This window comes from uncultured Porticoccus sp. (assembly GCF_963975625.1).
GTDB lineage: Bacteria > Pseudomonadota > Gammaproteobacteria > Pseudomonadales > Porticoccaceae > Porticoccus.
This window is the reverse complement of sequence record NZ_CAXBHS010000005.1, coordinates 1-115,343: the sequence shown is the minus strand read 5'-3', so window position 1 is coordinate 115,343 and position 115,343 is coordinate 1. Positions and strand designations below refer to the sequence as shown.

Here is a 115,343-nt window from a genome sequence, read left to right as displayed (position 1 = left end):
GCTGAGTTTCTTTCTCACGCACCAGGAGCGGGTCTATTCCCGTGATCAGATTCTGGACCATGTGTGGGGCGGCAACGTTTACATGGATGAGCGAACGGTGGATGTGCATATTCGCCGATTGCGCAAGGCAATTTCCCTTGCTGGGCAGGACCGCTTCATACAGACTGTGCGGGGCGCGGGTTACCGCTTTTCCACCAAGGTTTATGAAGAATAGGATCTGCATTGCACAGAGGGCTTAAGGCAGAAATACGGCGGATCGCCCTGCTCACCCTGTTTCTACTGCTGACAGGTTTTTTATGGGGCCACATTCTGCTCACCCTGCTCTTGGGTGGCGGCCTGTATATGTTGTGGACCTTCGCCCACATCACCCGACTCTACGATTGGCTCGACCAGAGCGCTGAAGGACCACCCCCCGAAGCAAGCGGCGTCTGGGGCGACATGACCGATTTCCTCTACCGGATGCAACAGCGCAACGAACGCGCCAAACAAAGTCGCCGACAACTGGCCGAGCGCGTCAAGGATATTACTTCTGCGCTGGCGGACGGCATTATCATTCTCACCCCCGATCGGGAACTGGAGTGGTGGAATCCGGCGGCTGAAAAACTGCTTGGCCTCGTCAAACAGGATCGCGGCCAATCCATGACCAACCTGGTTCGAGATCCCCGTTTCGTGGTATTTATCCAGAGTGACGCACTGCCCCCGCCACTGGAACTAAATTCGCCGGAAGATCCCACAAGAACCTTGCTGTTTACCGCCGCAACCTTTGGTGAGGGCAATATCATCCTGGTCGTGCAGGACATTACCCGGCTGCGCAATCTGGAACAAATGCGACAGGACTTTGTGGCCAATATCTCCCATGAGCTACGGACACCCTTAACCGTGCTCTCGGGCTATATCGAAACCCTGCAGGACAATGCCGACCAGTTGCCCAAAGGCTGGGCAAAAGCATTGCTGCAGATGGGCCAGCAAACGGAACGCCTCAACGCCCTGGCCAATGATCTGGTGATGCTGTCACAATTGGAATCCAACCGGAAACCCCCTTCGCGGGCACCCATCATGCTGGATCAATTATTGCAGCAGATTGCCGAGGATGCCCGCATGGTGGCTGGTGATAACTACCTCATCGAAACAGACTGCGCCACAGACACCCCTTTCAAAGGGGAATACAAGGAACTTTACAGCGCCTTCTCGAACCTTGTACTCAATGCCATCAAGCACAATCCGTCTGGCGTGCGCGTTCAAATACGCTGCTTTCACACCGCATCAGATATCGTGGTGGAAATCTGCGATAACGGTTCCGGTATTGATCCAAAGCACCTGCCCCGTCTGACCGAACGTTTTTATCGGGTGGACCAGAGCCGCGCCACCAGTACCGGCGGCACAGGACTGGGACTGGCCATTGTTAAACATGTGTTGATGCGTCACGGCGGATCAATGAAAATCGACAGTACACTGGGGAAAGGTAGCTGCTTTCGCTGCCAGCTGCCCCTGCTAACCTGATGATATACCCGGTCAGCTTTTCCAATCCCACAGGACCGATCCCACAGGAAACAGATGCAATATCGAGAATTAGGAAACTCCGGGCTGACTCTCAGCACCATTGGCCTCGGCACCATGACCTGGGGCGAGCAGAATAGTCGGAAAGACGCGTTTCAGCAGCTGGATTGTGCCCTCGACCACGGTATCAACTTTGTGGACACCGCAGAGATGTATCCGGTACCACCAAACGCACAAACCCAGGGCTTGACCGAACAATACCTGGGTGACTGGCTGACCCACTCGGGGCGTCGCCAGGACGTGGTTCTGGCCACCAAAGTGACCGGCGGTGACGGCAACAACAGCGGTTTTGACTATATCAGAGGCGGTCCCCGGCTGAATCGTAAACAGATTTTTCAGGCACTGGACGATTCCCTGCGCAGACTGCAGACCGACTACATTGATTTATACCAGGTGCACTGGCCGGAGCGTCCCGCCAATATTTTTGGCCGCTCCGCTCCGAGTGACTACTCACTGACTGACTACACCCCCATCGATGAAACCTGGCAAGCGTTGAATGACCTGGTTAAGCAGGGCAAGGTACGTCATATCGGTGTCTCCAATGAAACCCCCTGGGGTCTGATGCAATATCAGGCGGCCGCTGACGCCGGCCATGGCGCACCGATTGTCAGTATTCAGAACCCCTACAATCTGTTGAACCGACAGTTCGAGGTATCACTGGCTGAATGGTCAATCAATGAACGGATCGGCCTGCTCGCCTACTCTCCATTGGCTTTCGGTATGCTATCTGGCAAATACCTGCAGGGCCGACGGCCCGCCAATGGTCGGCTGACACTGTTCGAACGGTTCCAGCGCTACAATCACCCCTCGGCCTTTAAAGCGACCGAACGCTATGTGGCATTGGCCAGACAGTATGATATTTCACCGGTACACTTGGCACTGGGCTTCGTTCACCGGCAACCGTTTGTCGCCTCAACCATTATTGGCGCCACTACCCTGTCACAGCTGCAGGAAAACATCGACAGTCTCACCACACCCATGAGCGAAGCACTGCTGGCGGATATTGATCTGATTCATCGGGATATCAGCAATCCCGCCCCCTGAGAGGCAGACATTGGACATACGTGTTCTCGACAGCATTGACCAGTGTGACGCCCGGGACTGGGATACGCTGTTCGACAGTGACTACCCTTTTTTACAGCACCGCTTCCTCTCTCTACTGGAACACTCAGGCAGCGCCTGTACCCAGACGGGCTGGCACCCACAACACCTGTTGCTGAGCCAGGACGGGGTCACCGTTGCCGCGCTTCCGCTTTACCGTAAAACGCACTCGCGGGGTGAATACGTATTCGATTGGGCCTGGGCGGAGGCCTACCACGGGCGCCGCCTCGACTATTACCCGAAGCTGCTCAGCGCGGTGCCATTCACGCCGGCGTGCGGGCCGCGCCTCGGACTGTTGCCCGGTATCAGTCTGAGCGATATCAGCCCAATACTGCTGACGGCGATCCAGCAACTGGCGGGGCAGCAGGGCGCCACCGGCTGGCACTTGCTGTTTCCTCACGCGCCACTGTCGGACGCTCTGCAAACGGCAGGGGGGATGCTGCGCAGCGGCGTGCAATATCTCTGGAACAACCGAGATTATCGTGATTTCACCGATTTTACCGACACGTTCTCCTCAAGAAAGCGCAAGAATATCAACAGGGAACGACACACCCTCAAGCATGCAGGCCTGCTTGTCGAACGACTCACCGGTGCGCAGATCAGTGCTGACTGGTGGGAATTCTTCTTCGTGCTCTATCATCGCACCTACCTCAAGCACAGCGGCAACAGCGGCTATCTGACCCAGGCCTTCTTCCAGCAACTGGGTCAAATCATGCCCGATCAGGTGATGATGGTCGTCGCCATGGAAGGGGACGAAAAAGTCGCCGCCGCCCTGTTCTTCCACGATCACAATAACCTCTATGGTCGTTATTGGGGATGCACTCGCGAGTACGATTTCCTGCATTTTGAACTTTGCTACTATCAGGGTATCGAATTTGCCATTGAACGCGGATTAGGCACGTTCGATGCCGGAGCCCAGGGTGAGCACAAAATCAAACGGGGTTTCGAGCCCACTGAAAACTGTTCTGTCCACTGGATCAGACACCCCGATTTTGCCGCTGCCATCGGTCGCTTCCTGAAGGAGGAGCGTCAATACGTACTCAGCTATATTCAGGAAGCCCGGCGACAGTTACCATACAAAACCGCCGATCAATAAACTCGCACCGTTCCCCTGTGGAGGAATCTATTCGTGAAAACCCCTGTCTGGTTACTGGTCTTCAGCCTGCTGTTACTGCCCGCTGCCAGTCAGGCATCCAGCAAGCTGGAAATCGATCTGTTTGTGCAAGAAACCCTGGCCGATTTTTACAAGCAGTCTTCCGCGGGCCGGGAACTGGCCTCCCGCGCCAAGGGCATGTTAATTTTCCCGAAAATCTACAAGGCCGGTTTCTGGGTCGGCGGGGAATATGGTGAAGGCGCTTTGCGAATTAGCGGCAATACCGTGGGATATTACAACATTGCCTCGGCATCACTGGGGCTGCAACTGGGCGTTCAGAAAAAATCCCAGGTCATCCTTTTCATGACCGATGACGCCTTACAAAAATTTCGCAGCAGTCAGGGCTGGGAAGCCGGTGTTGACGGCAGCGTCGCCATTGCCAACTTCGGTGCCGGGGAAGAAATTGATACCAAAACGTTCCAGCAACCGATTATCGGCTTCGTCTTCTCCAACAAGGGATTGATGTACAACCTGACCATCGAAGGGGCGAAAATAACACCCATTCAGCCCCGTTGATTCGGAATCTTCCGACGCCTACCTCCGCTGCCAGACCAGCAGACGGTTATTTGCCGGCATGGCATGGTCGTCCAGCAATGTCAGCCCGGCCTTGTCGGCCAGACGATTAACCGCTTCGAAATCGCGGATCCCCCGATACGAGGCATTCTGCTTCAGCATCTGATCAAAGCGGGCATTGCTGTCACTGGTAAATTCACCGCCATAGTTAAAGGGCCCGTAAATCACCACATGTGCACCCGGCTGCAGCAGCTTTTCCAGCCCGGCAAACAGGCTGATCACCGATTGCCAGGCCATGATATGGCAGGTGTTGGCGGTAAAAACTGCATCGGCAGAGGTCACCGGCCAGGGCTGCTGATCAACGTCCAACACCAGCGGACGGCGCAGATTCTCGGCGGGATGTTCATCAATCCAGCTGTTGATAGCGTCGTGATTCACCGCCAGGTCGGAGGTTTGCCAGATCAGGTGTGATAATCGGGGGGCAAAGTAGACGGCGTGCTGGCCCGTGCCGCTACCCAGTTCAAGTACGTGGCGGGAAGACGCCAATACCTCGTGTAGCACCTGAAAAATCGGCTGCTGATTATTTTCGCAAGCCTGTGAAAAAGGTTTCTCCGCCATCATGCCACCTGCTCCGCCACGTCCCGAGTGAATACCCATTCCCGAGCTGACGACATGGCGGACTGAAACGCATAGCCACCGAGATCGAACGCCTTGACGCCCTCGGGGTCATCAATACGCTGTTCAATCAGGTAACGGCTCATCAGTCCACGAGCCTTTTTGGCGTAAAAACTGATGATTTTGTATTTGCCGTTTTTCCAGTCCTTGAATACCGGGGTAATGATGTCGGCATTCAGCAAACCCGGCTGCACAGCTCTGAAATACTCGTTGGAGGCCAGATTCAGCAACACTGGTCGCGACATCGCCGCCAGTTCAGCATTCAGGCCATCGGTAATTTTTCTGCCCCAGAACTGATAGAGATCAGCACCGCGCGGATTGGCCAGACGGGTTCCCATTTCCAGTCGGTAGGGTTGCATCAGATCCAGTGGCCGCAACAGACCATAGAGCCCCGACAGAATCCGCAGATGCTGCTGCGCCCACTGCAGGTCGGCCTCCGAAAGACTCTCGGCCGCCAGTCCGGTGTAAACATCCCCCTTAAAGGCCAGCAGCGCCTGTTTTGCATTGCTGGTCGTGAATGTCGGCTGCCAGTTGAGATAGCGGCCAAAGTTCAGATCACCCAGCTTGGCACTGATACCCATCAACTCCGACACCTGTGGTGGTGAAAGCTGCTGCAACTCGTCGATCAGCGCCTTTGAATCCTCCAGATAAGCGGGCATCGTAAAGTCCGCTGTGGTCGATGGCGTTTCATAATCCAGTGTCTTGGCGGGGGAAATAACAGTCAGCATGGTTTATCCAATGTATGAAATCATTACAGGTTACCATGGTCTATTATACTGCGTTGATCGCAATCTGTTCGTCAGGAGAATCCATGCCCCGGGTCGTGCCACTTTTCTTATCCACGCTAATGTTGCTCGTATTCTTGAGTGGTTGTTCGGTGAACCCCGTCACTGGCAAAAGCGAGTTCTCGTTGATGTCGGCGGAGCAGGAAGTGGCAATAGGTGCCAGCAACTATGCCCCCTCCCAACAATCCCAGGGAGGCCGCTATATTATTGACCCCGAAGTGCAGGCCTATGTCAGCGGCGTGGGGAAGAAACTGGCCGCCGTCAGTGATCGTCCCGACCTGCCCTACGAATTTGTGGTACTGAACAACTCGGTGCCCAATGCCTGGGCTTTACCCGGAGGCAAGATCGCCATCAATCGCGGGCTGCTCGTGCAGCTGGAGGATGAATCCCAACTGGCCGCCGTACTGGCCCACGAAATTGTCCACGCCGCTGCCCGGCACAGCGCTGCACAGATGACCCGCGGCACCCTGATGAGCATCGGTGCCGCCGCTGTCGGTGTGGCGGGCTCAAATTATGGTCTCGGCGAAATGGGTTCACAAATGGCACAGATGGGTGCCGCTGCCTGGATGGCCAAGTACGGCCGCAGTGCCGAACTGGAATCCGACGCCTACGGCATGGATTACATGGCCCGCGCCGGATACGACCCCAGTGGGGCAGTTAAGCTGCAGAAGACCTTTGTCAAACTGAGCGAAGGTCGTCAACAGGACTTTCTCAGCGGTTTGTTCGCCAGCCATCCCCCATCACAGGAGCGGGTAGATGCCAACCGCATCAAGGCCGCGACACTCCCCAAAGGCGTCATCAATCGCGAGCTCTACCAACGCAAAATTGCCCAGCTCAAACGCGATGAACCCGCTTACAAGGCCCAGGAAGCGGCGATGAAAGCACTCAGTGCCGATAACCCGAAAGCCGCTCTCAGCGAACTGGACAAAGCCATTGCCATTCAACCCAATGACGGCTATTTCTGGGAATTGCGCGGCCATGCCTGGGCCATGCAGGAAAACATGAGCAATGCCGAACAGGCTTTTACCACTGCCATCGGTAAAAACCCCGACTATTTCAGCCACCATCTGTCTCGGGGCCTGCTGCGTTTTGAGGAGGGCAAAAAAACCGCTGCCCGCAGTGATCTGGAAAAGAGTTATCAACTGCTGCCAACGCCCTATGCCGGATACTATCTGGGTGAAATTGCACTGGAAAACGGCGACCAGAAAAATGCCATTAATTATTTCCAGTCCGCTGCCCAGGGTGCCGGTGAAATGGCCAAAAAAGCCCAGGCGCGGCTGGCAGTACTGGAACTGGCCACCGCTCCCCACAAATACATCCTCAGCCAGTTGTCCCTGACGGACGACGGCTATCTGCGCGTCACCGTTAAAAACAACAGCCCGGTCACCGTCACCAATGTGAAGCTGCAGGTCACCGAGATGGTGAATGCCTATATTGCCGGCGGTAGTTCCACCATGAATGGGCCGCGGCAGTTATCGCCGGGCCAGCAGGTGTCCATGAAAACCAGCATAGGCCCGTTCACGGATGGCAACGACGCCGCCCGCTACCGCATTCAGGTCTCGTCTGTTGAGGTAGCCGAATAAACCGATACTGGCGCGCTAAAACCCCCGGCTCAATGCCTCCACCAGAAATACCAGGGTGGAGGACAGCATCATACGCTTCGGATTGGGGCCGACCCGCACAACCCAGATCACGGCAACAACCGACGCCAGCACAAAAGGGAGGGTTGATGCCAACCCTCTCGACCCCAGCCCAAAGGCCAGCGCCAACAACCCCAGCGTAGTTGCCAACAGCACCGCTGAAACGCGATAGGTAACCACGGCTCCGTGGCGCACCGCAAAGCACTGTTTGCCCGCCTGCCGATCTGTTTCGATCTGCGGCGGCTGGTGGGAAAACAGCAACGCCGTAGCAAAGGCCGCAAACGCGCCCATCCCCAATAGTGAGCTCCAGCCAAACGGCTGTTCTGCGACAAACCACAGGCCACCAAACACGCCGGGGCCATAACAGAGCGCCGTGGCCCACTCCCCGGCGGCAGTGTAGGAAAGTGGACGCTGCCCGGCGTTATACAACACCCCCAACACCGCAAGAGGCAGGGCAAAAACCAGAATCCACAGCTGCTGGACAAACAACAACACCAGCAGCCCAAGGGCACCCCCGACTGTCAGACTGATCAGACCGTGATAAAAGGCGGTGCGGACACTGCCGTCGTGAATACGCACCCAGGAATCGTACTTGAAAGTGTCGGCGCCCAGCTGCCAGTCCTTGGCATCATTGAGCAGGTTGATACCGTGTTGCAGCAGCACCACAGCCAGGGTCGCCAACCCTAGCGCAGTGTGACTGAACGGCTTTTCCGCCAGCAGCCAGACCGCGACGCCGGGCAGTATCGATACCAGATAGACGGCAGGGTTGAGCGCCTGCCACCATCTGACCGATGAGAATTGCTCTACACGCTCAACGTTCAAACAGGCTATTGGGCCACCGCCCCGGCTTGCGGTGAATGGAAATTATCCAGGGCCACCTGAAACCAGTGGGTGTGCTGGCGCTCGGAATCGATCACCTGTTGGTAAACCGCTGCGGTGTCGGTGTCGTTCGCCGCCAGCGCCTGATCGCGGAAACGGGGATAGATATCCTGGTATTCCCGCTCTTCCACCCGAATCGCCACCTGCAATGCTTTTTCCACCACCCCGTCGGGATTCAGGGCAATCAGCTCGTCGCAATTGCTACGAATAGCTTCCAGGGCGTCGATAGCGCGCTGGGTATCTTCACCCCGTTGTGGCACACCGATATCGCTGTACAGCGCCCGCAACCAGACCGCGTGCAGCTTCTCCTCACCGGCTACTTTGCGGAACAGGGTCGCCAGCTCCGGATAACCGGCCTTGCCCGCCCAACGAGCAAACTCCGGGTACATCACCCGGTTTTCGTACTCTTCCACATCCACAAACGATGCCGCCGTCCCGGCCATATCATCAGACTGGCAGGCAGCCGCAAAGCACCCGAAAATCATCTCTTCGCTAATCTCAGCCTTTTCCATTGCTTTTCTCCGTGAAAGTCGTTGGGTTATTAACAGGGTGTAAATGGAACAGCTACATTAACCCGTAACAGGGACTGGCAACACCTTTTGGATCATATTGTGGGTGGATGACCATTGATGACTATTGAGAGTCATCGCAACTAACGCTTCCACATTACAGCGCTACCCAATCGCCGTGTTAACCGACAGCGGTAACACCCTCTATTTGTACAACACTCATGGCTTCCGAACGTTCAATAATTTTAACCATAGCGGATTGAATCGCCTCATCCTCCCGGGCATCGATGACACTGGAAAAACGCTGCTCCTGTATTTCTGCTCCCTCTTCCAGGCAGAACTTCACTGACACCCCATCCGCACAACCAGCAGCCTTGCCAAAATATTCTATGGTAATTTCCGGATAGCCCTGACGGCTCATTTTGACGCGCTTGGCTATACGCTTTTTGGACTTTTCAAGATTCATAATATTGCCCTTTAGTGGAGGGGAGTATAACGCCAGGCATTGAAGCCGATCATGAGGTTTCTAATCTGACTCCAAATCATCTGTATTAATAAGTGATTGCCAATTGCTGCTTTGACTGGTTGACGCGTTAGCGCATCAGTCTTTCCGTCAGAAACTGGCTACAGGCTTTAACCCGGGCATTACTGCGCAAATCTCGATGGGTCAGCAACCAAAGGTCCGAATGAAAATCGCGGTCAAGGGTGCCCAAGGGTGGCAACCCATCGGCGACATCATCAGGCAGTAGTGCAACCCCGAGACCGGCTTTCACCAGGGCCGCCATGCCCATCAACGTATTGGCGCGGGCCACAATGCTGACTGCTGAACAATGCTTCTCCAGCCACTGCATGGGTTTGAGTCGCAATAAAGCTCGCTCCGGGCCAATCACCGGCATGCCACTCAATGTCTTTGCCGTGTAAACCCCGGATTGGCCATGGGCGAATCTTTCCGAACCATATAGCTGCCAGGGCATTGTCATTAATTTTCGACCCACCAGATGCTCCGGAGGGTTATTGGTGGCACGAAGGGCGATATCGGCTTCCATCCGTGAAAGATTGAGATCGTCACTGTCAGCAAGGAGTTCTATCTCAATGCCCGGGTATAGTGCCCGGAACTCCGCAAGCAAGGGCGGCAGCTGGTAATAGGCAAAACCGTCGGGGCAGGTAATACGCACCTTGCCTTCCAGGGTTTGATCACCGCCGAGAATCATTCGATCCACATCGTCAATGGCCTCGGCAACCTGCTCCACTCGCACCATCAACAGCTCACCGGCACCGGTCAACTGATAGCGGGTATCCCATCGCTCGAATAGACGCACGCCGAGTTTTTCTTCCAGCCCCTTGATTCGCCGGAATACCGTGGAGTGATTGACGCCCAGTCGCTTGCGGGCACCCGTAAGACTCCCGGTTTCCGCAACCGCCTGAAAATACCGCAGATCATCCCAACTATCCATAACGATGACTCACCCCGCTCTTTTTGCATTTTTGCAAATATCGTTTGAACATAATGAGAATTATATTTCATATTTGCAACACTCATACTGCACCTGAACCCATTCACTTACAGAGGATCGCAATATGAACAAGTACGCAAACCACGGCACCGCCCTGCTTCGCATCAGCCTTGGCGTTATCTATATCGCCCACAGTCTGTACCTGAAACTGGTGGTATTCACCCTGCCCGGCACAGCCGCCTTCTTTGCAAGCCTCGGCTTGCCCGCTATAGCGGCCTACGCCACGTTTATCGTTGAGGCAATAGGCGGTATTGCATTGCTGCTGGGCTATCAGGCCCGCTGGGCGGCACTGGCATTGATACCCGTCGCACTGGGTGCCACCTGGGCCCACAGTGGTGCGGGCTGGGTATTCAGCAATGCCGGTGGGGGTTGGGAATACCCCTTGTTTCTCGCCATCACCACGGCGGTCATTGCCCTACAGGGCAACGGTAGTCTGGCATTGCAACGCAAACACGCATCAATCCACTAACCGGAACCATGCAGATGTACAAACACATCCGGGCAAACGAGCGGGGCAGCACGCTGCTGCCCTGGCTCCGAAGCTATCACAGTTTTTCATTCAACCAGTATTACGACCCCGCGCGGATGGGCTTTGGCCCCCTGCGGGTAGTTAATCAGGATTGGGTGGCTCCCGGTGGCGGCTTCTCCAGCCATAGTCACCGTGACGCTTTAATCATCAGCCTGGTCACGCAGGGTGAGATGGTTCACCGGGACAACGCCGGTCATGAACGTTTACTTGGCACCGGAGACTATCAGTATATGAGCGCAGGTAGCGGTATCCACCACAGTGAATTCAATGCCAGTGATACCGAGCCAATGGAATTTGTACAGATCTGGGTAACACCCCGCCACAAAAATACAGCACCTGCTTACCAGGTCCGCCATTTTGACGATGCGGCGGCGCTGCAGCCAATCGCCGCCGGAGAGGCGGATGTGGACGTGGATACCAAAGTCTTTCTACTGGATCAGGATATCCGTATCTGGCAACTGCAACTCAACGCCGGAGAACATCTCCAGCAAAACCTGCCCGATCAATGGCAGCGCCGGGTGCAACTTGTCAAAGGTGAAATCACCCTGGAGAACATACTGTTGCAACCCGGCGACGCACTGGAATTTTGCCCAGACTTATACCCGAATCAGGTAACGACCTATCGGGCCAACAGCAACAGTCTGGCGCTGATTTTCGATATTCCCGCACACCACCAACAGAGGACAACCCCATGAGCTCACTTAATCAAGCCGCCCTGCAACAATTGTTTACCCATGCCCACACCCACAGTCACTGGCTGGATCAAGGCATCGCCGCCGATACCCTGCGCCAGCTCTACCAGCTCGCCGCCATGGGGCCCACCAGCATGAACGCCCAACCGGGACGGTTTGTATTCCTCACCACCCCGGCGGCCAAACAACAATTGCTACCGGCACTGGCAGAGGGCAACCGCGATAAAACCCTGGCCGCACCGGTCACCGTTATCGTCGCCCACGACCCAGCCTTCTACCGCCACCTGCCGGAACTGTTCCCACACATGGAAGGCGCGGAACAGATGTATGCCGAGAACGATGAACTGGCCCAAAGCACCGCCTTCCGCAACGGCACCCTGCAGGGAGCATGGCTGATCATGGCCGCCCGCGCACTGGGACTGGACTGTGGCCCCATGTCCGGTTTCGACAACAGCAAAACCGATGAGATTTTCTTTACTGAAAATGGCTGGAAATCCAACTTTCTGGTCAACCTCGGCTACGGCGATTCGCAGAAACTCCACGCCCGAGGCAAGCGGTTGGAGTTTGAAGAGGCCTGCCTGTTGTTGTAGAACAGCCCCTCAAACTTCAGGCAATAAAAAATGCCGCTGTTCTCACGAGCAGCGGCATTCACTTATCTTACGTTCTAACTTTTAGTTTTTACTCTGACTCCAAGTATCCTGTGATGTAAATATTTTGCCTTGGGAATACTCAGTTAGCCAGAAGTGCCCGCTTGAATTATTGGTTCAAAATATCTTCGATCCAATTTAGAAATCTGTCTGCACTTCTGGTTTCGAAGCTGTCCTTATTTGGTACGTAATAGCAAAAGTCTGATTTGACCGGTCGAGTTTCAAATTGTTGTAGAAGGTTAGATTTTACAAGCCTTGTAGTGAGTGTCGTAGAACAGAACACAAGTCCATTTTCTGCCATAGCCTGTTGGATCCCGAAAAGCTCTTGATCAAACTTTTTGAGTTTAATATCAGCTCCTTCCAGGCCATTTGTTTCCAACCAAGCAGCTAGTGGAGGATCCGGTAACGATTTATTTTTCCACTCCGTTGTAAAAAGGGTAATGGGTTCATTTGACCAGGAAGGAGGCGTCATTCCATAGGCACCAAATACATTGAATGATTCATATCTGATGACATCAGAATCCTTGGCGACTGAGACATCACCGAAACGAATTGGAATAATATATGATTGGCTGTCGACCGACTCCCCAGTCGATATTTCCATGGAAATATCGGGGTTGGCTTGTTCAAATTCATGCTGGGCGGGGATCAGCACCATAGCTGCCAATGATGATGTCGTCGTTACCCTGGCCGCAGTGCCAGCCTTCATCACTTCTTCCAAGACACTGTCAATTTTTCGAAATCCCTCCGAGGTGGCTTTAGCTAATCTTTTACCTGTTCCTGTGAGTGATATCCGCCTTCCCTGTCGATGAAACAAATTTACATTTAACCGACTTTCCAGGTTGCTAATGTGGTGTGAAATGGCTGTTGGCGTCAGCGAAAGTTCTTCTGCCGCCAACTTAAAACTTCCCCGACGGGCAGCCGACTCAAAGGCTTTCAGCGCCTGTAACGATACCTGCAAACTCTATCTCCAAATCAATCACTGGTTCATCGATAGTATAGATGATTTAAACTCATCTATACGTGTAATTCTTTCGTTTGTAGCATTCGATACAGACTCACAAAATAGCGCCTGTTCTTAATTAACCAAGGTAATGGACATGAGCACATTATTACACGTCGACTCTAGCGTTAGAGCTGTGAACAACCCGAACCCGGATCACGACTCAATATCGAAAAGTATCGCTCTCCGGTTTGTTGATACATGGCGACAGAATCGTCCTGAAGATGAGTATATCTATCGTGATGTTGGAGTGAATCCGCCTGATTTCATTACCCAGGACTGGATTGGCGCGGTGTTTACCCCTGAGGAAAAAAGAACCCCGGCACAGAAAGAGAGACTGGCACTATCAGATGAACTGATAGCTGAGGTGGCAGCAGCCGATGTGATCCTGATTTCCTCACCAATGTATAACTACGGTATGCCGGCTCAGCTAAAAGCGTGGTTCGATCAAATTGTACGTATCAACAAAACCTTTGATTTCGATCTCAAACGAGGTGACTTCCCGTTACAGCCTCTACTCTCGGGTAAGACATTGATCATAGCGACTTCCAGCGGAGAGTTTGGTTTTCAAAAAGGAGGAATAAGAGAAGATTCTGGTCACCTGGCACCACACCTACGGACACTGAGTAAATATTTGGGGGTGGACACAATCTATGAGATTGCCTCTGAGTACCAGGAATTTGGTGACGACAGACACCGTATGTCAGTCGCCGATGCAAAAGATCGAGCCGAACGTATTGCGTCAGAACTTACTATTTCGAGTCTGGCTCCATCGTCAAAAAATGAGGTCGCCAATGTGTGACCCTATTGATACAGAACTTCTCATAAAGTGTGGAGAAAACGTTATTGATTTGGCTGTTGGCAATGTCAAGGCAGGTGGTTTGCCGTTTGCAGCCATTGTCGTTAATCAGAATGGAGAAATTATAGGCAAAGGGGTCAATCAAGTCGCCAAGCATCTGGATTGTACCGCACACGCTGAAATCCAGGCGATAAGAGAGGCTTCACGGAATGAAAAAACTTTTTCTTTAAAAGGAACGATATTAATTGCTTCAGGAGAGCCTTGCGCTCTCTGTTATATGGCAATCCGTATGGCTGAGATTATGAAAGTTATTATCGTATCGGATAGATATGAGGCGGAAAAACACGGGTTCGATTATCTATGGACTTACAAGTATTTCAACGCCAGCCTCTTCCATGAGCTCGAGGTTGTGACGCTGGATAATGACAGGAAATTGCTCCCATTCCAGTTAGCCCAAATCAATTTGAGTGATTAAGATTAGTAGTTTAAATCTTTCATTAATTTCCAGCTTGGTAAGCGTCATCTTACGATGAGCGCTTTAAAGAGGTTCTCTGCATAACGCCGTGGTAAGGGGCAACCGAAACGCAGTGTAGGTTGTCCCGCGCAGGCCGCGCTTTTTGCGGCCGGAGTGTACTTGACCATCTTGTTAAGCATTTACTCCTCGTAAGCCTGAATATATTCACAGAATTTGTAGCCAAGGGATGACAACCTGAAATAAGGCGTTACTCTTACACCACTTCTGTCTCCATGCAATCTTGGGGTTAATAGTTTCTTATCCATTAACTCCTGCTCATAGATTTCAATTAATTCCTGGTGCTCTAGCCCGGATGCTTCGGTAACTTCTGCAAGCCATTTAGTAGCACCGTAATGTTGATTGGCTTCGAAGGCTCCCTCCTGAACAATCTTCCATACGGTAGAAAGTAGTACAATTTCCCCACCTGAAAGATCTCTCGCAATTTTCATTAATTGCTGTGGAAGGAAGCTACTCCGATCAGATACTTCTTCAGACGCGGCGACTAGAAATATCTTTTGTAATACCTCGAAACGAACCTCATCCGGAGAGTCCTTATCAAGAAACTCAAGTAGCTCTTGTAGGCACACTTGATGTTGCTCAGAAAATTGATAATCATCCTTAACCTTTCCTTTTTCTCTATATCTATTCCACTCCTCCAGAAATGTAGATAGAAACATTCCGCCTCTCATCCTTTGGAATGTATGACTTACAGAAAGGATGAGCTCACTTTTTGAAGAAGTGGCAACGCCAGTCAGCCCTTCCGCCAGATTAGTAAGCGTTTTAACGATGATATTACTTGTATCATCCTGGAAAGGCTCAATATCTTTATTTTCACTCATAACTATCCTAGATGCTTAACGTTTGGGTTACTTGCGGCTACTCAGCGTAGCGAAGTGTTGCGCGATAATGGCGAAGCCAGCGCAACAACTAAGCGAATCAGTAAGCGTCAGGTAGACCCTCTTGTTAGTTGCATACTGGAACATTAGCAATTACATGATTAGAAATGACCGCAACAGATATACCTACTGCTATACCTATCAATATTGCCCAGATACGTTCAGAGCGCTTTTGGGCCAATTCATCAAGTTTAAAATGCCCTTCAGCCGTAATATATAGGATCTCCTTATCAAATCCTGATCCGGATACAAATTGACCTAAATATGGTTTTCCAGGACCCAGCGAAAGCATCATATATAAGAATATTGATAATTGATGTATACCTTGAGATGCGAAAGTCCTGCTACTGTCTTTAGTATCGATATTTACATATCCAGCACAAAATAATATCGCTAATGGGTGGTAGTCTCTGTGATCATTAGACTTTTTCTTAATAAGCTCACTTGCTTGTCCACAAGTAAGTGAGCCCTCGACAGATAAGGCTTTCAGTAATCTAAGTGGTTCGGAAATACTCATAGCAACTAACAGTATGTTAATGATGGCTTTGCCATCATAATAATTATTAGAGTGCATTCCTCATAATTCACAGCAATTAAAATGCACTTTTCTTAACTTATTGGTTATACAGGATTTATTTTTTCTTCCGAAAAAATCTCCTTATTAAAGAGGGCAAGCCCTCTTTAATTTTGCAGCTATTATCGGCGGGACGTACAACAAACTTCATGGATGAGGTTGGCATGGCGAAATCTCCCTTTCTTAAATTCATTGTTTGGTTTATGCAGGTTCGCAATTACAGCAAACGAATCATTGAGGTGTACCTGTGCTGTATCCAATATTTCATAGTGCTTTGTGGAAGGCAACTCTCGGGGACTTGGGTTTTTCTGATATCAAGTGTTAGCTCGTCGTCCTGGCAATGGGAAGGATGTCACACAGGAAGAGGTGAGCAGCCCCCTCAGTCATCTGTAGGAGGCTTGGACAGGAAAGCCGGGAATGGGTTGCTTTAATGAGCGCCACGCTGATGAGCACACCAACCTACTCATCAGCGCGGCATATTAGCTGGCGATGGCTTCCATTTCCTCCTCCGACCTCGCTGCTGCCCGGTGCCGACCGAGGCCATTGAAGATGGCCACAATCGCCGCGCTGATAATATTGCGGTGCACTCCCACGCCGAATATCGCCGGGCCGTCGTCGATCTGCATTTCGATATAGCACACGGCCTCCACTTCTGAACCAGTGCCCAGGGCGTGCTCGTGGTAGTCGATGATGCTGATATTCCCGCCCAGGGCTTTTACCGCCGCGTCGATGGTGCCGTTGCCAATGCCATTGACGGTTCTGGCTTTGCCCTGCTCCATAAACTGGATCTGCACTTCGGTGGCGCCCTTGTCGCCGTGGCTGTGGGTGGTGACATCCGCCTCGGCAAAACTGTAGGCGCCGCTGTCCTGCAAATACGCCTGTTCAAACAGGGCGAAGATATCGGCACTGGTGGCCTCGCGGCCCTCGCGGTCGGTGAAGGCTTTCACCACCCGGCTGAACTCGATCTGCAGGCGGCGCGGCAATTCCAGACCATACTGCTGTTGCAACAGGAAGCTGACGCCTCCCTTGCCGGACTGGCTGTTAACCCGCACTACCGCTTCGTAGCCCCGGTTCAGGTCGGCGGGGTCGATGGGCAAGTAAGGCACCTCCCAGATCTCGCCCTCCATCCGCTGGGCAAAGCCCTTCTTGATGGCGTCCTGGTGGGAGCCGGAAAAGGCGGTGAACACCAGCTCACCCGCGTAGGGATGGCGGGGATGCACCGGCAACTGGTTGCACTCTTCCACGGTGCGGCGAATGGCCTCGATGCGGGAAAAATCCAGACCGGGATGCACGCCCTGGGAATAGAGGTTCAACGCCAGGGTGACAATATCCACATTGCCGGTGCGCTCGCCGTTGCCAAACAGGCAGCCCTCCACCCGGTCGGCGCCAGCCATCAACGCCAGTTCCGCCGCCGCCACGGCGGTGCCCCGGTCGTTGTGGGGGTGGACACTGATAACAATGCTGTCCCGGCGCGCCAGATTACGATCCATCCATTCCACCTGATCGGCATAGACGTTGGGAGTGGACATCTCCACCGTGGCGGGCAGGTTGAAAATCATTCTGTGCTCGGGGGTGGGCTGCCAGATCGCGCTGACCGCGTCGCACACCTCTTTGGCCACCGCCAATTCGGTGCCGGAAAACACCTCCGGCGAATACTGGTATACCCACTCGGTCTCCGGATGCTGGCTGGTGTAGTGCTTGACCCAGCGGGTGCCCTGCTCGGCGATGGCTTTCACCCCGGCCACATCGGTGTTGTAGACGATGCGGCGGAATTGTGGCGCCGTGGGGTTGTACAGATGCACGATGGCGCGTCGGGCACCCACCACGGATGCCACGGTGCGGGCAATCAAATCCTCTCGCGCCTGGGTCAGCACCTCGATGGTGACATCCTCGGGGATACGGTCTTCCTCGATCAGGCGGCGCACGAAATTGAAGTCGGTGTCGGAGGCCGCGGGGAACGCCACTTCGATCTCCTTAAAACCGATCTCCACCAGCATCTCGAAAAAGCGCAGCTTGGTGTCCACCGACATGGGGTCGATCAGGGACTGGTTGCCGTCCCGCAGGTCGGTGCTCATCCAGATAGGCGGTTTTTCGAGGGTGCGACCGGGCCAGCGGCGGTCTTCCAACCGTACGGGTTCAAAGGGGCGGTATTTGCTGGCGGGATTACTGATCATTGCGCTCTCCGAAGGACATATTAAATGGCCCCTGAAAAAAGCCGGCAGTCAGGTTCAAAGGGTGGGGGTTGCACCCTCTGACGGTGCCGGGAGCTTTTGGCCCACTGCTTTTCTCAGGATGGTTGACAGTTTAATGCGTTAACGGCGGCATTTTATTGCTACTTGTATGGCAATTTTTATTATTTCAGCAATAATATGTTTATATAAATATTAATTGAGCAATTATATGAAACTGGACGCCTACGACCGGGCTATTCTCAGAAAGCTGCAACAGGAAGGGCGCATCTCCAACCAGGACCTGGCGGAAAATGTGAACCTCTCACCATCTCCCTGCCTGCGCCGGGTGCGGCGTCTGGAAGAAGAAGGGGTTATCGATGGCTATACCGCCCGACTGAACGCCCGACGGCTGGGATTAAACCTGATGGCCTTTATCCAGATCAGCATGGACAAGCATATCCCCGAGCGCTTCCAAGGGTTCGAATCAGCGGTTGCCAACTTCCCGGAAGTGCTGGAGTGCCACCTGATCACTGGCCAGGCAGCAGATTACCTGCTCAAGGTGGTGGTGGAGGATATGGACGGCTACCAGCAGTTTTTGCTGAATAAAATTACCCGTATCGAGGGAGTATCCGGGGTGCAATCGTCCTTTGTTTTGAAATCGCCGCAGAATACGGCAACGTTGCCGGTATGAGCGTCCAGCACGCGCTGAGATTGCTCCCGCTTATGCTTTATCGATAACCAGGACAGACTACAGCAACGACAGAATAGCCGTGGTAATCACCAGCTTTGCTATTCGAAAATTGCCAGATCAGCGTCCATACTTAACCCAAGCGCCCCTACTCAGCCCAGCGGTTATCGTTCAAGCAGAATAGCCATGACATTGACCGACCTCAGAACCCGGATTCAGCGAACCACCGATGCCGACGAGCACGGTTGTGTCGAGCAATTGCTGGCGGCCTTCCCGCTCAGCGAGACGCAGCAACAACAATCGCTTATTCAGGCCCGCCAATTGGTAGAGAGTTGCCGTAAGGCAACCGAGGGTAAATACCTGCTGGATGCCTTTTTACAGGAATTCGGCCTGTCCAATCGCGAAGGCGTTGCCCTGATGTGTCTGGCGGAGGCACTGCTGCGGGTGCCGGATGAGGCCACCGCCGACAAGTTGATCGCAGAAAAAATCCGCGACGGCAACTGGGCCAATCACCGTGGGCACTCGGACTCCCTGTTCGTCAATGCCTCGGTATGGGGTCTGATGCTGACCGGTGCGATACTGCCCCTAAGTGAAGAGATCACCACAGATACCAGCCGCTGGATGAAACAACTGGTGAGCCGACTGAGCGAACCGGTGGTAAGACGGGCCATGCTGCGGGCGATGCAGATGATGGGCAGCCACTATGTGCTGGGCCAGAGCCTGCCCGAAGCCATCGCCCGAGGCCATCGCCCGAGGCCACGACGAAGCCCTGCCGAATACCCGGTTTTCCTTCGATATGCTGGGTGAAGGTGCCCGCACAGAGGCGGATGCCCGTCGTTATTTCGAGGCCTATGCGTCCGCCATTGAAACCATCGGCAAAGCCAACCCGGGTGATACGCCCCTCAACGCAGACGGCATTTCGGTGAAACTGTCCGCCCTGCACCCTCGCTACCAGTTCAGCCAGCGGGACTTGGTGATGAGCGAGTTGCTGCCGCGCATCCGTGAGCTGGCCATGACTGCCCGACGACATCATATCGGCCTGAGCATTGATGCCGAGGAAGCCGCCAGACTGGATCTGTCCCTTGATATCTTTGAGGCACTGGCGCGGGATCCAGCACTGGCAGACTGGAATGGCCTGGGCTTTGTGCTGCAGGCCTACCAGAAACGTGCCCCATCTGTGGTTCCCTGGTTGATCAAACTGGCGGGAGAAACCCGTCGCCAATTCATGGTCAGGCTGGTGAAAGGCGCCTACTGGGATACAGAGATCAAACTCGCCCAGCAGCAGGGACTGACCGACTACCCGGTGTTTACCCGCAAGGTTCATACGGACCTTTGTTACCTGCACTGCGCACAACAGCTGCTCGCGGCACCGGAAGCGCTCTATCCGCAATTCGCTACCCACAACGCCCAGACTATCACCGCCATTCAGCAGCTGGCTGGCGATGCCCCCTATGAATTCCAGCGGCTTCACGGTATGGGTGAGGTGCTGTATCAGACATGGCAGCAGCAACCACAAACGTCTCCATTGCCTCCGGTAAGGGTTTACGCACCGGTAGGTGAGCACCGCGAACTGCTGCCCTATCTGGTAAGGCGTTTATTGGAAAACGGTGCCAACAGCTCGTTTGTCAATCACCTGCTCAATGACGATATTCCGGTGAATTCACTGGTGCAGCCCCTGCTTCCTCAGGTATTGACAGTCAATCCGCACCGCCACCGATTGATCCCCCTACCCGCCAATATTTACCGCGTCACAGGCGAAGAGCGGCGCAATGCACCGGGCATGGACCTGAATAATCCGCTGGTAACCGGGCCCTTGATAGCGGCACTGAATGAAGTCACCACCCCACTGCACGCAGGCCCCATAGTGGGTGGGGAATTGCAGCAGCGGGATTCGCAGCCGATTATCTCCCCCACCGATGGCACCACCGTAGTGGGCTATTGCACGATGGCCAATGATGACGATGTGGCTAAAGCCCTGCAGCAGGCAGCCGCAGCACAGTGGGAATGGAACCAGCGCGGCGGGGCAGCGCGGGCCGAGATACTGGAACGGATGGCCGATCTGCTCACAGAACAACAAGTACCGCTACTGAAGCTGATTGCGCAGGAAGCAGGACGCACCATTGCCGATGCGCTGGCGGAGGTGCGCGAGGCGATCGACTTCTGCCACTATTACGCCCTGCAGGCCCGCTACCGGTTTTCCAGGGGTATCGATCTGCCCGGCCCCACCGGAGAGAGCAATCAGTTCAGCCTCGAAGGCCGCGGCGTGTTTCTCTGCATCAGCCCGTGGAATTTCCCGCTGGCGATTTTTACCGGACAAACCGCTGCGGCATTAGTGGCGGGCAACACCGTGATCGCCAAGCCCGCCCTGCAGACGCCGCTGGTGGCCGCCAAAGTCACAGAATTGTTTCATCGGGCTGGCGTGCCTGCCGAGGTGCTACACCTGTTACCCGGAGAGGGCGCAAAACTGGGTGAGCGGTTGTTGCCGGATCCACGGATTGCCGGTGTTGCCTTTACCGGGTCGACCGCGACGGCCAAAACCATCCAGCGACAGCTGGCCCGTCGGCCCGGTGCCATTGTGCCGTTGATTGCAGAAACCGGCGGCCAGAATGTCATGCTGGTGGATTCCACCGCCCTGCCGGAACAGGTGGTGGACGATGTGATTTATTCGGCCTTCCTCAGCGCCGGGCAACGTTGCTCGGCGCTGCGAGTGCTGTTCATTCAGGACGATATCGCCGATGGCCTGCTGACCACACTTACCGGCGCACTGCAAACCCTGAAAATCGGTAATCCGGCAGTACTGGCGACCGATATAGGTCCGGTGATTGACGGGCGCGCCAGGGATAGTCTGATGCGCCACATCGAGCGAATAAGTCGGGAAGGCACCTTACTGGGGAGTCTGACAGCGGAGCAAATACCCTCGCGAGGGTATTTTGTGGCGCCGCACCTGGTTGAGATCGACTCACTGGCGCAACTGCCGGAAGAAGTGTTTGGACCAATCCTCCATGTAATTCGCTATCGCGCCGCAGAGGTTGACCGGGTGCTGGCGCAAATCAACGACAGTGGCTTTGGCCTGACACTCGGTATTCAAAGCCGCCTGAAACAGTTTGCCGATTATGTGTTCAGCCATACCCGGGTGGGCAATACCTATATCAACCGCAACATGGTAGGCGCCGTGGTAGGCAGCAATCCCTTTGGCGGCTGCGGATTATCCGGCACCGGCCCGAAAGCCGGAGGTCCCCATTACCTGATGGCTTTTGCCACCGAGAAAACCCGCACGGAAAATACCACTGCCCGTGGCGGCAATACGGCGTTGTTTTCCCTGCCGGATGATTAACGGCGGGCAAAACTCGGTTGGCGTTTTTCCCGTCGCGCCAACAAACCTTCTTTCAGATCCCCGGAGCGGTGACAGTGCGAGGTAACAGCGAGCGTCCTGGCGAGGTCAAGATTACCGTCTGCCATCTGATCGCAAAGCTGCTTCATGGCGGCAACCGTGGTCGGTGAGAGGGGCGTCAATGTGTCAACCAGTTTCGAGGTTTCCACCTCAAGCTCATCCTGAAGCACCAGATGCGTCAGGTAGCCAACCCGCAACAGCATTTCCGCATCCAACACTTCCGCCGCCACCAGAATACGCTTGGCCGTGGTGACACCCAGACGTTTCACATAGCGGCGAATCCCATTCGGTGGATAGCAGAGACCGATTTCGGCAGCAGGCACCTTGAGCCGCATGCCGTAAACACCTATCCGGAAATCACAACACAAAGCGATTTCCGAGCCGCCTCCGTAGACACTGCCATTGAGCGCACAGATGACCGGCATGGGCATGGCTGTTAGGCGATCGGTGAGCGTCTCAAATTTTTCACCGGTCATATCACCTGATGTCATCTCTTCCAGCGATGCACCGGCACAAAAGGTTTTCTCCCCCTGACCGGTAACCACCAGAACCCGGATATCCCGGTTGGCGTCTACCTGATTCAGGCAGTCGATAAACAGATCAATGCCAGCGGCAGTCAGTGAATTGTGTTTGGCTGGGTTATTGAGAAGGATGCGAGCTACTGCTCCGTCCATGGATAGCACAACCGGGGCGTCCAAATTGCTCATAGTATTGGGCTCTTTTAGTAGGGGTCAGGTGGGTTCGGCATAGCGTTGTTTGATGCCTTCGACAGCCGCGTGATAGACGTTGCGCATTTCTTCACGACAACTGATGTTCATGTTCAGGTCACGCAGCAAACCATCCGCGATACCGTAAATCCAGCCGTGCACTGTCAGCGGCTGACCGCGGGTCCAGGCATCCCGGATGATATTGGTTTTACAGACATTGACCACCTGTTCAATAACATTCAACTCACAAACCTGATCAATGACCCGGTCTTTATCGGCATCATCGGTAAGGTAGGTCTGATGGATATACTGCACATCCTGAACATTCAGCAGCCAATGGTCGATCAATCCCAGATTTTGCTTCATAACGGCGGCTTTAACGCCGCCACAGCCATAGTGACCAGTCACTATCACATGCTTGACCTTGAGATATTCGACTGCGAACTGCATCACCGACAGGCAATTGAGATCGCTGTGCACCACCATATTGGCCACATTTCTGTGGACAAATAATTCACCGGGCATCAGGCCGACGATCTCATTGGCTGGCACCCGGCTGTCGGAACAGCCGATCCACAAATACTCCGGCGTTTGCTGTTTTAAAAGCCGTTCAAAAAAGGTGGGGTCTTTCTCTTTCTGGGCAGCGGCCCAGGCAACATTTTTCTCGAACAGTTCTTTCACTGAACCTACTCCGTAGGGCTATTTCAGCAGACAAGTGTACGGTCAGTGGCCACACAAAAAAACCGGATTTTTAGTCCGGTTTTTTAAAGTGAGTCTGGCCGTGTCGCTACGGTGATTCAATCGGGATTGCGATGCCGGATATCCCGGCCCTGAACCAGATAGACAATATGCTCACAGATATTCTTGGCGTGGTCACCAATACGCTCCAGAGAACGCAGTGTCCAGAGAATATTCATGGAGCGTGAAATACTGCGGGGGTCTTCCATCATGTAGGTGATCATTTCACGCAGGGCAGACTTGTAATCCATATCCACCTGACGGTCTTCTTTCATGGTGGCGATAGCGGATTCTGCATCAAAGCGGGAAAAGGCATCCAGTGCATCATTGAGCATCTTGCGCACACAATTGCCAATATGGCGCACCTCGGTATAACCTCGGGGCGCACTGCCCTGCTCGGAGAGCAGAATCGCCATTTTGGCAATTTTGTTGGCTTCATCACCGATCCTCTCCAGATCCCGGAGCGTCTTGGACACGGCGAGCACCATCCGCAGATCACTGGCAGCTGGCTGGCGCCTTGCAATCAGTGTGGTGCAGGTGTCATCAATGTCCATCTCCATAGAATCTATTCTGGATTCCACCTCCATGACCTTATCCGCCAGGGTGCTGTCGGCATCCTCCAGGGCGCGAATCGCATCGGCGACCTGCCTTTCCACCAGGCCGCCCATTTCCAGCATGCTGGTTCTGATTTCTTCCAGGTCATCATTAAATTGCCTGGAAATATGTTGGTCGAGATTCAAGTTGTCCATCCTCAGCTCCTTAAGGGCCTGTTCACAGCCATTGCATTGCCGCTGTTGTGGTTAAAACAGTGCCAATCACGGCGTGGTGAGCGTACTTTGGTGGTGCCAAAGTAGCGAGCCACAACATAGAGTGGCGCTTTTTTTGCCGCAACCCGAAGGGCTGGGGTCATTTTTTCGCCCAGCGTCGTTATCACTCGCTTATATAGAACCACTATACTTTTCTCCTGCTGCCTTGCCGGACAAAAAAATGGCCTCCAGCAGCGATAATTCAATGGGTGTGAACAGGCCCTAGCCAAAGCGTCCGGTGATATAGGATTCCGTCAGCTCGTGTTGCGGCTTGGTGAAGACGGTGTCTGTGTCGTTCATTTCAACCAGCCAGCCAAGGTGGAAATAGGCGGTGCGCTGGGAAACCCGGGCGGCCTGTTGCATCGAGTGAGTAACAATGGCAATGGTGTAGGATTCGCTCAGCTCCCTGATGAGCTCTTCGATCTTGGCGGTGGCAATCGGGTCCAGAGCCGAACAGGGCTCATCCATCAATACCACTTCCGGGCTGACGGCAATGGTCCTGGCGATGCACAACCGCTGCTGCTGCCCACCGGACAGACCCGTCCCGGGAGAATCCAGGCGATCCTTCACCTCGTCCCACAACCCCGCCTTGCGCAAGCTGTTTTCCACAATCTCGTCCAGATCGGTCTTGCGATTGGCGAGACCGTGGATACGCGGACCGTAGGCAACGTTGTCATAAATCGACTTGGGGAAAGGATTGGGCTTCTGAAAGACCATCCCCACCCGGGCGCGCAGTTCCACTACATCCAGCTTCGGGTCATAAATATCCTGATTTTCCAAGTGCAGGCTACCCTCCACCCGGCAAATATCAATGGTATCGTTCATCCGGTTCATGCAGCGCAGAAAGGTGGATTTGCCACAGCCGCTGGGGCCAATCAGTGCCACCACCTCGTTTTTGCCGATATCCAGACTGACCCCGTGGATAGCCTGATCCGTATCATAAAATACATTCACATCACGCATACGCATCTTGGGATCATCCACAAAGGGTGCGCCAACGGTTTTTTCCGGAATGTACAAGTTTTCTTCTGTCATCATATGCTCTTGTGCAACGACCCTGCGGTCCACTTGCACAGCATCCTGAAACACATTCATTTTTTCTGCAATATCCATGTTGTTTCCTGTCAGTTACCAGCGACGTTCAAGGCGTTTGCGCATGACGACCGCCAGGGTGTTCATTGTGATCAGAAATGTCATCAGCACCATGATGGCGGCTGAGGTCATGGTGACGAACGATTGTTCGGGGCTACTGGCCCAGAGAAAGACCTGGACCGGCAATACGGTGGCGGCATCCATTGCACCGGTGGGTAATTCAACGATGAACGCCACCATGCCAATCATCAGCAGCGGTGCGGTTTCACCCAGTGCCTGGGCCATACCGATGATGCCACCAGTCAACATCCCCGGCAGCGCCAGCGGCAGTACAAATTGCAGTACCACCTGCATTTTTGAGGCACCCAGCCCCATCGCCGCCTGCCGAATACTGGGGGGAACCGCCTTGATCGCTGCCCGGCTGGAAATAATGATGGTGGGCAACGTCATCAACGTCAGAACCAACCCGCCCACCAAGGGCACCGAGCGGGGCATACCGAACAGGCCGATAAATACCGCCAAACCCAGCAAACCGAAGATGATGGAAGGCACCGCAGCCAGATTGTTGATGTTCACTTCGATAAAGTCAGTGAAACGATTCTTCGGGGCAAACTCTTCCAGATAGACGGCTGCAGCAACACCGATCGGGAAACTCAGCGCCAACGTCACCAGCATGGTAAAAAATGAGCCCAATATTGCCCCGAGGATACCGGCCTGTTCCGGTTCGCGGGAATCGCCCCGGGTAAACAGGGAGTGATTGAAGCCTGCGCGAACCTCGTTACTCTGCTCCAGCTCCAACACCCAGGTCTGCTGCTGGTCACTGAGGCGGGCCGTCTTGCGCTTTGCCTCACTGCTCTTCAGAAACATGTCTGCATCATCATCGAGCTGCAACCACAGTGTGTGGGTCTGGCCGAGCAATTCCGGCTTGTTTTCCAACATCTCGCGCAGTCGATAGCCTGCGGCAGTGCTCACCAGTGCAGTCAGTGCGCGCCTGTCTTCGCGCCCTTCCACGCCGGGAAAGCGCGCCTTAAGAGCCTCTCGAACAACCGCTTCGTAGTTGCCGTACTGAAGTTGTTCCAGATCCCGTGGATCGTCTATTTCCAGGCTTTCCGGGTCAAAGGTAATTTGCAGTGCGACGGAATATTCGTAAAACGCCCGGTAACCCTTGCCGATGATATCGGTGAACAACAACAGCAGTGCCAGCAGGCCAATGCTGATGGCACAGATACCATAGGCCTTGAAGCGTTTTTCTGCCCGATAGCGTCTCGCCAGCGTTTTGCGTACCTGTTCAGTGGTTACACTCATACTTTAATCCTCCTGCAGCCGAGTCTACTCGTACTGTTCCCGGTATTTCTTGACGATGTGCAGAGCGACCACATTCATCAACAGGGTGGTAATAAACAGCATCAGACCCAGGGCAAACGCCGCCAGTGTTTTGGCACTGTCGAATTCCTGATCCCCGGTCAGCAGGGTGACAATCTGTACCGTAATGGTGGTCACCGCCTGCAGGGGGTTGGCGGTGAGATTTGCCGCGAGACCGGCCGCCATCACCACAATCATGGTTTCGCCGATGGCTCTTGATGCCGCCAGCAGAATACCGCCCATAATGCCCGGCAGTGCCGCGGGGAAAATCACCTTTTTGATGGTTTCCGAACGGGTGGCACCAAGCCCCAGAGAGGCATCCCGCATCGCTCGGGGTACCGCAGTAATCACATCGTCAGACAGGGACGAGACAAAGGGAATCAGCATAATCCCCATCACCAGCCCCGCCGCCAACGCAGATTCAGAGGCGACAGACAGGCCCAGTGACTGGCCGACATCACGAATAAAGGGTGCCACGGTGAGTGCGGCAAAAAAACCGTACACAACCGTCGGCACCCCGGCGAGCACTTCCAGCGCGGGCTTGGCAAACGAACGTACTTTGGAGTGGGCATATTCCGCCAGATAAATGGCCGACATCAATCCCACCGGAACCGCCACTATCAGGGCAATGGCGGAAATCAGCAGGGTACCGGCGAACAACGGCACAGCACCAAAGGCACCCTCCGAGGCCACCTGGTCCGCACGCAGCGCCATTTGTGGACTCCAGTTGAGCCCGAACAGGAAATCCGTAATCGGCACCTGACCAAAAAACCGGATCGATTCAAACAGCACAGAGAACACGATACCGACTGTGGTCACCACCGCCAGCACGGCACAGAGCATGAAGATGACCAGCAATACCCGTTCCACCTGTTCACGGGCTGGCATTCTTGCGGAAACCCGCAGCCAGGCCCAGGCACCACCCACCATGGCCAGTACAATCACAACAACGGCCATAGCCATGGCACTGATCGATTGCAACTGGTTTAGTCGTCCGGCGGCGTTAGCCACGGCAGCATCCACAAAGTCTCTCGGCAGTGCACCACTGGCCACATTGCCAATCTGGCTGAGCATGAGGTTGCGTGCAGCCCCGTCCACCGGTTGCAGCTCAGCGGGCAGACTGTCCAATACCATGATACGGATCAGGGTCTGATCAAATACCAACCAGAAAACCAGCACAATCAGTGCCGGTAGCGCGCACCAGATGGCAGAGCGCATGGCGTAGTAAAACGGTAGTGAGCGCAGATGGCGAATACCACCCAACGGCTGGGCAACCTGCAAGGCCCGGTGGCGGCCCATGATGAAAGCCGTAACAATCATCGCCGCAAGTATTAATAATAACTGTCCGGTCTGCATGAACTGCTCCAGTATTATTTTTCCACCTACAACCGTTTAGCGGTGGGAATTTCTCAATACCCAGGGACAAGAAGGCCCGACGTGTTTTACGCCGGGCCCACTGTCGCTAGTCAACCTTATTCAAACTCTTTGCCGGTCATACTATTGAGTGACTTGGCATTTTCCGCCCATTTCATGCGCTCAGTTTTTGGTGAAGGTATCAGGCCCTTGTCTGCCAGATAGCCTTCGTCACCCCAAGTGCGATCATGGGTGAACTCTTTCACGTATTCCTGGATACCGGGAATCACACCAACGTGGGCTTTTTTCACATAGAAATACATGGAGCGTGCCATCGGGTATTCACCACTGCCCACTGTTTCCATGTTTGGGCTGACACCTTTGATTTTTACGGCTTTCACAATGGAACGGTTCTGATCGAGGAACGAGAAGCCGAATACGCCCAATATATTGGGTGAAGATTCCAGTTTCTGAATGATCAGGTTATCGTTTTCACCGGCTTCGATGTAGTGGCCATCTTCGCGAATACTGCGACAGACCGACTTGTATTTACTTTTGTCCTGACCTTTCATCGCTTTCAACCAGGGGAAGGTCTTGCAGCCACCTTCCACACCCAGTTCGTTGAACGAATCACGGGTGCCGGAAGTGGGCGGCGGACCTACCACTTCAATCTTCACATTTGGCAGTGCCGGATTGACGTCTTTCCAGGTTTTGTAGGGGTTGGCTACCAGCTCTTCTGTGCCGTTCGGATTTGGCACATCTTTGGCCATCGCCAGGTACAGATCACGCAGGGAAATATCGAGATCCGGTCCTTTTACGGAATTGGCAACTACCAGACCGTCATAACCGATCTGTACTTCGGTAATGTCTTTAACACCGTTGGACTTGCACAGCTCAAACTCGGACTGCTTCATACGGCGGGAAGCATTGGTGATATCGGGGTGCTGGGTGCCAACGCCCTGACAAAACAGCTTCAGTCCACCACCGGAGCCGGTGGATTCAATTTTAGGGGTCGGGAAACTGGTATTGCGGCCGAACCGTTCTGCTACCACAGTGGCAAAGGGGTAGACGGTGGATGAACCGACTATGGAAACGGTGTCACGAGCCATTGCTGGCACACTGGACAGAGCCAGTGCTGCAGCGAGTACTAATTTATGGGTATTTTTCACGTTTGCCTCCAGGGCTGATCATTAACATCGGGACTGATGCTAGTGGTCTATCGTGACAACTCTATGAATCTTGTATGACAGTAATGTGACAACCGTCAGATCCCATAACACAGACAAGCTTCCGATTGCATTTGCCATAAGCTTCCCCACCAACCATCTCAGGTTTGTTCTGGTCGCGACCCGCCCTGTCTTATAAACTGTGTAACGGTTGCGAGAGATAATAAAAATGCCTCGATTGATACAATTTCTGGAACATCTGGCCAGCGGTATCGACTGTTTTACTGAATGGACCGGCAGATTGGTGGCCTGGCTGACCCTCGCCATGATGCTGTTGACCTGTCTGGTGGTGGTCATGCGCTATTTCCTGCAATCCGGCTCGATCGCCCTGCAGGAGTCGGTCACTTATTTTCATGCAGTGGTTTTTCTGCTGGGTGCCGCCTTTACACTAAAACGGGGCGGACACGTTCGCGTGGATATTTTCTATCAACGTTACAGCCCACGCATGAAAGCACTGGTGGATGCACTGGGTGGACTGCTGTTTCTCATCCCGGTATGTATTCTGATACTGCTGTTCTGCTGGGAGTACGTCACAAACAGCTGGGCAATAAGGGAGGTCTCCAAGGAGGCGAGCGGTCTGCCGTGGGTTTATCTGTTAAAAACCCTGTTAATCCTGATGCCGATCACCCTGCTGTTGCAGGGTATCGCGGAAGTGATCAAAAACCTGCTATTTTTCTTTGGGTTGAGCCAAGCACACACCATTGATCATCAGGAGCACCTGCTCTGATGGTTGAATACATTCCTGTACTGATGTTTGCCGTGGTCTGCCTGATGCTGATGGCTGGCTACCCGGTGGCATTTTCGCTGGCGGGTACCGCACTGATTTTTGCCATGGTTGGCACCGCCACCGACCATTTTGACATGTCCTTTTTGCACGCCCTGCCCAACCGTTTATACGGCACGATCGACAATACCACCCTGATCGCTGTGCCCCTGTTTGTGCTGATGGGCGTCATGCTGGAAAAATCCCGACTGGCGGAGGACTTGCTGGACAGCATGGCCCTGCTGTTTGGCAAGTTCAAAGGGGGACTGGGTATTTCGGTGGTCGTGGTAGGTATGCTGCTGGCTGCCAGCACCGGGATTGTCGGTGCCACGGTGGTCGCCATGGGACTGATGTCCCTGCCCACCATGTTGAAACGCGGTTACCATCCGGCGCTGGCCACCGGCTCCATTTGCGCCACCGGCACCCTGGGGCAGATTATTCCCCCATCCATCGCCCTGGTTCTGCTAGGCGATATCCTGTCCAGCGCCTACCAGCAGGCCCAGCTGGGAATGGGTATTTTTAACCCGAAAACAATCTCTATCGGGGATCTGTTTGTGGGCGCGATTGTGCCCGGCCTGTTACTGGTAACCCTTTACATTCTGTATCTGATTGTCATCTCACGGCTTAAACCCGAGCTTGCACCAGTGGCTGAGGTGGACGGTGAGTCCAGCCTCTCGGCTGCCAGATTGCTGCGCAGCCTGTTACCGCCGGTGGTGTTGATCGTTGCCGTACTGGGTTCGATTCTCAGTGGTGCAGCCACCCCCACGGAAGCGGCCGGTGTAGGTGCCATGGGGGCCACCCTGCTGGCACTGGGGCGTCGACAATTAACTATCAAAAGATTGCGGGATGTCACTCAGTCCACCACAGAAGTTACAGCGATGGTGTTCCTGATCCTGATTGGTGCCGCGATATTTTCCCTGATCTTCCGGGGTTTTGGTGGTGAGGAGTTGATGGAGGACCTGTTCACTCGCATTCCCGGCGGGGTCGTCGGCGCTACGCTGGTGGTCATGGTGGTGATTTTCCTGCTGGGTTTTATTCTCGATTTTATCGAAATCACCTTTGTCGTCGTGCCCATTGTCGGACCTATTTTGCTGGCAATGGGACTCGATCCGGTGTGGCTTGGCATCATGATCGCTATAAACCTGCAAACCTCTTTTCTGACACCACCCTTTGGCTTTGCCCTGTTCTATCTGCGCGGTGTGGCACCGCCCTCGGTGGCAACTCGCGATATTTACCGCGGCGTCGTGCCTTTTATCATCATTCAATTATTGCTGATGTTAATGTTGGCCATCTGGCCTGCGCTGGCCACCTGGCTACCATCCATTGTTTTCTGAAATCCGTACAGGGTTTAATAATAAGGAGTAGAGCTTGACTGAAATCAATCAACCACCGGCACCCCGCGGCGAACTCACCCTGCAGACGATAGCCATGCCCAAAGACACCAATTCCAGTGGTGATATTTTTGGTGGCTGGCTGCTCTCACAAATGGATCTCGGTAGCTCCATTCTGGCCCAGCGGATTGCAAAGGGTCGCGTGGCCACGGTTGCAATCAGTGAAATGTCGTTTCTTCGACCGGTTCCGGTTGGTGCCATTGTCAGTTGCTACTGTGAGTTGATGCAGGTCGGCAGCAGCTCCATGACCATCAACGTTGAGGTCTGGATCAACATTGAATCCACCAATGAGCCCGCCAAGGTGACAGAGGGGCAATTTGTTTTTGTTGCCATCGACGAACGGGGCAAAACCCGCACGGTCAGCAAGGACAAATAAAAAAGGTATTGGCTGATAACACCAATACCTTTCCATGTTTATGTGTGGGGACGCAATATTGCCAACCGGGCAATTGGCCTGAAAGTGCTGAAAAATGCCTATTGCTGCTGCCCGGCTTCTATTTTTTCAAAATATTCCGTGAGCTCCTGAAAACCACCAATATATTCTTTGCCATGAAATATTTGCGGTACCGTATTGACCGGCTGGCCAATGGTTTTGGCGAGGTCTGCCGGGCTGATCCCCTCGTCGTGGATATTCACATAACGGTATTCCAGCCCCTTTTTTTCCATCAGTTCCTTGGCGCGTCGACAGAAACCACAGGCATCGTGGCCAAAAATAGTAAAAGGTTGCATAGTGTTTCTCCTGTTGGAATCAGATATTCATAGTAAATACTTTAGCTTTCGACCAACAATAGCTACAGCTAATTATTGCTATACATAAAATAGCTATAGACAATTATTGGTTTACTAATTCCTCGCGCCACCCCAGCATTTTCAGCAAGACCAGGATCGCGGCCGCCGCCAGCAAATGTTTGAGGGTATGACCGCTAATAAAGGTGGTTGCGGCTAAAATCTGCTGGTCCAGATACTCCGTCAACTTTGCCAGGCCGTAACAGAACAAAATAACCAGAATATCCCGGCTTCTGGTAAATCGTGATCGGCTGATGGCCATCAACACGACCATGCAGAGTATCGGCAAAAACTGCACCAGCAGGTAAGGCCGCAGGTCGCCCCTACCCAGCGTCTCTGTGATATGCCAGTAGATAACGGATCCTGCACCGGTCAACAACAGTGGATAAAAAAGTATTTTTTGCAATGGACGGCCCAAATATTCAGCAAATAACGCCGTGATCAGGGACATAAAAACAACGGCCATTGGCAGACGGTCCCAGAACAGTGTCTGATTGGTGGGGTTGAGATGAAACCAGATCGAACCGATGCCGGTAAAAATAACTGCTGTGAATAGCGTCAGATAAACCGGTGTCACGGAACAATTATCGTGCACCAGTTGCCTTCTCCACACCATCACAACGCCACAGATGCCGAGCAGAATAAGCGGCAGATTGGACACAACATTCCAGAAGTTTTTTATGCCTAGCAGCATTCTTTGGTCAGCAAACTGCAAATATTTTTTCGGCTGTGCTACGGGTTCTACCAATAAAAAAAACAGGGCCGAAACGCTGACCAGTATAAGTAGCAGGAACGCAATTTTTTTATCCATGGCATGAGCACGTTTTCTGGTGTCCTTAAGCCCCCTGCCGCACAGGAGCACCTACGAGGGCGTCGCCAGGCAAGGATAATATCCCTGAGCACACGCCCCCGGTAAACAGCACGCTTCCCTTAAACCCGACACAGGGTTTTGATATACCTTCAGGACGAACTGTATCAACCTTCCGCTATACCTGCCCAGAAACCGGCGCTGCACAGTCGGCGTCAATAAAGCCCTTACTATTCGGGGGTTGCAGCCTTATAATTGCCGACTTTGCATGCCATGGGGGAACTCAGTTGTCACAGACTACACCGGATGTTTCGACATTCCAGGGGCTTATTCTGTCTCTGCAACAGTTTTGGGCAAAGCACCACTGCGTCATCCTTCAACCACTGGACATGGAAGTAGGTGCGGGAACCTTCCACCCGGCAACTTTCCTGCGCGCCATTGGCCCCGAAAGCTGGCACAGCGCCTATGTGCAACCCTGTCGCCGCCCCACAGACGGCCGCTACGGTGAAAATCCCAACCGACTGCAGCACTACTACCAGTTTCAGGTTGTCCTGAAACCGTCCCCCGATAATATTCAGGAACTGTATCTCGACTCCCTGCGTCAACTCGGCATTGATACCAATATCCATGATATTCGATTTGTGGAGGATAACTGGGAATCGCCCACGCTGGGCGCGTGGGGACTCGGTTGGGAAGTGTGGCTGAACGGCATGGAAGTGACACAGTTCACCTACTTCCAGCAGGTGGGTGGCCTGGAATGTTTTCCTGTCACCGGTGAGATCACCTACGGTCTCGAACGGATTGCCATGTATTTACAGGGTGTGGATAGCATCTATGACCTGGTATGGACCGAGGGACCGGAAGGCCGTGTCACTTACGGGGATGTTTTTCACCAGAATGAGGTGGAGATGTCAGCTTTCAACTTCAACGAGGCGAATGTGGATTTTCTGTTCCACAGCTTCGACGTTTACGAAAGCGAAAGTCAGCGGTTAATTGAAAAAGGCCTGCCACTACCCGCCTATGAAATGGTCATGAAGGCCTCGCACGCCTTCAATCTGCTGGATGCAAGGCATGCCATTTCCGTCACCGAGCGGCAACGTTTCATTCTCCGTGTGAGAACCCTGGCAAGAGCCGTGGCACAGGCGTATTTCAACTCACGTTTGGCACTTGGCTTCCCGCTGGCACCACCGGTGCTTGCCAATCACGTTAAACAGCTGGTAGCAGAGGCTCAAACATGAGTTCAGATTTTCTTGTTGAAATTGGCACAGAAGAGCTCCCGCCAAAGTCACTGTTGAACCTGTCAGAGGCTTTTCGGGAGGAGATTGTAAATCGCCTTTCCGGACTAAAGCTGAATTTTGGTACCGTTTCCTCATTTGCATCGCCCCGTCGCCTGGCAGTGGTAGTTCGCGCACTCGATCCGATGACCCCCGGGCAGCAAACCATCAACTGGGGGCCACCCAAATCTGTTGCATTCGATCAGGCTGGCATACCAACTCGCGCCGCCCAGGCCTTTGCCGAAAAAAACAACTGTCCGCTGGCTGCCTTGGCAGAAATGATTGAGCACGATGGCAAACAGGAAAAACTGTGCCACAGGGCAAGCCAACCGGGTCAATCAACCACTGCCCTGCTGGGGGATATCGTGTCCGGCGCCCTAGCGGCACTACCCATTCCAAAGCGCATGCGCTGGGGTACACGCCGCGAAGAATTCGTCCGGCCCGTTCACTGGATTGTTATGTTATTCGGTAACGATGTTGTCAATACACAGATAATGGGCCTGCCCACCGGAAACCGAAGTCGCGGTCACCGTTTCCATGCCCCCGATGAAATCGTTATTGACAGTCCGGCCAGCTATCGTCAGCAACTGAAGCAGGCTTACGTGTTGGCAGACTTTGATGAACGTCGCCATTTAATTCGGAAAGGCGTCCACGCCGCCGCCAAACAAGCCGGCGGCCATGCAGCTATCGATGACAATTTGCTCAATGAAGTGACCGCTCTCAATGAGTGGCCCGTACCATTGGTGGGCCATTTTGAAGCACGCTTTCTCGACGTTCCCGCGGAAGCACTGATCTCTTCCATGAAATCTCACCAGAAGTATTTTCACGTGCTGGATGACAGCGGCAAGCTGATGCCGATCTTTATTACCGTTGCCAATATTGAGAGCACTGAACCCGAGCAGGTAATCCGCGGCAATGAAAGGGTGATACGACCACGCCTGTCGGATGCGGCCTTCTTTTACGAAACTGACCGGCAAACCACGCTGGCCAAACAGCGCGAGTCACTTCGCAGCATTGTGTTTCAGGCGAAGCTCGGATCGCTGTTTGACAAAACTGAACGGGTTGCCAGTCTGGCCCGGGCATTATCGGAGACAACCGGTGCCGACGGCGCGCTGGCATTTCGGGCCGGGGAACTGAGCAAGTCGGATCTGGTTAGCGAAATGGTCGGTGAGTTTGACGACTTACAAGGAACCATGGGCCACTATTATGCAATCCACGATGGTGAAGACCCCGAAGTAGCCAATGCACTTTTTGAACAATACCTGCCCCGTTTTGCCGGTGACATCATTCCCACCACCAGAACCGGGATTACCCTGGCGATCGCCGACCGCCTCGATACCCTCGTTGGTATCTTTGGTATCGGGCAACCGCCCAGCGGCTCGAAAGACCCCTTTGCCCTGCGCCGGGCAAGCCTCGGCGTATTACGGATTATTGTCGAACACAAAATCGATATTGATCTCAGGGCAGCACTGAATCTGGCTCTTACCCAACACATCGACACATCGACGCTGGTGGAGAGTGCTGACCACATTAATAAGCAAGTGCTCACTTACATGCTGGATCGCTTCAAAGGGCGATATGAAGATGAGTATATCCCTGCAGAGGTCTTCCAGTCTGTCGCTGCGCGACAGCTCAGCAACCCGCTGGATATTCATCTGCGGGTAATGGCTGTACACACCTTTAACCAACTTCCGGAAGCCGAGGCACTTGCTGCCGCCAACAAGCGTGTGTCCAATATTCTCTCCAAACAATCCGATCTGCCGGATGGCAGGGAAGTGAATACGGCCTTGCTTGTCGAACCCGCCGAACAGACACTCGCCACAACACTCACGGCACTGACCGGTGCAGTCGGCCCACTCCTTGAAACCCGGGATTACACCAGCGCGCTGAAGGAGCTGGCAAAATTGCGGGATCCAGTCGATCAGTTTTTTGATGAGGTCATGGTCATGGCGGAACAGTCAGAAGTTCGCATGAACCGCCTTGCGCTGCTACAAAAGCTTCAGGCATTGTTTCTGAACATAGCGGATATTTCCCTGTTGGTACCGGCCAAGTAAATGACGAAGCTGGTTATTCTCGACCGGGATGGAGTCATCAATCAGGACTCCGATAATTACATCAAGACTGTCGATGAATGGATCCCTCTGCCCGGCAGTATAGCTGCCATAGCCAGGCTTAACCGGGCCGGTTATAGCGTCGTCGTGGCTACCAACCAATCCGGTATTGGGCGGGGGCTGTTTGATCTTGATGACCTGGAAGCCATGCACGAAAAGTTGTCCGGGCTACTGGCACAACAGGGTGCCGAGCTGGCGGGAATATTCTATTGCCCCCATACACCAGAGGATCACTGCCATTGCCGAAAGCCGGGGCCCGGGCTTTTCGATGCCATTGCCAGTGAGTTTGGTGTATCACTGAACGGTGTTCCCCTGATCGGCGACAGTCTGCGGGATTTACAGGCTGGCTTGAGTCACCACTGCACCCCCATTCTGGTACGTACCGGCAAGGGTACCGCCACGGAAAAAAAACTGCCTTCGCAACCGGAAATCGAGTTACAGCAAGCGCCAGTTTTTGATGATTTGAAACAGGCTGTGGATTATTTACTGGCCCAGGACACAGGAATTTCTTATGAATAAACCAATTATGTTCCTGCGTTCAATGCTGTTTTACCTCCTTTATATGCTGATAGTCTTTGTATTTGGCCTCATTTCTACCATTTCCGGGCCTTTTCTAGGATACCTGAATCGTCACCGTCTACTCACTACAGCCGGTATGCTGATTAACCGCGCACTCGGCCTCACCTGCGGTATTAACGTCCAGGTAGATGGTCTGGAAAATGTTCCTCATACCCCCTGTGTTATCCTCAGCAAACACCAGTCAACCTGGGAGGTTTTTTTCCTGCAGCGGCTCTTTATGCCCGTCAGCACCATCCTGAAACAGGAGTTACTGAAAATACCTTTTTTTGGTTGGGGTATCCGCCTGATGCACCCCATTGCCATTGATCGCACCAACCCACGCCAGGCCATGAAGCAGGTTATGCAGCAGGGCACACAACGTATCAGCGAAGGGAATCGGGTGGTTATTTATCCAGAGGGGTCCCGCATCCCTTTTGGTAAAATTGGCAAGTATGGCCGAAGTGGCGCCGCCCTGGCGATTGCAGCGGGTGTGCCCATCATTCCGGTAGCCCATAATGCGGGCTATTGCTGGCCAGCACGGCAACTGATGAAACGATCGGGTACGATCCACGTCATTATTGGCAAGCCCATTCTTGTGACACCGGAGAGCAACAGCCAGGCTGTGACAGAACAGGTCAAGGACTGGATTGAGACACAGCAGCTAAAATTGGCCGACCAGTAAATTTCCATCACAAGCTGTTAGATTTTCTACCCATACTCTCCTAGACTGAATGGTGTGACTGTCCACAACCAGTGTGGGTTTTATGCATGAAAAATATTGATAAAGGCGCTTATATTGGAGAGGATCGGCGCAAAGAGCAGCGTCGGAAAAACCCCGATAGACGAGATGACATTCGCTTTGAACCCAACAAAGAAGATCGCAGGGAAAATCGTGGTCGGCGGAAAACGGATGGCGATGTCTGGCGGGATCACGAAGAATAGCTCGCCCGGGATACGGGTAAGCAGATTATAAAAAACCCGACTAAAAGTCGGGTTTTTTATTTAAAAATCAATCAGTTATACATCAAGGTTGGTTACTGACAAGGCATTGGTTTCTATAAACAGCCGACGTGGTTCCACCTGGTCACCCATCAGCGTATTGAACATCTGATCTGCAGCAATCGCGTCTTCAATCGTCACTCTGAGCATTCGACGGGTTTCCGGATTCATGGTGGTATCCCAAAGCTGTTCAGGGTTCATTTCTCCCAGCCCCTTGTAGCGCTGAACATTGTAACCGCGGCGCGATTCGCCCATGAGCCAGGTAAGGGTTTCACTAAAACTGGTGACCGGTTTGCTACGGTCGCCCCGCTGAACATACGCGCCCTCTTCAATCAGGCCATGCAACTGTCTGCCCAATGCGACGATCGCACCATATTCCCCCGAGGCAAAAAATTCATGGTTAAACCGGTAATTGGTCGGCACACCATGGGCAGTCAACTCAACGACGGGCAAAAAGGTATGTCGTTCGGGGTCCTCAATGACACTTACCTTGTAGCGGTGGCTACCGGCAATATTGTCCTGTTCAAACGAACCGGCCAGTTTTTCACTCCATTGCTCGACAACTGCCCGATCTGAAAGTTGACGAGACTCAAGGGCCGGGGTATCAATCAACTTTTGCAGAACGCTTTCCGGATAAACCCGCGACATGCGATCGATAATATTCATGACACGACGATAGTCGGCAACCAGGCTTTCCAAGGCAGGGCCGCTGATTGGCGGGGCTTCCGCCGTCACATGAAGACTTGCCGATTCGAGGGCAGACTGTGTCAGAAAGGCAGTCAGAGACTGGTCATCTTTAAGATATTGTTCCTGTTTTCCCTTGCTGATTTTGTACAGCGGCGGTTGAGCGATATAGATGTGTCCCCTTTCCACCAGCTCCCGCATTTGACGGAAGAAAAAAGTGAGTAACAGGGTGCGGATGTGTGAACCATCGACATCGGCATCCGTCATGATCAAAATCGTGTGGTAACGAAGCTTATCCGGATTGAATTCTTCCGTACCAATACCACAACCCAGAGCAGTAATCAGTGTGCCCACCTCAGCACTCGATAACATTTTATCGAAACGGGCTTTTTCTACATTGAGGATTTTCCCCTTCAGGGGAAGAATGGCTTGAGTTCGGCGGTCCCTACCCTGCTTGGCCGAGCCTCCCGCAGAATCACCCTCCACAAGGTACAGCTCGGAGTAGGCCGGGTCTTTTTCCTGGCAGTCTGCCAGTTTCCCAGGCAATCCGGCGATATCCAAAGCACCCTTGCGACGAGTCATATCACGGGCTTTACGCGCGGCCTCTCTTGCCCTAGCGGCATCCACCATTTTATTGACAATACTTCTGGCATCCTGGGGATTTTCCAAAAGGTAGTCCATAAAATTGCTGCCCATCTCTTGCTCAACAGCGGTTTTTACTTCTGAACTGACCAGTTTGTCTTTTGTTTGTGAGGAAAATTTTGGATCGGGCACCTTAACAGAAACAATCCCCGTCAGCCCTTCCCGGGCATCATCCCCCGTGGTATTCACTTTGGCGTTTTTTCCGAGCCCCTCTTTTTCGATATAGGTATTGAGGCTTCTCGTTAAAGCCGCCCGAAATCCAGCCAAATGGGTACCACCATCGCGTTGGGGAATGTTGTTGGTATAACAGAAGATATTTTCCTGAAAACTGTCATTCCACTGCAGGGCCACCTCGACACCGGTCCCATCCTCACGCTGAACGTCAAAATGCATGACCTGATTAATCGTGGCCTTGTTGGTGTTCAAATATTCCACGAAGGCCTTGAGTCCACCCTCATACTGATAGATGTCCTCTTTACCGCTCCGCTCATCAAGCAGCACAATACGCACACCTGAATTCAGGAATGACAGCTCCCGGAGGCGTTTGGCCAAAATTTCGTAATGAAACTTGATATTGGTAAAGGTCTCTGCGGAGGGGACAAAGTGGATCGTCGTGCCGGTTTCAGTTGTATCACCCACCACCGCTAGGGGCTCCTGTGGCACTCCGTGGCGGTAAACCTGTTCATAGATGTGCCCACCTCGCCTGATAGTCAGCTTTAGTTCAGCTGACAAGGCATTGACCACTGAAATCCCAACTCCGTGCAACCCGCCGGACACCTTATAGGTATTGTCGTCAAATTTCCCGCCAGCATGAAGCACCGTCATGATGACTTCAGCTGCGGATACACCCTCTTCGTGTAATTCCGTGGGTATCCCCCGACCATTGTCTGACACCGAAATAGACTCATCGGGATGGATTATTACCCTGATTTCTGAGCAATGGCCTGCAAGTCCCTCATCAATGGAGTTATCAACAATTTCAAACACCATGTGGTGTAAACCGGTACCATCATCAGTATCGCCGATATACATCCCCGGGCGTTTTCTTACAGCATCAAGGCCCTTTAGAACCTTGATACTGGAAGAATCATAGCTATTTTGTTCATCAGTCATGGGTAAAGCCCCTAACAATCATGTTAATTTCTGGATGTAAATTACTCAGTGCAATGATCTTCCCGAACAGAACCCTGTTCCACGTGGAACAACCTAAGTTCGCTTGTTGACTCAGACCAGAGATCCAGAAGATCCCTACGCTCTACGCCAGTAACGAATATCTGAGCACCAAGAGCACTAAGCTTTTCACAAACCTGCTGTCTGTGTTTTATATCCAGTTCTGCCGGTAGATCATCTATCAAATACAAGCCAGACTGACCGGTTTTGTTGTAAAAAAGATAACCTTGTGCAACTTGCATAGCTGTCGCCAGCACTTTTAGCTGCCCTCGGGATAGAATATCGCTTACATTCTGCTTCTTTATCCTGATCCGTAAATCTGCGCGGTGGGGGCCATGATGGGTAGTTTTTAGCAAGCGATCTCTCGGGCGATCTTTGAGCAGCACCTCGGCCAGACCCACCGCTTCATCCCAGCCAGGATAAACAGCAAAATCCACATCACCCAAACCCTCAGACAGCTCACAAGCCACCTGTTTGACTATGGGCAACAAATCATTGAGATAGGCATTTCTCGAGGTGTTTATCTGTTGTGCGAGATCAACAAATTCAGTATCCCATACAGCCAACATCTGTTCATCTATTCTATCATGTCGCATTAGTGAATTGCGTTGTTTGAGTACACGCTGGTAGCGTCGCACCAACTGTTTATAATTGTGTTCCACGTGGAACACGCCCCAGTCGATAAAGCGACGCCGATATTGTGGCCCACCTCCAATCAGGTCAAAGCCCTCAGCATTTAAAAGCAACAAAGGCAAAGTTTCCGCAAGAGCAGAGGCGGCGGCGATTTGCTGTCCACTTATTTTGAATAAAAAATCGCCCTGGCGGCCGCGAGAAACCCCTATCGGAGTTGAAACACCGGAAGATTCCCGCAAACCATATGCGGTACATACCTGCTCTTGGGTATTTATGACGGTGTTGAGAACACGGCTTCGGAAGGAACGGCCACGACCCAACAGAAAAATCGCCTCCAGAATGCTGGTTTTGCCGCTACCGTTGGGGCCGTGGAAAAGATTCACCTGCGGAGAAAGGGTCAGCTGAATGTGCTTCAAATTCCTCAACCCATGCACATGCAGCTGTTTAAGATACATTGATTACGTCTATTGCTATACTCGGGCCAATCACGCTACAGGCGCATCGGCATTACCACGTAGACGGCGCCCTCTACCGTAGGGTCTTCTATCAATGCACTGCTATTCGCATCGGACAAAGTAAAACGAACCTCATCCCCACGTAATACATTAAGCACATCAATGACATAGCTGACGTTAAAGCCTATTTCCAATTCACCAGCATCGTAGTTAACGGCCACGTCTTCCTGGGCCTCCTCCTGCTCCGGGTTATTCGCGGTCAATGTCAACAGGCCATCACTGAGGAGTAAACGCACACCGCGGTATTTTTCATTGGAAAGGATCGCAGTGCGACTAAATGCCTGCCGCAGCTCCTCCCTCCGACCGATGAGTTGTTTATTGCCCCCCTTGGGCAAAACACGCTGATAGTCAGGATAGGCGCCATCAACCAATTTTGAAGTAAAACGAAATTCTGGTGTTGAAACCCGTATGTGGTTATTGCCAAGTACGACTTCAACCCCAGCATCTTCAACGAGCAGGCGGGACAGCTCCAAAACACCCTTGCGTGGGATAATGACCTGTATCGCGTCGCTGTCGAGATTCTCCAGGGGGGCGTCACGCATGGCCAACCGGTGACCATCGGTTGCAACCACCCGGACTCGGCCTTCACCGACCTCAAGCAGCATGCCATTCAGGTAGTAACGTACATCCTGCTGAGCCATGGCAAATGCTGTGCTATCCAGCAATTGTTTGAACGTGTGCTGGCTCAGGGAAAACTCCCTGTTACCAGGACCATCTTCTACACTCGGAAATTCATTTGCCGGCAGTGTTGACAGGGTAAAACGGCTCCTACCACTCGTAACGGTTGCACGACCCGCATCCACCGAAATAGTCAACTCTGCACCCTCGGGCAAGGAACGACAAATATCCATCAATTTTCGACCGGGCACCGTGATTTCACCGTCTATAACCGGACTATCACCCAGATCCAGATAACCAAGAATCTCCACCTCAAGATCCGTTCCAGTTAACGATAAACGACCGTCACTCAATCCAATCAGCACATTCGATAGGATGGGTAAGGTCTGACGTCTTTCAACAACGCCAACCACCAACTGCAGGGGCTTAAGAAAATCTTCTCGCGATACGGTGAACTTCATTAGCTATCTTCCAACAAGTAAATAAGGCCGGTTATCTGAGGGTTACTATTATGATCTATCCTGGATTCCGGGAACAGTTTTTGTCATCAGACAATCAGGTGGTCAATGCCCGAAGTAGTTGCTTGAAGTCCTCACCTATATCACGACTCGTTTCCTGCAACTCCTTGACCTTTCGGCAAGCGTGGAGGACCGTTGTATGATCCCTGCCACCGAAGGCCTCCCCTATTTCCGGCAAGCTGTGATTCGTCAGCTCCTTGGCCAACGCCATTGCTACCTGTCGTGGCCTGGCGATTGACCGGCTTCTGCGCTTTGAAAGAAGCTCAGACAGTTTAACCTTGTAATATTCAGATACCACCCGTTGGATATTATCAATGGTCACCAGCTTGTCCTGCAGGGCAAGAAGATCCCGAAGAGATTCACGAATAAGGTCTATATCTATTGCTCTACCGGTAAAGTGGGCACTTGCTATAACTCTTTTTAGAGCACCTTCAAGCTCTCGCACATTTGACCGGATACGCTGGGCAATAAAAAAAGCCGCGTCGGTCGGCAGCTCAACCTTTGCCTGATGGGCCTTTTTAATAAGAATCGCTACGCGGGTTTCCAGCTCCGGTGGCTCTACCGCAACAGTCAGCCCCCACCCAAAACGGGATTTGAGGCGCTCTTCAAGACCATTGATTTCTTTTGGGTAACGGTCACAGGTCAGTATCATTTGCTGACCGCCCTCAAGAAGTGCATTGAAGGTATGAAAAAACTCCTCCTGGGATCGCTCCTTGCCTGCAAAAAATTGGATGTCATCAATCAACAAAGCATCTACGGAACGGTAGAAGCGCTTGAAATCGTTGATAGCATTTAACTGCAATGCCTTGACCATATCCGCAACAAAACGCTCAGAATGCAGATAAATAATCTTTGCATTGGGCTTCTGCAGGCGCAGCGCATTACCCACTGCATGCATCAGGTGAGTTTTCCCCAACCCAACACCACCATAGATAAAGAGGGGGTTGTAAGAACCACCGGGGTTTTCGGCAATCTGCTTCGAAGCAGCCAGTGCCAGCTGATTTGATTTCCCTTCTACAAACGAAGAAAAGGTAAAAACCTCGTTTATATTGCTCTGGTGATTCAGGCCACCCTCAATACCACTGTTTCTGGTGGCTGAATGTGTTTGTGGTCGGGGTGGAACACTAGCTGCCACCGGAGCTGAAACAGCAGCATCAACCTCAACCTCAATATCAGTAGATGCCTGCGAAATAGCTACACCTCGTTCCCTTTCCAGGACCCCTGATTCTACGGTTACAGCACATCGCTCTCCGCAAACCTGCTGATAAATATCGACAATTCGATCAAGAAATTTGTCCGACACCCAATCCTTCACAAAACGATTGGGTGCCAGCAGACAGACACTGTTTGGGGAGGTCGACCCTGTAGGTTGTGAGGTATCGAGTCTTAGCGGCCTTATCCAGGTATTGAATTGTTGTGCCGGCAACTCTTCTTGAAGATAGCCAAGACACTTTTCCCATAAAATTTGAGCCAAACCAAACCCCTTCTTAGCTTTGTAGGCGGCACGAAAATGCGGATACTTCGTGTTGTTTTTATGGACCCAGTCTAGCGATAAAATGCCCAGTTATCCACACCTATCTGGCATTACCTTAACAGCGAAATAATCAACTATATTGATATTTATCAGTAAGTTATGTAATGCAATAGGTTTTATGTTATACACAGAAAAATAGTTTGCAATGGTTGTTTTTTAATCAGAAACTGTGGGTAACCTGTTATTAAAATGTGTGTTTACTGGGGATTTGCTGTCAAATAGATCAAGTGGGCAGGCGGCGTTATTGGCCTGCAGTGATTAATGACTGTCCGTCCCAAAAAAGTCATTTTCCGATGCAAAAACTGGAAAAAATTTCACCCAGCAGATCATCCGAAGTAAATTCACCTGTGATTTCGGCCAGGCACTGCTGGGCCAAACGCAAATCTTCGGCAAGCAACTCGCCCGCACCAGCCTCATTGAGTTGTTTTTCACCACTACACAAGTATTGTTGGGTGCGCTGCAAGGCATCCAGGTGGCGCCGTCTGGCGGTAAAACTCCCCGCCTCGCTACCCGAATAACCCATGCAGTGCTTGAGATGATCAACCAGGTAATTCAGCCCATGGTTCTGTTTGGCTGACAGTGTCACTACCGGATGCCCCTGATTCTCAGTGATCCCCACCTGAATGCCTGACGTATCCGCTTTATTCAAGATGAAACTGATATTTTCGGCCTGCGGAAACCTGCTGAAATACTCCGGCCAGTTCTTTTGTGGATCCAGCGAATAGGGTTGGCTGCTGTCCACCACAAACAGAACCCGGTCTGCCTCTTCTATTGCCTGCCAAGCGCGACGGATACCTTCCCGTTCAATCGGGTCACCAGACTCGCGCAAGCCCGCCGTGTCGATGACATGCAGTGGCATCCCATCGAGATTGATTTCTTCCCGTAATAAATCCCTGGTGGTCCCCTCTATATCAGTGACTATTGCACTATCCCTACCCGATAGTGTATTGAGTAAACTGGACTTGCCGGCATTGGGCTTACCTGCAATAACGACCGTCATACCCTCTTTCAGCAGGGCACCCTGTTTTGCTTGATCAAAAACCCCATCAAGCCGGGTAACGATCTCATGCAAATCTGTGCTGACCCGACCATCAGCCAAAAAATCGATTTCTTCCTCGGGAAAATCAATGGCCGCTTCCACATAAACCCGCAGAGTGGTCAATGCCTCCAGTAATTGGTGGATCCTTGTGGAAAAGGCCCCCTGCAAGGAGCGGACTGCACAACGGGCAGCCTGCACTGAGGTGGCATCTATGAGATCGGCAATGGCTTCGGCCTGGGTCAGATCGAGCTTGTCATTGAGGAAAGCGCGCTGTGAAAACTCACCGGGCAAAGCGAGTCTGGCACCCAGCTCAACGGCCCGCTGTAGCAGCAGATCCATGATAACCGGACCACCATGCCCCTGCAGCTCGAGCACGTGCTCCCCGGTAAAGGAGTGGGGCGCAAGAAAATAGATCGCCAGACCGCGATCAATAACCTGATGATTGCCGTCGTGAAAGTCTGTAAAAACAGCTTTGCGGGGTTCTAGACTCTTCCCAATTAACCCATCGACAAAGGGACCCAGTGCGGCCCCCGAAATACGTATCACGCCGACCCCACCGCGGCCTGGTGGAGTCGCCACTGCGACAATAACATCCTGATCGTGACAGGGGCTGTTCATATATCACCAAAAAGGCTCCCGGAGGAGCCTTGAAGTATTTATTTCTTTTTCGCCGAAGTCGCTTCTATCTGACGGGTGATCATCCACTGTTGAAGGATCGAAAGAAGATTGTTTACTGTCCAGTAAAGCACCAAGCCGGCCGGAAAAAACATAAAGAAAAAAGTAAAGGCAATTGGCATCATTTGCATGATTTTTGCCTGAGTAGGGTCTGGAGGCGTGGGATTCAATTTCTGTTGAATGAACATGCTGGCACCCATGAGCAACGGCAGGATAAACAGCGGATCCTTGACGGATAAATCCTGAATCCAGAGTATCCAGGGTGCATGTCGCAACTCCACACTCTCAAACAACACCCAATAAAGCGCAATGAAAACTGGCATCTGCACCAGGATTGGCAGGCACCCACCCATGGGATTGACTTTTTCGCGTTTGTACAGGTTCATTGTCTCTTGGGAGAGTTTCTGCCGATCATCCCCGTAGAGATCTTTCAGGCGCATCATTTCTGGCTGCAAGCGACGCATGTTCGCCATGGAACGATAACTGGTAGCTGACAGTTTATAGAATGCCGCCTTGATGAAGATGGTCAAAAGAATAATCGACCAACCCCAATTTCCTATCAATTCGTGCAGCTGATAGAGCACCCAGAACAGCGGTTTGGAAACCCACCAGAGCCAACCGTAATCCACGGTCAAATCAAGGTAAGGGGAAATCTTTTCCAACCTGTATTGATCCTTGGGACCCGCGTAAAATTCGGCCTTGAACTCTCCGGTAGTACCGGGTTCGACTGACTTCTGAGGAGAAGTAAAACCAATGGCATAAAGATCCTGGTTACCAAGCTGACGCAGTGAAAAGGTGTTGGTGGTTGATTGGTCCGGGATCCAGGCACTGATGAAGTAGTGTTGAATCATTGCAACCCAGCCACCTGTCAGGCTGTCTTTAAAAGGTTTCTCAGCGAGATCACCGAAATCGAGCTTTTTGTAGTTTTCCTCCGTTGTGCGCAGTGCTGCACCAACATAGGGGTTCATCCCCATTCCAGTAGCCACCTGGGGCTCATGGCTGTCGCGCTTGATCTGGCCAAACAAACCCGCCTTCCAGTTATCAGTACCCCGATTGTCGACCAGATAGCTCACCCGAATCAGGTGATCGCCCCGGCTAAAGGTGAACCGTTTGGTAATGGTCACGTCATTTTGCTGGAAAACCATGTCAACCTGGAGTTGGTCAGCATCTCCAGCGAGTTGATAGTCATTTTTTGCAGCCTTGAAGAGCGGGCGCCCTTCTGTGTTATCTGTGCCGTCGACGCCGATCAGACCACTTTGTGCAATATAAGTCGTACTGGCGGTCTGGTTGAGCAACACAAAAGGCGAGGAATCCTCTTCCAGCTCCGTCAGATGTTCTGGCAACGCCACCCGAACAATATCGCCACCCCGGGTGTCAATCAGCACATTGAGCACATCTGTGGATACAGATAACAAACGGTCTGTCGTCGTTTCAGATGTTGCCGATTCAACGGGTGTTGACGTTACCGGGGAAGTATCACTTTGTAGTGCAGGTATTTCGTTATCAGCAGAAGCGGGTGTTACATCACTGGGTGTTTGTGCCGTTTCCGGAGCTAAAACAGTTTCTTCAGAAACAGCACTCTGATTTTCCTGCTGAGAACTCTGAAAGGTGTCCCACTCAAGAAACAACAAATAAAGCACTACCAGCATGCCAGCTATCAGTAATGAACGTTGCCAATCCATAGTCATTTAACTCTTTTCTTTTTCAGATTGCGGAACGGGATCATAGCCACCCGCGTGAAAGGGGTGACACTTTAACAGACGCTGAAACCCAAGGTAGACCCCCTTTGAAATACCATGCACCTTGATGGCCTCTTCTACATAACAGGAACAACTGGGATAAAACCGACAGTTTTTTCCCAGCAGAGGGCTTATCAGGTACTGATAGCCCCTTAGCATAGCCAATAATAATGAACGCATGATTACTGTTCTGCCTGAAGCTTTCGTGATAACCGTCGCCAACTGTTTTCCAGTAGGTCGGTTTGCTCCCTGGGTGTCAAACGATCCATGCCTTGACGTGCCAGAAATACGATATCGAGGGAATCAAGGAGACTTTGAGAGTGGCGAAAGGTTTCACGAACGACTCGCTTTACACGATTGCGATCTACCGATCGACGAATGTTTTTTTTTGCTACCACGAGACCGAGGCGTGGCTGGCAAAGCCCGTTGGGCTTTGCCAGCAATAAAAGATTGGGATGTGCAACTTTGTAACAGGTATCAGAAAAAACAGCCTGGTAAGCCCGGGCTGTTAATAGACGCTTGTTTCTGCCAAAAGAACTCTCGGGCACAGGACTGCCCTGGTCGAGGGTAACAATCAGGCTGCCAGACGCTTCCGGCCCTTGGCCCGGCGGCGGTTTATTAGCTGGCGACCATTTTTTGTTGCCATGCGTGCACGAAATCCGTGGGTACGCTTGCGCTTCAATACACTGGGCTGGAATGTTCTTTTCATGGCGTACTTCCTTAAGCTGGCCTGTTACCTTCAAAGGGCGGGGGATTTTAATGAATATCCGGTGCCAGATCAATCAAAGATCTTCCCCGGAAGCAAATAACCTTGGAGCAAACTTACCCACAGGCTGGCCAGTGGTTCAGACCCGGTTATCCACACCTGTGTTAAAACTGTGAGTAACTCAAGGGAAAATTCGGTGGATTACCTATGAACAGAATTGTGGGTAACTCATTATAAATAACGCCTGTGCACAACTGGCATTTTCGCCCACAGGTTACACAAAGAAAAAAAGCCCTCTAAAAGCAACTTACCAAGTGTTTTTAATCGCATTTAATGCATTGATAATAAAAGAATATTTTAATCTAACTACAGAAAAGACGTTGTATATATATAACTACTATTTACTAATATCTATATAAAGAAAAGATACTTTATCTATTTTAATAATTGCCTGACGCCCGACTGAACATAACACCTGATGCAGGGAAACCGTGTGCACTGTGGGAGCAACGAAACGGTTAATTTTTAGACAATTTACTTTATACTCCCCGCCCTTGCTCCAAAAACCAGAGAATAGTCTTTTGCCCATGTATTACCCGGAAAAGTTCGATGTCATTGTTATTGGTGGCGGCCACGCCGGTACCGAAGCCTGCCTGGCTGCGGCTCGAATGGGCTGTAAGACCCTTTTGCTCACACATAATATTGAAACACTAGGACAGATGTCCTGTAATCCGGCGATAGGCGGGATCGGCAAAAGTCATCTGGTGAAAGAAGTGGATGCCCTGGGCGGTGTCATGGCTAGTGCAACGGATCTCAGCGGCATTCAGTTCCGAACCCTCAATGCTCGAAAAGGCCCGGCTGTCAGGGCAACCAGAGCCCAGGCAGACCGTATTTTATACAAGGCAGCGGTTCGCCAAGTTCTGGAAAACCAGCCCAATTTGTGGATTTTCCAGCAGGCAGCTGAGGATCTGATGATGGCCGGCACTCGGGTGAGTGGTGTGGTAACGCAGATGGGATTGCGTTTTGAGGCGAAAACCATTGTTTTGACAGCGGGTACCTTCCTTGCCGGAAAAATTCATATCGGGATGGAAAACTATGCCGGTGGACGAGCCGGGGATCCACCGGCGCTGGGATTGGCGGCAAAGCTCCGGGAATTGCCCTTGCGGGTCGATCGGCTGAAGACCGGCACGCCGCCAAGAATCGATGCACGAAGTGTCAATCTTGAAGGACTACAGGTCCAGTGGGGCGATACGCCGGAACCTGTCATGTCGTTTCTCGGAGATGGTTCTCAGCACCCGCGGCAAACCTGTTGTTACATTACCTACACCAACGAGCGCACGCATGAAATTATTCGTGGTGGAATGGATTGTTCACCGATGTATACCGGTGTAATTGAGGGTGTTGGCCCCCGTTACTGCCCTTCGATCGAAGACAAGGTGGTCCGTTTTGCCGACAAGCAAAGTCATCAGATATTCATCGAACCAGAGGGGCTGACAACCCATGAGCTCTATCCCAACGGTATTTCAACCAGTCTGCCTTTTGATGTGCAGATGGAGCTGGTTCGCTCAATAGCTGGCTTTGAAAACGCGCATATAACCCGGCCGGGTTATGCCATTGAGTACGACTATTTCAATCCACAGGATTTGCAGTACTCATTGGAGAGCAAACATATTGACGGATTATTCTTTGCTGGACAGATAAACGGCACGACGGGGTATGAAGAAGCTGCGGCCCAAGGCTTACTGGCTGGTTTGAATGCCGGACTACAGAGTCGAGACATGGCGCCATGGTGTCCGCGACGCGATGAGGCCTATATCGGCGTGCTGGTAGATGACCTCATTACTATGGGGACGCATGAACCCTATCGGATGTTTACCAGTCGTGCAGAATACCGACTGTTGTTGCGGCAGGACAATGCGGACATGCGGCTCACCGAAAAAGGGCGGGAGTTGGGATTGGTTGATGATCAGCGCTGGCAGCGCTTCTGTGAAAAAAGTGAAGCGGTAGCACAGGAGCAGCAGCGATTGAAGAGTTGCTGGATCCAGCCTGGCAGCCCCCAAGCAGCAATGATTGCAAAAAAAACCGGCTCTGTGCCAATGCATGAATACAGTCTTTTCGAGCTATTGAAACGGCCGGAACTGCATTACGACGATATTCAATCACTGGAGAAAGCGCCATTGCACATTGCCGGGGAGGTGGCGGAACAGGTGGAGATAGATGCCAAGTATGCCGGTTATATCGCACGCCAGCAGGAAGAAATTGCTCGCATGCAACGCCAGGAAAACACCCCGATTCCTGCTGATTTTGATTTCAGTGCAGTCAAGGGATTGTCTAACGAGGTGAAACAGAAACTGATAGCCGCACGCCCGGATACCTTGTCGAGGGCCTCGCGCATACCGGGTGTGACACCAGCGGCAATATCCCTGTTGCTGATCTACCTGAAGCGAAAATCAATGGTTGAAAAGAAGATCGCCTCCTAGATGTCAGGTCGGGAACAGATATTCCGGGATGGGCTGCAGGCTCTGGGTTTACCCCTGGAGGATGGGCAGATCGACACGCTTTTTGCCTACTTGGCTTTATTGCAACAGTGGAATAACGCCTACAACTTGACCGCCATTCGCGACCCAAAAATGATGGTTACCCATCACTTACTGGATAGTCTGAGTATTGCTACACATGTAAAAGGGGAGCGTATCATTGATGTGGGAACAGGCCCCGGGTTGCCTGGAATACCGCTCGCGATATGCTTCCCGGAACGCCAGTTCATCCTGCTCGATAGCAATGGCAAAAAAACCCGCTTTCTCTTTCAGGTAAAAACCACACTTGGTTTGGGTAATGTGCAGCAACTGCAGTCCCGCGTAGAAAACTATCGCCCGGATCAGCCCTTCGATGCCGTCATCAGTCGCGCATTTACCAGTCTGGCGGGCATGATCGAGAGCTGTGCCCATCTGTTGTCGAAGGATGGGCGTTTCTATGCTATGAAGGGGCAATATCCTGAGCAGGAGTTGAGCGATCTGCCAAAACACTATAATGTCGTCGGCTCACACCGGCTTGTTGTTCCCGGTATTGAAGGTCATCGGCACCTGATAGAAATTGCGCCCGCCTGAGGACATTGCTTTGAGTCAAACATTTGCCATTGCCAACCAGAAGGGTGGCGTGGGGAAAACCACCACCAGTGTAAATCTGGCGGCCTCGCTGGCCAGCTACAATAAGCGTATCCTCCTGGTGGATATGGACCCCCAGGGTAATGCCACCATGGGCTGTGGTATCGAAAAAAGTCAGCTGAAAATAACCATCCTTGATGTGCTCACCGGTGATATCAAAACAGAAGATGCGCTGCAGCGCTGTGAGACAGGCAACTTTGATCTGTTACCAGCCAATGGTGACCTCACTGCAGCCGAAGTGGAATTGCTCCGAGTGAACAATAAAGAGAGCCGGTTGCGGCATGCACTGGCCAGAGTGAAAAGCAGTTACGATTACATCGTCATCGATTGTCCCCCATCGCTCAGTATGTTGACAGTAAACTCGCTGGTGGCCTGTGATGGCGTCATTATACCCATGCAGTGCGAATACTACGCGCTGGAGGGATTATCGGCGTTGATGACGACGATCGGGAGGATAGGGAAATTCCTTAATCCAAAACTGCAGGTTGAGGGTATCTTGCGGACAATGTACGACCCCAGAAATAGTTTGACCAACGAGGTTACCGCACAGTTGCGAAGGCACTTTGGCGACAAAATCTACCGTATCGCTATCCCGCGTAATGTCCGATTGGCTGAAGCACCGAGCTACGGACAGCCAGCTCTCAGCTATGACAAACATTCCAAAGGAGCGCTTGCTTACCTGGGACTGGCAGGGGAAATCATTCGCAGAGGAAAATCGGCGAGAGCACAGATTGAAAGAGCAGGTTAACGTTATGGTCAGAAGAAAAGGTTTGGGGCGGGGCCTGGATGCACTGTTAGGTGTTGAGGATGACGAGGAGGCCTCAACTTCTCAACATGTGCCGGAAGGTGATCACCTGAGAGAATTACCGCTGGAGTTTATGATCCGTGGCAAATATCAGCCACGTCGGGATATGCACCCTGAAGCACTGGAGGAGCTTGCCAACTCCATTCGTGTGCAAGGGGTTATGCAACCCATTGTGGTGCGAGCCATTGGTGTCGACAGCTATGAGATCATTGCCGGAGAGCGCCGCTGGAGGGCGGCCCAGCAGGTCGGCCTGGAGACCATACCGGCGCTGATCAGGAATGTATCAGACGAAGCTGCTATTGCGATGGCGTTGATTGAAAATATTCAACGCGAAGATCTCAATGCAATGGAGGAGGCTCAGGCACTTACTCGTTTGCAACAGGAGTTTGGTTTGACCCAGCAACAGGTGTCCGATGCGGTTGGCAAACCTCGCAGTACAGTAGCGAACATCATGCGCCTGATGAGCCTCGAGGAAGACGTACAAAAACTACTTGAGCACGGTGACCTGGAGGCCGGCCACGCCAAGGCCCTGCTTGGGTTGTCAGGTCTCATGCAGGCTGAGGTGGCCAGAGCGGCTGTGGCAAAAGGGTTGACTGTCCGGCAAACGGAAGCGCTGGTGAGAAAAATGCTCCAACCGCCGGTCGAGAAAGAGAAACAAAAAGAAAATAGTGATATCAGGGTGTTGCAGGACAAGCTATCAGAGCAAGTTGGTGTCCCCGTACTGATTGAGCATTCAGCCAAAGGCAAGGGAAAGCTGACCCTTAAATACAACAGTCTGGATGAGCTGGAAGGCATTCTTGAACACATAAAATAAAGCCAAGCCATAAGCTGCATCAATGGTGGCTATTTCTTCCACAGCCCTCCAAAACTTACCTCAATGGCAAAGTTTAGTTGAATCTACTACTTGTACTACCTATAATTGCCGCCCGTTTGGGTTGGCAAAATTGTCAGCTCGAACAGAAAGCACGGATGGGGGGAAGGTAGTGAAGAAAGCTACCATTAAATCTCCGCCGGTAGCTCGAATAGCACTGGTTCAACTGATGGTTTTGTTGGTTGTGGTGTTGGCTTTGCTACCGGTCGATAGAGTACTGTGCTGGTCCTTGCTGATTGGTGGGGTGATTCAGATAGGCCCGCAAGCCTATTTCACCCGACAGACCTTTCACTATATGGGAGCCAGGCAAACCCCGAAAATAATACGTGCCATATACAGGGGAGAGACGGGCAAGTTATTGCTCACGGTTGTGTTGTTTGGTTTGACATTCAGTTATGTGTCGCCAGTCAGTCTACCCGGCGTTTTTCTCGGTTATGGTGCCATGATAATTGTGCAGTGCTTTTGCGCCGCACGGGTATTAAGTCAATCGAGCAATTAGACCTCGCTGGTTTGAGAGATAAAAATGGCAGGCGATACACAACAAACGGGAACAGAATACATCCAGCACCACCTGACCAATCTTACCTATGGTCAGCACCCGGAAAATGGCTGGAGTTTTGCTCACAACGCCCAGGAAGCCGCTGAAATGGGCTTCATGGCAGTTAATGTTGACAGCCTGGGCTGGTCATTTGGTCTGGGTGTTATCTTCCTTCTTTTATTCCGCTGGGCGGCAAATCGTGCTACCACTGGCGTTCCGTCGGGATGGCAAAATTTTGTCGAAATGATGGTGGAATTTGTCGATGGGGTGGTAAAAGACAGCTTCCACGGCAGAAACCCCTGGATAGCCCCGATGGCCCTGACCATATTTGTCTGGGTTTTTCTGATGAACCTGATGGATCTGGTCCCGGTCGATGTCATTCCCTGGCTAATGCTCCAGGCAGGTGTGCATTTCCAGAAAATCGTCCCCTCCACCGACCCGAATATTACGCTTGGCATGGCGCTGGCCGTTTTCGGCATGATTATCTATTACAGCATCAAGGTAAAAGGTGTTGGTGGATTCCTGGGTGAACTGACCCTGCAACCCTTCTCTGCCAAGAACCCTGTGGTTCAGGCTGTTTTTATTCCAATCAATCTGGCCCTGGAACTGGTGGGGCTGTTGGCCAAACCTTTTTCACTGGGCTTACGGTTGTTCGGCAATATGTATGCCGGTGAAATGATCTTTATCCTTATTGCGATGATGTACAGCGCAGGTTGGGTATTGGGCACCTTTGGTGGCGCCTTGCAGTTGGGGTGGGCAATATTCCATATTCTGATCATTACTCTGCAAGCATTTATATTTATGGTTTTGACCGTTGTGTACCTGAGCATGGCACACGAAGATCACTGATTTACTTTTAACTTTACTACTACAGTCATTAGGAGATAAAAATGGAACTCATCTTGGTTGCAGCCGCAATTATGGTTGGTTTTGGTGCCCTGGGTGCCGCAGTTGGTATGGGCTTGCTGGGGGGGAAACTCCTGGAAGGCACTGCTCGTCAACCGGAACTGGGTCCGATGCTGCAAGGTAAAATGTTCCTTCTGGCAGGCCTGATTGATGCGATTCCGATGATCGGTGTGGGTATCGGTATGTACCTGATCTTTGCGGTTTATGCCGGTTAAGCAACAACAACCCGATTCTTTTTTTAACCCTAGGAACGAGGTGTTGGCGTGAATATTAACCTGACCCTATTCGGGCAGCTGGTTTCTTTCCTGTTCTTTGTGTGGTTCTGCAAAAAGTTTGTATGGACCGCCATTATCAATGCAATGGAAGAACGGCAGAAGAAAATAGCCGATGGCTTGGATGCTGCTGATCGCGCTTCGCGCGATCTGGAGTTGGCCCAGGAAAAAGCCACCGAGCGTCTCAAGGAAGCCAAGCAAGAAGCGGCATCAATACTTGAGCAAGCAAACAAGCGAGCTAACCAAATAGTCGGTGAAGCCAAGGAGCAAGCCCGAGCCGAAGGTGATCGTCTCAAGGCAGCAGCTCAAGCGGAAATCGAACAGGACGTTAACCGCGCGAAAGAAGAGCTTCGCAAAAGGGTTGCCGTACTTGCTTTGGCTGGTGCTGAAAAAATCTTGCAGGCAAATATCGATGAAAGTGCAAACCGTGCACTGGTCGATAAACTTGCAGCAGAGCTGTAACCGAGGTTAAACATGGCTGAATTAAGCACGTTGGCTCGGCCCTATGCAAAAGCGGCTTTTGAATATGCTGCGGAAGCGGGAGATCTGCAAAACTGGTCAGATGGTCTTGCTGTAGCCGCCGCTGTAGCACAGCAAAATGTAGTAGAAAAACTGTTGAGCTCGCCGACATACACGGCAGCACAGCAGGCAGAAAAAGTAATCACTGTTTGTGGTGATGCCCTTTCTGGCAAGATGCTGAATTTTATTCGGGTTTTGGCAGACAATCATCGGCTCAAGCTGTTACCACAGATATATCAGCAATTTGAGATACTCAAGGCCAACCGCGAAAAAACCGTTGAGGTAAATGTCGTGTCAGCCATGGAAATCACTGCTGAGCAACAAGAAAAGCTGGCCAGTGCGCTCAGTGCGAAACTGGAACGCACCGTTAACATGCAGGTGTCCATCGACAGCACGCTGATAGGTGGTGCTGTGGTACGAGCTGGTGACACCGTCATAGACGGATCCATACGCGGGCGATTGTCAAAACTCGCCGAAGCATTACATTCATAGGATTGAGGACCAGAGCACATGCAGCAACTGAATCCATCCGAAATCAGTGAGATCATCAAAGAGCGTATCGATAGCCTTGATGTTTCTTCTGAGGCGCAAAACGAAGGCACGATCGTTTCGGTATCTGACGGTATTATTCGCATACACGGCCTTGCCGATGTGATGTACGGTGAGATGATTGAATTCGAAGGTGGCATCTACGGTATGGCTCTCAACTTGGAGAGAGACTCTGTCGGTGCTGTTATTCTGGGTGACTATCAAAGTCTGGCTGAAGGTCAGAAGGCTCGCTGCACCGGTCGTATTCTCGAAGTTCCGGTTGGGCCGGAGCTTGAAGGTCGTGTGCTTGACGCACTGGGCAGCCCCATTGATGGCAAGGGCCCTCTCAACGCCAAGATGACCGATGCACTTGAAAAAGTGGCACCGGGTGTTATTGCCCGGCAATCGGTTGACCAACCTGTACAAATCGGTCTCAAGGCAATTGATGCGATGGTACCGATTGGCCGTGGTCAGCGGGAGTTGATTATTGGCGACCGCCAAATCGGCAAAACAGCAATTGCGGTAGATGCCATCATCAATCAGAAAGGTTCTGGCATTAAGTGTATTTACGTGGCGATTGGTCAAAAGGCCTCATCCGTCGCAGCCGTTGTGCGAAAGCTGGAAGAGCACGGCGCCATGGAACACACCATTGTGGTTGCAGCAACCGCATCTGATCCCGCGGCTATGCAATATCTGGCGCCCTTTGCCGGGTGTACTATGGGCGAGTATTACCGCGATCGTGGCCAGGACGCCTTGATTATTTATGACGATCTGACCAAGCAGGCCTGGGCCTATCGTCAGATTTCTTTGTTGTTGCGTCGTCCTCCGGGCCGGGAAGCCTACCCGGGCGATGTTTTCTACTTGCACTCCCGTTTGTTGGAACGTGCTGCTCGCGTTAACGCGGCGTATGTTGAAAAATTCACCAACGGAGAGGTCAAGGGTAAAACCGGTTCGCTGACTGCCCTGCCCGTGATTGAAACCCAGGCAGGTGACGTATCAGCCTTCGTTCCGACAAACGTGATTTCGATCACCGACGGGCAGATATTCCTCGAGGCCGACATGTTCAATGCCGGTATCCGCCCTGCCATGAACGCAGGTATCTCAGTATCACGGGTAGGTGGCTCGGCACAGACCAAGATCATTAAGAAATTGTCAGGTGGTATCCGTACAGCACTTGCTCAATACCGTGAACTAGCGGCTTTCTCTCAGTTTGCCTCTGACCTGGATGAAGCTACCAAGTCTCAGCTTGATCACGGTGAGCGTGTTACCGAGCTGATGAAGCAGGGCCAATACTCGCCACAAAGTGTGGCAGAAATGGCCGTGATGATTTATGCCGCTGACCGGGGTTATCTTAAAGAAGTCGAAGTCAACAAGATTGGTGATTTTGAGCAGGCGTTGCTTTCCTATATGAAAGCGGAACACGGTGACCTGCTTGATCAGATTAATCAGACTGGTGACTGGAACGACGACCTTGATGCCAGTTACAAGGCAGCGCTGGATAAGTTCATCAGCACTCAAACCTGGTAATTTCTGATTTGGGCTGACATTGTCGGCCCAAAATGGTGAAAGGCTAAATTATGGCAGTCGGAAAAGAAGTCAAAACCAAAATCAATAGTATCCGTAGCACACAGAAAATTACCAGTGCTATGGAGATGGTTGCTGCGAGTAAAATGCGGCGGGCCCAGGAACGTCGCGAGATAAGCAAGCCCTACGCTGACAGAATTCGTTCCGTCGTTGGTCATCTCGCGAATGCGAATGTTGAGTACAAACATCGCTACATGGAAGAGCGAGAAGTAAAACGGGTCGGCTTTATTATTGTTTCGACCGATCGGGGTCTGTGCGGTGGCCTGAATACCAACCTGTTCAAAGAAGTTATCAAGTCAATGAAGTCCTGGTCAAATGAAGGTGTCGAGATTGATCTCTGCGCTTTGGGTAACAAAGCAGCGGCTTTCTTTGGCAGTTATGGTGGCAATGTTGTTGCTACCGTTAAAGATTTGGGCGACCAGCCCTCTGCCAGTGATCTTATTGGAGGCGTGAAGGTGATGCTAGATGGCTACGACAAGGGAGCCATTGATCGCCTTTATCTGGTATCGAATGATTTTGTTAATACCATGACCCAAAAACCCGTGGTAGAGCAGCTGTTACCCCTACTACCAATCGAAGACGATAAGATGAAGCATCACTGGGATTATATCTATGAGCCCGATGCTAAGGATCTCCTCGACGGACTTCTGATTCGCTATATCGAATCCCAGGTTTATCAGGGTGTGGTAGAGAACAAGGCCTGCGAACAGGCGGCGAGAATGATCGCCATGAAGAGTGCCACCGATAATGCGGGTGATTTGATCAACGAATTGCAGTTGCTTTATAACAAAGCACGCCAGGCGGCAATTACCCAGGAGCTGTCCGAGATCGTTAGTGGTGCAGCAGCCGTTTAATACAAGATTTTACAGCCTTAGTTTAAGAGGAATCAGACATGAGTAGCGGACGTATCGTACAAATTATTGGTGCGGTGATTGACGTGGAGTTCCCGCGTGATCAGGTACCCAACGTATATGACGCACTGTTAGTTGATAAGCAAGGTCTGACCCTGGAAGTCCAGCAGCAGCTTGGTGATGGCGTAGTGCGTACTATTGCCATGGGTTCTTCAGAGGGTTTGAGCCGGGGCCTTAGTGTCGGCAACACCAACGCACCGATCAGTGTACCAGTAGGTATTGCAACACTCGGACGCATCATGAATGTATTAGGTGATCCGATTGATGATTGTGGCCCCATTGGTGAAACTGAACGTGCTTCCATTCACCGTAAACCGCCTGCCTATGATGAACTGGCTGCGTCTACGGATCTGTTGGAAACCGGCATTAAAGTAATTGACTTGGTGTGTCCATTTGCCAAGGGCGGTAAAGTAGGTCTGTTCGGTGGTGCCGGTGTCGGTAAAACTGTGAACATGATGGAACTGATTAATAACATTGCCACCGAGCACTCCGGTCTGTCCGTGTTTGCCGGTGTTGGTGAGCGTACTCGGGAAGGTAACGATTTCTACTTTGAGATGCAGGAATCGAAAGTTGTTAACATCGAAACCCCCAGTGACTCCAAAGTGGCAATGGTTTACGGTCAGATGAACGAACCACCCGGTAACCGTCTTCGTGTGGCGCTGACTGGTCTCACCATGGCTGAAAAATTCCGTGATGAAGGTCGTGATGTACTGCTGTTTGTTGATAACATCTATCGTTACACGCTGGCGGGCACTGAAGTCTCTGCACTGCTGGGTCGTATGCCTTCTGCGGTTGGTTATCAGCCAACGCTGGCAGAGGAAATGGGTGTTCTCCAGGAACGTATTACTTCAACCAAGGTTGGCTCCATTACTTCAGTGCAGGCTGTCTATGTTCCTGCAGATGACTTGACGGATCCGTCCCCCGCCACCACGTTTGCCCACCTTGACTCCACAGTTGTACTGAGTCGTGATATTGCAGCCAAGGGTATTTATCCTGCAGTAGATCCCTTGGATTCTACCTCCCGCCAGCTCGATCCGCTGGTTATTGGCCACGATCACTATGATACAGCCCGGGGTGTTCAGACGGTTCTGCAACGTTATAAAGAATTGAAGGACATCATTGCCATTCTTGGTATGGACGAGCTTTCAGAGGAAGACAAGCTGGTGGTTTCCCGTGCCAGAAAAATCGAGCGCTTCCTCTCGCAGCCTTTCCATGTGGCTGAGATCTTCACTGGCTCCCCTGGAAAATATGTTTCCTTGAAAGATACGATTGCTGGCTTTCAGGGGATTCTTAACGGCGACTACGACAACCTGCCCGAGCAAGCGTTTTATATGGTAGGTACGATTGATGAAGCTGTTGAGAAAGCAGGGAAAATGAAGTAAACGATCAATATAGGCACTAAGATATGGCTATGACTGTGCACTGTGACATCGTAAGTGCCGAGCAGTACCTGTTCTCCGGACTGATAGAGCTTCTGGTCGCCAGTGGTTCACAGGGGGAACTGGGTATAACCTTTGGTCACGCGCCGCTGTTAACAGACCTAAAACCTGGCCCTGTCCGGATTGTTAAGCAGAACGGTGAAGAAGAGATTTATTACCTTTCTGGCGGCTATCTGGAAGTTCAGCCCAACAAGGTATCTATTCTGGCTGATACTGCATTGCGAGCTGATGATCTCGATGAAGCCGCGGCCCTGGAAGCCAAGAAACATGCTGAGCAGGATATGACCAATCAAAGCGGAGAATTTGATTATTCCCGCGCTGCATCCCAGCTGGCTGCCGCTGCTGCCCAGCTGCGCACCATTGAACAATTGCGTAAGAAAATGGGTGGGAAAAAATAATTGTTTTCTGAAATCTATAAAAAAAGGGTGGCTTTTGCCACCCTTTTTTTATGCTCGATTATTTCCCCGTGACAAGAGAGGATACAGATCCTTCCAAGGTGGTAATCCATAACTGATACTGATTAAATACTTTGATTTAACGAGGAGATATCTATGGCAACGGACGTCGTCGTACTGGCCGCGGGCAAAGGTACCAGAATGAAATCCAGTCTGCCAAAAGTTCTGCATTGTTTGGCCGGACGCCCCTTGTTGCAACACGTTGTTGATACCGCGAACAGTCTGCAAACACCTAAAGTTATCATCGTTACTGGTCACGAATCTGACAAGGTCAGATCCGAAATAAAGGGCACTGATTTGTGCTACGTTGAACAGCAACTGCAACTGGGTACGGCACATGCTGTGCAGCAGGCTCTCCCGCTTGTTCGCTGTGATGCCACCGTATTGATACTTTATGGCGATGTTCCGTTAATTCAGCCAGAAACGCTACAGGCGATGGTAGATCTGGCAGCTGACGGGTCATTAGTACTTTTAACGGCGGTACTGGATAACCCATCCGGTTACGGGCGAATTATCAGAAATAGTGCAAAGGACGTGACTGCGATTGTTGAACAAAAAGATGCAACCCCGGAACAGCTCGGCATTCGTGAGGTGAATACAGGCGTATTGGCATTACCTGCGGCAAAGCTAAAAAGCTGGTTACCGGCAATTGATAACAACAATGCCCAGCAGGAGTACTATCTAACAGACATTATTGCACTTGCACACGAAGATAATTGCAAGATTAAAACCTCGCAGCCCCTGTTCCCGGAAGAGATAGAGGGTGTGAATAATCGTAGTCAGTTGAGTCGACTGGAGCGTTACTATCAGCGGCAGCATTCAGAACGACTGATGATGGCCGGTATCACTATTGCCGACCCGGCGAGACTCGATGTGAGGGGAAAACTGACTACCGGCACAGACAATTATATCGATATTAATGTGCTTTTCGAGGGTGAGGTTGAGTTGGGCAATAACATCCATATTGGGCCCAACTGTGTAATTATTGACAGTCGTATTGCCGACGGGGTCGAAATCAAAGCGAACAGTATTGTGGAAGGCAGCATGATTGGTCCGGGCTGTGTCGTCGGACCCTTCGCGAGATTGAGAGCAGGTACTGAGATGGCTGAAAATGCCAAAATAGGCAATTTTGTTGAAACCAAAAAATCTATCCTTGGAAAAGGCACAAAAATCAATCACCTTAGCTATGTGGGCGATGCTTTCTTGGGTGCTAATGTCAATATTGGAGCTGGCACCATCACCTGCAACTACGATGGTGTGAACAAACATCAGACCGTGATTGGTGACAATGCGTTTATTGGCTCAAACACTTCGCTGGTGGCACCGGTTAATATTGGCAAGGATGCGACAGTAGGCGCGGGCTCCACCATTACATGTAATGTAGCCGAAGATGAGCTGGGTTTGACCAGAGCGGAGCAGCGGAATATTCAGGGCTGGAAGCGGCCGATCAAAAAGATACATCCCTCCAGTAATTAACGGGAAAGTTTATGTGTGGAATAGTTGGGGCACAAGCACAGCGAAATGTGATCGGCATCCTGATCGAAGGGCTCAAAAGACTAGAGTATCGCGGTTATGACTCTGCCGGTTTGGCTGTGATTGATCAAAACGGTGAGCTGCAGTTACGCAAAAACCAGGGCAAGGTCGCACAGTTGGTCGATCGGTTGGTTGAGCAACCAACACGTGGCAACCTCGGAATTGCTCACACCCGCTGGGCAACCCATGGTATTCCCAATGAAATCAATGCCCACCCACATACGTCTGGCGGTGTGGCCGTTGTACACAACGGTATTATTGAAAACCATGCCGAGTTGAAGAAAGAGCTGCTGGATCTGGGCTATCAGTTTGCGTCCGAAACAGATACCGAGGTGATTGCCCATCTGGTGAATCACTTGCTGAAAAGTGCCGGGTCACTCCGTCAGGCAGTGCAAAATTGCCTGACACGGTTGCGTGGTGCCTATGCGCTGGCAGTGATCAGTACCAGTGAACCCGGAATATTAATTGGTGCCCGAAGCGGTAGTCCGCTGGTCATCGGTGTCGGTATCGAAGAAACATTCCTTGCCTCTGATCAAATGGCACTGCGCCAGGTAACGGATCGATTTGTGTTCCTCAAAGAAGGTGATCTGGTCGAGTTAAAAGAAGGCGACTATAGCGTTTTTGACAAAACAGGCAGCTTGGTGGAACGCGATATAGACACACTCCCAGGTGGTGACGATGTTGCTGACAAGGGTAGTTATCGCCATTACATGATGAAGGAGATATTTGAGCAGCCCGAAGTGCTTGAATCCACCCTGGAGGGACGTATCAGCCAAACCCGGGTACTAACGGAAGCATTTGGGAGTCGAGCCGTTGAAATATTCCCCAGGATAAAAGCCGTGCATATCGTGGCTTGTGGTACCAGCTATCACGCCGGGCTTGTGGCCCGCTTCTGGTTGGAAGAATGGGCCGGTATTCCCTGTCAGGTCGAGGTCGCCAGTGAGTACCGCTACCGCAAAGTTGTTGTTCCCGCCGATACCTTGTTTGTCACGATCTCTCAATCCGGAGAAACGGCCGATACCCTTGCCGCCTTGGCTTCAGCAAAAACATCCGGCTATCTCGCCACGCTGGTTATCTGTAATGTTGCCAACAGCTCTCTGGTGAGGGAGTCGGATATGGCGTTGATGACCTATGCCGGACCGGAAATCGGTGTTGCGTCGACAAAAGCATTCACGACCCAGTTAGTGGCCTTGCAACTACTCTGTATCGGTATTGGCAAGAGCCATGGCCTGTCTGAAGAAACAGAGCGATTGCTGGTGGAAGCCCTTCGTCAGTTGCCACGGCTCTGTCGGGACACACTTTCACTGAATGGTCAGATTGAAGAAATCTTTGAGTGTTTTGCCGATAAGCAACACGCCCTTTATCTTGGCCGGGGTGTGCAGTATCCGGTTGCGCTTGAAGGTGCCCTCAAGCTCAAAGAGATTTCCTATATTCATGCTGAAGCCTACCCCTCCGGTGAACTCAAACACGGACCACTGGCATTGGTAGACAAGGATATGCCGGTGGTGGCGGTAGCGCCCAACAACGATCTGCTCGAAAAATTGAAATCAAATTTACATGAAGTAAAAGCCCGTGGGGGGCAGCTGTTTGTCTTTGCCGACCTGAATGCCGGATTTGAAAATGAAACGGATGTGACGGTAATTAATCTTCCCCATGTTCCGAAGAGTCTGGAAGCCGTCATTTATACGATACCACTGCAATTACTCTCTTATCATGTGGCTGTGTTGAAAGGAACTGACGTCGATCAGCCGCGCAACCTGGCGAAGTCTGTCACTGTTGAGTAACCATTAAAACTGCCTGTCCTCCGGGCAGTTTTTGAAGAATGCCCCTATTCCCAAGCCTTTCCGGGTAACCCCTGGTTATATTAAAAATCCCCCTCCCACTAATTGCACACGGCGCCTGTGTACAAGATTTAGTCTGTCATAACCAGTCAGGCCCACGATCCTTGAGTCATGAATCCCGGCAAGTGGCGTAGCTGACAACCAGGAACGATGAAATTAGTAATTGATCATCATAATATGATGATAGTATGATAATAAAAAATGAGTTGTATCCAATTCAAAGTTAAATAAGACACAACTGCACCGCCCGAGCGAGCAAACTGCTGATGGCGAAAATATTTTTATGATGTGGGCAGGAAAATAGTCGAACAACCCAGGCTGTCTACCGAAATCTGTTTTATCTCGTAGCTCGAACCTTTACCCCATTTTTTAATGGGGTTTTTTTTTGGCTGTTTTTTGTGAAATGCACAGTTAGTGATTTTCCAGTGGTTCCCGCAGCACTTCCAGGCCGAGCTGCATTTCCAGCAGATGCTCTTGCAGACGACCGCCTTTATGCTGGGCTACGCCAATTGCCAGTACATCAATCAGTACCAGATGGGCAATACGGGATGACAGCGGCGTATAGATTTGGAAGTCTTCCTTGACGTCGATGGTTAACGGGATATTTGCGGCATTGGCAACCGGAGAATCTGAGGGTGCAATTGCGATAACAATGGCACCTCTGCTCTTTACGCGCTCCATGGCATTGATCAATGTCGTGGTCCTGCCGGACTGGGAAATGGCGATGACCACATCCCCGGGGGCCATGGAAGCGGCGGACATGTTCTGTAAGTGCGGGTCGGCATAGGCCGCCGCAGAGACCTGCAGGCGGAAAAATTTGTGCTGGGCATCGGTTGCCACGGCAGCGGATGCACCAAACCCGTAGAATTCCACCCGGTTGGCTACACAGAGAGCCTGAACAGCCTGATCGAGCATTTTCAGGTCCAATGAATCACGAACCTTCAGCAGGGTGTCGACAGTGGAATCGAAGACCTTGAAGGTGTATTCAGCCACAGAATCCTGGTCGGTGACTGCGATCTGCCCGTAGCTCGGGCTGGACGCAAGTTGTTGTGCCAGGGCCAGTTTGAAATCCTGAAAACCTTCACAGCCCACGGCGCGACAGAAACGCACTACCGTGGGCTCACTGACCTCGGCTTTTTCTGCCAGATCCACGATTCGCATGCGAATGACATTGGTCAGGTTGGCCAGAATAAATTCTGCGACCTTGCGCTCCGATTTGCGTAAGCTGGGCAGGCTACTGCTGATAGCCCAGGTAAGTGCAGCAGGTTTCATGGTGATTTCTCCCTAACACGAGCTTTATTGTAAATAATTTACAGAAAAATGGAATTCTTGTAGTAAAAACCGGTTGCCGGGCGCACGGATCATCCACCCCGAGCGGGGGTTCTGATAGAATTCACCGCCATGGATGTCACGACAATACTCGATCCCCTAAACCCTGCTCAGCGTGAGGCTGTTTCCAGCAACGCCAGTCATCTTCTGGTTCTGGCAGGTGCAGGTAGCGGTAAAACCCGCGTTCTTGTCCACCGGATTGCCTGGTTGATACAGGTGGAACAGGTTTCGCCCTATTCGATCATAGCGGTCACCTTTACCAATAAAGCGGCAAGGGAAATGCGGGGGCGTATTGAAGAACTGTTGGGTTTCTCCGCCCGGGGAATGTGGGTGGGTACCTTCCACGGATTGGCCCATCGATTACTCAAAATGCATTGGCAAGATGCTCGTCTGCCGGAAAATTTTCAGATACTGGACAGTGATGATCAGCTTAGGCTGGTAAAACGTCTCTATCAGAGCCTTGGTATTGATGACAGTCGCTGGCCGCATCGACAGGCCCAGTCATTCATTAATAACCAGAAAGATGAGGGGCTGCGCAGTCGCGATTTACAACCGGCTCACGATCCCTATCAGCGAACCATGCAGCAGGTTTATGCTGCTTACGAGGAAGCCTGTGAGCGCGGTGGCATGGTGGATTTCGGTGAGCTACTGCTTCGCGCACACGAGCTCTGGCTGAAAAATCCTGAACTTCTGCAGCATTATCAGCATCGTTTTCAGCATCTGCTGGCAGATGAGTTCCAGGATACCAACGCCATTCAATACGCCTGGTTGCGTGTGCTGGCAGGTGATCAGGTACCGGTAACAGCGGTGGGTGATGATGATCAGTCAATCTATGGCTGGCGCGGTGCCAAGGTGGAAAACATACGCTATTTTTCCCGCGATTATCCGGCCACCCAGACTGTAAGACTGGAACAGAATTACCGTTCCAGTAAAAACATTCTCGAAGCAGCCAATGCAGTGATTTCGCGCAACACCAATCGGTTGGGTAAAAATCTGTGGACGGACGATAATGAAGGTGAGGCCATCTCACTCTATGCCGCCTTCAACGAGCAGGATGAAGCCCGTTTTATTGCCGAGCGGCTGAGGGAATGGGTCAATCAGGGCAATCTACGCGAAGAGTCGGCCATTCTCTACCGCTCCAATGCACAATCCCGGGTACTCGAAGAAGCTTTGTTGCGAGCAGCCATCCCTTACCGTATCTACGGTGGACAAAAATTCTATGAGCGTCAGGAAATACGCAACGCCCTCGCCTACTTGAGATTGTTGGTCAATTGTCACGACGATGCCGCATTTGAGCGAGTGGTTAACACGCCGACCCGTGGTATCGGTGACAAAACAATCCAGGAATTGCGTGAGTTGGCCCGCGAAGAAGGGATGTCGCTCTGGCAAACAGCAGAGCACGCCATCGCTGCCGGTCGTTTTTCGGGCCGGGCCAGCAATGCTCTGGAAGCCTTCCTGAAACTACTGGCAAAACTCGGTGAAGAGTCTGCGGAGTTACCGCTGCATGAATTGGTAGACCACATTATTGAAGGGAGTGGGTTGATTGATTTCCATCGCCGGGAAAAAGGGGATCGCGGTGAATCCAGAGTGGAAAACCTGCAGGAGCTGGTGATCGCCTGTCGGTCCTTTGAACCGGAGGAAAAGGAGTTGCCATCGTTGCCACAATTTCTCGATCGCGCCGCATTGGACGCCGGAGACCGGCAGGCAGATGTCGGGGAGGATGCGGTGCAACTGATGACATTACACTCGGCCAAAGGGCTTGAATTTCCGTTGGTCTTTCTGGCGGGTATGGAAGAAAATCTGTTTCCCCATAGGATGTCTGCCGAGGATCCCGATCGACTTGAGGAGGAGCGGCGGCTGGCCTATGTGGGGATTACCCGGGCGATGCAAAAACTCTACCTCACCTTTGCCGAATCCCGTCAGCAATATGGCATCGAAAACTATAACCGCGTATCCCGCTTTGTCCGTGATATTCCGGCCAATCTGGTGGAAGAGGTTCGGTTGCGCGCCCAGATTAAGCGCCCTACCAGCTATGCCCGGCAACCGGCAATGAATCTCAGTGATAGCGGTGAAGACACGGGCCTCTCTCTGGGACAGCGGGTTCTGCATCCTGTTTTCGGTGAGGGTGTCGTCATCAATTTTGAGGGCAATGGTGCACATGCCCGAGTACAGGTTAATTTTGATAAAGAGGGGACCAAATGGCTGGTTTTGGCCTACGCCAAACTCAGTCCGGTTGCATGATCATGAAGGACAAAATTATGAAAGTGCCTATCTTGTTGGCAATACTGTTATTGGCCCTGGTGGGCTGTGGTGGCGACCGGGACGCTGCATCCCCGGATCGTGAGCAGCAGGCCACCCAGAAAACCTACCAGTGGAAAATGGTTACTACCTGGCCAAAAAACTTTCCCGGTCTGGGTATGGCCGCTGAAAACTTTGCTGAACTGGTGGCGCGTATGAGTGGTGGCCGGCTCAAAGTAAAGGTTTATGGCGCTGGTCAGTTGGTGCCGGCTATGGAGGTCTTCGATGCTGTATCACAGGGTACCGTCGAAATGGGGCATGGGGCTTCCTATTACTGGAAGGGAAAATCTCCGACCACAGCACTTTTTACAACCATTCCTTTTGGTCTCAATGCACAGGAAATGAATGGCTGGTTGCACTATGGCGGCGGTATGGCTTTATGGCGCGAGCTTTATGAACCCTTCAACCTGATACCGCTGGCAGCGGGCAATACCGGTGTACAGATGGCTGGCTGGTTTAATCGTGAAATCAATTCCCTGGAAGACCTCAAGGGGTTGAAAATGCGGATACCGGGTTTGGGTGGCGAGGTGATCAGCCGCATGGGCGTGGAGGCAGTCAATATCCCTGGCGGGGATCTCTATATCGCGATGCAAACGGGTGTGATTGATGCCACCGAGTGGGTGGGACCTTACAATGATCTGGCATTTGGTTTTCATCAGGTAGCCAAGTACTACTATTATCCGGGTTGGCACGAACCGGGCCCGACACTGGAGTTGATGGTTAACAAACAGGCTTTTTCCTCCCTGCCAGATGATCTGCAGGCGATTGTCGAAGTTGCAGCGCGAGCGATTAATCAGGATATGCTGGACGATTACACCGCTCGCAACAACGGTGCGTTAAAGGAATTGGTGGAAACTCATGGTGTCGAGGTGCGGCCGCTACCCGATGAAGTTCTGGCGGAACTGAATCGTGTCACCGATCAGGTTCTGGAGGAAATTGCCAACAAAGATCCCCTGTTCAAGCGGGTTTACGAATCCCAGAATGCTTTCAAAACCGGTGTGATGGACTATCACAAAATTTCGGAAGAAGCGTATTATCGTGCCCGGGAGCTGAAATAGCCGGTTGTCCGAGCGGGGAACTCAAAGGGGCTGCGTAAAAGCTTCTGGTTCCGGCTGATCGTCGAACTGTTCCTGAAATGCCTCAACGCTGTCTGAGGCCTTCCTCAGGGTGGTGAATTCCGCAATATGAAAGAGCGCCTCCCCCTCGTTCACCAGAGGGATCTGCGATGCAGCGATAACAATGCCATCACTGCGTGATTTCAGAGGTTTTTCCGGGCCACCGAATGGCGAAGCGAGATAGGCCAGTACCTGACCCTCTTTGACCCGTTGTCCCAATTTGATTTTACTGATCACGATGCCGTCCCGCTCCGCCCGCAGCCAATAGCTTCGACTGGCCTTTACCGGTACCAGCTTGCGAGGGGGCTGATCTGTTCTGGCCGGCAGCATGCCGAGGTGGCGCATGACCGACATAATGCCCCGCACTCCTGCCTTTATGGCAGGTTCGTCAAAACGGAGCGCTTCTCCTGCTTCATAGAGTATCACCGGTATTCCCAGTTCGGTGGCGGCGGCACGCAGTGAACCATCCCTGACTTTGGCATCCATAAAAATGGGCGCACCAAATGCCTCTGCCATACCCAGTGCAGCGGGGTCATCAAGATCCCCACGAATTTGTGAAAGATTCTTGCGATGGATAGCGCCGGTATGAAGGTCGATAACGTGCGTGCAGTGACTGAGCAGTTCCGTATGAATCAGGTTGGCTAGGCGGCTACCCAGTGGCCCCCGTGGTGAGCCTGGAAAGCATCGATTTAAATCGCGTCGATCCGGTAAATAGCGGGATTGCTGGATAAAACCGAACATATTTACAATCGGAACAATCAGTAATGTACCTGATAAACGGCGAAGTAAGCGCTTGCCAACAATACGGCGGCAGATTTCGATACCGTTAATTTCATCCCCGTGAATCGCTGCGCAAACCAATAGCACTGGCCCGGGTTTGCGGCTGTGTATAACCTCGACCGGCAAGTCGATGGGCGTGTCTGTATACAGGCGGGCAGCGGGGATGGACAGCAATCGGGTCTCCCCGGGATTAATGACCTCGCCTGCCAGTTTCAGGGGTAATCTGCTCAAAACAGCGGTTCCTCAGCCCTGTCCGCGGGTTTTGGTGCGGGATTGCCGGGCATTTTTTTCAATGAACTGAATGATATTACCCGCTACGTCCTTGCCGGTGGCCGTTTCAATGCCCTCAAGGCCCGGCGATGAATTCACTTCCATCACCAGTGGCCCATGGTTGGAGCGAAGAATATCCACCCCCGCCACATTCAGTCCCATGGTTTTGGCAGCGCGAACAGCAGTGGATCGCTCCGCTGGAGAAAGCCTGGCCAAAGTCGCTGTACCGCCACGGTGCAGATTGGAGCGGAATTCTCCCGGCTGTGCCTGCCGCTGCATGGCTGCGACCACCTTGTCGCCAATGACCAGACAGCGAATATCCGCACCACCGGATTCCGAAATATACTCCTGAACCATAATATCGGCTTTCAGGCCCATAAACGCTTCAATTACGCTTTCTGCCGCTTTGCGGGTTTCCGCCATCACCACACCGATGCCCTGGGTGCCTTCGAGCAGTTTGACCACCAGCGGTGGTCCGCCCACCATATCGATCAGATCCGGAATATCACTGGGTTTGTTGGCATAACCCGTAACGGGCAGGCCAATCCCCTTGCGCGACAACAATTGCAGGGAGCGCAATTTGTCACGGGAGCGGGTGATGGCCACAGATTCGTTCAGTGGATAAACACCCATCATCTCGAACTGACGCAATACGGCCGTACCGTACGTTGTGACCGACGCACCGATGCGGGGAATCACAACGTCAAAGGGCGGTAGCTCCACGCCCTTCACATGAATGCTGGGGTTTTGGATGTTGATATTCATGTAGCACTTCAATACATCAATAATCCTGACTTCATGGCCACATTCTATGGCTGCCTCTTTCAGGCGACGAGTGGAATACAAGTCGGCATTGCGGGACAGAATGGCAATTCTCATTTATTTTTTCCCGCTAAAAAGGATGTCTGTGGATCCACAATGAATTGTCCTGCCAGGGCTGAACGACCCAGCAGCATGCGAAATCTCATGGTATCCCGATTGGTGAGGGTCATTTCTATGGGCCAGTTCTGGGTTCCGAGCACTACAGTGGTTTTTATTACAATACGCCGTTCACAATGACCACCAGAATCGGTGACAACACGCTCATCCACAATGGGAGCCGCGCAACAGATACTTTGCGTACTTCCCTGCAGGGGGTGGACCCAGATTCTTACCCAGGGAGAACCCCGTTCAGTGAAAAGTTCCAGTCGATGAGCATGCAAACAGGAGGTGCGTGCGCCAGTATCCACCTTGGCTTTGATTCGGGCAATCCCCAAATCGGGTAAGGCCAACCATTCCCGCCAACCAATCAGCTGTGTCATGCTGTTTTTCCGTGTAACAGCGTTGTCCATCGAAGGATCAATCACTGGCTAATTTCTTTAAAAAAACCTGCATTTCACGTTCGGTCTGGATGTCGCCGGTAGCATGGGCTTTTTCAAGCCCCTTCGTGAAAGACTGTTTTGCAGCATCCAGCTGCTCAAGTTTGAACTGTGCCCGCCCCAACAGGTTGTAGGCAGCGGTATAGTTTTCATCCAACGCCAGACAGCGCTCCAGGTGCTCAATTGCCTGCGCATGACGCTTTTCACGGAGACAGGCGCTACCGAGACCAAACCGAAGCATTGCCGAATCGTTGCCCCGGGCGAGCATTTCTTCAAGGTTGTCGATCAGTGTCATTGAAGCCTCTCTGATCAATGGTTTGTCTGTTTTTTCATTGCTGCCGTTTCTACTGGCGGTTTCAACGGCGCCAGAACATCGGGGTGAAGAGCACCAGAAGAGTAAATATTTCCAGTCGGCCCAACAGCATACCGATACAGAGTATCCACTTAGCGAAAATATTGATGTTGCCATAATGGGCCGCTACATCCCCGAGCCCGGGGCCGAGGTTATTGAGAGTCGCAGCGGTAGCGGACCAGGATGTCACATAGTCGAGGCCTGACGCCAGCAGCAGCAAGACCATCAAATAATAGACAGCAAGATAAACACCAAAAAATGCCCAGATAGCGTTGGTAATCTTTTCGGGTACGCTGCGATTACGTATTTTGATGGGAAACAGTGCATTGGGGTGAATCAGGCGGTAGATTTCCCGGAGGCTCTGCTTCGCCAGAATCAGCATGCGACCCACTTTAATGCCGCCACCAGTGGAATTGGCGCAGGCGCCAAAAAATGACAGGAAAAGCATAAGAAAAGGCAGGAAAGTGGGCCAAATACTGAAATCATCAGTGGTAAACCCAGTGGTTGTCATAATAGACACCAGCTGAAAAATACCGTGATAAATGCTTTCACCCGTGCCGTAGGTACCATTCCAGATAAGATAGCCTGTTACCAAAATACTGCCTGCCAACAGCATTTGAAGATAAAGTTTGGCCTCAGGATTGCGCAGGTAGTGAGTGAGAGATTTTCTGACAAAGGCATAATAGTGAAGGCCAAAGTTCAGACCAGAAACGATCATGAAGAAAACGCAGATACCAACAATAGTGGTGTTGCCATCAAAATAGCCCATGCTCGCGTCATGGGTGGAAAAACCGCCAATGGCTACGGTCGAAAAACTGTGTCCAATCGCGTCAAAAAAAGTCATGCCGGCCAGCCAGTAAGCAAGCATGCACGCAACAGTCAGGCCAAGGTAGATAAAAAATAGTGCTTTTGCCGTTTCAGTGATGCGAGGGGTCAGTTTGTTATCCTTGACGGGTCCCGGTGTTTCTGCACGGTAGAGCTGCATACCGCCAACGCCCAGCATGGGCATGATGGCCACGGCGATGACAACGATCCCGATACCACCTAGCCATTGCAACTGCTGGCGATAATAGAGAATGGATTTGGGCAGAAGATCCAGGCCGGTGATCACTGTGGCACCAGTGGTGGTGAGGCCTGACATGGATTCAAATACGGCGTCTGTGATACTTAACTGCAATGACTCGGAAAGTACAAAAGGCAGCGCCCCGACAAGAGCCAGCTCAACCCAGAACATCACAGTAATCAGGAATCCGTCACGGCTGCGAAGTTCTGCACGTTGACGGCTGAATGGCAGCCACATGAGCACGCCCAATGAAAAAGTGATGGCAAAGGACAGGAAAAAAGCCCCATGGGTTTGTTCATCGTAGATAATGGCAATTACGATTGGTGTCAGCAGCGTCAGGCTGAAAACCATGAGTAGCAACCCGAGGACTTTTGAAATCACATTAAAATGCATAGGTTAGAACTTCGCTACCAACGCTAAAAAAAGGTGAAGCCAACGGCAAACAATTTTTCCACTTCCCGGGTACGGCGTTTGTCCACCACAAAGACAATGGCGTGATCGTTGTTTTTCACCACAGTATCGTGATGTGCAATGATGACCTCGCCGTCGCGCACCAGCGCCGCCAGGGTGACACCGGGAGGTGATTTGATTTCTTCGATGGTTCTGCTGACCACTTTGGATGTTTTACTGTCGCCATGGACAACGATCTCCATTGCCTCAGCGGCACCCCGGCGGAGAGAGTGCGCTTTAACCGTATCTCCGCGCCGCACATGGCTGAGCAGAATACTGGTTGTGGCCTGTTGAGGAGAGATGGCGATGTCAATTTCGCCCCCCTGAACCAGGTCGGCATAAACCGGGTTGTTGATCAGGGTCATCACTTTGCGGGCGCCGAGCCTTTTCGCCAGCAGTGAAGCCATGATATTGACTTCATCGTCATTGGTCAGGGCCAGAAAAACGTCGCTTCGCTCGATATTTTCTTCAAGTAACAGATCCTGGTCCGTGGCAGATCCATTGAGCACGATGGTTTTATCCAGTCGTTCAGAAATGTATTGGCAGCGCTCTTCCGAAAATTCGATAATTTTGATGTTGTATTGTTTTTCCAGTGCCTTGGCCAGACGGTAGCCGATATTGCCACCCCCGGCGATGACAATCCGCTGGTAGGAATTTTCAAGCCGACGCAACTCACCCATGACCTTGCGGATATCTTTTTTGGCGGCGATAAAAAATACCTCGTCGCCCTCCTCTATGACGGTATCGCCCTGGGGAAAGATAGGCCGGTCCCGGCGGAAAATCGCCGCGACCCGGGCATCCACTTTGGGCATGTGCTTGCGGAGGAGTCGCAATTCGTGCCCCACCAGTGGCCCTCCCTTGAATGCACGGACAGCCACCAGTTGGATCAGACCCTCGGCAAAATCGATAACCTGAAGACTGCCGGGTTGCTCGATCAGACGGAATATGTAGTCGGTGACCACCTGTTCCGGGGTGATCAGAAAATCCACCGGGCAGTTGGCATCACTGAATAAGCGTTCGCGAACTTTATCGTCGGTGTAACTGCGATCGCGAATACGGGCGATTTTGGTGGGTGTGCGAAACAGGGAATAGGCAACCTGACAGGACGCCATGTTGATTTCGTCGCTGCTGGTGACTGCCACCAGCATGTCGGCGTCTTCAATCCCTGCGCGGATCAGGACGTCCGGGTGAGAGGCCATGCCATAGACGGTGCGAATATCCAGCCGGTCCTGGAGCTCGCGCAGGCGGTGGTCGTTTGTATCGATGACAGAAATATCGTTGGCTTCTCCGGCCAGATGCTCGGCGAGCGTTCCACCCACTTGGCCGGCACCGGTAATGACGATTTTCATAGCTGGAAATTCCCGTTATTTGGTTAATAACCCGGACTTTGGAGAAAAAACAACCAATGCCGTTAAGCTATTGCCGTCTTGACCAGACGGGCAAAATAAAAGCCGTCATGGCCATCAATCTGTGGCATCAATTGGCGCCCTGTAGAAGTTGCCATGCCCGCTTCGGTCGCCACAGGTTCGACATGGACAGAATGGTTGTCCCTGGCGAATTCTGCGATGACCTGATCATTTTCCTGGGTCAGTGTGGAGCAGGTCGCGTAGAGCAAAACCCCGCCCTCTGCCAACAGTGGCCACAGTGCCCTCAACAGGGATAACTGCAAGGTGGCCAGCTTAGCAATATCCGTTGGCCTGCGCATTAGTTTCACATCCGGGTGTCGGCGAATAACACCCGTGGCGGAGCACGGTGCATCCAGCAAAATCCGATCGAAGGGGCGGCCATCCCACCAGCTGGCTATATCTGCGGTATCTGCGGTGATCAGCTTGGCCTGCAAACCGAGCCGCAGCAGGTTATCGGTTACCCGCGTCAGTCGTTCAGCTGCGATGTCGATGGCAATGACATCGCCCTGATTGTTAAGCAACTCGAGTATGTGACCGGTTTTTCCACCCGGTGCACAACAGGCGTCCAGGACGCGCTGACCGGGCCTGGGCGCCAGCAGCTGTGCCGCCAGCTGTGCCGCTTCATCCTGCACGCTCACGTGACCCTCGGCAAAACCGGGTAAGTTAATAACATCACAGGGTTGCTGCAGGGTGATACCGACATCACTGAACGGGGTGGGATATGCCTGGATATCTGCCTCCGCCAATATCGACAGGTATTGGTCCCGGCTGCAGTGGATTTGGTTTACCCGCAGCGTCATGGGGGGCTGATGGTTGTTGGCCGCCACCAGTTGATCCACTTGCTCCGGCCAGGCCGCTTGCCATAGGTCAATGAGCCAATCGGGGTGTGCGGTTTGAAATGCACGACGATTGCCCAGCTTGATATCGAGTGAGGTGCGCTCCCGTAAAAATCGTCGCAGTACCGCGTTGGTAAGACCTTTGGCCCAGTTTTTTTTCAGGTTCTGACAGGTGGCTACGGCTTCATTGACTGCTGCGTGAGGGGGGATCCGGGTTTCCAGTAACTGATAAAGCGAACAGGCCAGGGTAGCCTCGATGTCAAAATCCTTTTCCTTGAAGGGTTTTGTCAGCAATTCTGCGAGGTACACTGACAGTCGCGGGTAGAACCGCAATGTGCCATAACACAGCTGTTGCAACAATCCGCGGTCGCGGTCATCTACTTTAGCCAAGTATTCGGGTAGAAGTGTATTGAGTGAGCCCTCACCCCGCAGCACAGCCGCGATAATTTTAGCGGTAGCCACTCTGACATTCATGTGCCCATTACCGTACCCGGGGAAAACAGATCGGCATGTGCATTGAGCACTTCTCCGGCATGGAGGGGCCTCTTTCCGGGCAGTTGCAGTACCGTGATTAACAGGCACCCCTCTCCGGTTTTTACCAGAATACCGGACTTATCGGTATGAATGATCGTACCCGGTGCCATATTGTGGCGTTGATCTGGCACCGCGAGACCTTTCCAGATACGGATCCGATCTCCCGAGAGTGTGCTGTAACAGATCGGAAAAGGATTAAAGGCGCGAATTTTCAAAACCAGCGTTTTGACAGCTTCATGCCAGTTTATCAGGGCTTCCTGCTTGGTAATTTTTGGTGCGTAATTGCTCTGCTCGTCATCCTGTTTCTCCGCCACAATCTTTCCCTGTGCAATCTCGTCCAGGACCGTGAGCAGGGCGTCGGGGCCGATCCCGGCCAGTTTGTCATGGAGGGATCCGGCATCATCATCCGCTTCTATGGGGCAGCGGGCCTTGAGCAGCATATCGCCGGTGTCCAGGCCTTCGGCCATCTGCATAATGGTTACCCCGGTTTCGGTATCTCCGGCTTCTATGGCGCGCTGGATGGGGGCGGCACCTCGCCAGCGGGGCAACAGCGAGGCGTGGACATTGATGCATCCGTATACGGGGATAGCCAACACAGCCTTTGGCAAAAGCAGGCCGTAGGCCACAACCACAATGATGTCGGCATTATAGTTGGCTAGGATTTGCTGCTCCGCCGCCGCTTTCAGGCTGAGTGGCTGATGAACAGGTATCTGCTGATCGGTAGCCAGCAACTTGACCGGGCTGGCAGTGAGTTTTTTGCCGCGCCCGGCGGGGCGATCAGGCTGTGTGAATACGGCGACCACCTGGTGGGATGGACAATCCAGTAATGCTCGGAGGTGTGATGCTGCAAATTGCGGTGTGCCGGCAAATACGATTCGCAAAGAAGGGTCCTCAGTGTCGACCAACCGGTGTCAGTCTTGTTGACGGTGGAGTTTTTCCAGTTTTTGCCGGATCCGCTGACGCTTGATGGGTGACAGGTAATCTACGAAAAGTTTGCCGTCGAGGTGGTCAATTTCGTGCTGGATACAGACGGCCAGCAGACCTTCCGGCTCTAGCACGTAGGGCTGCCCCTCCCGGTCGAGTGCGCTCAGACGAATATGTTCAGGACGTTGGATGGTTTCATAAAAACCGGGCACTGACAGACAGCCTTCCTGATGTGGGCAGGTAATGTCGTCCAGTATTTCTACCTGTGGATTGATCATCACAATCGGCTGGTCGCCCTCATCTGATAAATCCATGACCACAATCCGCTTGTCGACGTTGACCTGGGTAGCAGCAAGGCCAATGCCGTTAGCCTGATACATGGTTTCCAGCATATCGTCCACCAACGATCTGGTGTTCTGATCGATTTCTGCTATGGGAGCAGCCCTGATACGCAGTCGTGGGTCAGGAAATTCAAGGATGTTGAGTATTGACATTTGTTTGTGACGAGTTTCTAGCAATCTGGCGTAAACCACTGCTAACATAAGGCCAATGGAGCGGAATATCACTTAATATAGTCGAGTGGGAAGTATACACACAATCCGGATATAGCACACAGGACGGCCATAAGATGAAAAAAACATTGTTGGGAATAGTAGCTGCTTGCGCTATTGCAATTGCCGCCATTGCTGCAGAGGCACCCTTTAATGAGGATGTCCCTGAAAAATATACTGTGAAGAAAGGCGACACTCTGTGGGATATATCTGATCTGTATCTGAGAGATCCCTGGTTATGGCCTGAAATCTGGTACGCCAACCCTCAGATTGCCAACCCCCATCTGATTTATCCCGGTGACATTATCTCCATGGTCTATATTGATGGCCGCCCCCGTTTAATGCTGGAAAAGCGCGATCGGCGGGTAAAACTGTCCCCCGAAGTGAAGGTCGTGCCAGAGTCGGAGGCCATTCCGGCACTGCCATTGGACATCATCAACAGTTTTCTGACCCGCAACCGTATAGTCACCCAGGAAGAGGTCGATAGAGCTCCTTACGTGGTGGCGGGCCATGAGAAAAAATTGCTCTCCGGATCGGGAGATACCTTTTATGCCCGTGGTCAGTTTGATGAAACCCCGACCTACGGACTCTACCGGGTTGGTGAGCCCTATCTGGATCCGGTGACCCAGGAAATATTGGGTATACGCGCGCAGGATGTGGGGTCCGCCAAGGTGCAAAAAGTGGCCGATGATATAGCCACCATGCTGGCGACCCGGTCCCTTGAGGAAGTGCGTATTGGGGAGCGCTTGCTGCCCCATGAAGAGCGACCACTCAATTCCATCTTTTACCCCAGTGCTCCCGACTCTACGATTGAAGGTGAGATTATGGCCGTTGAGGGTGGTATCACCCAGGTTGGGCATCTCGACGTGGTGTCTATTAACCGGGGTGAGCGCGAAGGCCTCGAAGCGGGAAATATTCTGGCCATCTTCAAACGCGGAGAAGAAGTAACTGACTACATCGCCAAGGAAAAAATAAATCTGCCTAACGAGCAGGCCGGTTTATTAATGATATTCCGCGCGTTTGAAAAAATGAGTTATGGCTTGGTGATCAAGGCTGAGCGCCCTCTGGCGGTAAACGATATTGTCAAAAACCCCTAGGCAGCGGGATGACTAAAACGCCGACCTGTGTCGGCGTTTTTTATGGGCAACGGATGCCAAGCAGGTAAGGGAGTACCAACCCAATGGACAGGGAGTCCAAAGCAGCACTAGTCATGGCTTTTCTCGATGGATGCTCACCTGCCGACAGTGTCAGATTGTGTCGGTCGGCGGGTTCCTTTGTCGAGGCAGCTGCTCAGGCAGAAGACTATTTTTCCTCTGATTCCGCCAGTCAGTCGGGACAGTTTTTCCGAAATAATCGAGCGGAACGGGAAAATCGGGCAGAGCAGGTGCTGGATTGGTGCCGGCATAATCAGGTGACCTGCCTCAATTTGCTCGACCCGGATTACCCACCTCTTTTACTGGAGCTGAGCGTTCCTCCCCCCCTGTTGTTTATTCGTGGCGATGCGCAGTTGCTGTCCATGCCACAAATCGCCATTGTTGGCAGTCGCAATGCCAGCCCCGGTGGACTGGGCAATGCCCGGGCCTTTGCCGCCGCTTTGGCGGCCAGTGGTTTTGTGATCACCAGTGGTCTGGCGCTGGGCATTGATGGGGCGGCTCATGATGGAGCCCTGCAAACGGGCAAAACCATCGCTGTGCTGGGGACCGGTCTGGATGTGATCTACCCGCGCCGACACGATGATTTGTATCGGCGGATAATTTCTCAAGGGGGTGCAGTCGTCAGTGAGTTTTTGCCAGAAACACCACCCTTTGCGGGCAATTTTCCCCGGCGTAACCGGATAATCAGTGGTCTGAGTCTGGGTATTCTGGTGGTTGAAGCGGCATTGAAGAGCGGGTCGCTGATCACTGCCCGGTACGGTCTGGAACAGGGGCGAGAAGTATTTGCCATTCCCGGTTCGATCCATAGTGCTTTCAGTAAAGGCACCCATCAGCTGCTCAAACAGGGCGCGACTCTGGTGGAATCGGCAGCGGATATTGCAGAGCAACTGGGTGGTCTGCTGGCCTCTATGGCGCCGGACGTTAAAACAGGTCAGCCACCGCCGACAGAAGCAGGACAGGTCCTGCTGGAGGCGATGGGATTCGACCCGGTTGATATGGATATGCTTGTGCAGCGTACGGCCATGTCAGTGAATACGTTGACACAGGAGCTGCTGTTGCTGGAACTGGAGGGTGCTATTGCTGTTGGGCAGGGAATCTATCAGCGGTTGCGCTAGCAGATGGCCCTTCTCATGGGGTTCATACATTGATGAGCAACAAACTCTCCTGTTAACAGGCGCATTTTATTGCGAAATTCCCCGGGTTCGGGTAGCCTGCCGCGTTTTCAGGGGGATTAAAAAATGAACAAACCCTTTATTGCCATCCTGATGGGTTCGGACTCGGATCTGCCAGTCATGGAAGCCAGCTTTGAAGTGCTCAAAAAGTTCGAGGTGCCCTTCGAAGTTAAAGTATCGTCGGCGCATCGAACGCCGGAGGCAACGCACCGTTATGTGAAGGATGCGGACCAGCGGGGCTGTGCAGCCTTTATATGTGCTGCGGGAATGGCGGCGCATCTGGCGGGTGCCGTTGCAGCCAATACCCTCAAGCCCGTGATTGGGGTGCCTATCAACTCATCACTGGATGGCCTTGATGCATTGCTCTCAACGGTGCAGATGCCCGGTGGAATTCCGGTTGCTACCGTGGCAATCGGCAAGGCAGGTGCAAAGAACGCAGCCTATCTGGCAGCCCAGATAATTGGTGTCAGTGATACTGTGCTGCACCAGAAGTTGCTGGATGAGCGAGCAGATAATGCCCGTGCCATTCTGGAAAAAGACGCGGCATTACAAGAGAAGCTGAAAAGCCTCTGAGCCGCGTCTCCGTGGGTAATTTTCGTATAGTCAGGGCGGTGGATTGCCTGCGTGGTGGTGGGGTGATGGCCTACCCCACAGAGGCAGTGTGGGGCCTCGGTTGCAACCCGTTTTCAGAGGCAGCCGTCATGCGCCTGTTGGCGCTCAAAAAACGCCGTCGGGACATGGGGCTCATCGTCATCGCCGCCTCAATCGAACAGCTGGAACCTTTTTTGGCGGGCATACCAGTGCCTGATCGCCAGCTACTAGAAGCCAGTTGGCCGGGTCCGCAGACTTGGCTGGTACCCAATAATGGTTATGCGCCAACCTGGGTTACCGGTGGCAGAGAAACCCTGGCGCTACGCGTGACGAACCACCCTGTGGCTGCGGCACTTTGTCGTGCTTATGGGGGGGGGCTGATTTCTACGTCGGCCAACCCGCATGGCTTGAGGCCGGCCCTTTCTTTGCTAAAGCTGAATCTTTATTTTTACGGTCAGCTTGATTATGTGCTGCCCGGTCCATTGGGTGGCCTGACATCTCCGACACCGATCAAAAACCTGAAAACCGGAGAGATGATCCGGGGCAGCTGATGTCCCGATTTTTACATTGTCGGTAAGTTGTCAATGGCGGGTCGGCCTATCACACTGAGTATTATGTGACCTAACCCCATTGTTTTGAGGATCTCATGACAGATAAAGCGGCCGTTAAACAGTACCTGCTGAATTTGCAAGATCGTATCTGCCATGCCTTACAGCTGGAAGACGATCGCAGCAGGTTTGCCGAGGATAGCTGGGTTCGTGAGGAGGGCGGTGGCGGTCGCAGTCGGGTGATAGTGGATGGATCGGTATTTGAAAAAGGCGGGGTAAATTTTTCCCATGTCCATGGTACACAGTTGCCCCCCTCTGCCACCGCAGCCCGCCCGGAACTGGCGGGGCGAAGCTTTGAAGCCATGGGTGTGTCACTGGTGATGCATCCGGAAAACCCCTATGTCCCCACCTCCCATGCAAACGTCCGGTTTTTTATTGCGGAGAAGGAAGGCGAAGAGCCCGTCTGGTGGTTCGGGGGTGGTTATGATCTGACACCCTACTACGGCAATGAGGAAGATTGTCGTCATTGGCATCAGACAGCCCGTGCCGCCTGCCAACCCTTTGGCCCGGAGATTTACCCCCGTTTCAAGCAGTGGTGTGACGAGTACTTTTTCCTAAAGCACCGCAACGAACCCCGTGGGGTTGGCGGCCTGTTTTTCGATGATTACAACCAGGCGGGATTTGAGCAGAGTTTTGCTCTGACAAGATCGGTTGGGGATAGCTATATTGATGCCTATCTGCCTATTGTCCGGCGCCGAAAACATGTGCCCTGGGGGCAGCGCGAGCGCCAGTTTCAGTTATATCGGCGTGGCCGCTATGTGGAATTTAATCTGGTTTATGATCGGGGAACACTGTTTGGTCTGCAGACGGGTGGCAGGACCGAATCCATTCTTATGTCGTTGCCGCCCTTGGTTCGTTGGGAATACGACTGGCAACCCGAACCCGGTTCTGCCGAGGCGGAGCTCTACCAGTTTTATCTGCAACCCCGCCAGTGGGTTTGAACCTTACATAATGGAAGGCCAGCATGACAGATCGATACGCCGTTTTCGGCAATCCCGTGGAGCACAGTAAGTCGCCGCAAATTCATCGGGCCTTTGCCGTCCAGACGGGCGAAGCGATTGCATACGATAAACAACCTGTGGCGCCAGATGACTTTTATCGTGCTGCGGACGCTTTTTTTGCTGAGGGTGGCAAGGGTCTTAACATCACGGTGCCCTTCAAGCAGGAGGCCTATAGTTATGCTGCAAAGTTGACGGTCCGCGCCCGTCATGCGGGCGCGGTAAACACCCTGGCCATGCAGAATGATGGCACGGTATTGGGGGACAACACCGACGGCATCGGTATGGTCAGAGACATGCTTGAGAACCTCAACTGGCAGATTAAAGGCAGAAAAGTGCTGGTTCTTGGTGCCGGTGGTGCAGTGCGTGGCATCCTTGAGCCTTTGCTGGAGCAATTGCCTCAGCATGTGGTCATTGCCAACCGTACACTGGCCAAGGCGCTGCAACTCGCTAAAGGATTTGCGGAAATGGGTTACTTGCTCGGTTGTGACTATGAGATGCTCGAGGGTCAGCAGTTTGACCTGATCATTAATGGCACCAGTGCCAGTCTTTCAGCACAGTTACCGCCCCTCCCCGATGGGTTACTGGCAGGTCAGGCCTGTTGCTACGATATGATGTACGCGGCACAGCCAACGGTATTTATGATCTGGGCCAAACAGCAGGGTGCTACCAGCATCACCGATGGCCTGGGCATGCTGGTCGAACAGGCGGCGGAATCCTTTCGGCTCTGGCGTGGTATAAGCCCAAATACCGCGCCGGTTATTGCTGAAATCCGCCAGTCGCTATAGGTGGACCTGGTCTGTTCGGACACCCCATAAAATATTTGCGGGGCTATTCCGCGTCATTTCGCCAGTCATCAGCCTGCTCGGCGAGATACTGATCTTTAAGTTTGACGTAATTGCCGGGGGAGTAGGAAAAGAACGCCCGCTCTTCGTCAGAAACTGGTCTCAGTAACCGGCAGGGATTGCCTACATAGAGGTTGCCGCTTTCCAGATGCTTCCCGGGCGGCACCACTGTGCCGGCGCCGATGATCACCTCATTCTCTACTACAGCGCCATCATTAATGATGGCGCCATTGCCCACCAGAATATAGTCGCCGAGTGTACAGCCGTGAAGAATGGCGCCGTGACCGACAATCACGTTGTCGCCGATAGTCAGTGGCCAGCCTCCGGGGTTGAAGTCACTTGCATGGGTGATGTGCAATACGGCGGTATCCTGAATATTTGAGCGATTGCCTACGGTAATGCGATGCATGTCGCCGCGAACTACGGCTCCGGGCCACACTGAGACATCATCGCCGAGGGTGACATTGCCAATCACAGTCGCTGCCGGATCAATGTAAACTCGTTCGCCGAGGGTGGGTAAAACACCTTTATAGGGTCGGATATTCTCTGTCATCATGACTCCTGCGCTGACTAATGGATCTATAACGATATAATACGTTGCCAGATGGCTGGCTTATAGCCGTTGTAGCGATCTGGCATAACGTTTGGTTGAATTTTTCACTTATCACCGACCGGAAGGCCTTTCTCGATGTTTAAAGCTGACAAGCGTTTTATTGCAGGTGCGGTCTGCCCGCGCTGTAACCAGATGGATAAGCTGGTGGTTTTCAATGAGGATGGCAAGGATTTCAGGGCCTGTGTCAGCTGTGATTTTCAAGAGCAGATGTTTATGCAAGGTGCCCCCCGCGAACTGGAGACCCGGGTTAATCTCTCTCCCGAGGAAAGGCGGGTTGACGTGCAGACGGTGAAGCTCGTCGATCCCAAAAAATGACACATCCCACCGATATCAGTGAATCAGTAATTGTCCCGATCCGTTAAACAATAGATTGACCGATAAATTGTCGATCAGACAGGGCCACCGCTGTAGATCACTTGCCCACCGATTGCTGCGGTCCTCCCGGCATGCCTCGGGAACAAACACCAGATCTTTTTGCTGCAGCTCATCCACGATCAGATGAACAGCGCTGTCGAGTTGATTGGCGAAAGGTTCACCAATCAGGTGATGGATGATCAGGTTTGAACGAGTCATATCCATCGGCACCAATGGCATGTTGTAGCCCGAGATAAACCGGTCATTGACCTCTTCGACCAGTCGATGGGCGAGATAGGATTCGCCCATAAGGGAATTGAGCCCTTCGTGACCGGCCACCAATGCTGGCGGTTCCATGAAAAACTCCCTGGCTGTGGAAATCACCGGTTCTATGTAATCGATAAGTCCGCATTCATCTGCGATGGCATCTACTGCATCAATAAATTCCGGTACCTTATCTATGTAGTGAATAATAAAATTGAGGAGCGCTGGAATGATATTTTCTGATGGCAACTGAATGGATTTGTGGAGTGGGCTGACGCGGGTCTTGAGTAGTCTGGCAAGCTGACCGGTTGTCCTTTCATGGGTCTTGGCAGCGGCAATAGCCTGGCGAATAATTACAGTATCCATAGTCAAAAGTTAGTTGAGCTGGATCAAAAGGCAAAGAACATCTTGCTATAAGCCGCGCTGGTTTTTGTTCATCAGCATGTTTGAGCGATCCACTGACCACGTTTACTGAACAGAGCAAATAACCATACCATCTGAATGCTGCGAGCCACTAAAAATCCTAGGTACGCTAACCATAGCCCATGGTTGCCGAGTGGGGCTGAAAAGTACCACAGTGGCAAAAAAACCAGCAAAGACGCTATCAGCATGCTGTCCTGCATTGCGCGGGTTTTGCCGCTGCCGATGAAAATACCGTCCGCCATAAAGCAGGCAAGGCCGACCAGTGGCATGGCTGTCAGCCAGGGCCAATAGATTTTCACCGCAGGTAAAACCTCTGGCAGGTTCGTAATTGCGCCAATAATGATGTCCGGGAAAAACCCGTAAATGAGAGTGGCGATCAAGGCGATAACCAAACCCCAGGCAGTGGTAATCAGACAAATACGGTAAAAGTCTTTGAGGTTTTTTTTGCCGATGGCATGCCCGGCAAGGGACTCGGCGGCATGCGCAAACCCATCCTGTGTAAACGCCACCAGCAGTATTAACTGCATCAGGATGGCATTGGCCGAGAGAATGACATCACCCTGCCGTGCTCCCTGGGCGGTGAAAAAAGTCATGATGAATACCAGGCAGGCTGTGCGGATGAACAGATGACGGTTAGCCCTTAACAGCTCGCGATATCTGGACCATTGTGTCAGTTGCATTGACCTGATCGGTGTTTGGAGCTGGCGTATGGTGACTGTCACCAGTAGCAGTGCGAGTGCCAAACCGAGATATTCCGCAGTTAAGGAGGCCCATGCCGCTCCGGCACTGTTCAGTTTCATTCCGACTATGAACAGAAAATCAAAACCAACATTGGTGAGGTTGACGAATAGCATAAGGAACAGCGTGGTACCGGCTCGCTGCAGCCCGAGCAGCCAGCCCATCGCGCAGAAGGTGGCGAGGGTGGCGGGAGCAGCCAGAATGCGAATCTGGCAGTATTCCATGGTCAGTGGTCTGGCTGCAGCAGACGGTTTTATCAGATCGAGTATCAGGGTGAGGAGGGGTTGCCGCAACAGGATCAACAGGATCCCGAGGGTGAATGCTATTACCAGAGACTGAGCCAGCACTTCAATGCAGCGGGATGTATCTCCAGCACCCCAGGCTCTGGCGGTTACGCCGATAGTGCCCATCCGCAGAAATCCGAATAACCAGAACAGCATGGTCAGTACGCTACTGCCTGCAGCCACGGCAGCGAGAAAACGGGCATTTGCCAGATGACCGAGAATCGCGGTATCAACGAGGCCCAGGGTCGGGATACTGATGCTTGCCAGGGTCATAGGCAGGGCGATCACTAAAACTTTTTGTTGGATAAGCGGTGATTTCATTTTGTCCCTGGGCGGTTAAAGCGGCCATTCTGCCAGAAAAAGCATTCACTCTTTGGGCGGAATAGTCTGGAGCGGTGCGGAAAGAATCTGGTATACTCGCCCGGTTTTTCGTGTCCAGAGAGGCTGTTTGGCTCTCGCAGGATGAAATTCATAACTAGAAACAATAACTTATTGACTGGAGATAGGGCGATGTCAAGAAGAGCACGTATGCTTTTCGCGCTGCTGCTAGCCCCTGCGATGTTCTTGGCCACTTTTGGCAAAGCATTGGCAGATGATGCACAGCGTTGGGCTGTCAATATGCCCAAGGGGGTAACCCCTGTGAGCAACGCAATCTACGATATTCACATGATCATTTTCTGGATCTGTGTGGTGATCGCGGTTGGCGTATTTGGCGTGATGTTTTACAGCATGTATGCGCACCGCAAGTCCAAGGGTGCCGTTGCTGCAAACTTCCATGAAAATACCACAGCTGAGATTGTCTGGACCGTGATTCCAGCCGTTTTGCTGATCGTTATGGCGATTCCGGCAACCAGCGCGCTACTGCAGGTGTACGATGCCAGTGAAGCCGAGATGGACATCAAGGTCACCGGTTATCAGTGGAAATGGCAGTATGAGTATCTTGGTCAGGATGTCTCCTTCATGAGCGAGCTGGCCACGCCCGAATCTGAAATCTACAACACAGCCCCCAAAAGCCAGTATTACGTACAGGAGGTAAGTGAACCCCTGGTGATACCGGCCAATACCAAGGTGCGTTTCCTGATCACGGCGAAAGACGTGATTCATTCCTGGTGGTTGCCTGATCTCGGTGTCAAAAAAGATGCTATTCCCGGTCTGGTCAACGAAACCTGGGCCTATGTCAATGAGCCGGGTATCTACCGTGGAGCCTGTACCGAGCTTTGTGGCCAGGGTCATGCCTTTATGCCAGTTGTGGTCAATGTGCTTGAAAAAGAAGCCTATAATTCCTGGTTGGCAGAGAAAAAAGAAGCTGCTGCTGCAGAACGTGAACTGTCTAAAAAGACCTTTACGCTGGATGAGCTGATGGCGCAGGGGGAAGAGGCTTACAATCGTTCCTGTGCTGCTTGCCACCAGGTGAACGGTCAGGGTATCACCGGAGTATTTCCCTCGATGGTTGGTGGTATGACAACTGGCGATATTACTTCACATATCGATATCGTGGTGAATGGTAAGGCGGGAACGGCGATGCAGGCTTTCGGTGGTCAATTGTCAGAGGTGGATATTGCTGCGATTGTTACCTATGAGCGCAATGCCTGGGGTAATAATACCGGTGATGTCGTGCAGCCCATCGATATTCTCAAACATAAGCAAGGCCAATAAAGGAGGATTAAGTCATGGCACACGGTCCCGCAAAAGGTATTGGCCGCTGGCTATTTACCACGAACCACAAAGACATCGGTACGATGTACCTATGGTTTAGTTTTGCCATGTTTCTGTTGGGTGGCTTTTTTGCCATGGTGATTCGTGCCGAGCTGTTTCAGCCCGGTATGCAACTCGTCAAACCCGAATTTTTTAACCAGATGACGACAATGCATGGGTTGGTGATGGTATTTGGTGCCATCATGCCGGTATTTGTCGGTCTGGCAAACTGGATGATCCCGATGATGATCGGGGCACCGGATATGGCGTTGCCGAGGATGAACAACCTCAGTTTCTGGATACTACCCTTTGCCTTTCTGATGCTGACCTCCACCCTGTTCATGGATGGCGGTGGCCCCAACTTTGGTTGGACGTTCTATGCACCGTTGTCGACAACCTATGCTCCTGATTCGGTGAATTTCTTCATTTTTGCCATTCATATCATGGGCGCTTCTTCGATCATGGGCTCCATTAATATTATTGCTACTGTGCTTAACATGCGCGCACCTGGCATGACATTGATGAAAATGCCGATGTTCGTCTGGACCTGGTTGATTACCGCATTCCTCCTGATTGCTGTGATGCCGGTACTGGCGGGTGCTGTCACCATGATGCTGATGGACATCAATTTTGGTACCAGCTTCTTTAACGCAGCGGGTGGTGGTGACCCGGTATTGTTCCAGCACGTGTTCTGGTTCTTTGGTCATCCCGAGGTATATATCATTATCCTGCCGGCTTTTGGTGTGATTTCACACATCATTCCGACATTCAGCCGCAAGCCGCTGTTTGGCTACAGTTCCATGGTGTACGCAACAGCATCCATCGCCTTCCTGTCGTTTATCGTATGGGCACACCATATGTTCCTGGTGGGAATGCCGGTGGGTGGGCAGCTGTACTTCATGTACGCCACCATGCTGATTGCCGTGCCTACCGCTGCCAAGGTGTTCAACTGGATCAGCACTATGTTCAGGGGCTCACTGTCCTATGAAACACCGATGCTGTTTGCCATAGCCTTTGTGATTCTGTTTACCATCGGCGGTTTTACCGGTTTAATGTTGGCCATTGCGCCTGCGGATGTTCAATATCACGACACCTACTTCGTGGTGGCCCACTTTCACTACGTAATGGTTGCCGGCTCGTTGTTTTCTGCCACCGCCGCTGTCTATTACTGGCTGCCCAAATGGTGCGGACGGATGTACAACGAAACAATGGGCAAGGTGCAGTTCTGGATCTCGTTCATTGGTTTCAACGTGACCTTCTTCCCGCAGCATTTCCTGGGTCTGGCCGGTATGCCACGTCGTTACGCCGATTATGCGCTGCAGTTCTCTGACTGGAATATGATTTCCAGTATTGGTGCTTTCATCTACGGTGCCGCCCAGCTGTTGTTCCTGTTCAATGTTGTTCGGACCATCAGATCTGGCAAACCCGTGAGTGAACCAAAAACCTGGGAAGGTGCAGAAGGCCTGGAGTGGACTGTTGCGACGCCAGCTCCATACCACACTTTCAGTACAGCACCGGTCGTAAAATAACAGGAAAACAAACGAACATGTGGGCCAATGCAACCAGACCACTGATATTCAAACTGCTTGTTGGAGTGGTCTGCATGTTCCTGTTTGCCCTGTTTGTCATGCCGCCGCTTTACGACATGTTTTGTGAGGTCACCGGTATTGGTGGCAAAACATCGGGTCCTTATGTGGCCTCTGAAGCGGGTATTGATACCAGCAGGACAGTCAAGGTGCAGTTCGTTGCTACGAACAATGCCGCTATGTCCTGGCAATTTTCGCCTAAGGTATATGAGGTGGTGGTTCATCCAGGAGAAGCGACTGAGGTGGTGTTTTATGCTAAAAACAGCACGCATCGGGATATGGTTGCCCAAGCCATTCCGAATGTTACACCCTTTAATGCAGCATCCTACTTCCATAAGACCGAGTGTTTCTGCTTTAACCAGCAGCCACTCAAAGCGGGAGAAGAAGCCGACTTACCGCTGGTATTTATAGTGGATCGTGATCTGCCCAGGGCGGTTAAGACAATCACATTGTCTTATACCCTTTTTGATATAACGGATCGTGTAACTGACGGTTCGGTGGCAAAACTAAATTGATGATAAGAACCGATCCACCAGGGTCGGCGTTGATGGAGAAAAAGTAATGTCTACAGAGAGCAGCTATTACGTTCCTGAACAAAGCAAGTTGCCTGTACTGGCGGCACTGGGGATGGGTCTTATGGCCTATGGCGCCGGGAGTTGGGTGCAGGGTGGTTCGGCACTGGTGTTACTTGCTGGTGCGATTGTGATGGTGTTTACCCTCTACAACTGGTTCAGTACCGTTATCCACGAAAATATGGCGGGAATGAACAGTGCTCAGCTCAAGCGCTCCTACGTATGGGGTATGAGCTGGTTTATTTTTTCTGAAGTGATGTTCTTCGCCTGTTTCTTTGGTGCCCTGTTTTATGTGCGCGTACTGGTATTGCCCTGGTTGGGTGGCGAAGGTGGTCATGCAGGCAACGAGCTACTGTGGGAAGGCTTCGAGCCCGCCTGGCCCCTGATGACTACGCCCGATATGGCCGTCAATGGCGAAAATGCCCAATTCATGGGTCCTGAGCAGCATATGAGTTTTCCCGGTTGGGCCAACCTGCTGGGGTGGTTGCCACTGTGGAATACGATTGTTCTACTGTCTTCGAGTGTAACCGTACACATTGCTCACACCGCACTGAAAAACAGTAATCGTGCGAAATTCAATTTATGGCTGGGCATTACTGTCCTTCTCGGTGCCATCTTTATTGTGCTTCAGATAGAAGAGTACATCCACGCCTATCAACATATGGGGCTGACCCTGGAGTCGGGGATCTACGGAACAACGTTCTTTATGCTGACGGGATTTCACGGAGCTCACGTGACCATGGGGACTATCATGTTGCTGATCATGTTCCTGCGTGGACTCAAGGGCCACTTCAGTCCCGACGATCAGTTCGGATTTGAGGCAGCCTCCTGGTACTGGCACTTTGTTGATGTGGTCTGGGTCGGTTTGTTTATTTTTGTCTACGTGCTTGCCTGATTCAGCACTTTTTGGGCTGCAATAAAAAAGCGGCCAGGGTTTCCCTGGCCGCTTTTTCTCACTCTGTAGAAGAAAAACCTATTGATGCATTTGCGGAGCGACCCGTTCGGGGTGCAGTTGGCGATCCCAGGGAGCTTTGCTGGTAAGTTGTCCGGAGTAGATACCCCAGGCAATTGTCCCCACTAATGCAACAGCCAGTACTACCCGTACGCCGAGAGCATAAAGGGTTCTTTTGCTCGGATTACCGACGTCTTTCATCAGAAAAACCAGTGCACTACTCAAGCTGATAAGAACTGCAATGAATAAAAAGACAATGATGGTTTTAAGTAACATTAAAGTGGCCCCGATCTTCAGAGAATTTATTTAAACACAGATGCCAGTTGAACCGCAGCAGCAAGCTAAAATTTCCTTCCAGTGGCAGTGGAACTGGAAAATATTGCTATTCGCTGGCATTTTTTTCCCAATCACAATCAGTCTTGCCTTCTGGCAACTGGAGCGTGCCGATGAAAAGCACGCGCTACTGGAAACCTATCAACAGAAAAAGATTGCAGCACCGGTTTCCATAGCGGAGGCAATGAGGTTTTCTGATCAGCAGTATGTTCGTGTTCATCTTGAAGGTGAATATGATAACCGGTCTCCTCTGTTGATAGACAATCAGGTTCGCAACGGGCGTCCGGGCTATGAAGTTATCAGTCCGTTTGAATCCTCTCAGAATGGCTGGTTTTTGGTGAACCGTGGTTGGTTGCCGGGGGGGCTTGATCGCAGTGTTTTGCCCGATGTGGGTGCGGTGCCCGGCAAAGTCACCCTGGTAGGTTATCTGTACCGCTCTCCCGGTAAACAGCTGATGTTGGGTGAAGATAGGTGGAGAGAGGGCGACGGACCGAAAATTATTCAGAATGCGGCACCGAAAAAAGTCTCGGAAAAATTGGCCATCCCTTTTTATGATTACACGCTGCGGCTCGATGCAGGTATGCCGGGAGCACTTGAAACCGGTTGGCAGGTAGTGAATGTGGTGCCGGGGATGCATACTGGATATGCGGTTCAGTGGTCGGCATTATCCATAGCACTGCTTCTTCTGACTTTATTCGCCAACTCAAATCTTGGTGCTGTCCTAAAGCATCGCAAGTCATATACACGTAAAAAAACGGAGTAATGGTTATGACCGAGAATCAGGCCAAGCCGGGTTACTGGCCAATATTGATCATGATTGGGGTTTTGTCCGGGGTTATTGTGGCCGGTTTTCTGCTGTTTCCGAAAACACCTGATGAACGCAATAGTTTATTGGCTCGCCTCGGGACAACCAATTTTGGAGAATTTGTAGTGCCGGCCGTATCCATGACGGCTCTGAACCTGAAGACAGTCGATGGCAAGCCCTGGGTATTTCCCGAGCAAAAAATAAAATGGCGTCTGATTATTCCTGGTCCCGGAAAATGCATTGATGAGTGTCGTGAGCTACTTCATACCACCAGACAGGTTCATATCAGTCTGGGGAAATACAGCCGCCGTTTCGAGCGGGTCTACATCGCGTTGGATGATGACATTGATCCGGAAACAGAGCGTTATATGGAGGAGCATCCCTATCTGAGCGTTGTTCATGGCAAGCAGAACGAACTGGGGCTGTTATTGGAGGCCACCAATGCACCTCTGTTCACAGAGGGCCAACCTCTAAGAGCCTATCTGGTGGACCAGGAGGGCTTGATCATGATGTCGTACACCTTGGCCAATGCTGGTAAGGAATTGATCGAGGACATAGAGCACCTGATGAAATACTCGCCCGGCTGAAAGTATTTGCCAGATCAAAGAACGTTGCCAGCTCCCCACTTAAGTCATGGTGTTTTGGTGAAGTAAATAAACCACGTCGTGTACGGTAATTGATGTCCGCAAATTCCCCCAAACAACGCCAAGCCGGCTTCAGATTGGCTGTAATCGCCACTGTTCTGTCGGTAGTCGTTTTGCTACTTGGTGTTTTTACCCGCCTGACGGATGCCGGGTTGAGTTGCCCCGACTGGCCGGGCTGTTATGGCTATTTTTCATGGCTGAACAATGCTGATGCTATTGCGCGAGCCGAACGGCTTTATCCCGACAACCTGGTCGAACATCAGAAAACCATGATCGATATGGTTCACCGGTACACAGCGGCTGTGCTGGGTTTGTTGGCGATTGCGCTGGCTGTTATCTCCTGGTTGCGCAGAGAGGATGAGGGCTACCCTTTTCGGTTGCCAACCTTTATTTTGTTCCTGGTAGTCTGGCAGAGCCTGTTTGGCATGTGGTCTGTCACATTAAAATTGTGGCCACAGATTGTGACGCTTCATCTACTCACTGGCATGGTGACTTGTTCGCTGTTATGGTTACTCACCCTCCGCCTGAGTGGTCGTGAGTGGCGACTTTCTTCGGAAGTAATGGATCGGTTGGGCAGCGTTAAATCCTGGTTGCTGGTGGTGGTAACCGTAACCCTGTTACAGATTTTTCTGGGGGGATGGACGAGCGCCAACTATGCTGCTTTTGCCTGTGTCGAGTTTCCCACTTGTCAGGGTGAATGGTGGCCTGACATGGATTTCAAAAACGGTTTTAACCTAATGCAAACGATCGGACCCAATTATTTGGGTGGGAAGCTGGAAAGTGAAGCGCGAGTAGCCATTCATGTCATGCATCGCCTGGGTGGTTTGATCCTTGGGTTGTTGATAATTGGTTTTTCGGTGCGACTGTTCACAATTAAAAGTACCCGGTTTCGCTGTATGGGACTGATAACACTGGCAGTTTTGACCGTGCAGATTGCCCTTGGGGTCAGTAATATTTTTCTGATGTCACCGCTGCTTATGGCATTGATGCATCATTTGGCAAGTGTCCTGTTACTGCTGGTATTGGTCACGATCGCTGCCAGAACCTGGACAGCCAGGCTGGAATGACAGGTACAGGAGTTTTAAATGATAAATGAATCAGGGGTCGAGATGGAAAAAGCGGTCTGGCGCGACTATCTGGAGCTCACGAAACCCAACGTAGTGGCGTTGATGATTCTCACTACAGTGATTGGTATGTTCCTCTCGGTGCCGGGTATGGTGCCAGTCAATGTGCTGATTTTAGGTAATCTCGGAATTGCTCTCTGCGCCGGGGCTGCCGCCGTGGTTAACCATGTTGTGGATCGCCAAATCGATACCAAAATGGCCAGGACGGTCAATCGTCCGGTGGCAAAGGGTCGTGTCGAACCGGTCCAGGCCATGGTATTTGCCACTGTGCTCGGCCTGTTGGGCATGGCTATCCTGTTGGTCTACATCAACCCGCTCACTGCCTGGCTGACTCTGGCATCGCTGGTGGGCTATGCCGGCGTCTACACTCTGTTCCTGAAGCGGGCCACACCACAGAATATTGTAATAGGTGGTTTGGCGGGTGCTGCTCCCCCGCTGCTGGGTTGGACAGCGGTGACCGGTGAAATCCACGGATATGCACTGCTGCTGGTACTGATTATTTTTGCGTGGACACCACCGCATTTCTGGGCGCTGGCAATACACCGTAAGGACGAATACGCCAAGGCGGATATTCCGATGTTGCCGGTGACCCACGGTGAAAAATACACCAAGCTGCATATTCTCCTGTACACCCTGATGTTGCTGGTAATTAGCGTACTTCCCTTTGTGACCGGCATGAGCGGTTGGCTTTACCTGCTGGGGGCATTGGCGCTCGGCGTCGGGTTCATTTATTGGGCCATTGTCATGATGGTCGGCAAAAAACCCAATGCCGGAATGGATACTTTTAAGTACTCGATCATCTACCTGATGGCGCTGTTTGTGATTATGCTACTTGATCACTATCTGATTACGGTCCCCGCATTCCTTCCCTAGTAAGGGGTTTTGAGTAGTTATATCCAAAAACAAGTGAGATATCCAACGTGTTAACCAGGCAAAAAAATAGGGGCAGCGTGAAGCTGACAGTCACGGTATTGGTTGTTTTTGTTGCGTTGGTGGTTGCTGGTTTTGTCTTCAAACTGAATCAGCCCCGTGTCCTTAGCCAACAGGAACTTCAGACCAATGGCGCCGTTCTGCTGGATACACCCCGTCAGTTCAGTGAATTTCAGTTAACTGACCATCGGGGCGAAGTGTTCGACAAAAACAGTCTGAAAGGTAAGTGGTCACTGCTGTTTTTCGGATTCACCCACTGTCCCGATATCTGCCCCACGGCTATGGCTTCGGCTGCCAGGATGTACGTCGGTCTCGAACCCGAGGAGCAGGAAAAACTTCAGGTCGTCCTGATTTCACTGGATCCGGAAAGGGATACCACAGATAAACTTGCTGAGTATGTGCCTTATTTCAACCCGGAATTTGTTGGTGCCACAGGCGACAAATATGTGTTGCTAAAGCTGGCCACTGAGCTGAATGTCGCCTTTACGAAAGTTGAGCTGGAAGGTGGTGATTACACCATAGACCACAGTGGTAACATGGTGCTTGTTAATCCCTATGGAGACTACCACGGTTTCCTCAAGCCACCCTTTGAAGAAGAACAGATGCGCCTGACTTTGCGCTCGATTATCGCTTCATTTCGACATTAACTTTGATAGTGCCCTCACTGAGATCACTGCTTTTTAATCAATGAGAGCAAAAACACTCCACCGGCACAGAGTACGATCGATGGCCCAGCTGGCGTGTCCAGAAACCAGGAGCTTGATAGCCCGCAAATAACGGCCATACAACCCATGAGGCTGGCGAGTAAGGCCATCTGTTCCGGGGTTCGTGCAAAGCGTCTCGCTGTGGCTGCGGGTATCACCAGTAGCGATGTGATCAATAGAATTCCCACAACTTTCATCGCAATGGCAATTTCCAGAGCAATAATCAACATAAAGGCCGATCGAACAGCCGTTACCGGTATACCCTCGACCCTGGCCAGTTCTTCATGGATCGTGATCGACAGGAGCGGTCTCCAGAGGAATATCATCAATAAAATCGATGCGGAACCAATACTATAGATAATCAAAAGATCTTGAGCTGTCACGGTTAATAAATCGCCAAACAAAAGGCCCAACAAATCGACTTTGACAGAGGGCATCAACGAGATTGCCACCAGACCAATAGCCAGCGAGGTATGTGAAAGAATCCCCAGCAGAGTATCTGAGGCCAGATTTTGCTGTTGTTGCAATACCACCAGAATTAGCGCCAGTACCAGACAGACAATGATTACCGACAGGGTTGGGTTAATGGACATCAACAGAGCCAGCGCCACCCCCAGCAGGGAAGAATGCGCGAGGGTATCGCCAAAATAGGCCATGCGTCGCCAGACAATAAAAGCGCCCAGTGGGCCGGTGACCATGGCAACTCCGAGCCCTGCCAGCAGGGCGTAAAGTAAAACATCAATCATGGTGGCCGTCTCCGGAATAGACACTGCCGCTGTTGTCGCCCGAGTCATGGCTGTGATCGTGGTGGTGTGTGTAGGGCGCTGTCCTGCTGCCGAAAAGCTCAATAAAAGCAGGGTTTGTGCTGACCTGGTCGGGGTGACCATGACAGCAGACATGCTGGTTGAGACAGATAACTTCGTCCGTGGCAGACATCACTAGATGCAGATCGTGGGAGACCATCAGTACGCCGCAATCCAGCCGATCCCGAAGTTGCCCGATCAGGCGATAAAGACCTTCCTGGCCGATCACGTCAACCCCTTGAACCGGTTCATCGAGTACCAGTAAATTGGGTTTTCGCAGGATAGCCCGGGCCAGCAGAGCCCGTTGCATTTCGCCGCCGGAAAGAGATTGCAAGGGCATATCAATCAGCTTCTCAATGCCAACTTCGGCCAGTGCATTAAGGCACAGCTGCAAGCTGGGTTCTGCCAGCGACAGAAAACGCCGCAGCGTAAGGGGCAATGTCGGGTCGATATGTAATTTCTGTGGCATGTACCCGACACGCAGGTCAGGGGCCCGAGTCACTGTACCAGTATCCGGTTTGAGTAAACTGAGGACAATTTTTACCAGGGTGGTTTTGCCGGCCCCGTTCGGTCCAATCAGTGTAATAATCTGCCCCGTCTCGATGGTCAGGCTGACGTCCGATAAAACACGGTTTCCCTGAAAGGCATGCCCGATTGCGCTGAGTTCGATCAGCGGCGCCTTCACAATTGGCACTCCGGACAGATACCGACGATTTCAATCACTTTGGATTCCACCTGGAAGTTTGCCCGCCCGGCGGCGTGTTTGACGGCATGATCCACCTGGTCGTCGCTGCACTCTGCCGTTGAACCGCATTGTCCACAGATGAGAAAAAAATCACTGTGGTAATTACCGGGAAAGGGGCAGCCTATGTAGGCATTCAGGGACGAGAGACGATGAATCAGGCCCTGGTCCAGCAGGAACTGAATCGCCCGGTAAACTGTGGGTGGCAAAACACGATGAGCAGATGTTTCTGATTGCGACATCAGGTCGACTATTTCATAGGCACCGAGTGGACGGTGACTGGCCCATATGGTTTTCAGAACCGTTTCACGTATCGGCGTGAGCCGGACTTTTCTGGCATCACAAAGCTCCCTGGCACGGCACAGTGCTGCATTGATGCAGCGCTTGTGGTCATGGCGGTGATAAGCGATTCGGGAGTTGGTCAGCATTTCTAGTCTCTTCAGAAAAGATGTTACTTTATATCGTTTGTTCTCTAGTTGAGCATACAGTTCAACTCAAATAGGTAATATTGATACATTGTTGCATTTAACTTTGGTTGCCACGGTATGAACCATTTATGGCTCTAGAGCCTGGCAGTCAGTATACTTTCAGGGCCTGTAGTTGAATCTACATTGATGAAACAATATAGCAATAGATAATGAAAAAGAAGACATATACACATGGGATCGCCCTCTTGATTGCTGGCGCAATGCTGGCAAACAGGGTCATTGCAGATGAAGTGCCGGAAGTGATCGCTTCCATCAAGCCCCTCGCTGCCATAGCTGAGGCGATTGCTGGCGAAAGCGTTGTGGTCAACGTGTTATTACCGGCAAATATCTCACCCCATGACTACTCACTGAAATTTTCCGATCTTCGTGCACTAAGGTCTGCCAAGCTGATCATTTGGATTGGTCCACACTTTGAGTCTGTGTTGCAGAAACCTCTTGCACAGCGGTCTGACTCGCAGTTACAGATTGCCCAATTAAACGGGTTGATTTGGCCACCGGAACACACGGAAAAAACCCCGGAGCACTCACACGGACATGCGCATGATAGTCTCACACGGGACTTACATGTCTGGCTCAATCCGATGAATGGAATCGTGATTGCCCGGGCGATTGCAGCGGAGCTGACCAGGAAATACCCTGCCAAACAGGCCATTTTTGATCAGAATCTCGAGGCGTTTACCGAGGTGGTTACTCAACTGGACTCCGTGAGCAGGCAGCGGCTTGCGGGTTTGCGCGAACGCGGTTTTATCGTCATGCATGATGGCTATAGTCATTTTGTCGCTCATTACGGATTGAAGCAGTTGGCCACGGTGCAACTGTCCGGTGGCATCACACAGGGCATCCGCCACTACGGGCAAATGTTGGCGTTGGGGCAGGAAGTAGGCTGTGTCTTCAGTGAGCCGCAACTGGACAGTAAGGCCGCGCGTCAGTTGGCGCAGCAATTGGGGGCAAAAAGTACGGAGCTCGACCCTTTGGGGGTCCACCTGGATTCAGTAAAGGGGGGATATCCAGTGCTGATAGAAGGCGTTGTGGACGCGTTTGTCGGTTGCCTGAGCGAATAAGCGCAGTTAATCAGGCAGGGGAATGTAACCGACAATCCGGCGATGAAGCTTTTCCTTGTATTCAGCTGGATCACGTTTTATTGACAGCGTGTCGCCGTGCTCGGGAAGGAATGAGTTTAATAGTCTGGATATCCAGAATCGGGTGGCAGAGAAACATAAAATATCTTGCCAATATTGATTTTCTACAGTGCAAAAAGGTCTTTCAGCGGCATAGGCGTCCAGCAATGCGCTAGTCAGTTGCCGGTCCAGTTCACCCTGTTGATTACAACACCATTCATTAACTGCCTGGGCCACATCCAGCAGGAGCCAGTCAGTGCAGGCAAAGAAGAACCCCGTCACGGCTTGAAGTTGCGCCCCTTTGAATATCAACTGATCGGCAAACAGGCTGCCTATAAGGGGGCCGGAGGGTAGCACTGGGCCAGCCTCTGCTGTCCGTCTGAATCGGACCAACTGTTCTTTCAGCAATGCCGCATCCCCTGCCGATAATTGGTCTATCACTTCCTGTGCGGCAAGATCCAGCCATATCAGGCTGCGGGGGTTGCTGTACTGCTCACTGAAGCCCTGGGTACTGGCGTGCATTCTGCCAAGGAACGTGCCAATTTCCTGGCATATTGAAGGGTTAGGTTGCTCTGGTGCATGTCCTTCCGGTAATTGAAACAGTAGTGCCGGCGATTCGCCATAGTTGGTCACATGATGACCCGAGTGGTCGGCAAGACAGGGCGTGACGGGGATTTGTTGCACCCGGAGGTGATTCACCAATCGAGCTGAGAACGCCAGCCGCTCTCTGGCAGCCTCACCCGCTACCACTAGAAAAAAACGGTCGCCGGCGACAACACTGAATCTGCAGGTCAGGTGATTCCTGGCTGCATAAACGGCATCAATGTTAGCGACCAATCTTTCTGGTGAATATTGAACAAGAAAATGGTTGAGTGTCCGAATATTGGGCAACAGGAACGAAGACATGGCGTTAATGATACCTCACGAATTTCCTGGTTAGATTAGCTGCTTGTTGGCTGGAAAGAAACAATTTGGGGTATGCTTCACCCACTCAAGTCTCAGCTCAAGTTGCCTGCCAATGAATGATAAAACACCGCTCGTACTGGTGGATGGATCCTCCTATCTTTACCGGGCTTTTCATGCCTTACCCCCCCTGATGACTTCGGGAGGGCAGCCAACGGGCGCCATCAAGGGGGTTGTTTCAATGATCCGCCGCCTGTTGAAGGACTACCCGGGAAGTCCTTTAGTGGTGGTTTTTGATGCCAAAGGAAAAACCTTTCGCGACGAACTGTTTGAAGAGTACAAGTCCCACCGTCCGCCTATGCCCGATGACCTGAGCAAACAGATTGAACCGATCCATCAGATTATCCGTGCCATGGGGTTGCCGCTGCTGGTGGAAGAGGGCGTGGAGGCCGACGATGTCATTGGCACGCTTGCGCTGAAAGCCTCGCAAAACCAGACCCATGTGGTGATCTCCACTGGTGACAAGGATATGGCTCAACTGGTTTCAGAGCAGATTACGCTGGTCAACACCATGACTGAAACGGTCATGGATCCGCAGGGGGTGATCGACAAATTCGGTATTCCGCCAGAATTGATGATTGATTATCTGGCGCTGGTTGGCGACAAATCAGACAACATCCCCGGTGTCCCTGGCGTCGGTGAAAAAACGGCCCTGGCCATACTGCAAAATCTGGGTGGTATGGATGCCATATACGGCGATCTGGAAGCAGTCGCCGAGCTCGATTTCCGCGGTGCCAAAAAGACACCGGCAAAGCTTGCCGAGCACCGGGACCAGGCGTTTCTTTCCTACCAGCTGGCGACCATTAAAACCGACGTGCCTTTGACGGTGACCTTGTCGGAGCTGATTAATGGCGTACCCGATAATGCCGCGCTACTCCACTGGTTTCGCCAACTGGAGTTCAAGGGCTGGGTTGAGGAATTGCTTGCTGCGAGTGAGAGTGACGACGAATTGATATCGTCTGTGGCTGACAGAGACTATCAGGTGATTCTCACTCAGGAACAACTCGATCAGTGGCTACAGAGACTGGAACAGGCTGAATTGGTCGCCTTTGACACGGAAACCACCAGCCTCGACTACATGCAGGCCAGCATTGTCGGTGTCTCCTTTGCAATTGCTGCGAATCAGGCGGCCTATGTCCCCCTTGCCCACGACTATCTGGGTGCACCCCGGCAACTCGATCGGGATACGGTGCTGGAACAATTGAAGCCGTTACTCGAGTCATCGGCACTGGCCAAAGTAGGCCAAAATCTCAAATATGACATGAGTGTCTTGGCCAATCACGGGATTGCCCTGCAGGGTATTCGTTTCGACACTATGCTTGAATCCTATGTGCTGGACTCCACTGCAACACGGCATGACATGGATAGCCTGGCACTGAAGTACCTCGGGGAAAAAACCACCCACTTTCAGGATATAGCGGGGAAAGGCGCCAACCAGCTCACCTTTAATCAGATTGCCATTGAGCAGGCCGCTCCCTACGCGGCAGAAGATGCGGATATCACCCTTAGGCTTCATGAAACACTCTGGCCAAAATTGCAGGATATAACCGGGCTGGCACATGTTTACCAGGCGATTGAAATGCCATTGCTGCCTGCTCTGTCAAGAATAGAAAGAAATGGAACAAAAGTAAGCGCTGACTTACTTCGGAAACAAAGCGACCAGTTGGGTGAACGCATAGCGGCGTTGGAGCAGCAGGCTTTTGACTTGGCGGGAGAAGAATTCAATCTGGCCTCACCGAAACAACTCGGTTACATCCTTTTTGAAAAACTCAAACTCCCAATACAAAAAAAGACGGCCAAGGGCGCCGCATCTACCAAAGAAGAGGTGTTGCAGGAGTTGGCACTGGATTATCCGCTGCCGAAATTACTGCTTGAACATCGCAGCCTCAGCAAGCTCAAGTCCACCTATACTGATAAGCTGCCTTTGCTCGTCAACCCTGCCACGGGGCGAATTCATACTTCCTATCATCAGGCGGTAACGGCAACAGGTCGACTGTCTTCCTCTGACCCGAATTTACAGAATATTCCCGTGCGCTCCGCAGAGGGACGCCGCATTCGTCAGGCATTTGTGGCCACAGAGGGTTGCAAGATAGTGGCGGCCGATTATTCGCAAATCGAGTTGCGAATTATGGCTCATCTATCTGGTGACTCCGGACTAAAAGCGGCTTTTGAACAGAATCTCGATGTGCACAGCGCTACCGCAGCAGAAGTCTTTGGCGTTGAGCTGGCCTCGGTGACTGGAGAGCAACGGCGCAGTGCCAAGGCGATCAATTTCGGATTGATCTACGGCATGTCTGCATTTGGTCTGGGTCGCCAGTTACACATTGGACGGAATCAGGCTCAGGAATATATCGACCTGTATTTTGCCCGCTACCCCGGAGTGCAGGCCTATATGGACTCCATCCGAAAACGGGCAGCCGAACAAGGTTATGTTGAGACATTGTTTGGCAGGCGCTTGTATCTGCCCGAAATCAGGGCCAGTAACGGGATGCGTCGGCAGGCCGCAGAACGCACTGCGATCAACGCCCCGATGCAGGGGACAGCGGCCGATATCATTAAACTGGCAATGATCAGCGTCGATCAGTGGTTGGCCGATAAAAAGCTCAACGCCAGGATGATTATGCAAGTGCACGATGAACTGATTCTGGAGGTTCCCCAGGACGAACTGGAGGACGTGTTATCTGGCCTCAAGGCTCGCATGAGCAATGCCGCCCGGCTCGATGTGCCGCTGGTTGTCGATGTGGGTGTCGGTGATAACTGGGATGAGGCACATTAAGCGTTTAAGCGCTAATTCTTGGGTAAAAATTATTTTAAGGTCAATCACTTAAATTTTTTTATACCTGATGGGAACTCATGCCATAAATGACTGACTAACCTTACGAGCAGGCAAATATTGCTTTGTTCTCCCCAAACTAAATGCAAAGCTCGTTAATCCCCAAACAACGGCAAAGCATGCCCTGATCTCAATGGTCAGGGTTTTTTTTGCCCTGCAAACTCCAAGAAAAAGACCCTGAATAAAAAACTTCTTACCAGAATGGAACTTTTCATCGGCAGGAGAGACAAATCAATACAAGCAACATTGCTATTTTCTCCCCAAAAGTTAAATGCAAGGTTAGTAAACCCCAAGCAACAGCAAAGCATACCCTGATCTCAATGGTCAGGGTTTTTTTTACACGGCTTATCTTCGAAAGCGGGTTATTAGTCGATCAACCAGGACTGAATCACCAATTTTAATTGCTCAATGCCCGATTTCTTCAGTGATGAGAAGGTTTGTACTGTCACCTTATCCCCGAAACCGGCTTTGGCCAGCTCGCGCTTGACCGTCAGAAGTACCGTTTTAGCAGGTCCATTGTTCAATTTGTCCGCCTTGGTGAGCAATAGATGAACCGGCATGGCAGACTGTGTGGCCCAGCCGATCATCTGCCAATCATATTCCTGCAACGGATGGCGAATGTCCATCAGCATCACAAGGCCTCTCAGGGATCGGCGTTGTTGCAGATATTCGGCGAGGTTGCGATCCCATGCCTGTTTCATGGCCTTCGGTACTTTGGCGAAGCCGTAACCGGGCAAATCCACCAAGCGACAGTTTTCGGTCAGAGAAAAAAAGTTGAGCAACTGTGTGCGGCCCGGTGTTTTGCTGGTCCGGGCCAATTTGCTATTGTTGGTCAGGGTATTGATGGCACTGGACTTCCCGGCATTGGAGCGTCCGGCAAACGCAACTTCCCTGCCGACATCCTCCGGGCATTGCCAAACAGTCGGGGCGCTGATCAGAAATTGAGCCTTGGTAAAAGAGATTTCTTCTGACATATGGAAAAGCCTTGGTGGAGTAACCTGACATCAACTATTAAGGTCGGAGAGGGTTTGGTATATAATGCCTCCGCTTTTTAGAAGGCAATAAGAATGTCCCATTGTAGCGGAATGCAGAGAGCGGATTAACCAATGAAAAAAATGATTCTGACAGTGACTGCCCTACTCACAACAGCCCTTGTTGCCCCTTTTGCCCTTGCGGCAGGGGATGCTGCAGCCGGCCAGGCTAAAACAGCGATGTGTGCTGGCTGTCATGGTGCCGATGGCAACAGTGCCATGGCGACCTTTCCGAAGCTGGCTGGCCAAGGTGAGAAGTATCTGACCAAGCAACTGCAAGATATCAAAGCGGGTGATCGTGTGATTCCTGAAATGACCGGTATGCTGAGTAACGCATCTGAACAGGACATGCAGGATATGGCGGCCTATTATGCGTCCAAGACCATTCAAATGGCCGGCGCCAAAGAAACCGACCTCGACCTTGGTGAGCGCATCTACCGTGGAGGCAACATCGAAACCGGTGTGCCAGCCTGTACCGGCTGCCACTCCCCTGCGGGTAATGGTAACAACCCTGCGGGTTATCCGGCATTGGGCGGTCAGTTTGCCGAATACACCGCCAAACAGCTACGTGCCTTCCGCACTGGTGCCCACGACCCCGCAAATTCGGCAGCCCGTACCAATGACGGTGACTCGCAAATTATGCGAGGTGTTGCTGCCCAGATGAATGATGTTGAAATCGAAGCGGTGTCGAATTTCATCGCCGGATTGAAATAAACAGCCGTATGCCAAGAGACGGTGTCCGACCGCCTTTTTTATACTGTGTGGTGAACCTGTTCGCTCTCTGTGGTCTATGCAGGGTAATTCAATCACTAAAGGAAAAGCTAATGCGCAATCTGCTGTCGACTATTATGATGTCTGTCGCGATGTTGGTCTTTGTTATGTCTCCCGTCCATGCAGAGGAGCCTTACAAAGCCGGTGATCATTACCATGTGTTGGCCGAGGCGGTTGCCACCAGTAATCCTGCCAAAATCGAGGTGGCAGAGGTATTCTGGTATGGCTGTAGCCACTGCTACACTTTTGAACCGGTGCTGAACAAATGGAAACAAGGGTTATCCGAGGATGTCGAGTTTGTCCGCGTTCCGGCGATTTGGCACCCGACCATGCGTCTCCACGCCAAAGCTTATTTCACTGCCAAAGCCATGAAATCCCTTGATCAGCTCCATGAGGCTATTTTTGAGGAAATGAATCCCAAAAAAGCCAAATTGAAAACAGAAGAGGAAATTGCCGACCTGTTTGAGGCCAATGGGATAGATCGCGCAAGATTCACTAAAGTCTTTAACTCGGCAGGCATCAATATGGCTGTTGATCTGGCAGCCAAAAAACAGGAACGCTATGACATCAAGGGCACACCCGAAATGGTAGTGAATGGAAAATACCGTATTTCCGGCCGTGATAATGGTGGCAATGCGGGTATGCTGAAAGTGGCTTCCTACCTTATTGAGCGGGAACGTTCGTTGATGGGTCAATAACGAACCCCGCAGTCCATTGCGATCTTCACCGCTGTTGGTTTTGTTATACAGTGGGCGATTGAACCAAACTATTAGTTAGTGACTTCTATTAGTGGTGGCTTGGTATAGCAACCAAACCCGCTTAAAATGTCCCGCTTTTTTTCATCTTTCAGGCAGATCAATCATGAAACCGACTCAAAAGCCGGCCAACCCAAATTTTTCTTCCGGGCCTTGCAGCAAACGTCCCGGCTATGATGTATCCACTCTCGATCTCACTACCCTGGGACGCTCGCACAGGGCAGCTATAGGCAAGGCCGCACTAAAGCGGGTCTGTGAGGAAACAGCTCGGGTTCTCGGCTTGCCAGAGGGTTATCGGGTGGGGGTGGTTCCTGCATCAGATACCGGGGCAGTTGAAATGGCGCTCTGGTCGATGTTGGGACCCCGCCCGGTTGACGTATTTTCCTGGGAGTCTTTTGGACAGGGCTGGCTGACGGATATCGTCAAGCAGCTGAAACTCGATCAGGTTAATGATTACGGTGCCGATTATGGCAAGCTGCCGGAGCTCAATCTTGCCGACCCCACACACGATATCGTGTTTACCTGGAATGGCACCACTTCCGGAGTCAAGGTCCCCCATGCGAACTGGATCAGTGATAGCCGTGAGGGATTGACTATTTGCGATGCTACCTCTGCGGTATTTGCCATGGAGATGCCCTGGCAAAAACTGGACGTGGTCACGTTCAGTTGGCAAAAAGTACTCGGTGGTGAAGGTGCCCACGGAATGCTGATTCTAAGTCCCAGGGCAGTTGAGCGATTGGAAACCTATACACCCCCTTGGCCACTGCCGAAGATTTTCCGCATGACCAAAGGTGGCAAGTTAATTGAAGATATTTTCAAGGGTGCCACCATCAACACGCCCTCGATGCTCTGTGTGGCAGATTATCTCGATTCGCTGGATTGGGTTAAGTCTATCGGTGGTGTGCAGGCAACGGTTCGACGGTCAAACGACAATCTGGCGGTCATTGAACAGTTTGTCGCGACCCATGATTGGATAAGCTTCCTGGCGGAAGACCCGATCAACCGATCAAGTACCAGTATCTGTCTGACTTTGTCGCTGGAGGCCGATCAGGTAAAGCAACTGGTTAAACTACTCGATGCGGAAGGCGTGGCCTATGACATTGGCGCCTACCGGGATGCTCCTGCCGGTTTGCGTATCTGGGGTGGTGCGACCGTCGAAAAAACGGATCTGGAAGCACTGATGCCCTGGCTCGAGTGGGGTTATCGGGAAGTTTCCCGTTAATGATCGGTATAAGCAGCGTTGCGTGAGAAAAAACCATGTATAAAGTGCGAACCTATAACCAGATTTCTATCAAAGGACTGGATCGTTTTCCCAGAGAACACTATGAAATAGCCAGTGAATTTTCGCAGCCAGATGCGATTTTACTGCGCAGCCAGAAGTTGCACGAAGAAATCATTGCCGGGAGTGTCAAGGCGGTGGCTCGAGCCGGTGCTGGAGTCAATAATATTCCGGTGGCTGAGTATACCAAGCGCGGCATCGTGGTATTTAACACCCCGGGTGCCAATGCCAATGCAGTGAAGGAGCTGGTAGCTTCCGCGTTATTTCTCGCTTCCAGAGATATTTTTGGCGGTATGAATTACGTGCAAGGGCTCACCGCCATGACAGATGATGCAGAGATGTCAAAGCTGCTGGAGAAACAGAAAAAGCAGTTTGCCGGCTGTGAAGTGGCTGGCAAGACCCTGGGAGTCGTCGGCCTCGGTGCCATAGGCGCGATGGTGGCTAATATGGCTCTTGAGCTTGGGATGAACGTGGCCGGCTATGATCCGGCAATTTCTGTGGAAGCGGCCTGGCGTCTGTCCAGGCGGGTTCAGAAGGTGGAGAACCTGCAGAGTCTGCTGGCCTGCTCCGATTTCATTTCCCTGCATGTGCCTGCCATGGAGGCAACCCGTCATCTGATCAATGCTGAAGTGCTGCGCTGTGTCAGACCTTCTACCATTCTACTGAACTTTGCCCGGGAGGAAGTGGTCGACCTGGCAGCCATCACGGCGGCATTGGACGAAAAGCGTCTGGCGAAGTATGTCACCGATTTTCCAGTGCCGGCGCTGCTCGGTCGCAAGGATGTACTCTGTATGCCGCATATTGGCGCCAGTACTGACGAGGCTGAAGAGAACTGCGCCATGATGGCTGCCGATCAGCTCATGGACTATCTGGAAAACGGCAACATTCGAAATTCGGTGAATTTCCCGAATACCAAAATGGTCAGAAACGGTGGCTATCGAATCACGTTCTGTAACGAGAATGTGCCGAAAGTGTTAGGCCATGTGCTGTCCCTGCTGGCGGATCAGGACATGAATGTTATCGACATGGTAAACCAGAGTCGTGATGGCATCGCCTACAACATTATTGATGTTGCCACTCAGCCAACTAACGACTTGCTCAAAGCCATTGCCGACGTTGAGGGTGTGGTGACAGTTCGGTCTGTCTAAGCAGGTTTCAGTAATACACTTGATAGAGCCTTCTTAACGATTGCTACAGGTCGATCCACTCAACCTCTCGGTCAATCTTGTCGAGCAGTGCTGAAACTGATGCCAACGATCCCGCCTTGATCTGTTCGTGAAGGTGCCTCACCAGTTGTTCCAATGTCGCCAGTTTGAAAACACCGGCGATACCCAATAACTGGTGAATCTGTTCGCGCAGCTCGGCAAGGTCGTCATCGGCCACGGCCTGACGTGCTTTTTTCAACAGGTCTCTGACTTCCTGACGGAATAGATTGACGGAAATGTCTCCTTCTTGAGTGGATGAGATGGGTACGTCTGTGGGCGGTCTGATACTGAGTAGTTTGCAGATGTTGGCAAGTAATTCATTTTCATTGAGTGGTTTGAGTTGCAAACCGTTTGCTCCGGCATCAAACAGCGCTCTTTCCTCCTGTTGGAGGATATCGGCCGTTAGTGCCAGAGCCGGAATTCGTGCATTGGGATTATTGCTGCGCCGCAGAGCAATCAGGGTATCAATACCATTTTTCTGGGGCATGTGTATGTCTACCAGTAACAGGTCAAAGGTGTCATGTTGGCAGACCGCGAGGGCTTCGTTGCCGTTGTTTGTCAATGTGCAATAGGCTCCCATCTTGCTCAGCAATGTATCCAGTAGCAGGCTGGTGAACTGGTTATCCTCGGCAATCAGGATATTCACACCGTCAAGTAGCTGGCTATTTACCGGGGCAATGGTGATCAGGTCCTGTGGCGGGCCATTTTCATTCAATGAGCGGTGGAGCTCTGACAGCGGTGGTGGCATTGAGAGAAATGCGACCGGATTGAGTTCTGCCCGTTCCTTGGCGTTGAATTGCTGGTAAAAATTCAGCTGTGATGCCGTCAGAACCAGCTTGGCCCTGGTTGCGTTGCGCAACTGCACCATGAGTTTTGGAAGATCATCCCTGATACCCTGCGGGGTGGGTATGCAGACAATAACCCGGTCGCTGGCCTCAAGATGTAATGCGCTATTCAACAAGTGGTCGTAATCGGTGACGAGGATATCGTCTACGCCGAATCGCTCCAGAGCGTGCCTGAGGGCCAGTGTTGTAAATTCGTTACAGCTGGCAATTACCACCTTGCAGGGCCTGATTTTCCAGTTAGGCTGGGTCTCACTGAGTGGCAGTGGTAGCGTTATACGGAAGGTGGAGCCCCTCCCCTCCTGGCTCTCCAGGTCTATGTCACCCCCCATCAGGTCAACCAGACTTTTGACAATCGACAGTCCCAGTCCGGTCCCGCCATAGTGACGGGAAATGGAGGTGTCTGCCTGGGTAAATGCATTAAAGAGAAGGCCCTGGGCGTCGGCGGAAATACCGATACCGGTATCCAGCACTTCGATAATAACGGCCTGTGCCGGATTGGTTTTCAGAGAGATGGAAACCCCGCCCTGTTCGGAGAACTTGATGGCGTTGGCGATCAGATTGCTCAGAATTTGCTGTAGCCGAATCATATCTCCTACCCGGTGCAACAACACATCGGGCGCATAATCCACTGCGATACAAAGGCCCTTGTGTTGGGCTTGGGGGGAAAACATGGCACTGACCTGCTCTACGCATTCCGCCAGATCTATTGGCTGCTGCTCGAGCTCAACGGTATTGGACTGGAGTTTTGAACAAGCCAGAATATCGTCAATCAGCGTTAGTAGCTGGAGTGCTGATTGATCAATAATCTGGCAGTAGTGACGGTCTGTTTCGGACATGACGCTGACATCCAGTAAGTGTACAAATCCCTGGATGGAGGTAATGGGAGTACGCAGTTCATGGCTCATCCGTGCCAGAAAATCACTCTTTGACTGGTTCGCTGTTTCCGCTTCTTGCCGTGACAACTCCAGTTCACGGTTCTTTCTTTGCAGACTCTCGAGGGTATCCTGTAACTGGCTGGTAGCGAGATTAATCCGATATTCAAGATTTTGTTTGCCCTCGGTAATTGATTCTGCCAGTTGGTTGATGCCGCTCGCGAGAATGGCAAGTTCGTCGCGGGTTCCGGTTTTGGCCCTGATGCTCAGGTTGCCGCGGGCCATTTTTTTTATGACAGCGGTGAGGTGCTGAATCGGAGCAATCAACCCCAGGCTCAGATAGTAGGTCAGTACAAAGGCAATAATCAGCCCCAGAAGGGATAGCCAGAGAGAGGTAAAAATAATCTGACGCTGCTTCTGGTGCAAACGGGCCTGATCAATCGCGACGATAACCCAGCCGATCAGTTCATCATCGACCACCTGCGTGGCTTCCTCCTCGTAATCACTGAACTCAACACCCACCAGATAAACGGGTTTCTTGAAATAGACGTGATTGTCCAGCTGTAAGGGTTGTTTGTCCGGTGAGGACCCCAGTGCTGCCGGGGGTATATCCCCGGAATTCAGGACCAGCTTCTCTGTGCGGTCTATAAAAGCGACGCCGGATACGTCGGGCAGGCGAATGGCCGCCGCCGATGTGTTTGCGAGTAACTTGATGTTTCGCGAGTAGAGTGACAAATCCGAAATTGTCGCCAGATAATCCGATGTCATTTCTCCGGATTGATAAAGGTTTTCTGACAGGTCACCCCGCCGGGCATCAATCGTGTAGAGCGTCAGCAACGTGATGGTTAACAGCAACGGGAAAAGAGCCACCACAAGAAACCGCTGATGAATCGACTTGCTGAGCAATGGGCTTTCAATCATTTTGCTGCCTGCTCCTGCTTTTGGATGCTCATATAAAGCGTATTGTCTGACGGCAGGGATATACCGAGCGATCGCGCTATGGCCGGGTTGGTGGATATACTGAAATAGCGGGGATACTGGGGCTCGCCGAGGGTACTTTCCGGATTGCGCAACCATTGACTGATGTGTTCACCTGCCTGTCTGCCAATGTCGTCGGGCGAAGAAAAAATAGAGGCCAATGCCCCCGCGACGGTATAGGCCTTTGAGAAGCCGATAACCGGGACCTTTTGTTGAAAGCTGAGGTGGAGAATCCACTTAGCGATTGCGCGGTTAAGGACAGCCTGATCCGGCAGGGCAATAAAGAGGTCGGTACCGCTGACCACGGGGCGCAGCACCGACACAGGGTTGTCCTCCCGGTCGAGGTAGCCGTGTTTGAGAATCAGGCCACGTTCAGCGGTAAGTGTCTCCAGCTCTTCCTCCAATTCCCTGGAGACGGGACCAAATATGGTGCTGAACCGAGTAGCTTCCGGTTTTAGCAATGATGCGAGTGTAATTACCCGGCTGAGGGGTTGATCCAGAAAGATTGCAGAAGCCTGGCGCGCTGGGCCTTTATCGTGGGTTGACCAGGCAGATTCATAGGCATTTTTTGGGGTGAAAATACTGAGCACAGGTATGTCTCCTCCCCAGTTAATCACCTCGCGAGTTGCATAGCTTCCGATGGCAACAATGAGTTGGTAGTGGGTGTCCTGACGCTCTGGCAGCGTGGTTTTATGGAGATTAATGATGCTGAAACCGGGGTTTCCCGGCAGTGTTTTGTTGACCGTGTCCTGGAGTGAGCCAGCGGTTTCCAGGTAATAAGAGGCGTCGCTGGATAACAGCAATAAGATGTCTGCCTGTGTTACCGGGCACATCAAAAGGGAAAGGAAAAGGAGTCCCGTGGTGGAGAGGGTTGCAAAGATACCTTGTTTCCTTACTGGTCGCTTCAACATGTCTTCCCTAAGTAACGCTGCTATTGAGCGTAAGACCTTTCATCCCCCAGTCGCTATGATTTTGTCTGGAGCAATAAGGTCAAACACATCAAAAATTCAGTACGAGACGTAAAAAAAGTCTGGTTTCAAAAATATTGTTTTGAGCATGCTCCATATAGTCACTCCCCAGGTTTTGGCCGATAAGTGACAGGTTTCCAGTGCTTGAACCCACAGTAAAATCATAACCCAGATGGGCGTCTACCCGGACAAACTGTTCTACAGGGTTGCCATCACGCCAATCCGCTGCGGTCATATGGTAGATATTGATACCTGAGGACCAGCCTGCAGCAAATCGCTGAAACAGCAGCAGGCCCGCCGCATGTTGCGGTGCGCGTTCGTCATGATCCTTGATCTGAAAGTAGGGTTCATAACGGGAGATATAAAAACTGTCCACATCCCGGTAGCTGTAGTGGGCATTGATCAGAGTGCGTTCTGTGGGCTGGTAGCGGAGTTGTAGTTCCGTTCCCCGCGTTACCCAGCGACTGTTATTGTCGCGAACGGATATGGTTTCATCCAGACCGAGCGACGGAATACCCAGATCAGCAGGTGCCTGGTAGGTATCGATGCCATCTTTGACGGATTCTCGAAACAGTCTGACATCAAAGGTCAGTCCCTGTGTGGGCAATTGGGCCAGATAGCCCAATTCAAGGCTTTTCAGTCGCTCTTCCTCGACACTTTCAGCAGATTTCCGAATCGCCTGGACCAGTATCTGGTCGGCGAGAATATCCACATTCAGCTCCCGGGCCTCACCCAGTGAAGGTGAGCGTCGACCAATGGCATAACCTATGCGAAGCGTATGGGAAGGGTTGATGTGATAATTGGCGCCGACACGGCCGGATGCAATCGTGTCTACCAGGACGTTGTTTTCGATCATCAGACCGCCATTCAGGGTCCAGTGGGAACTGGCTTCCCATTCCAGGTGCCCGAAGAGCCGGCGACTGGTCAGCGACTCATCGCCACTATGACCAAACACTGTTTTGCCACTGATATTATCGTAGCGCAGGCCGGCCCCCCAGGTGGCTCGCAAATCGGGGGTCAGGTGCAGGCGATGTTCCAGTTCCACGTCGTAGCGTTCTGAATCAATGCCCTGAAAGCCGACGATATAGTGTTGATCTTCAATATCCAGGGACGGGTCAATCATCTGAAAAAAGCCCGGCACCTGTTCTGGGGTAATAGTGAATCCGAGTTCCTCCGACAACAGATTGGAAACCAGTCCCTGGTTGATAAAGTTTTCACCCTCAATGCGGTTGTGATACAAATGAATTTGTAGCCCATCGCCGTTGACCAGATCCCGGTTCCACTTCAGGGACTGGTATTGGTTTTTGAACTGGACATCAGCGTACTCCGCCGGGCGGTCCGCATCACCCCAACCAGAATTGTTGTGTGTGTACCCGGCTTGCAGGTCGAATGTATCGGTAATATTCGGGGTGTACATAGCACGCAGGTTCAGGGCCAGCATTTCCTTGCCGTCCTTCATTGGCCCCCGGTTGTCGCCGGAACTTACCGGTGGGAAACCGTCGTTATGCTGGTAATTAAAACTGACACGGTAATCCAGCTTGTCGGCATTGCCGCTCTAGCGGACAGTGGTTTCCCGGGTTTGCTGATCTCCCGCTGTCACGCCGACCTGCCAGCCACGCTCCTGCACAGGTTTGCGGGTGATGATGTTTACCGCGCCGAGAAATGCATTGGAGCCGAAGGCCGGGGCATTTGACCCTCGAACAATCTCAATATGGTCAATATCTTCCAGACTGATACCCAGAGAGCCCCATTCAGTATTGGCAAACACCGGGTCATAGATGGGCCGGCCATCGACCATGATTTCCAGATGGTTCGGAAACTCGCGGCCAAAGCCGTGATAACCGATACCGTAGCGATTACCATTGATATAGTAGGACTCGAAGCCGGGCACCAGGCGAAAGACATCGACCCAGGTCATGGCGCCTGAAGCCTTGATCAATTGTTGATCGATAATGGTGACACTTGCGGGAACCTGGTTCAGGGGTTGAACCATCCGTGCCACGGAGGAAACCGAGGGTAGCTCACCGAGCATATCCTCTTCAGTAATGAACGCGGATTGAGGTTGACTGAGAACCAGCTGACTGAAGAGTAAACCCGTTACTGTCAGGCTCAGTGTGGCGCGAGACATAACGTGCTCCCGGGAGAATTGGCATAACCTTTTTGCAGGGGTTTATTCTAAGTCCCCGATGCGGGAATATCAGCTGTTTATTGCTTCCGGGATAAAGAAAACTCCTGTAAATCCTGTTATCGGGTTGAGTGGCAGGGTCGCAGTATCAATCCAATAGCAGCAGTAGGTCCTGATCCGGGCTAGAATGCCGGCTTATGGTGAAGGAGAGTAATTGATGTCGCTGGAAGATAGTCGTCGTGAATACCAGTATGGACGCTTGCGCAGGGAGTCACTTAAGGAGTCTCCCTTCGAACAATTCAACCTTTGGATGGAGCAGGCCATTCACTCGGATTTATCCGATCCTACGGCGATGTGTCTTGCGACGGTCAACGCTGAAGGTAAACCCTGGCAACGCACCGTATTGTTAAAGGGTATGGATGAGAGAGGATTGATGTTCTATACCAACCTGGGTAGTCGCAAAGCCAGAGAGATGTCAGGCAACCCGAATGTCAGCCTCATTTTTCCCTGGATGCGGATGGATCGGCAGGTGATTGTCGGCGGGCAGGTGGAAAGACTCACGAAAACCGAAGTTCTAAGCTATTTTCTCAAGCGTCCACGGGGGAGTCAGCTGGCAGCCTGGGCCTCGCAGCAGAGCAGCCGGCTCAACTCCCGGCAGGCACTGGAAGCCCAATTCATACAAATGAAAGAGAAGTTTGCTGCCGGGGAGATACCGGTGCCGGATTTTTGGGGCGGGTATCGGGTGGTGCCCAGCGAATTTGAATTCTGGCAGGGCGGAGAAAACCGTCTGCATGACCGTTTTCAATACCTCAGAGCCGAGAATGGTTGGACAATTTTGAGGTTGGCACCATGACTGATCCTGTCATGGTGCAGTCCCCATAAAAAACCTGGCATTAGCCAGGTTTTTTGCTGCCGCTTGAGACTATTTGCGTTTCATCGACAGGAAAAACTCATCATTGGTTTTGGAGTCTTTCAGTTTATCGATGAGAAATTCAGTGGCATCAGAGTCTTCCATGCTGTGGAGGAGTTTGCGCAAAATCCACACCCGTTGCAGTTCTTCCTCACCCATTAACAGATCTTCGCGACGGGTGCCGGAGCGGCGGATATTGATAGCGGGATAGATACGCTTCTCTGCCATTTTTCGATCCAGATGCAGCTCCATGTTGCCGGTGCCTTTGAACTCTTCATAAATGACTTCGTCCATCTTTGAACCTGTTTCCACCAGTGCTGTGGCGATAATGGTGAGGCTCCCGCCCTGCTCGATATTTCTGGCAGCACCAAAAAAACGCTTGGGCCGTTCCAGGGCGTGGGCGTCCACGCCCCCGGTCAGCACTTTGCCCGACGATGGTTGAACGGTGTTATAGGCCCGGGCCAATCGTGTCACCGAGTCGAGTAAAATCACCACATCTTTTTTGTGTTCCACCAGGCGCTTCGCTTTTTCGATAACCATCTCAGCAACCTGAACGTGGCGTGAGGGCGGTTCGTCAAAGGTGGAGGCAATTACCTCACCGCGCACAGAGCGCTGCATTTCAGTCACTTCTTCCGGACGTTCATCAATCAGCAACACCATGATGTAACACTCTGGGTTGTTGCGGATGATGGACTGGGCGGTGTGTTGCATGAGAATGGTTTTACCGGCTTTGGGCGGAGCGACGATAAGGCCTCGCTGGCCTTTGCCAATGGGTGAAACCAGGTCGATAATTCGTGGGGTCAGATCCTCGGTAGAGCCATTGCCAGCTTCCAGTACCAGGCGCTCATCGGGAAACAGCGGAGTGAGGTTTTCAAACAGAATTTTGTTGCGGGCGTTTTCCGGCTTGTCAAAATTGATTTCGTCGAGCTTGAGCATGGCAAAGTAGCGCTCACCCTCTTTGGGTGGTCGGATTTTGCCGGAAATACTGTCTCCGGTCCGCAGGTTGAACCGGCGGATCTGGCTGGGGGATACATAAATATCATCCGGGCCAGCAAGGTAGGAACTGTCGGCGGATCTTAAAAAACCAAAGCCATCGGGGAGTATTTCAAGAACGCCGTCTCCGTAGATGTCCTCGCCACTTTTGGCATGCCGTTTGAGAATGCTGAAGATGACATCCTGCTTGCGTGAGCGGGCCAGATTATCCAGGCCGATTTCCTCGGCAAGTTTCAGTAGTTCATCGATGGGTTTAGTCTTGAGCTCGGTCAGATTCATAAATACAGACATAGTAATAATTGTTGTTAGGATTTGAGGCAGGCTGACAACCGGCCGAAAATTATCTTTGGTGTCCTGGAAGGGCTAAATGGGGTTTTTTGGTAAGGCCTCTCGCCTGGGAGTTCGGCGGGAACAGTCGCAGTATAGGGGGGCCTACTCTAAAGCGCAACAATCTGAGCGGCTGCGCAAAAGGCAAGCCACTCAGTATGATGATTGATCAGAGACCGGCTTCAATGAATTCAACCAGCTGGGTTTTGGACAGAGCCCCGACCTTGGTGGCTTCAATATTGCTGTCCTTGAACAGGATCAATGTCGGAATACCGCGAACATTGAATTTTGCTGGTGTCTCGGGGTTTGAATCCACATCCACTTTGCAAATCTTGACCTTGCCAGCATATTCGTTTGCCAACTCATCCAGAATAGGTGCAATCATCTTGCAGGGGCCGCACCATGCAGCCCAGAAATCAACGAGTACCGGCAAGTCTGATCCAAGGACTTCGCTTGCGAAACTGGCATCGGTTACGTGAACGATGTTGTCGCTCATTGGGGATCTCCAGAGTAATGTGAATTAAATCGTAAGGGGGTAGAATTGTTACAAATCATAACACCCGTCCCGGGCAGGTAACAAATCTTAGCCTTGTCCAATATGAAGTGAGTCTGGAGGGCGGGTGTGATTCCAAGATGAAA

115 protein-coding genes (1 of these 115 running past the window's edge) are annotated in these 115,343 nt (G+C 52.0%); 62 read left to right on the top strand and 53 right to left on the bottom strand.

Annotation, left to right across the window (positions count from 1 at the left end; all coding sequences use genetic code 11):
* The 5 genes in view from phoB to AACZ64_RS06380 are tightly spaced (at most 54 nt apart) and all read left to right on the top strand, a layout consistent with a single transcriptional unit that may run on beyond the window.
* A protein-coding gene (phoB, locus tag AACZ64_RS06400) for a phosphate regulon transcriptional regulator PhoB (RefSeq protein WP_036858776.1) crosses the window boundary here: on the top strand, positions 1–214 show its end. It extends 488 nt beyond the left edge of the window; only the last 214 of its 702 coding nucleotides appear in the window; the start codon falls outside the window, past its left edge; the stop codon is at positions 212–214.
* Between the two features lie 8 nt (positions 215–222).
* A complete protein-coding gene (gene phoR, locus AACZ64_RS06395) occupies positions 223–1,500 on the top strand; it encodes a phosphate regulon sensor histidine kinase PhoR (RefSeq protein ID WP_293614532.1) in 1,278 nt (425 codons plus the stop codon).
* Positions 1,501–1,554: 54 nt separating this feature from the next.
* Entirely contained in the window at positions 1,555–2,601 is a 1,047-nt protein-coding gene (locus tag AACZ64_RS06390) for an NADP(H)-dependent aldo-keto reductase (RefSeq protein WP_293614531.1), read from the top strand.
* Positions 2,602–2,611: 10 nt separating this feature from the next.
* A complete protein-coding gene (locus AACZ64_RS06385; RefSeq protein ID WP_339639778.1) occupies positions 2,612–3,754 on the top strand; it encodes a GNAT family N-acetyltransferase in 1,143 nt (380 codons plus the stop codon).
* A 33-nt stretch (positions 3,755–3,787) separates the two neighbouring features.
* Positions 3,788–4,327, top strand: a complete 540-nt coding sequence (locus AACZ64_RS06380; RefSeq protein WP_293614529.1) for a YSC84-related protein — start codon at positions 3,788–3,790, stop codon at positions 4,325–4,327.
* An 18-nt stretch (positions 4,328–4,345) separates the two neighbouring features.
* Here the strand turns inward: AACZ64_RS06380 and AACZ64_RS06375 are convergent, their stop codons facing one another.
* Positions 4,346–4,945: a DUF938 domain-containing protein gene (locus tag AACZ64_RS06375; RefSeq protein ID WP_339639777.1), complete on the bottom strand. Its 600-nt coding sequence runs from the start codon at positions 4,943–4,945 to the stop codon at positions 4,346–4,348.
* Positions 4,942–5,727: a peroxide stress protein YaaA gene (gene yaaA / locus AACZ64_RS06370; RefSeq protein WP_293614528.1), complete on the bottom strand. Its 786-nt coding sequence runs from the start codon at positions 5,725–5,727 to the stop codon at positions 4,942–4,944. The genes AACZ64_RS06375 and yaaA overlap by 4 nt, the downstream gene beginning before the upstream one ends.
* A gap of 14 nt (positions 5,728–5,741) precedes the next feature.
* Here yaaA and AACZ64_RS06365 point away from each other — a divergent pair, with 14 nt between their 5' ends.
* Complete coding sequence (locus AACZ64_RS06365) at positions 5,742–7,367, top strand: M48 family metalloprotease (RefSeq protein ID WP_293614527.1); 1,626 nt, start codon at positions 5,742–5,744, stop codon at positions 7,365–7,367.
* Between the two features lie 15 nt (positions 7,368–7,382).
* Here AACZ64_RS06365 and AACZ64_RS06360 read toward each other — a convergent pair whose 3' ends face one another.
* The 4 genes from AACZ64_RS06360 to AACZ64_RS06345 all read right to left on the bottom strand — a co-directional run bounded on the left by AACZ64_RS06360 (position 7,383) and on the right by AACZ64_RS06345 (position 10,266).
* Positions 7,383–8,246 carry a UbiA family prenyltransferase gene (locus AACZ64_RS06360; protein ID WP_293614526.1) on the bottom strand — a complete coding sequence of 288 codons (864 nt, stop codon included), beginning with the start codon at positions 8,244–8,246 and terminating at the stop codon, positions 7,383–7,385.
* A 5-nt stretch (positions 8,247–8,251) separates the two neighbouring features.
* A complete protein-coding gene (locus tag AACZ64_RS06355; protein ID WP_293614525.1) occupies positions 8,252–8,815 on the bottom strand; it encodes a ferritin family protein in 564 nt (187 codons plus the stop codon).
* 178 nt (positions 8,816–8,993) lie between these two features.
* Positions 8,994–9,278, bottom strand: a complete 285-nt coding sequence (locus AACZ64_RS06350; protein WP_036858785.1) for a hypothetical protein — start codon at positions 9,276–9,278, stop codon at positions 8,994–8,996.
* A gap of 127 nt (positions 9,279–9,405) precedes the next feature.
* The gene (locus AACZ64_RS06345; RefSeq protein ID WP_293614524.1) at positions 9,406–10,266 is read right to left on the bottom strand and encodes a LysR family transcriptional regulator; all 861 of its coding nucleotides are present in this window, start codon (positions 10,264–10,266) and stop codon (positions 9,406–9,408) included.
* 124 nt (positions 10,267–10,390) lie between these two features.
* Between AACZ64_RS06345 and AACZ64_RS06340 the strand changes: the two genes are divergently transcribed.
* The 3 genes from AACZ64_RS06340 to AACZ64_RS06330 are packed head-to-tail and all read left to right on the top strand — an operon-like array spanning position 10,391 to position 12,137.
* Positions 10,391–10,795: a DoxX family protein gene (locus tag AACZ64_RS06340; protein WP_293614523.1), complete on the top strand. Its 405-nt coding sequence runs from the start codon at positions 10,391–10,393 to the stop codon at positions 10,793–10,795.
* Between the two features lie 14 nt (positions 10,796–10,809).
* A complete protein-coding gene (locus AACZ64_RS06335) occupies positions 10,810–11,550 on the top strand; it encodes a pirin family protein (protein ID WP_293614522.1) in 741 nt (246 codons plus the stop codon).
* Positions 11,547–12,137 carry a malonic semialdehyde reductase gene (locus tag AACZ64_RS06330; RefSeq protein ID WP_293614521.1) on the top strand — a complete coding sequence of 197 codons (591 nt, stop codon included), beginning with the start codon at positions 11,547–11,549 and terminating at the stop codon, positions 12,135–12,137. Before AACZ64_RS06335 ends, AACZ64_RS06330 begins: the two co-directional genes overlap by 4 nt.
* Positions 12,138–12,303: 166 nt before the next feature.
* Here AACZ64_RS06330 and AACZ64_RS06325 read toward each other — a convergent pair whose 3' ends face one another.
* On the bottom strand, positions 12,304–13,155 hold the full coding sequence (locus AACZ64_RS06325; RefSeq protein WP_293614520.1) for a LysR family transcriptional regulator: 852 nt from the start codon (positions 13,153–13,155) through the stop codon (positions 12,304–12,306).
* A 139-nt stretch (positions 13,156–13,294) separates the two neighbouring features.
* On the opposite strand from AACZ64_RS06325, the gene AACZ64_RS06320 reads away from it, so the two are divergent.
* Positions 13,295–13,999, top strand: a complete 705-nt coding sequence (locus tag AACZ64_RS06320; protein ID WP_293614519.1) for an NAD(P)H-dependent oxidoreductase — start codon at positions 13,295–13,297, stop codon at positions 13,997–13,999.
* Positions 13,992–14,471, top strand: a complete 480-nt coding sequence (locus AACZ64_RS06315; protein WP_293614518.1) for a nucleoside deaminase — start codon at positions 13,992–13,994, stop codon at positions 14,469–14,471. The genes AACZ64_RS06320 and AACZ64_RS06315 overlap by 8 nt, the downstream gene beginning before the upstream one ends.
* A gap of 179 nt (positions 14,472–14,650) precedes the next feature.
* On the opposite strand, the gene AACZ64_RS06310 is transcribed toward AACZ64_RS06315, so the two are convergent.
* The 3 genes from AACZ64_RS06310 to leuA all read right to left on the bottom strand — a co-directional run bounded on the left by AACZ64_RS06310 (position 14,651) and on the right by leuA (position 18,154).
* The gene (locus tag AACZ64_RS06310) at positions 14,651–15,349 is read right to left on the bottom strand and encodes a hypothetical protein (protein ID WP_293614517.1); all 699 of its coding nucleotides are present in this window, start codon (positions 15,347–15,349) and stop codon (positions 14,651–14,653) included.
* A gap of 124 nt (positions 15,350–15,473) precedes the next feature.
* On the bottom strand, positions 15,474–15,980 hold the full coding sequence (locus tag AACZ64_RS06305) for a hypothetical protein (RefSeq protein ID WP_339639776.1): 507 nt from the start codon (positions 15,978–15,980) through the stop codon (positions 15,474–15,476).
* Between the two features lie 479 nt (positions 15,981–16,459).
* The gene (gene leuA, locus AACZ64_RS06300) at positions 16,460–18,154 is read right to left on the bottom strand and encodes a 2-isopropylmalate synthase (RefSeq protein ID WP_293614515.1); all 1,695 of its coding nucleotides are present in this window, start codon (positions 18,152–18,154) and stop codon (positions 16,460–16,462) included.
* 226 nt (positions 18,155–18,380) lie between these two features.
* On the opposite strand from leuA, the gene AACZ64_RS06295 reads away from it, so the two are divergent.
* The 3 genes from AACZ64_RS06295 to putA all read left to right on the top strand — a co-directional run bounded on the left by AACZ64_RS06295 (position 18,381) and on the right by putA (position 22,173).
* Positions 18,381–18,842, top strand: coding sequence for an Lrp/AsnC family transcriptional regulator (locus tag AACZ64_RS06295; protein ID WP_293614514.1), 462 nt, complete (start codon positions 18,381–18,383; stop codon positions 18,840–18,842).
* A gap of 183 nt (positions 18,843–19,025) precedes the next feature.
* Positions 19,026–19,646, top strand: coding sequence for a hypothetical protein (locus tag AACZ64_RS06290; RefSeq protein ID WP_293614513.1), 621 nt, complete (start codon positions 19,026–19,028; stop codon positions 19,644–19,646).
* Positions 19,543–22,173, top strand: coding sequence for a bifunctional proline dehydrogenase/L-glutamate gamma-semialdehyde dehydrogenase PutA (gene putA, locus AACZ64_RS06285; RefSeq protein ID WP_293614512.1), 2,631 nt, complete (start codon positions 19,543–19,545; stop codon positions 22,171–22,173). The genes AACZ64_RS06290 and putA overlap by 104 nt, the downstream gene beginning before the upstream one ends.
* Here the strand turns inward: putA and AACZ64_RS06280 are convergent.
* From AACZ64_RS06280 to AACZ64_RS06250, 7 genes are all read right to left on the bottom strand, one after another.
* On the bottom strand, positions 22,170–22,937 hold the full coding sequence (locus AACZ64_RS06280; protein WP_293614511.1) for an enoyl-CoA hydratase/isomerase family protein: 768 nt from the start codon (positions 22,935–22,937) through the stop codon (positions 22,170–22,172). The two genes, putA and AACZ64_RS06280, sit on opposite strands and share 4 nt — an antisense overlap.
* Before the next feature lie 24 nt (positions 22,938–22,961).
* Entirely contained in the window at positions 22,962–23,618 is a 657-nt protein-coding gene (can, locus tag AACZ64_RS06275) for a carbonate dehydratase (RefSeq protein WP_293614510.1), read from the bottom strand.
* Between the two features lie 116 nt (positions 23,619–23,734).
* The gene (phoU, locus tag AACZ64_RS06270; RefSeq protein WP_293614509.1) at positions 23,735–24,424 is read right to left on the bottom strand and encodes a phosphate signaling complex protein PhoU; all 690 of its coding nucleotides are present in this window, start codon (positions 24,422–24,424) and stop codon (positions 23,735–23,737) included.
* 279 nt (positions 24,425–24,703) lie between these two features.
* Complete coding sequence (gene pstB, locus AACZ64_RS06265; protein WP_339639807.1) at positions 24,704–25,450, bottom strand: phosphate ABC transporter ATP-binding protein PstB; 747 nt, start codon at positions 25,448–25,450, stop codon at positions 24,704–24,706.
* 159 nt (positions 25,451–25,609) lie between these two features.
* Positions 25,610–26,878, bottom strand: a complete 1,269-nt coding sequence (pstA, locus tag AACZ64_RS06260; RefSeq protein ID WP_293614508.1) for a phosphate ABC transporter permease PstA — start codon at positions 26,876–26,878, stop codon at positions 25,610–25,612.
* Positions 26,879–26,902: 24 nt separating this feature from the next.
* The gene (gene pstC / locus AACZ64_RS06255) at positions 26,903–28,291 is read right to left on the bottom strand and encodes a phosphate ABC transporter permease subunit PstC (protein ID WP_293614507.1); all 1,389 of its coding nucleotides are present in this window, start codon (positions 28,289–28,291) and stop codon (positions 26,903–26,905) included.
* Positions 28,292–28,407: 116 nt separating this feature from the next.
* Positions 28,408–29,397, bottom strand: a complete 990-nt coding sequence (locus AACZ64_RS06250) for a substrate-binding domain-containing protein (RefSeq protein WP_293614606.1) — start codon at positions 29,395–29,397, stop codon at positions 28,408–28,410.
* A gap of 286 nt (positions 29,398–29,683) precedes the next feature.
* Between AACZ64_RS06250 and AACZ64_RS06245 the strand changes: the two genes are divergently transcribed.
* From AACZ64_RS06245 to AACZ64_RS06235, 3 genes are read left to right on the top strand one after another with little or no spacing between them, the layout of a single operon-like run.
* On the top strand, positions 29,684–30,241 hold the full coding sequence (locus tag AACZ64_RS06245) for a TRAP transporter small permease subunit (protein ID WP_293614506.1): 558 nt from the start codon (positions 29,684–29,686) through the stop codon (positions 30,239–30,241).
* A complete protein-coding gene (locus AACZ64_RS06240) occupies positions 30,241–31,611 on the top strand; it encodes a TRAP transporter large permease subunit (protein WP_339639775.1) in 1,371 nt (456 codons plus the stop codon). Before AACZ64_RS06245 ends, AACZ64_RS06240 begins: the two co-directional genes overlap by 1 nt.
* Positions 31,612–31,645: 34 nt before the next feature.
* Positions 31,646–32,044 carry an acyl-CoA thioesterase gene (locus AACZ64_RS06235; protein WP_293614500.1) on the top strand — a complete coding sequence of 133 codons (399 nt, stop codon included), beginning with the start codon at positions 31,646–31,648 and terminating at the stop codon, positions 32,042–32,044.
* 98 nt (positions 32,045–32,142) lie between these two features.
* On the opposite strand, the gene AACZ64_RS06230 is transcribed toward AACZ64_RS06235, so the two are convergent.
* Together AACZ64_RS06230 and AACZ64_RS06225 are read right to left on the bottom strand one after the other, a co-directional pair.
* Entirely contained in the window at positions 32,143–32,397 is a 255-nt protein-coding gene (locus tag AACZ64_RS06230) for a GrxA family glutaredoxin (RefSeq protein WP_036858809.1), read from the bottom strand.
* Positions 32,398–32,500: 103 nt separating this feature from the next.
* Positions 32,501–33,148: a ceramidase domain-containing protein gene (locus AACZ64_RS06225; protein ID WP_339639806.1), complete on the bottom strand. Its 648-nt coding sequence runs from the start codon at positions 33,146–33,148 to the stop codon at positions 32,501–32,503.
* A gap of 401 nt (positions 33,149–33,549) precedes the next feature.
* On the opposite strand from AACZ64_RS06225, the gene glyQ reads away from it, so the two are divergent.
* The 5 genes from glyQ to AACZ64_RS06200 all read left to right on the top strand — a co-directional run bounded on the left by glyQ (position 33,550) and on the right by AACZ64_RS06200 (position 38,147).
* Positions 33,550–34,500, top strand: coding sequence for a glycine--tRNA ligase subunit alpha (glyQ, locus tag AACZ64_RS06220; protein WP_293614498.1), 951 nt, complete (start codon positions 33,550–33,552; stop codon positions 34,498–34,500).
* The gene (gene glyS, locus AACZ64_RS06215; RefSeq protein ID WP_293614497.1) at positions 34,497–36,590 is read left to right on the top strand and encodes a glycine--tRNA ligase subunit beta; all 2,094 of its coding nucleotides are present in this window, start codon (positions 34,497–34,499) and stop codon (positions 36,588–36,590) included. The genes glyQ and glyS overlap by 4 nt, the downstream gene beginning before the upstream one ends.
* Positions 36,591–37,166, top strand: coding sequence for a D-glycero-beta-D-manno-heptose 1,7-bisphosphate 7-phosphatase (gmhB, locus tag AACZ64_RS06210; protein ID WP_293614496.1), 576 nt, complete (start codon positions 36,591–36,593; stop codon positions 37,164–37,166).
* A complete protein-coding gene (locus AACZ64_RS06205; RefSeq protein ID WP_293614495.1) occupies positions 37,159–37,887 on the top strand; it encodes a lysophospholipid acyltransferase family protein in 729 nt (242 codons plus the stop codon). The genes gmhB and AACZ64_RS06205 overlap by 8 nt, the downstream gene beginning before the upstream one ends.
* Positions 37,888–37,973: 86 nt before the next feature.
* Positions 37,974–38,147, top strand: coding sequence for a hypothetical protein (locus tag AACZ64_RS06200; RefSeq protein ID WP_293614494.1), 174 nt, complete (start codon positions 37,974–37,976; stop codon positions 38,145–38,147).
* A gap of 75 nt (positions 38,148–38,222) precedes the next feature.
* Here AACZ64_RS06200 and gyrB read toward each other — a convergent pair whose 3' ends face one another.
* The 9 genes from gyrB to rpmH form a co-directional block, all read right to left on the bottom strand.
* Positions 38,223–40,643: a DNA topoisomerase (ATP-hydrolyzing) subunit B gene (gyrB, locus tag AACZ64_RS06195; protein ID WP_293614493.1), complete on the bottom strand. Its 2,421-nt coding sequence runs from the start codon at positions 40,641–40,643 to the stop codon at positions 38,223–38,225.
* Positions 40,644–40,684: 41 nt separating this feature from the next.
* Positions 40,685–41,788: a DNA replication/repair protein RecF gene (gene recF, locus AACZ64_RS06190; RefSeq protein ID WP_293614492.1), complete on the bottom strand. Its 1,104-nt coding sequence runs from the start codon at positions 41,786–41,788 to the stop codon at positions 40,685–40,687.
* A gap of 35 nt (positions 41,789–41,823) precedes the next feature.
* Positions 41,824–42,927: a DNA polymerase III subunit beta gene (gene dnaN, locus AACZ64_RS06185; protein ID WP_293614491.1), complete on the bottom strand. Its 1,104-nt coding sequence runs from the start codon at positions 42,925–42,927 to the stop codon at positions 41,824–41,826.
* 94 nt (positions 42,928–43,021) lie between these two features.
* Positions 43,022–44,458 carry a chromosomal replication initiator protein DnaA gene (gene dnaA / locus AACZ64_RS06180; RefSeq protein WP_293614490.1) on the bottom strand — a complete coding sequence of 479 codons (1,437 nt, stop codon included), beginning with the start codon at positions 44,456–44,458 and terminating at the stop codon, positions 43,022–43,024.
* A gap of 343 nt (positions 44,459–44,801) precedes the next feature.
* Entirely contained in the window at positions 44,802–46,175 is a 1,374-nt protein-coding gene (gene mnmE / locus AACZ64_RS06175; protein ID WP_293614489.1) for a tRNA uridine-5-carboxymethylaminomethyl(34) synthesis GTPase MnmE, read from the bottom strand.
* A 38-nt stretch (positions 46,176–46,213) separates the two neighbouring features.
* The gene (gene yidC, locus AACZ64_RS06170) at positions 46,214–47,914 is read right to left on the bottom strand and encodes a membrane protein insertase YidC (protein ID WP_293614504.1); all 1,701 of its coding nucleotides are present in this window, start codon (positions 47,912–47,914) and stop codon (positions 46,214–46,216) included.
* Between the two features lie 6 nt (positions 47,915–47,920).
* Complete coding sequence (gene yidD / locus AACZ64_RS06165; protein ID WP_293614503.1) at positions 47,921–48,154, bottom strand: membrane protein insertion efficiency factor YidD; 234 nt, start codon at positions 48,152–48,154, stop codon at positions 47,921–47,923.
* Entirely contained in the window at positions 48,154–48,519 is a 366-nt protein-coding gene (rnpA, locus tag AACZ64_RS06160; RefSeq protein ID WP_036858821.1) for a ribonuclease P protein component, read from the bottom strand. Before rnpA ends, yidD begins: the two co-directional genes overlap by 1 nt.
* Positions 48,520–48,545: 26 nt before the next feature.
* A complete protein-coding gene (rpmH, locus tag AACZ64_RS06155) occupies positions 48,546–48,680 on the bottom strand; it encodes a 50S ribosomal protein L34 (RefSeq protein WP_036858822.1) in 135 nt (44 codons plus the stop codon).
* A 584-nt stretch (positions 48,681–49,264) separates the two neighbouring features.
* On the opposite strand from rpmH, the gene mnmG reads away from it, so the two are divergent.
* From mnmG to glmS, 15 genes are all read left to right on the top strand, one after another.
* Complete coding sequence (gene mnmG, locus AACZ64_RS06150) at positions 49,265–51,157, top strand: tRNA uridine-5-carboxymethylaminomethyl(34) synthesis enzyme MnmG (RefSeq protein ID WP_293614502.1); 1,893 nt, start codon at positions 49,265–49,267, stop codon at positions 51,155–51,157.
* Entirely contained in the window at positions 51,158–51,784 is a 627-nt protein-coding gene (rsmG, locus tag AACZ64_RS06145; protein WP_293614488.1) for a 16S rRNA (guanine(527)-N(7))-methyltransferase RsmG, read from the top strand.
* A 10-nt stretch (positions 51,785–51,794) separates the two neighbouring features.
* The gene (locus tag AACZ64_RS06140) at positions 51,795–52,589 is read left to right on the top strand and encodes a ParA family protein (RefSeq protein WP_293614487.1); all 795 of its coding nucleotides are present in this window, start codon (positions 51,795–51,797) and stop codon (positions 52,587–52,589) included.
* A gap of 4 nt (positions 52,590–52,593) precedes the next feature.
* Positions 52,594–53,460, top strand: a complete 867-nt coding sequence (locus AACZ64_RS06135) for a ParB/RepB/Spo0J family partition protein (protein ID WP_293614486.1) — start codon at positions 52,594–52,596, stop codon at positions 53,458–53,460.
* A gap of 169 nt (positions 53,461–53,629) precedes the next feature.
* The gene (locus AACZ64_RS06130) at positions 53,630–54,016 is read left to right on the top strand and encodes an ATP synthase subunit I (protein ID WP_293614485.1); all 387 of its coding nucleotides are present in this window, start codon (positions 53,630–53,632) and stop codon (positions 54,014–54,016) included.
* A 24-nt stretch (positions 54,017–54,040) separates the two neighbouring features.
* A complete protein-coding gene (gene atpB / locus AACZ64_RS06125; protein WP_293614484.1) occupies positions 54,041–54,904 on the top strand; it encodes a F0F1 ATP synthase subunit A in 864 nt (287 codons plus the stop codon).
* 41 nt (positions 54,905–54,945) lie between these two features.
* Positions 54,946–55,176, top strand: a complete 231-nt coding sequence (gene atpE, locus AACZ64_RS06120) for a F0F1 ATP synthase subunit C (protein ID WP_036858829.1) — start codon at positions 54,946–54,948, stop codon at positions 55,174–55,176.
* A 48-nt stretch (positions 55,177–55,224) separates the two neighbouring features.
* Positions 55,225–55,695, top strand: coding sequence for a F0F1 ATP synthase subunit B (locus AACZ64_RS06115; protein WP_293614483.1), 471 nt, complete (start codon positions 55,225–55,227; stop codon positions 55,693–55,695).
* Between the two features lie 12 nt (positions 55,696–55,707).
* Positions 55,708–56,244: a F0F1 ATP synthase subunit delta gene (locus tag AACZ64_RS06110; RefSeq protein ID WP_036858831.1), complete on the top strand. Its 537-nt coding sequence runs from the start codon at positions 55,708–55,710 to the stop codon at positions 56,242–56,244.
* A gap of 18 nt (positions 56,245–56,262) precedes the next feature.
* Positions 56,263–57,807 (top strand): F0F1 ATP synthase subunit alpha, encoded by a 1,545-nt coding sequence (gene atpA, locus AACZ64_RS06105; RefSeq protein WP_036858832.1) that lies wholly within the window; start codon positions 56,263–56,265, stop codon positions 57,805–57,807.
* Positions 57,808–57,857: 50 nt separating this feature from the next.
* A complete protein-coding gene (atpG, locus tag AACZ64_RS06100; protein ID WP_036858833.1) occupies positions 57,858–58,718 on the top strand; it encodes a F0F1 ATP synthase subunit gamma in 861 nt (286 codons plus the stop codon).
* A 38-nt stretch (positions 58,719–58,756) separates the two neighbouring features.
* Positions 58,757–60,157, top strand: coding sequence for a F0F1 ATP synthase subunit beta (gene atpD, locus AACZ64_RS06095; protein WP_036858835.1), 1,401 nt, complete (start codon positions 58,757–58,759; stop codon positions 60,155–60,157).
* Positions 60,158–60,180: 23 nt separating this feature from the next.
* On the top strand, positions 60,181–60,612 hold the full coding sequence (locus tag AACZ64_RS06090; RefSeq protein ID WP_293614482.1) for a F0F1 ATP synthase subunit epsilon: 432 nt from the start codon (positions 60,181–60,183) through the stop codon (positions 60,610–60,612).
* A gap of 153 nt (positions 60,613–60,765) precedes the next feature.
* The gene (glmU, locus tag AACZ64_RS06085; protein WP_293614481.1) at positions 60,766–62,145 is read left to right on the top strand and encodes a bifunctional UDP-N-acetylglucosamine diphosphorylase/glucosamine-1-phosphate N-acetyltransferase GlmU; all 1,380 of its coding nucleotides are present in this window, start codon (positions 60,766–60,768) and stop codon (positions 62,143–62,145) included.
* Positions 62,146–62,156: 11 nt separating this feature from the next.
* The gene (glmS, locus tag AACZ64_RS06080) at positions 62,157–63,986 is read left to right on the top strand and encodes a glutamine--fructose-6-phosphate transaminase (isomerizing) (protein WP_293614480.1); all 1,830 of its coding nucleotides are present in this window, start codon (positions 62,157–62,159) and stop codon (positions 63,984–63,986) included.
* Positions 63,987–64,454: 468 nt separating this feature from the next.
* On the opposite strand, the gene AACZ64_RS06075 is transcribed toward glmS, so the two are convergent.
* Positions 64,455–65,315 (bottom strand): SIS domain-containing protein, encoded by an 861-nt coding sequence (locus tag AACZ64_RS06075; protein ID WP_293614479.1) that lies wholly within the window; start codon positions 65,313–65,315, stop codon positions 64,455–64,457.
* 129 nt (positions 65,316–65,444) lie between these two features.
* Here AACZ64_RS06075 and uvrD point away from each other — a divergent pair, with 129 nt between their 5' ends.
* Entirely contained in the window at positions 65,445–67,613 is a 2,169-nt protein-coding gene (gene uvrD / locus AACZ64_RS06070; RefSeq protein ID WP_339639774.1) for a DNA helicase II, read from the top strand.
* Positions 67,614–67,630: 17 nt separating this feature from the next.
* Positions 67,631–68,728: a TRAP transporter substrate-binding protein DctP gene (dctP, locus tag AACZ64_RS06065; RefSeq protein WP_339639773.1), complete on the top strand. Its 1,098-nt coding sequence runs from the start codon at positions 67,631–67,633 to the stop codon at positions 68,726–68,728.
* A gap of 21 nt (positions 68,729–68,749) precedes the next feature.
* Here the strand turns inward: dctP and AACZ64_RS06060 are convergent, their stop codons facing one another.
* The 9 genes from AACZ64_RS06060 to def form a co-directional block, all read right to left on the bottom strand.
* Positions 68,750–69,796: a succinylglutamate desuccinylase/aspartoacylase family protein gene (locus AACZ64_RS06060; protein ID WP_036858844.1), complete on the bottom strand. Its 1,047-nt coding sequence runs from the start codon at positions 69,794–69,796 to the stop codon at positions 68,750–68,752.
* Between the two features lie 12 nt (positions 69,797–69,808).
* Positions 69,809–70,714: a 30S ribosomal protein S6--L-glutamate ligase gene (gene rimK, locus AACZ64_RS06055; protein ID WP_036858846.1), complete on the bottom strand. Its 906-nt coding sequence runs from the start codon at positions 70,712–70,714 to the stop codon at positions 69,809–69,811.
* Positions 70,711–71,136 carry an ATP-dependent zinc protease gene (locus AACZ64_RS06050; protein WP_036861108.1) on the bottom strand — a complete coding sequence of 142 codons (426 nt, stop codon included), beginning with the start codon at positions 71,134–71,136 and terminating at the stop codon, positions 70,711–70,713. Before AACZ64_RS06050 ends, rimK begins: the two co-directional genes overlap by 4 nt.
* Positions 71,137–71,173: 37 nt before the next feature.
* Positions 71,174–71,488, bottom strand: a complete 315-nt coding sequence (locus tag AACZ64_RS06045; protein WP_200877029.1) for a tetratricopeptide repeat protein — start codon at positions 71,486–71,488, stop codon at positions 71,174–71,176.
* A 61-nt stretch (positions 71,489–71,549) separates the two neighbouring features.
* The gene (locus AACZ64_RS06040; protein ID WP_036858847.1) at positions 71,550–73,001 is read right to left on the bottom strand and encodes a TrkH family potassium uptake protein; all 1,452 of its coding nucleotides are present in this window, start codon (positions 72,999–73,001) and stop codon (positions 71,550–71,552) included.
* A 23-nt stretch (positions 73,002–73,024) separates the two neighbouring features.
* Positions 73,025–74,407: a Trk system potassium transporter TrkA gene (trkA, locus tag AACZ64_RS06035; protein ID WP_293614475.1), complete on the bottom strand. Its 1,383-nt coding sequence runs from the start codon at positions 74,405–74,407 to the stop codon at positions 73,025–73,027.
* A gap of 62 nt (positions 74,408–74,469) precedes the next feature.
* Entirely contained in the window at positions 74,470–75,774 is a 1,305-nt protein-coding gene (rsmB, locus tag AACZ64_RS06030; RefSeq protein ID WP_293614474.1) for a 16S rRNA (cytosine(967)-C(5))-methyltransferase RsmB, read from the bottom strand.
* Positions 75,771–76,715, bottom strand: coding sequence for a methionyl-tRNA formyltransferase (fmt, locus tag AACZ64_RS06025; protein ID WP_293614473.1), 945 nt, complete (start codon positions 76,713–76,715; stop codon positions 75,771–75,773). The genes rsmB and fmt overlap by 4 nt, the downstream gene beginning before the upstream one ends.
* 30 nt (positions 76,716–76,745) lie before the next feature.
* Complete coding sequence (gene def / locus AACZ64_RS06020) at positions 76,746–77,252, bottom strand: peptide deformylase (RefSeq protein ID WP_293614472.1); 507 nt, start codon at positions 77,250–77,252, stop codon at positions 76,746–76,748.
* A 134-nt stretch (positions 77,253–77,386) separates the two neighbouring features.
* Between def and AACZ64_RS06015 the strand changes: the two genes are divergently transcribed.
* The 6 genes from AACZ64_RS06015 (at position 77,387) to aroE (ending at position 82,620) form a co-directional block, all read left to right on the top strand.
* The gene (locus tag AACZ64_RS06015) at positions 77,387–78,406 is read left to right on the top strand and encodes a LysM domain-containing protein (protein WP_293614471.1); all 1,020 of its coding nucleotides are present in this window, start codon (positions 77,387–77,389) and stop codon (positions 78,404–78,406) included.
* Between the two features lie 83 nt (positions 78,407–78,489).
* Positions 78,490–79,578 (top strand): DNA-processing protein DprA, encoded by a 1,089-nt coding sequence (gene dprA / locus AACZ64_RS06010; protein WP_293614470.1) that lies wholly within the window; start codon positions 78,490–78,492, stop codon positions 79,576–79,578.
* Between the two features lie 123 nt (positions 79,579–79,701).
* Positions 79,702–80,208: a 5-(carboxyamino)imidazole ribonucleotide mutase gene (purE, locus tag AACZ64_RS06005; protein ID WP_293614469.1), complete on the top strand. Its 507-nt coding sequence runs from the start codon at positions 79,702–79,704 to the stop codon at positions 80,206–80,208.
* 11 nt (positions 80,209–80,219) lie between these two features.
* The gene (locus tag AACZ64_RS06000) at positions 80,220–80,777 is read left to right on the top strand and encodes a Sua5/YciO/YrdC/YwlC family protein (protein WP_293614468.1); all 558 of its coding nucleotides are present in this window, start codon (positions 80,220–80,222) and stop codon (positions 80,775–80,777) included.
* 95 nt (positions 80,778–80,872) lie between these two features.
* Positions 80,873–81,775, top strand: a complete 903-nt coding sequence (gene hemF / locus AACZ64_RS05995) for an oxygen-dependent coproporphyrinogen oxidase (protein ID WP_293614467.1) — start codon at positions 80,873–80,875, stop codon at positions 81,773–81,775.
* 23 nt (positions 81,776–81,798) lie between these two features.
* Positions 81,799–82,620 carry a shikimate dehydrogenase gene (gene aroE, locus AACZ64_RS05990; protein ID WP_339639772.1) on the top strand — a complete coding sequence of 274 codons (822 nt, stop codon included), beginning with the start codon at positions 81,799–81,801 and terminating at the stop codon, positions 82,618–82,620.
* Between the two features lie 43 nt (positions 82,621–82,663).
* Here aroE and AACZ64_RS05985 read toward each other — a convergent pair whose 3' ends face one another.
* On the bottom strand, positions 82,664–83,230 hold the full coding sequence (locus AACZ64_RS05985) for a gamma carbonic anhydrase family protein (RefSeq protein WP_293614465.1): 567 nt from the start codon (positions 83,228–83,230) through the stop codon (positions 82,664–82,666).
* 135 nt (positions 83,231–83,365) lie between these two features.
* Here AACZ64_RS05985 and AACZ64_RS05980 point away from each other — a divergent pair, with 135 nt between their 5' ends.
* The gene (locus tag AACZ64_RS05980) at positions 83,366–83,605 is read left to right on the top strand and encodes a YheV family putative zinc ribbon protein (RefSeq protein WP_293614464.1); all 240 of its coding nucleotides are present in this window, start codon (positions 83,366–83,368) and stop codon (positions 83,603–83,605) included.
* A 15-nt stretch (positions 83,606–83,620) separates the two neighbouring features.
* On the opposite strand, the gene AACZ64_RS05975 is transcribed toward AACZ64_RS05980, so the two are convergent.
* Together AACZ64_RS05975 and AACZ64_RS05970 are read right to left on the bottom strand one after the other, a co-directional pair.
* On the bottom strand, positions 83,621–84,274 hold the full coding sequence (locus AACZ64_RS05975; RefSeq protein WP_293614463.1) for a hypothetical protein: 654 nt from the start codon (positions 84,272–84,274) through the stop codon (positions 83,621–83,623).
* A gap of 71 nt (positions 84,275–84,345) precedes the next feature.
* On the bottom strand, positions 84,346–85,674 hold the full coding sequence (locus AACZ64_RS05970) for an MATE family efflux transporter (RefSeq protein WP_293614462.1): 1,329 nt from the start codon (positions 85,672–85,674) through the stop codon (positions 84,346–84,348).
* 189 nt (positions 85,675–85,863) lie between these two features.
* On the opposite strand from AACZ64_RS05970, the gene coxB reads away from it, so the two are divergent.
* Genes coxB through AACZ64_RS05950 form a run of 4 tightly spaced genes read left to right on the top strand, consistent with a single transcriptional unit; the run spans position 85,864 to position 90,101 of the window.
* Positions 85,864–87,009 (top strand): cytochrome c oxidase subunit II, encoded by a 1,146-nt coding sequence (gene coxB / locus AACZ64_RS05965; RefSeq protein WP_293614461.1) that lies wholly within the window; start codon positions 85,864–85,866, stop codon positions 87,007–87,009.
* 14 nt (positions 87,010–87,023) lie between these two features.
* Complete coding sequence (gene ctaD, locus AACZ64_RS05960; protein ID WP_339639771.1) at positions 87,024–88,577, top strand: cytochrome c oxidase subunit I; 1,554 nt, start codon at positions 87,024–87,026, stop codon at positions 88,575–88,577.
* Positions 88,578–88,594: 17 nt separating this feature from the next.
* Complete coding sequence (locus tag AACZ64_RS05955) at positions 88,595–89,149, top strand: cytochrome c oxidase assembly protein (RefSeq protein WP_339639770.1); 555 nt, start codon at positions 88,595–88,597, stop codon at positions 89,147–89,149.
* Between the two features lie 46 nt (positions 89,150–89,195).
* Entirely contained in the window at positions 89,196–90,101 is a 906-nt protein-coding gene (locus AACZ64_RS05950) for a cytochrome c oxidase subunit 3 (RefSeq protein ID WP_339639769.1), read from the top strand.
* 78 nt (positions 90,102–90,179) lie between these two features.
* Here the strand turns inward: AACZ64_RS05950 and AACZ64_RS05945 are convergent, their stop codons facing one another.
* On the bottom strand, positions 90,180–90,434 hold the full coding sequence (locus AACZ64_RS05945) for a twin transmembrane helix small protein (protein WP_297184980.1): 255 nt from the start codon (positions 90,432–90,434) through the stop codon (positions 90,180–90,182).
* Between the two features lie 40 nt (positions 90,435–90,474).
* Between AACZ64_RS05945 and AACZ64_RS05940 the strand changes: the two genes are divergently transcribed.
* From AACZ64_RS05940 to AACZ64_RS05920, 5 genes are all read left to right on the top strand, one after another.
* A complete protein-coding gene (locus AACZ64_RS05940; RefSeq protein WP_339639768.1) occupies positions 90,475–91,254 on the top strand; it encodes an SURF1 family protein in 780 nt (259 codons plus the stop codon).
* A gap of 5 nt (positions 91,255–91,259) precedes the next feature.
* A complete protein-coding gene (locus tag AACZ64_RS05935; protein ID WP_293614456.1) occupies positions 91,260–91,883 on the top strand; it encodes a hypothetical protein in 624 nt (207 codons plus the stop codon).
* Between the two features lie 92 nt (positions 91,884–91,975).
* Entirely contained in the window at positions 91,976–93,007 is a 1,032-nt protein-coding gene (locus tag AACZ64_RS05930) for a COX15/CtaA family protein (RefSeq protein WP_293614455.1), read from the top strand.
* Positions 93,008–93,025: 18 nt separating this feature from the next.
* Positions 93,026–93,937, top strand: a complete 912-nt coding sequence (gene cyoE, locus AACZ64_RS05925) for a heme o synthase (RefSeq protein WP_293614454.1) — start codon at positions 93,026–93,028, stop codon at positions 93,935–93,937.
* A gap of 77 nt (positions 93,938–94,014) precedes the next feature.
* The gene (locus tag AACZ64_RS05920) at positions 94,015–94,641 is read left to right on the top strand and encodes an SCO family protein (RefSeq protein ID WP_293614453.1); all 627 of its coding nucleotides are present in this window, start codon (positions 94,015–94,017) and stop codon (positions 94,639–94,641) included.
* Between the two features lie 23 nt (positions 94,642–94,664).
* Here the strand turns inward: AACZ64_RS05920 and znuB are convergent, their stop codons facing one another.
* From znuB to AACZ64_RS05905, 3 genes are read right to left on the bottom strand one after another with little or no spacing between them, the layout of a single operon-like run.
* The gene (gene znuB / locus AACZ64_RS05915; protein ID WP_293614452.1) at positions 94,665–95,444 is read right to left on the bottom strand and encodes a zinc ABC transporter permease subunit ZnuB; all 780 of its coding nucleotides are present in this window, start codon (positions 95,442–95,444) and stop codon (positions 94,665–94,667) included.
* Complete coding sequence (znuC, locus tag AACZ64_RS05910; RefSeq protein WP_293614451.1) at positions 95,437–96,186, bottom strand: zinc ABC transporter ATP-binding protein ZnuC; 750 nt, start codon at positions 96,184–96,186, stop codon at positions 95,437–95,439. Before znuC ends, znuB begins: the two co-directional genes overlap by 8 nt.
* On the bottom strand, positions 96,183–96,671 hold the full coding sequence (locus tag AACZ64_RS05905) for a Fur family transcriptional regulator (protein ID WP_293614450.1): 489 nt from the start codon (positions 96,669–96,671) through the stop codon (positions 96,183–96,185). The genes znuC and AACZ64_RS05905 overlap by 4 nt, the downstream gene beginning before the upstream one ends.
* Before the next feature lie 209 nt (positions 96,672–96,880).
* Between AACZ64_RS05905 and AACZ64_RS05900 the strand changes: the two genes are divergently transcribed.
* Entirely contained in the window at positions 96,881–97,792 is a 912-nt protein-coding gene (locus tag AACZ64_RS05900; RefSeq protein ID WP_293614449.1) for a zinc ABC transporter substrate-binding protein, read from the top strand.
* Positions 97,793–97,798: 6 nt separating this feature from the next.
* Here AACZ64_RS05900 and AACZ64_RS05895 read toward each other — a convergent pair whose 3' ends face one another.
* Positions 97,799–98,755, bottom strand: a complete 957-nt coding sequence (locus AACZ64_RS05895; RefSeq protein ID WP_293614448.1) for a phosphotransferase — start codon at positions 98,753–98,755, stop codon at positions 97,799–97,801.
* Positions 98,756–98,867: 112 nt separating this feature from the next.
* Between AACZ64_RS05895 and polA the strand changes: the two genes are divergently transcribed.
* Positions 98,868–101,588 carry a DNA polymerase I gene (gene polA, locus AACZ64_RS05890; RefSeq protein ID WP_293614447.1) on the top strand — a complete coding sequence of 907 codons (2,721 nt, stop codon included), beginning with the start codon at positions 98,868–98,870 and terminating at the stop codon, positions 101,586–101,588.
* Between the two features lie 422 nt (positions 101,589–102,010).
* Here the strand turns inward: polA and yihA are convergent, their stop codons facing one another.
* Positions 102,011–102,619: a ribosome biogenesis GTP-binding protein YihA/YsxC gene (gene yihA / locus AACZ64_RS05885; RefSeq protein WP_293614446.1), complete on the bottom strand. Its 609-nt coding sequence runs from the start codon at positions 102,617–102,619 to the stop codon at positions 102,011–102,013.
* Between the two features lie 132 nt (positions 102,620–102,751).
* Here yihA and AACZ64_RS05880 point away from each other — a divergent pair, with 132 nt between their 5' ends.
* From AACZ64_RS05880 to AACZ64_RS05865, 4 genes are all read left to right on the top strand, one after another.
* Positions 102,752–103,390 carry a c-type cytochrome gene (locus AACZ64_RS05880; protein ID WP_339639767.1) on the top strand — a complete coding sequence of 213 codons (639 nt, stop codon included), beginning with the start codon at positions 102,752–102,754 and terminating at the stop codon, positions 103,388–103,390.
* Positions 103,391–103,500: 110 nt separating this feature from the next.
* Entirely contained in the window at positions 103,501–104,145 is a 645-nt protein-coding gene (locus AACZ64_RS05875; RefSeq protein WP_293614444.1) for a thiol:disulfide interchange protein DsbA/DsbL, read from the top strand.
* Positions 104,146–104,308: 163 nt separating this feature from the next.
* Positions 104,309–105,424: a phosphoserine transaminase gene (locus tag AACZ64_RS05870; protein WP_293614443.1), complete on the top strand. Its 1,116-nt coding sequence runs from the start codon at positions 104,309–104,311 to the stop codon at positions 105,422–105,424.
* Between the two features lie 35 nt (positions 105,425–105,459).
* Positions 105,460–106,629: a 3-phosphoglycerate dehydrogenase family protein gene (locus AACZ64_RS05865; protein ID WP_293614442.1), complete on the top strand. Its 1,170-nt coding sequence runs from the start codon at positions 105,460–105,462 to the stop codon at positions 106,627–106,629.
* Positions 106,630–106,672: 43 nt separating this feature from the next.
* Here the strand turns inward: AACZ64_RS05865 and AACZ64_RS05860 are convergent, their stop codons facing one another.
* From AACZ64_RS05860 to AACZ64_RS05845, 4 genes are all read right to left on the bottom strand, one after another.
* A complete protein-coding gene (locus AACZ64_RS05860; RefSeq protein WP_293614441.1) occupies positions 106,673–109,324 on the bottom strand; it encodes an ATP-binding protein in 2,652 nt (883 codons plus the stop codon).
* Positions 109,321–110,184: an ABC transporter substrate binding protein gene (locus tag AACZ64_RS05855; RefSeq protein WP_339639766.1), complete on the bottom strand. Its 864-nt coding sequence runs from the start codon at positions 110,182–110,184 to the stop codon at positions 109,321–109,323. The genes AACZ64_RS05860 and AACZ64_RS05855 overlap by 4 nt, the downstream gene beginning before the upstream one ends.
* Before the next feature lie 196 nt (positions 110,185–110,380).
* The gene (locus AACZ64_RS05850; protein WP_339639765.1) at positions 110,381–111,808 is read right to left on the bottom strand and encodes a TonB-dependent receptor; all 1,428 of its coding nucleotides are present in this window, start codon (positions 111,806–111,808) and stop codon (positions 110,381–110,383) included.
* Positions 111,809–111,904: 96 nt separating this feature from the next.
* Positions 111,905–112,477, bottom strand: coding sequence for a TonB-dependent receptor plug domain-containing protein (locus AACZ64_RS05845; protein WP_339639764.1), 573 nt, complete (start codon positions 112,475–112,477; stop codon positions 111,905–111,907).
* A gap of 214 nt (positions 112,478–112,691) precedes the next feature.
* Here AACZ64_RS05845 and pdxH point away from each other — a divergent pair, with 214 nt between their 5' ends.
* Positions 112,692–113,327: a pyridoxamine 5'-phosphate oxidase gene (gene pdxH / locus AACZ64_RS05840; protein WP_339639763.1), complete on the top strand. Its 636-nt coding sequence runs from the start codon at positions 112,692–112,694 to the stop codon at positions 113,325–113,327.
* A gap of 69 nt (positions 113,328–113,396) precedes the next feature.
* Here pdxH and rho read toward each other — a convergent pair whose 3' ends face one another.
* Positions 113,397–114,656 (bottom strand): transcription termination factor Rho, encoded by a 1,260-nt coding sequence (gene rho, locus AACZ64_RS05835; protein ID WP_036861129.1) that lies wholly within the window; start codon positions 114,654–114,656, stop codon positions 113,397–113,399.
* A gap of 217 nt (positions 114,657–114,873) precedes the next feature.
* On the bottom strand, positions 114,874–115,200 hold the full coding sequence (gene trxA, locus AACZ64_RS05830; RefSeq protein WP_036858915.1) for a thioredoxin TrxA: 327 nt from the start codon (positions 115,198–115,200) through the stop codon (positions 114,874–114,876).
* Between the last annotated feature and the right edge of the window lie 143 nt (positions 115,201–115,343).

Excerpts from the sequence above, each read along its gene's own strand:
- AACZ64_RS06390 (WP_293614531.1), top strand. The coding sequence starts at position 1,555 with ATGCAATATCGAGAATTAGGAAACTCCGGGCTGACTCTCAGCACCATT.
- AACZ64_RS06375 (WP_339639777.1), bottom strand. The coding sequence starts at position 4,945 with ATGATGGCGGAGAAACCTTTTTCACAGGCTTGCGAAAATAATCAGCAG.
- yaaA (WP_293614528.1), bottom strand. The coding sequence starts at position 5,727 with ATGCTGACTGTTATTTCCCCCGCCAAGACACTGGATTATGAAACGCCA.
- AACZ64_RS06365 (WP_293614527.1), top strand. The coding sequence starts at position 5,742 with ATGAAATCATTACAGGTTACCATGGTCTATTATACTGCGTTGATCGCA.
- AACZ64_RS06355 (WP_293614525.1), bottom strand. The coding sequence starts at position 8,815 with ATGGAAAAGGCTGAGATTAGCGAAGAGATGATTTTCGGGTGCTTTGCG.
- AACZ64_RS06350 (WP_036858785.1), bottom strand. The coding sequence starts at position 9,278 with ATGAATCTTGAAAAGTCCAAAAAGCGTATAGCCAAGCGCGTCAAAATG.
- AACZ64_RS06345 (WP_293614524.1), bottom strand. The coding sequence starts at position 10,266 with ATGGATAGTTGGGATGATCTGCGGTATTTTCAGGCGGTTGCGGAAACC.
- AACZ64_RS06340 (WP_293614523.1), top strand. The coding sequence starts at position 10,391 with ATGAACAAGTACGCAAACCACGGCACCGCCCTGCTTCGCATCAGCCTT.
- AACZ64_RS06335 (WP_293614522.1), top strand. The coding sequence starts at position 10,810 with ATGTACAAACACATCCGGGCAAACGAGCGGGGCAGCACGCTGCTGCCC.
- AACZ64_RS06330 (WP_293614521.1), top strand. The coding sequence starts at position 11,547 with ATGAGCTCACTTAATCAAGCCGCCCTGCAACAATTGTTTACCCATGCC.
- AACZ64_RS06320 (WP_293614519.1), top strand. The coding sequence starts at position 13,295 with ATGAGCACATTATTACACGTCGACTCTAGCGTTAGAGCTGTGAACAAC.
- AACZ64_RS06315 (WP_293614518.1), top strand. The coding sequence starts at position 13,992 with ATGTGTGACCCTATTGATACAGAACTTCTCATAAAGTGTGGAGAAAAC.
- AACZ64_RS06310 (WP_293614517.1), bottom strand. The coding sequence starts at position 15,349 with ATGAGTGAAAATAAAGATATTGAGCCTTTCCAGGATGATACAAGTAAT.
- AACZ64_RS06305 (WP_339639776.1), bottom strand. The coding sequence starts at position 15,980 with ATGCACTCTAATAATTATTATGATGGCAAAGCCATCATTAACATACTG.
- leuA (WP_293614515.1), bottom strand. The coding sequence starts at position 18,154 with ATGATCAGTAATCCCGCCAGCAAATACCGCCCCTTTGAACCCGTACGG.
- AACZ64_RS06295 (WP_293614514.1), top strand. The coding sequence starts at position 18,381 with ATGAAACTGGACGCCTACGACCGGGCTATTCTCAGAAAGCTGCAACAG.
- AACZ64_RS06290 (WP_293614513.1), top strand. The coding sequence starts at position 19,026 with ATGACATTGACCGACCTCAGAACCCGGATTCAGCGAACCACCGATGCC.
- putA (WP_293614512.1), top strand. The coding sequence starts at position 19,543 with ATGTGCTGGGCCAGAGCCTGCCCGAAGCCATCGCCCGAGGCCATCGCC.
- AACZ64_RS06280 (WP_293614511.1), bottom strand. The coding sequence starts at position 22,937 with ATGAGCAATTTGGACGCCCCGGTTGTGCTATCCATGGACGGAGCAGTA.
- phoU (WP_293614509.1), bottom strand. The coding sequence starts at position 24,424 with ATGGACAACTTGAATCTCGACCAACATATTTCCAGGCAATTTAATGAT.
- pstB (WP_339639807.1), bottom strand. The coding sequence starts at position 25,450 with ATGCGTATGCGTGATGTGAATGTATTTTATGATACGGATCAGGCTATC.
- pstA (WP_293614508.1), bottom strand. The coding sequence starts at position 26,878 with ATGAGTGTAACCACTGAACAGGTACGCAAAACGCTGGCGAGACGCTAT.
- pstC (WP_293614507.1), bottom strand. The coding sequence starts at position 28,291 with ATGCAGACCGGACAGTTATTATTAATACTTGCGGCGATGATTGTTACG.
- AACZ64_RS06250 (WP_293614606.1), bottom strand. The coding sequence starts at position 29,397 with ATGGCTCGTGACACCGTTTCCATAGTCGGTTCATCCACCGTCTACCCC.
- AACZ64_RS06245 (WP_293614506.1), top strand. The coding sequence starts at position 29,684 with ATGCCTCGATTGATACAATTTCTGGAACATCTGGCCAGCGGTATCGAC.
- AACZ64_RS06240 (WP_339639775.1), top strand. The coding sequence starts at position 30,241 with ATGGTTGAATACATTCCTGTACTGATGTTTGCCGTGGTCTGCCTGATG.
- AACZ64_RS06230 (WP_036858809.1), bottom strand. The coding sequence starts at position 32,397 with ATGCAACCTTTTACTATTTTTGGCCACGATGCCTGTGGTTTCTGTCGA.
- AACZ64_RS06225 (WP_339639806.1), bottom strand. The coding sequence starts at position 33,148 with ATGCTGCTAGGCATAAAAAACTTCTGGAATGTTGTGTCCAATCTGCCG.
- glyS (WP_293614497.1), top strand. The coding sequence starts at position 34,497 with ATGAGTTCAGATTTTCTTGTTGAAATTGGCACAGAAGAGCTCCCGCCA.
- gmhB (WP_293614496.1), top strand. The coding sequence starts at position 36,591 with ATGACGAAGCTGGTTATTCTCGACCGGGATGGAGTCATCAATCAGGAC.
- AACZ64_RS06205 (WP_293614495.1), top strand. The coding sequence starts at position 37,159 with ATGAATAAACCAATTATGTTCCTGCGTTCAATGCTGTTTTACCTCCTT.
- AACZ64_RS06200 (WP_293614494.1), top strand. The coding sequence starts at position 37,974 with ATGAAAAATATTGATAAAGGCGCTTATATTGGAGAGGATCGGCGCAAA.
- gyrB (WP_293614493.1), bottom strand. The coding sequence starts at position 40,643 with ATGACTGATGAACAAAATAGCTATGATTCTTCCAGTATCAAGGTTCTA.
- recF (WP_293614492.1), bottom strand. The coding sequence starts at position 41,788 with ATGTATCTTAAACAGCTGCATGTGCATGGGTTGAGGAATTTGAAGCAC.
- dnaN (WP_293614491.1), bottom strand. The coding sequence starts at position 42,927 with ATGAAGTTCACCGTATCGCGAGAAGATTTTCTTAAGCCCCTGCAGTTG.
- mnmE (WP_293614489.1), bottom strand. The coding sequence starts at position 46,175 with ATGAACAGCCCCTGTCACGATCAGGATGTTATTGTCGCAGTGGCGACT.
- yidC (WP_293614504.1), bottom strand. The coding sequence starts at position 47,914 with ATGGATTGGCAACGTTCATTACTGATAGCTGGCATGCTGGTAGTGCTT.
- rpmH (WP_036858822.1), bottom strand. The coding sequence starts at position 48,680 with ATGAAAAGAACATTCCAGCCCAGTGTATTGAAGCGCAAGCGTACCCAC.
- mnmG (WP_293614502.1), top strand. The coding sequence starts at position 49,265 with ATGTATTACCCGGAAAAGTTCGATGTCATTGTTATTGGTGGCGGCCAC.
- rsmG (WP_293614488.1), top strand. The coding sequence starts at position 51,158 with ATGTCAGGTCGGGAACAGATATTCCGGGATGGGCTGCAGGCTCTGGGT.
- AACZ64_RS06135 (WP_293614486.1), top strand. The coding sequence starts at position 52,594 with ATGGTCAGAAGAAAAGGTTTGGGGCGGGGCCTGGATGCACTGTTAGGT.
- atpB (WP_293614484.1), top strand. The coding sequence starts at position 54,041 with ATGGCAGGCGATACACAACAAACGGGAACAGAATACATCCAGCACCAC.
- atpE (WP_036858829.1), top strand. The coding sequence starts at position 54,946 with ATGGAACTCATCTTGGTTGCAGCCGCAATTATGGTTGGTTTTGGTGCC.
- AACZ64_RS06110 (WP_036858831.1), top strand. The coding sequence starts at position 55,708 with ATGGCTGAATTAAGCACGTTGGCTCGGCCCTATGCAAAAGCGGCTTTT.
- atpA (WP_036858832.1), top strand. The coding sequence starts at position 56,263 with ATGCAGCAACTGAATCCATCCGAAATCAGTGAGATCATCAAAGAGCGT.
- atpG (WP_036858833.1), top strand. The coding sequence starts at position 57,858 with ATGGCAGTCGGAAAAGAAGTCAAAACCAAAATCAATAGTATCCGTAGC.
- atpD (WP_036858835.1), top strand. The coding sequence starts at position 58,757 with ATGAGTAGCGGACGTATCGTACAAATTATTGGTGCGGTGATTGACGTG.
- AACZ64_RS06090 (WP_293614482.1), top strand. The coding sequence starts at position 60,181 with ATGGCTATGACTGTGCACTGTGACATCGTAAGTGCCGAGCAGTACCTG.
- glmU (WP_293614481.1), top strand. The coding sequence starts at position 60,766 with ATGGCAACGGACGTCGTCGTACTGGCCGCGGGCAAAGGTACCAGAATG.
- glmS (WP_293614480.1), top strand. The coding sequence starts at position 62,157 with ATGTGTGGAATAGTTGGGGCACAAGCACAGCGAAATGTGATCGGCATC.
- AACZ64_RS06075 (WP_293614479.1), bottom strand. The coding sequence starts at position 65,315 with ATGAAACCTGCTGCACTTACCTGGGCTATCAGCAGTAGCCTGCCCAGC.
- uvrD (WP_339639774.1), top strand. The coding sequence starts at position 65,445 with ATGGATGTCACGACAATACTCGATCCCCTAAACCCTGCTCAGCGTGAG.
- dctP (WP_339639773.1), top strand. The coding sequence starts at position 67,631 with ATGAAAGTGCCTATCTTGTTGGCAATACTGTTATTGGCCCTGGTGGGC.
- rimK (WP_036858846.1), bottom strand. The coding sequence starts at position 70,714 with ATGAGAATTGCCATTCTGTCCCGCAATGCCGACTTGTATTCCACTCGT.
- AACZ64_RS06050 (WP_036861108.1), bottom strand. The coding sequence starts at position 71,136 with ATGACACAGCTGATTGGTTGGCGGGAATGGTTGGCCTTACCCGATTTG.
- AACZ64_RS06045 (WP_200877029.1), bottom strand. The coding sequence starts at position 71,488 with ATGACACTGATCGACAACCTTGAAGAAATGCTCGCCCGGGGCAACGAT.
- AACZ64_RS06040 (WP_036858847.1), bottom strand. The coding sequence starts at position 73,001 with ATGCATTTTAATGTGATTTCAAAAGTCCTCGGGTTGCTACTCATGGTT.
- trkA (WP_293614475.1), bottom strand. The coding sequence starts at position 74,407 with ATGAAAATCGTCATTACCGGTGCCGGCCAAGTGGGTGGAACGCTCGCC.
- rsmB (WP_293614474.1), bottom strand. The coding sequence starts at position 75,774 with ATGAATGTCAGAGTGGCTACCGCTAAAATTATCGCGGCTGTGCTGCGG.
- def (WP_293614472.1), bottom strand. The coding sequence starts at position 77,252 with ATGTCAATACTCAACATCCTTGAATTTCCTGACCCACGACTGCGTATC.
- AACZ64_RS06015 (WP_293614471.1), top strand. The coding sequence starts at position 77,387 with ATGAAAAAAACATTGTTGGGAATAGTAGCTGCTTGCGCTATTGCAATT.
- dprA (WP_293614470.1), top strand. The coding sequence starts at position 78,490 with ATGGACAGGGAGTCCAAAGCAGCACTAGTCATGGCTTTTCTCGATGGA.
- purE (WP_293614469.1), top strand. The coding sequence starts at position 79,702 with ATGAACAAACCCTTTATTGCCATCCTGATGGGTTCGGACTCGGATCTG.
- hemF (WP_293614467.1), top strand. The coding sequence starts at position 80,873 with ATGACAGATAAAGCGGCCGTTAAACAGTACCTGCTGAATTTGCAAGAT.
- aroE (WP_339639772.1), top strand. The coding sequence starts at position 81,799 with ATGACAGATCGATACGCCGTTTTCGGCAATCCCGTGGAGCACAGTAAG.
- AACZ64_RS05985 (WP_293614465.1), bottom strand. The coding sequence starts at position 83,230 with ATGACAGAGAATATCCGACCCTATAAAGGTGTTTTACCCACCCTCGGC.
- AACZ64_RS05980 (WP_293614464.1), top strand. The coding sequence starts at position 83,366 with ATGTTTAAAGCTGACAAGCGTTTTATTGCAGGTGCGGTCTGCCCGCGC.
- AACZ64_RS05975 (WP_293614463.1), bottom strand. The coding sequence starts at position 84,274 with ATGGATACTGTAATTATTCGCCAGGCTATTGCCGCTGCCAAGACCCAT.
- AACZ64_RS05970 (WP_293614462.1), bottom strand. The coding sequence starts at position 85,674 with ATGAAATCACCGCTTATCCAACAAAAAGTTTTAGTGATCGCCCTGCCT.
- coxB (WP_293614461.1), top strand. The coding sequence starts at position 85,864 with ATGTCAAGAAGAGCACGTATGCTTTTCGCGCTGCTGCTAGCCCCTGCG.
- ctaD (WP_339639771.1), top strand. The coding sequence starts at position 87,024 with ATGGCACACGGTCCCGCAAAAGGTATTGGCCGCTGGCTATTTACCACG.
- AACZ64_RS05955 (WP_339639770.1), top strand. The coding sequence starts at position 88,595 with ATGTGGGCCAATGCAACCAGACCACTGATATTCAAACTGCTTGTTGGA.
- AACZ64_RS05950 (WP_339639769.1), top strand. The coding sequence starts at position 89,196 with ATGTCTACAGAGAGCAGCTATTACGTTCCTGAACAAAGCAAGTTGCCT.
- AACZ64_RS05945 (WP_297184980.1), bottom strand. The coding sequence starts at position 90,434 with ATGTTACTTAAAACCATCATTGTCTTTTTATTCATTGCAGTTCTTATC.
- AACZ64_RS05940 (WP_339639768.1), top strand. The coding sequence starts at position 90,475 with ATGCCAGTTGAACCGCAGCAGCAAGCTAAAATTTCCTTCCAGTGGCAG.
- AACZ64_RS05935 (WP_293614456.1), top strand. The coding sequence starts at position 91,260 with ATGACCGAGAATCAGGCCAAGCCGGGTTACTGGCCAATATTGATCATG.
- AACZ64_RS05930 (WP_293614455.1), top strand. The coding sequence starts at position 91,976 with ATGTCCGCAAATTCCCCCAAACAACGCCAAGCCGGCTTCAGATTGGCT.
- cyoE (WP_293614454.1), top strand. The coding sequence starts at position 93,026 with ATGATAAATGAATCAGGGGTCGAGATGGAAAAAGCGGTCTGGCGCGAC.
- znuB (WP_293614452.1), bottom strand. The coding sequence starts at position 95,444 with ATGATTGATGTTTTACTTTACGCCCTGCTGGCAGGGCTCGGAGTTGCC.
- AACZ64_RS05905 (WP_293614450.1), bottom strand. The coding sequence starts at position 96,671 with ATGCTGACCAACTCCCGAATCGCTTATCACCGCCATGACCACAAGCGC.
- AACZ64_RS05900 (WP_293614449.1), top strand. The coding sequence starts at position 96,881 with ATGAAAAAGAAGACATATACACATGGGATCGCCCTCTTGATTGCTGGC.
- AACZ64_RS05895 (WP_293614448.1), bottom strand. The coding sequence starts at position 98,755 with ATGTCTTCGTTCCTGTTGCCCAATATTCGGACACTCAACCATTTTCTT.
- polA (WP_293614447.1), top strand. The coding sequence starts at position 98,868 with ATGAATGATAAAACACCGCTCGTACTGGTGGATGGATCCTCCTATCTT.
- yihA (WP_293614446.1), bottom strand. The coding sequence starts at position 102,619 with ATGTCAGAAGAAATCTCTTTTACCAAGGCTCAATTTCTGATCAGCGCC.
- AACZ64_RS05880 (WP_339639767.1), top strand. The coding sequence starts at position 102,752 with ATGAAAAAAATGATTCTGACAGTGACTGCCCTACTCACAACAGCCCTT.
- AACZ64_RS05875 (WP_293614444.1), top strand. The coding sequence starts at position 103,501 with ATGCGCAATCTGCTGTCGACTATTATGATGTCTGTCGCGATGTTGGTC.
- AACZ64_RS05870 (WP_293614443.1), top strand. The coding sequence starts at position 104,309 with ATGAAACCGACTCAAAAGCCGGCCAACCCAAATTTTTCTTCCGGGCCT.
- AACZ64_RS05865 (WP_293614442.1), top strand. The coding sequence starts at position 105,460 with ATGTATAAAGTGCGAACCTATAACCAGATTTCTATCAAAGGACTGGAT.
- AACZ64_RS05860 (WP_293614441.1), bottom strand. The coding sequence starts at position 109,324 with ATGATTGAAAGCCCATTGCTCAGCAAGTCGATTCATCAGCGGTTTCTT.
- AACZ64_RS05850 (WP_339639765.1), bottom strand. The coding sequence starts at position 111,808 with ATGAAGGACGGCAAGGAAATGCTGGCCCTGAACCTGCGTGCTATGTAC.
- AACZ64_RS05845 (WP_339639764.1), bottom strand. The coding sequence starts at position 112,477 with ATGTCTCGCGCCACACTGAGCCTGACAGTAACGGGTTTACTCTTCAGT.
- pdxH (WP_339639763.1), top strand. The coding sequence starts at position 112,692 with ATGTCGCTGGAAGATAGTCGTCGTGAATACCAGTATGGACGCTTGCGC.
- rho (WP_036861129.1), bottom strand. The coding sequence starts at position 114,656 with ATGAATCTGACCGAGCTCAAGACTAAACCCATCGATGAACTACTGAAA.
- trxA (WP_036858915.1), bottom strand. The coding sequence starts at position 115,200 with ATGAGCGACAACATCGTTCACGTAACCGATGCCAGTTTCGCAAGCGAA.